This window comes from Pseudohalioglobus lutimaris (assembly GCF_002866825.1).
Taxonomy (GTDB): Bacteria; Pseudomonadota; Gammaproteobacteria; order Pseudomonadales; family Halieaceae; genus Halioglobus; species Halioglobus lutimaris.
In genome coordinates this window covers 115,343-230,685 of the sequence record NZ_PKUS01000005.1, presented here as the reverse complement: position 1 = coordinate 230,685, position 115,343 = coordinate 115,343, and the positions used below count along the sequence as shown (strand labels likewise).

The window sequence follows — 115,343 nt, the reverse complement described above, 5'->3', positions numbered from 1 at the left end:
TCTACCGGGATCATTGCCAACATGAGTGAAAGCATTAACCCCCGCGTCTCCCTGTTTGTCACCTGCCTCGCCGACCTGATGCGTCCTTCCGTCGCTTTCGCCAGCATCCGCCTGCTGGAGCAGGCCGGCTGTATTGTCGACGTACCCTTGCAGCAAACCTGCTGCGGGCAGCCGGGATACAACAGCGGCGAATATGAAGCGACCATCCCTATCGCCCGCCAGACTATCGAACTGTTTGAGCACGCTGAGTACGTGGTCGCCCCCTCCGGTTCCTGTGCGGGAATGATCTGCCATCATTACCCCAAACTGCTGGACGGTGAGTGGCGAGAACGAGCACTGGCCCTGGCAGAAAAAACCTTTGAACTGACCAGCTTTCTTGTCGACGTGGTAAAACTGGAATCAGCGCCGGCCGTATCCACAGACCTGCCGCCCATTACCTACCATGACAGTTGCGCAGGATTACGTGAAATGGGCGTTAAAGATCAGCCCCGGCAACTGCTGAAAACGCTGTGTGACGTGGAAATAAACGAAATGCAGCAATCCGATGTCTGCTGTGGATTCGGTGGCACTTTCTGCGCCAAGATGCCGGATATTTCAGAAAAAATGGTGGATGACAAACTACGCAATGCCGGCAACAGCGGCGCTACCCTGCTCACTGGCGGTGATCTGGGGTGCCTGCTGAATATCGCCGGACGCGCAAGACGGCAAGGTCTGGAGCTGGAGGTCCGTCACGTGGCTGAGATACTCAGCGGCGACCTCTACTCCCCCGCCATCGGCGAAGGAGACTAGCCCAATGGAACAGCACAGCCAGCACTTCAAGGAAAACGCCGCACGCGCCCTTGCCGACGCCAGTGCCGTTGCCCAGCGTGACATACTCGCCCTGTTTACACCGTTGATGCGCGAAGCCGCGGTGAGCGAATTCGGTGACTTTGCAGCCCTGCGCGATCACGTGAAGAAAATGCGGCAGCACACACTGGACAACCTGGATTACTACCTCGCGCGCTTCGAACTGGAGGCCACCAACAACGGTAACCGCATCCATTACGCGGAAACCGCAGAAGATATGAATTCCATTGTGCTGGACATATGCCAGCAACATGGCGCGCGGAAAGTCGCCAAGGGCAAGTCCATGGTAACCGAGGAAACCGGACTCAACGACTTCCTGCAGCGCGGTGGGATGGAGGTACTGGAGACGGACCTTGGAGAATATATTGTCCAGCAGGCCGGGGAGACTCCAAGCCACATCGTCGGCCCCGCACTGCATAAAACCCAGCAGCAGATCCGCGAACAGTTCCTGGAAAATCACGACCTGGGTGAACGCGACCTCGAGTCCATCGGTGATCTCGTTGGCGAGGCACGCACCGTACTGCGCGACCACTTCCTGGAAGCTGACGTCGGCATCATCGGCTCCAATGCGTTGATTGCCGAGAACGGCTATTCCATGCTGGTAACCAACGAGGGCAATGGCGACCTTTGCGCCAACCTGCCTAGTGTACTCATCATCTGTACGACGCTGGACCGGGTATTACCCAGAGCAGAGGACGCCACCGCGATACAGCGCCTTTTGGTACGCTCCGCAACCGGTCAGCCGCAAACCTGTTACACCAGTTTCTACTCTGGGCCCCGGCGTGCGCAGGATGCCGACGGCCCACTGGAGACTCACATTGTCCTGCTGGATGGCCAGCGCACCGATATTCTTGCCAGCGATTACAGTGAGATGCTGCGCTGCATACGCTGTGGCAGTTGCCTGAATCACTGCCCCATATTCGCCGCCACCGGTGGGCACAGTTACGGCTGGGTGTATCCCGGCCCTATGGGCTCTGTGCTGACACCGCTACTGACATCGCTGGAGGCCAGCGAAGCACTGCCCAACGCTTGTACCAGTTGCGGTCGGTGTGAGGAAGTATGCCCCAGCGCGATCCCACTACCGGACATGCTGCGCGACCTGCGCCACGAGCAGAGTGTACAGAAAATAACCCCCGCGAGCTGGCGCAACGGTCTGCGCCTGCATGCCTGGATCGCGACTCGCCCGCGCCTCTACCAGGCCCTTACCGGCATTGGCATATCGCTGATGCATCGCCTTGGTGGGAAGAAAGGTGGTTTCAGCAAGCTACCACTTGCCAGCGGCTGGACCAGCAAACGCGATTTTCCGGCCCCCCAGGGTGAGACGTTTATGCGTCAGTATCGGCGGAGGAGCCAGTCAAATGAACGATGACAGCCGCTCGAGAATCATGTCTAAAGTGCGCGGCAGCTGCGCCGGGAATGAGGCGGCAGTTATCGACCAGGCACGCGAAGCGCTGGGTTCAGCCCCCTCGGCAGCCTTGCCCCACACAGACACCTGCATTGCATTTATGACCAATGTGCTGCGCAACCAGGGTACGCTGGATGTCGCCCCGGACCGCAGTGCCGCCGTTAAAATGATTGCCCAGTACGTGTACCAGCACTACCGTAGCCACCGACTGGTTGCGGGCAATGATCCACGGCTGGCCGCCATGCCCTGGCGCGACGGCGGAGTCCTGCCCCGCTTTGGCGAGTTGGAAGCCGGCGAGCAGATCGCCCTGAGTTACGCCCAATGGGGAGTCGCTGAAACCGGGGCCACCGTTTTTCTCTCCGGCAAGCACAACCCCTCGCGCAACAACTTCCTGCCCGAGCATCATGTGGTGTTGGTAGATGCAGACAGCCTTCTACCGGATCTGGAAACGCTGTGGCAACGAGTGAACGCCTCCATGGCCCAGGGGGACAGGCCGCGCGGTATCAACTGTGTGGCCGGGCCTTCCAGCACCGGCGATATCGAAGGACAGATCGTCTATGGCGCCCATGGCCCCCGGGCCTGGCACGTGGTTCTGCTGGGCGAGGTCAGTGCAGAGCAGTCAGACACTGCTCGCGCCCTGCACGCCGGCGAATAAAACCCCGTCTACAGCGCTGGCTGAGGGCGGGATCTATTGACGGGTGTGGCCGCGCAGCTTCAGAGCGGCGTATAGGAGAATTTCTGTCCGCCCAGGGCCGCTTCGTACATCAGGCCGCCTTTGGCAATAGTGAATATCGCCATGCCCTTGCGATACCCGCCGTGCGCCGTGGCAGCATTATTCTGGCCACCGCTGATGCCGCTGGCCAGGCCACCTCCGGTATTGGCCTCAGCTGAGACGCCGGCAGTAATCGCGACGGCGGTCGCCTGTGCACTGAATTCAAAATTTCCGGAGGTGAATTCGCGAAAAGCGCGCTGGTCCTCAAAGAATATAACCTGGCTATACGCCTGGCCGCCCAGCTGAAAGCCCATGGTGATCTGGGTCATGGTTGCGTTACCCACGTGCTGGCCGGCAGCATAAACCTGGCCCTTGCCATGGGCACCGCCGATGCCTACCCCTCCCTTACCAATAGTCGGGAAAACTGCGTAGCCGTACGCCGAGTTGAAATACACCCCGCTCTCGCCGGCCTGTTTGAACGCATTGATGGCCTTGTCGTAGTTTTCCTGCGCCATGATGCCCGGTGCGGCCAGCGCAAAACAGACGGCCAGAAGACCCGCTTTGAGAATACTTCGCATGCTATTTCCTCGAATTGGAGTATGTCGGCCGGGAGCGGCCGCGTGACGCCATTGTCGACAGCCAGCCATCCCCGGTCAAGGACAGCCTGCCAGGGAGCTTAACCGGTATTGCGCATACCCGCGGCAATGCCCGCAATCGTCACCATGATTGCCCGCTCCAGGCGCTCATCTTCCTGTTCTCTGTTGCGCTGCAGTAACTCAGCCTGCAGGAAGTTCAGCGGATCGGTATAAATATTGCGCAAGCGAATGGTCTCGGCAGTCCACGGCTGGTCGGCGAGCAACTCGCGCTCTCCCTGAATAGCTAAAACGCACTCAATATCCTCGCTCAGCTGCGCGCGAAGCCCAGCACCGATTTCCTGCAGCGCTGGCGGCACGAGCACCTCATCGTAGTAGGCCGATAACCCCTTGTCTGCCTTCGCATAAACCATTTCCAGCATTGACAGGCGAGTCGAGAAAAAAGGCCACCCGGCCGCCATCTCCCGAAGCAGTTCGGCCTTGCCCGCTGCCACGGCATTGGACAGCGCTCGCCCGGCCCCCAACCATGCGGGAAGCATCAGCCGATTCTGCGACCAGGCAAATATCCAGGGAATAGCGCGCAGGCTCTCGATGCCGCCACCGCCTTTACGCCGGGCCGGACGCGAGCCCAGTGGCAGCTTGGCCAGCTCCTGTTCCGGCGTGGCATGGCGGAAATACGGTACGAACTCAGGTTCTTCACGCACCACCGCACGATAAGCTGCACAGGAGTCGTCGGAGAGTGTCTCCATTATTTCCCGCCAGTCCGCCCTGGGTGCCGGCGGGGTAAGCAGATTGGCGCGGCAAATCGCGACCGTGTACACCGCCAGTGTCTTCACCGCCAGTGACGTCCAACCGAGCTTGGTACGAATCATTTCGCCCTGCTCAGTCACCCGCAGACCGTTCTTGAGTGACCCGGGTGGCTGGGAAAGCAGGGCTTCACGCGCCGGCGCGCCACCGCGGCCGATAGTGCCGCCCCGACCGTGGAATAGCGTCAGCTCAACCGCGTGCTCGGCGCAGACCGCCAACAGCTCTTCCTGCGCCCGGTACTGGGCCCAGGAGGCGGCCAATACACCGGCGTCCTTGGCTGAATCGGAATAACCGATCATCACCATCATGCGTCCGCTAACCTGGCCGCGATACCATGCATCCTGCAGCAAGTCAGCGACGACGGCGCGAGCCCTGGACAGATCGTCCAGGGTCTCGAAAAGCGGCGCCACGGGAATTGCCTGGGTCACCCCGGACTCCTGCAATAACAGGTGCACCGCCAGAACATCCGAGGCCTGGCGAGCCATGGATATGACGTAAGCACCCAGGGCCCTGGACGGCTGCTCTGCAGCCACCGCGCAGGTATCAAGCACTTCCTGTACGTCTGCCGAGGGTTGCCAGTGCCGCGGGATCAGGGGTCGACGATTGCCCAGCTCGCGGAGCAGGAATGCGCGACGGGTATCTTCGTCCCAGTCAGCATAATCACCCAGGCCCAGGCTGCGGGTAATTTCAGATAAGGCCTCTGTGTGGCGAGCACTGTCCTGGCGAATATCGTGACGCACCAGGTAGACACCGAAGCAACGCACCCGGCGCAGCACATCCAGCAGTGTCCCGCGGGCAATTATTTCCATCCCACATTCCGTGAGCGAGTGGTAACAGGCCAGTAGCGGTTCCCAAAGCTGCGCTTCAGTGACGAGAATATCCGCCTCGACAGGCGTCTCACCGCGCAGCCGTATTTCGATATGCTCGCGGGTTCTGCGCAGCAGCTTGCGCAATTGCCTTAGAATAGCTCGATACGGTTCATGGGCATCACCCGCGAGCTCACGCAGCGAATCACTGCAGCGCGTCACCGACAATTCTTCCAGTAGTCGATTGACATCGCCGAGATAAAGGTCCGTCGCCTGCCAGCGAGAGAGCAACATGACCTCTCTGGTGACCGCTGCGGTTACGTTCGGGTTGCCGTCGCGGTCACCACCCATCCAGGAGACAAAACTGACCGGCGCCGCGTCCAGCGGCAACCGCTGGCCGCAGTGCTGCTCCAGGGCGTCATCCAGCCGGCGCATGAATTCCGGAACCGCCCGCCACAGCGACTCCTCGACCACGGCAAAGCCCCACTTCGCCTCATCTACCGGTGTGGGACGTTCCCGACGGAAGTCGTCTCCATGCCAGATCTGCGCCACCAACCCACGCAACCGGGCGCGCAACTGGCCTTCCTCTCGTTCGCTGAGGCCCCCGAGGTCCAACTGGCTGAGGCAGGCTCCAATTTCACTATGCTTATGAATCAGGGTGCGCCGGGTGATTTCAGTGGGGTGTGCGGTTAGCACCAGCTCGATTTTAAGTTCGGCTATAGCCGCGGCTACCGCTTCGGCGGTAATTCCCTGTTCACGCAATTCACGCATGCTGTTATTGAGATTTCGTGAAGCGGAGAGGACCGGGTCCATGCGACGCGAGACCAGGTGCTGTTGCTCCGCAATGTTCGCCAGGTTAAGGAACTGGGCGAAAGCCCGTGCCACCGGCACCAGCTGTTCGTTGTCCAGGTCACGGAGTTGTGCCAACAACTGCTGGCGATCCTTAGGGGAACCCTCACGGGCCCCCTTGGAAAGACCTCGAATCCGCTCAATCAGGGCAAGGAAGTCATCTCCTTCCGCTCCCGCGATAGTGTCGCCCAGTATCCGCCCCAGGTCACTGACGTTGCTGCGCAGACTGCTGTAATCCGACTCCGGGGCAGACTGACTCACCAGTTACTCACCTTTTTCAACAAATCAACCACGCGGCAGGAGTAACCCCACTCGTTATCGTACCAGTTGAGTACGCGTAAATAGCGATCGGCAGTCACGCCGGTAAATCCGGCGTCGTAAATCGATGAATGTGAATTGCCTATGATGTCAGAAGAGACTATCGGCGCATCGGTATATTGCAGAATGCCCCGCAGGCGATCCGAGTCCGCGGCCGCACGCACCACATTGTTCACGTCATCGACATTGACCGACTTGCCCAGCTTGACGAACAGGTCTACCACGGAGCCATCCGGCACCGGCACGCGCGCAGCGATGCCATGCAGCTTGCCCTGCAAGTCCGGAAGCACCTGGCCAACGGCTTTAGCGGCGCCGGTCGAGGTGGGGATAATATTCTCCGCGGCCGCCCGACTGCGGCGCCAGTCCGTATGAGGTACATCGGCGAGACGCTGGTCGTTGGTATAGGCGTGCACGGTATTGATAACACCCTCCTCTATCCCGAACTCGTCGTTGAGCACTCGCGCCATGGGCGCCAGACAGTTGGTGGTGCAACTGGCATTGGAGATGATGCGGTGCGATGCATTCAGCCCCTCATCGTTAACCCCCAGCACCACGGTGTAATCCACGGGGTCCTTGGCGGGCACCGTAAGCAGCACGCGGCTGGCCCCGGCCTGCAGGTGCTGCTCCAGTTGTTCGCGCTTGCGAAACACGCCGGTGGCTTCCACCACCACGTCCACGCCCAGTTCACGCCAGGGCAGGTCTGCGGGGTCGCGCACACTGATCAATTTCGCGCGACTCTTGTCAGTCACAAAATGATCATCTTCCAGTTTCAGGTTTTTCCCGAAAGGCCCCATAACCGTGTCGTAGCTGAGCAGATAGCGCAGCGCGTCATAGTCGAACAGGTCATTGATGGCGACAACGTCAACGCCCTCGACACCCTCAAGGATTCGGAACACTGAGCGCCCGATACGGCCAAAGCCATTGATACCCACTTTCATTACGCTGCCTCCTGTTGCTGATCCAGCTGTTTGTAGAGCCGCACCACATCAAGCAGGCGCGCCGCGTGGCCGAGATTCTCGTACCAGCTCAATGTCTTGATGGTATTGCCGCCTGCCTTGATCGTTCCCTTGGTATCGAACAACAATGAAAGCGGGTTACCAATAACGTCAGAAGATACGATTGGATCCTCTACAACGCCGATAATGCCCGGGTGACGCGCCGCAGCAGCGCGCATGGCCTCGTTCACCGCCTCCACTTCCACAGCGCTGTCCGCCATAACCAGATTCACGTCCAGCAAACAGCCCTCCTGCACCGGCACATTCAATGCCGAGGTCAATATCTTGCCATCGAAGTCCGGCAGTATCCGACCCAGCCACAGGCTTGCTTCGTGGTTGTTGGGAATAATGTTCTTGGCCGCTGACCGACTGCGACGAAAGTCTGAACCAGCATAATCCTGCAGCGCCTGATCCGAGGTAAATGCATGAATCGTGGTCATACTGCCGCACTCGATGGCGAACTCGGGCGCCAGGCTGTGTAATAGAAGCGCCAGCGCACTGGTGGTAGCAGAGCCCGCAGAGATCATGCGATCGTCGACGCTGGCGCTGGCCTCATTGATACCCGGGATAACGATACGGTCTATATGATCAGTTGGCAGCGTCCTCAGCAGGACACGGGGGGCTCCATTACCCAGATGACTCTCCATCGACTCACGGTCACGGTACTTGCCAGTGGAATCGATCACCGCATCCACGCCGAAGATGTCCCAGGGCATTTCTGCCGGACGGTCGATCTCCATCAGCCGGGCCCTGCAGCGCTCATTGACCAGGAAATTACCCTCCAGCCGATGGCGCTCTGGCTGCTCTACCTCGGAGTTAAGCAGGTATTGCAGTATCTCCGGCTTGCCGATGTCGGCAATCGCCACCACTTCGATGTCGTCGCTGTGCGACGCAAACTCAAATATCTGTCGACCGGTCTGGCCAAAACCCATAATACCCACTCGAACGGGCGCTTGTTGCGTCATCGTCACTCTCCTCTACTCGCTTAATTTTCTGCCATGGCCTCGCGAGCCAGTGCCTCGATTTCATTCCAGTTTGCATTGTCTACCAGATCACTGGATACCATCCATGACCCACCGCAACAAACTACGTTGGGTAGGGCAAGAAACGCACGAAAGTTGTCGCGATTCAGACCACCAGTCGGGCAAAACTGCATATCCGGGAACGGCCCGGCAAGCGCCTTCAGCATGGCCACACCACCGACAACGGTTGCTGGAAAGAGTTTGCAGACAGGCATTTGGTAGTCCCGGACTCGCATAACTTCAGAAGCAGAGGCAACGCCGGGGATGAACGTCAGGGGCGCATCGGATGCGGCGGCCAGCAGAGACTCCGTGCACCCGGGGCTGAGTGCCAGCGAGACGCCCAGATCCACCACCTGGGCGAGCTCCCGCTCATTAGTCACGGTACCAGCAGCAACTTGCATTTCGGGGACAGCTTCGCTCACAGCAGCGATGGCCGGTAAAGCAGCCGAGGTACGCAGGGTTATTTCGATGGCTCGCATTCCACCGGCCAGAAGCGCCCTGGCGAGACTAACAGTAGACTCCTCGTCCCGCGCCGTAACGACGGGCAGGACGCGATAAGGCGACAAATCAACTTCACTCATTGCTCATTCCATTCGTGTAATTTAATTACATTTAGACGATACTAGCTCCTTCCTTCCGCTCATGCAACAAGCCAGGAGAAAGTCTTCAACAGATTGGGCAATTTGCCATCATCAGCGGATTTCGCTATAAATAACCGGGTGTTTTTGATATTGCCTGAGATGCTGCGGTATCTGCCGCGGTCTTACAGCGGAGTATTTTTATTACATTTTTTTGATTGGGGAGACAAATATCTATCATGAGCCTGCTCACTGACCTGGCCGATCCGCGAAGCAAGCGCAGCAAGTCAGCGCTGAAAGTCGCCGCCTGTGTTGTCGCCGACCCCCACGCAGTGCTGTCTGCCACCACCGCGGCGCTCGCAGCCAAGGTCGGCGTCAGCGAACCCACCGTAAACCGCTTCTGCACGGGTCTGGGCTACAAGGGTTTCCCCGACTTCAAGCTGGCGCTTGCAGCAGAGTTGGCGCGCAAGCAACCTCTGCTGGCACAGAACATAGAAGCGAGCGACTCCCTGGGCCGGGCTGCGGCAAAAATCTTTGAGGGAACGCATGCCAGCCTGACCCAGACACAGGAGCGCCTGGACCTGGCGTCATTGCATGCCGCCGTTGACCTGCTGGCGGACGCTCGTTCCATTACCCTTTGCGGCCTGGGGGCCTCTGCCTCGGTGGCACTGGATGCCCAGCATAAGCTGCTGCGTTTCCCGGTGCCGGTCACCGCGTTGACGGACATTATCAACCAACGTGTCGCGGCAACCGGCCTGGGAGCCGGGGATTGCCTTGTGTGTATATCCTACACCGGCCGCACAACTGCAATGATCGAACTGGCGGAGCTGGGCGCGCGCGAGGGAGCGACAGTACTGGGCATTACCGCTCCAGAGTCGCCACTGGCGACTGCATGCCATCGGGTGTTGAGCGTCGAATGCGGCGAGAACACGGAGCTCTATACGCCCATGACTTCCCGAATTGCACAACTGGTGCTGATCGACATTCTGGCAACCGGCCTGGCCCTGGGTCAGGGTGAGGAATTCCTCGAACATTTGCAGCAGGTAAAGAAAAACCTGGCCGGTACACGTCAACTTTAAACAGGGTGAATGCGCGTCTGGCCACTGCGCCTGGCGCTGCCCCCAGCGCGCTGCCGAATCACTGCGGCGAACGGCTCCAGTCTCGCAAATTACGCTCATTGTTACCGCGAGTTTATTGACCGAACGCATGATCGCGCACGCAACGCACGCCTAAACTGGGAGCAGTTGAGCCCCAGTATGACGATGGCAATGGAGTCCGCATGACCGACCGATGGTATAAACTGTCACCTGAGCACGTTCTACAGCGTCTTCAATCCAGCGAGTCGGGCCTGGATGAAAGCACTGCAGCTGAGCGCCTGGCGCAGCATGGCCCCAACGAGATCGCCTTCCAGAAAACCCCGGCGTGGGTCCTTTTCCTGCGTCAGTTCAATGACCCCATGGTAATCATTCTGCTCGCCACCGCTCTGGTGACCGGCGTGCTTACGGCGCTGGGCAGCCATATGCTCCCGGATACCGTGGTGATCCTTTCCGTAGTACTGCTCAACGCTATTCTCGGATTTGTGCAGGAAGGCAAGGCAGAGGGCGCGCTCGACGCCCTGCGCAACATGATGGTCCAGGAGGCACTGGTAATCCGTTGCGGCGACCAGCGCCGCATCCCGGCACGGGAATTAGTGCCGGGGGACCTGGTTGTGCTGGAGGGCGGCGACAAGATTCCCGCAGACGTGCGCTTTATTGATGTGTCCAATATCCACGTGGACGAATCCTCGCTTACAGGCGAGTCAGTGCCCGTGGAAAAACTCACTGGTGAATTGCAGGGGGACGACCTCGTGCCCGGCGACCAGCTTAATGTCGGCTTTTCCGGCACCTACCTCACCCGGGGAACCGCGCGGGCAATGGTGGTGGAAACAGGGGCCAATACGGTGTTTGGCCGCATCGCCGATATGGTCAAGGCTGCCGATGTGCACAGCACGCCCCTGCAGCGCAAAATGAAAGAATTCGTGCGCACGCTGATCATCGCCATTCTCATTGTCGGTGCATTCAACTTTGGCTACGGTATCTACCTGGGCTACGCCATTTCCTATAGTTTCCTCGGTGCCGTGTCCCTGGTGGTAGCCGCGATCCCGGAAATGCTGCCGGCGCTGGTCACCTCCATCCTGGCCCTCTCGGGGATGGTAATGGCCGGCCGCAAGGCACTGATACGCAAACTGCCGGCGGCCGAGACACTAGGGGCCACCTCGGTAATCTGTTCTGACAAGACCGGTACGCTCACTGAGAACCGCATGACAGTCACCCGGGTCTATGCGGGCGGCGAAATACTCGCGGTAACCGGCACGGGCCTGGATATCGAGGGAGAATTCCGCCGCCGCAACCAGGCGATCAAGCCGGCCGAACATCCGGCACTGATGCGCCTACTGCGCTGTGGCTTCGACTGCAACAACGCACACCTCTCCGGCGAGGGCGGCACCGGGGACCCTACCGAACTGGCCCTGCGGATCTCCGGAGCGAAAGCGGAAATCGCCGCCGACTCGGTACAACGCCTGGTGGAATTACCCTTTGATTCAAGCGTCAAGTACATGGCCGTACTGGTTGAAGACCAGGGTCAACGCTGGATCCTCGTCAAGGGTGCTCCGGAAGTGATCGTCGACATGTGCAGCAACACGCTCAGCGAACAAGGTGAGTGCGGGACATTTGCAAGGGAGCAAGCGCTGGGTACAGCTAAATCCTTCGCCGTAGACGCGCTGCGCACGCTGGGCTTTGCCGAGAAGCAGGTCGCAGCGGATTATACTGAGTTGAGCCAGGACAGTCTGAGGGACATGTGCTTCGTGGGCTTGCAGGGCATGATCGATCCACCGAAACAATCCGCCATCGAAGCGGTGGAACAGTGCAAGCGAGCGGGAATACGTACGGTGATGATCACCGGCGACCACCCCGACACGGCCCAGGCCGTCGCCCGGCAGCTGGGAATCGCCGCGGAAAAGGTAATGACCGGTGCCGAACTCAATCACCTGCAAGAGACCCAGTTGCGCGATGCCACTGCCGAGGTGTCAGTGTTTGCCAGGGTGGCCCCGGAACACAAGAAAGCCATCGCCGAAGCACTGCAGGCACAGGGTCTTGTGGTGGCAATGACCGGTGACGGTGTCAACGATGCCCCGGCACTGAAGGCGGCGGACATCGGTATCGCCATGGGCATCAGCGGCACTGAGGTAGCCAAGGAATCCTCCGATATGGTGCTCGCTGATGACAATTTCGCCACCATTGTCGCCGCGGTGGAGGAAGGGCGCCACGCCTGGAACAATCTGCAGAAGGCGATTCTCTACACACTGCCAACAAACGCGGCCCAGGCGCTATTGATTATGGGGGCGATCATCATGGCCGCCTGGGTGCCCCTGTTCGGTGCACGCTTTGTCCTCGAACCCGTGCAGATCCTGTGGATCAACCTGCTGGACTCCGTTCTGCTGACCATGCCGTTAATGATGGAAGGCAAGGAAAAAGGCCTTCTCGACGCCCCTCCCCGACCGGCAGATGCGCACATCATTGACGCACTTTTCCTGCAACGGGTAGTTATCATGGGGTTCGCCATTGCCATACCGGGCTTTCTGATCTACTACCACTTCGGTAACGCCGCCGTGGTCGACGGACAGATTGTCGACGCGCTGCTGCTGACCCAGGCGCAGACCGCAGCTTTCTGGGCGATACTGCTGGCACATTTCGGCTATGTCATGTCAGCGCGGTCTATCCGCGCATCCGTGTTCACCTTTAACCCACTCTCCAATCACTGGCTGCTGGCGGGCATCGCCCTGAGCATTGCTATCAGATTCATCCCCACCTTGATCCCGGAGGCGGCTGCACTCTTTCGGACGGCCCCGTTCCCGCCCGAATGGTGGCCATTGATTTTGCTCTGTTTTCTACCCAGCTTTATCGCTATCGAAACCGACAAGCTGTTGCGCAGAGTATTCGCGTGAAAAAACCGTTTGCAGCACCGGTCTCTCTACCTGCTTTCAGTGCGCATGGGCTACACTGCACTAACGGATATTTTGTGGGCACCGCCGGCTCCGTAGGCTCCGCCGCCGTCCACGTGGCAACTGCGGGACTAATCGGCCGTGTCCCTGTCCACTACTGACAATAAAATCATGCCAGAGAGCTAACATGAGCAATACGTCCATCCCGCCACTAGACCTGATGTTCTTCCTCACTGAATCGGCACAGAGCCCCAAGCATGTGGGCGCGATACAGATCTTTGAGATGCCGAAGAATGCGCCGGCAAACTACCTGCAGGAACTTGTGGCCCGATTCAAGCAGGCACCCGTGGTCGCACCCTTCAGTTACACACCCTACTTTCCACGTCTTGGCATGCCGCAATGGAAGGAAAGCGAGGAGATCGACATAAATTATCATGTCCGTCACTCTGCCCTGCCCGGGCCCGGCACCGAAGACCAGCTGATGGAAGTCGTACAGCGCTTGCACAGCAGTCTGCTGGACCGCCGTCGCCCCTGCTGGATGTGCCAGATCATTGAAGGTCTTGAAGGCAACCGTTTCGCCATTTACTCGAAGATTCACCACGCCTATATCGATGGCATGTCTGGCGTGAAGCGCATGTACGGGTCATTATCGACCTCGCCCAAAGATGACACCGTGGTCACCACCTGGTCCTTTGACCCGAACGCCCGGAACAAGAAAAAGACGCAAGGCAGGCCCAGTAAGAGGACCAACCCGCTGATGCAGCAGGCCAGGGGCGTGATGGAGGCGTACCAGTTCATGACCAAGGTAGGCCTGCAGTGGATGAAACTGCGCGAGAGTGACGCGCAGATCCCCTTCTCAGCGCGGCGCACCCGAATGAACAAGCCCATTCAGTGGGATACGCGCTCCACGGCGATTTGCACGCTGCCGCTGGACCGCGTCAAAAAAATGGGCAAGACGCGGCAGTGCACCGTGAACGAGGTAGTGCTGGCGATTATTGGCGCGGCTCTGGACGAATATCTCAGCGCACACGGTGAGACACCCACTGCACCACTGGTCGCCCTGTGCCCCATGTCCATTCGCAGTAAATCGGACGACAGTGCCCGCACCCAGGTTTCTGCCGTACATGTACGGCTCGGTGACCCGGGGGTAAGCCCGGGACGGAGACTGGCACAGGTTGTCGAATCCTCCGCCGCCTCCAAGGCGGAAGTAGCGAGCTTGTCCGCGGAGGCGATGATGGACTACGGTGTAATGGTCTTCGCCCTGTATGAGCTGTTGGAGCGCAGCAAGCTGGATCAGATATTGGCGCCCTCGTACAACGTGCTGGTGTCCAATGTTCCCGGCCCCGGTGAAGAAGACCTTTATCTCTGTGGCTCGCGCATGGTCGCCAGCTATCCGATTTCAACGCTGTTGCCCGGTGTGAACCTGAACGTAACCCTGCTCTCACACGGTAACTCCCTTGACTTCGGCCTGCTCGCCGACCGTCACGCGCTACCGGATGTGCACCTGCTCTCGGAAGCCATCCTCCGGCACTTTGGGGAATTGGAGAAGGCACTGCTGGCGGCTCCATCCAGCAGGCGGCGTGCAGTCTCCCGCACCACGACCAGGCACAAGGCGAAACCAAAAGCAAAAGCAAAGGCTAAGGCCAAGACAAAGACAAGAGCAAAATCGAAGGCAAAGGCAACAGCCGCCGCCCCCGTGAATTAGCCTGCCCGGCCGTCCATGCTCAAGTACCTGCCCAACGCATTAACGACCCTGCGGCTGCTGCTGGCGCTGCCGCTTGGTTTGCTCATCCTGCGCCACCACTACGCCCTGGCGCTGTGGATCGGGCTGCTGGCAGGCATTACCGATGCCCTGGATGGATTTACCGCCAGACGACTGGGGTACTTCTCCCAGTTCGGCGCTGCACTCGACCCGGTGGCGGACAAGCTGCTCATCATGGTCACCTTCCTCTGCTTCGCCCAGATAGAACTGGTCCCCTGGTATGTGGCTACAATTGTCGTGGGTCGCGACCTGATAATCGTCAGCGGCGCACTCTGTTATCGAGTACTGGTAGGGCCTATTCATTTCGCTGCCACCGCGCTCAGTAAAATCAACATGCTGGTGCAAATCTGCTTCTGTGTGATGTTATTGGCAGCGCAATTGACTCCATTGATAGGGCCGCAGGTAATTCAGGGGGCAACGGTGCTCGTATTGATGATCGCTGTCGTCAGTGGCCTGGACTACGTGGTGACGTGGACGCGTAAGGCCCACCAGAACCAGGAACCGGGTAACTGATTAAATGACGGGCAGCGACCGCGAAATCCACATCCTCACCTACAATGTGCACAAGGGTTACTGCTCCGGCAATCGCCGTTTTATGCTTGAGTCCATGCGCGAACGCATCGCCGAGACAGGTGCGGATATCGTTTTCCTGCAGGAAATTCATGGCACCGCTATCAAGAGCAAGGCCAAGCGTCGTAAGTTCTCCTATCCGGACCAACCGCATTTTGAGTACCTGGCGGACCAGGCCTGGCCGCATTTCGCTTACGGTCGCAACGCAATCTATCGCAAGGGTGACCACGGCAATGCCATTCTCAGCATGCATCCGTTCGTAAGTTGGGAAAATATCGATGTCTCAATCTTCCCACGCTCCAGTCGCAGCATTCTCCACGGGGTGATCGAACTTCCTCACAAGGCCACGCGATTACACACACTCTGCGTGCACCTTGGTCTGCTGGAACAGGAACGCAAAGAGCAGCTACAAACCCTGACTGAGCGTATCGACCAGCATGTGCCGCGCGATGAACCGATGATTATTGCCGGTGACTTCAACGACTGGCGCAGCCGCGCGGAACATCACCTGCACGACGACCTTGGCCTGGAAGAACTGTTTGTTAACCTGCAGGGACGCCATGCCCGTACGTTTCCCGTGTGGGCGCCGTTTCTACCCGTTGATCGAGTATACTACCGTGGCCTGCAGCCGGAATCATGTAATCGCCTGGCGAGCGGACACTGGCGGGACCTGTCTGACCATGCCGCCCTCTTTGGAGTATTCAAGCTGGAATGACTATGAGCAAGCTCAAGGAAACCCTGTGCCAATTGCCGGCCATCACCTCTCTGGCCAGGGCCCTACGGCCGCGAGCCATGACCACCAGGGACTGCCTTGGAGGGCGTGTGGAAGCGCTTGCCAGGCGTTATCCGGAGCGCAGCGCTGTTATCTTTGAGGGCCGCGAACTGAGCTGGAGCGAACTCAATGCCGAGGCCAACCAGGTCGCCCATGGACTCAAACGACTGGGCCTGACGCGCGGTGATTGCGCCGCACTGATAATGGAAAATCGCGTCGAATTCCTGACTTCACTGATCGCAGTGAATAAGTTAGGCGGCATCGCCGCGTTGATCAACACCAACCTGACTGGCCGCGCGCTCACGCACTGTCTGCAAATTACCGACGCGCGCTGGTGCCTGTTTGGTGAAGAGCGACTGGAAGCGGTTGCTGAAATCAGCAACGAGACAGCTTTGCCTGACGTCATGGCCTGGCTCTATGTCCGTGACAGCGGTACGCAGCAATGCCCTGACTGGGCCACTGACCTGGGCGCCAGCGCCCACGAAGCCACCAGTAACCCACCGGAAACCGCAGAAAACACGATTGCGGAACACGCCCTGTATATCTTTACATCCGGCACCACGGGCCTGCCGAAAGCGGCGGTCATGAGCAATAAGCGCTTTATACTGAGTTCGCTGATGTCCTCACTGGGAGGCTTGCGCTGTGATGTTAACGACCGCATCTACCTCTGCCTCCCGCTCTACCACGGTACGGCCCTGTTCCTCGGCGCCGGTGCGGCCTTCAACACCGGAGCCAGTATTTTCCTGCGCCGCAAATTCTCTGCCAGCCAGTTCCTCGAGGAAGTGCGCGAACATGAGACCACCTGTTTTATTTATATCGGTGAAATCTGCCGCTACCTGCTGGCCACGCCGGAGCACCGCGACGATTACCAGAATCCACTCACCACGGTGATGGGCAACGGCTTACGCCCGGATATCTGGCATGCATTCAAGGAGCGCTTTGGCATTACCCGCGTCTCGGAATTCTATGGGTCCAGCGAGGGTAACGTGGGCTTTATCAACCTGCTGAACAAGGACTGCACCGTGGGCACAGGCAGCCTGCCCCACACCCTGGTGCAGTACGACATTGATGCAGATGAGGTTGTACGCGATGCCAGGGGCCGCTGTGTCAAAGCGGCGCCGGGACAAGCCGGACTGCTGCTGGGCAAGATCACTGCGGTTACCGCGTTTGAGGGCTATACCAATGCAGAGGCCACGGAAAAGAAAATTCTGCGCGACGTATACAAGCCAGGTGACGCCTGGTTCAACACCGGCGATCTGCTGAAGACGGTCGATGTGGGCTTCGCTTTCGGCCTGCCTCACTACCAGTTTGTTGACCGCATTGGCGATACCTTCCGCTGGAAGGGTGAAAACGTGTCCACCAATGAGGTGGGCGAGGTCATCAACGCCCACCCCCAGGTGCACTTCTGCAACGTTTACGGAGTGGAGATACCCGGCACCGACGGACGTGCGGGTATGGCGGCACTGTTGCTGACAGATGATGCCAGAGAACTGGATATTGCTGATTTCTCAGCACATATTTGCGCCCAGTTACCCACCTATGCGCGGCCACAGTTTCTGCGCATTCTGCCCGACATGGATACCACCGGCACCTTCAAAATGCTTAAGGGTGACTTGCGCAAGCAGGGGTTTGACCCGGCCGTCGTCAGCGACCCGCTACTGGTGATGAAACCGGGCAGCGATCACTACGAAGCGCTGACAGAAGACTTTGCTGCCGAAATCCTCGCCGGGCGCGGCGGCTACTGACACCGCCCGCACCGGCCTGCGTCGAACCTAGGAGGACGGTTTGCGCGCAGGGGAACCTGCTCGCGGCCTGCGCCGACGACGCGGTCGGTTGTGGCCGTCACTGCCCCGTCCGCGCGCGGTGTGCTTTCCGCCGCCGCGCCCCTTGCCGCCACCGGGCCGCCCTGCCTGTTTAGGTTTCCGCAGGGGCGCACTGGCGGGCACTTCGTGGTCGGGCTCAAAGCCGCTTATGTACTCACGCTTCAGGTGACGCTGTATCACCTGTTCTATGGCGTTGAGCTGCTTGATTTCATCGGCACTCACCAGAGAGTATGCGCGCCCGGAGGCACCCGCCCGGCCAGTGCGGCCAATACGATGCACGTAGTCTTCCGGTACATTGGGCAGGTCAAAGTTCACCACCTGCGGTAACTGGGCAATATCCAGGCCACGGGCCGCGATATCCGTCGCCACCAGAACCCGGACGCTACCGTTCTTGAAGCCCTCCAACGCGCGAGTACGTGCACTCTGGCTCTTGTTCCCATGAATCGCAGCCGCTTCCAGCCCGGCTTTTTCTAGTTGCTGCGCCAGGCGATTGGCGCCGTGCTTGGTGCGCGCGAAGACCAACACCTGGGTCCAGTTATTAACCTCCACCAGTTCCCGCAGCAAGGCACTCTTGCGCTTTTTGTCCACGGGATAGACCCATTGCTCCACGTTGTCTGCAGTCGCATTGGCCGCAGCCACCTCTACTTCCACCGGGTTGTGCAGCAACCGGGTGGTCAACTCGCGGATCTCCATGGCAAAAGTCGCCGAGAACAGCAGGTTCTGTCGCTCTGAGGGCAACAACTTGATGATGCGGCGGATATCGTGGATGAAACCCATGTCGAGCATGCGGTCGGCTTCATCCAGAACCAGGATTTCCAGGTCGTCGAAGTTGATCTCACCCTGCCCGTGGAGATCCAGCAACCGACCCGGTGTGGCGATGAGTATGTCGACCCCTCGACGCAAACGCTCAATTTGCGGATTAATCTTCACGCCACCAAATACCACGGCGGATTTCAGCGGTAGGTGTGCGCCATAAGTGCCCACACTTTCTGCGACCTGGGCGGCCAACTCTCGCGTGGGCGCCAGGATCAGCGCGCGCGTCCGGTGCGGTTTAAGCGGGCCACTATCCAGCAGGCGCTGCAAGATAGGCAGCGTGAAACCCGCGGTTTTACCCGTACCGGTTTGTGCGGCAGCCATGACGTCGCGACCAGAGAGCACAGCGGGAATGGCCTGTTCCTGCACCGGCGAGGGCTCGGTGTAGCCTTTCTCTTGCACCGCCAACAGCAGCGCAGGTGACAGGCCGAGTTGCTCGAATGTCATGGTGGGTCTCTCGCAATGGATGGCCTCCCATTCGGGCAGGCGCAGGGACAGAACAAAACCGCGCGCATATTACTGCATGGGACGCCGGATGGATATGCGAGCTCGCCGCAGTGCATCCAGTTCATGTTGCAACTGCACTGCGTCGTTACTGAAAATCCATTCCACGTCACGCGCAATCTCACGCAGCATGGCATTGCGCGAACGGGGAAAGCCAGTACCTATCCACTGCCCTGCGCGATGATGACGCCGCCTCATTCGCTCGTTAAGCAACAGGTAATGCCCGGCAAGTCCGGCGTATCCGCGCTGCAGACTGATCTCGCTCAGTACCGCAAAATTCATTTGCGCCACCGGTAAAAAGCAGTACGGCGGTAGAAAATCGACCACCGTAAACAGCGCCGGATCCAGGGCAAGCATGTGGAAATCTGCAGCCGGCTGCAGGTCGCCCAGAATGGTTTGCAGGGAGGCGCGCTGGTCCTGCAGATGTTGGGCACTGAAGACCTTTATCTCTAGCATCAGGTGCGCATCCCCCCCATAGCGCTGCACCACCTCCGCCAGGGATGGCACCTCGGGAACCCGCTCGCGCAGTTGGGAAAACGTCAGTTCGGCTACCTCCATGGGCAGCTCAAAAACACGCGCCAACGTGGCATCATGGCAAATCACCGGCACGTGATCTCGCGTCCAGCGAATATCACATTCCAGGCCGTACACACCTGCAGCCCTTGCTTTGTCAAAGGCTGACAGGGTATTTTCTTTAGTCTTGCGATTATCGTGTTCGCCGCGATGGGAGACAATTTTGCATTTACGCAGCGCGGCCTCGTCAGGAACAGCCCGCGGTACCAGGGCCATCACCTGGTCCACAGTATTCATGGCCAGATTCTGTAACGACTGTTTCAACAAACTCTGCCTCCACTGTGCGCTCAGATAACGCCCCGCTGCGCCCCGGCAAAGAACGCGAGACGGCTCCAAAGACGCCGCTGCGGGAAGTCATCGCCTGGGCGTTCTACGACTTCGCCAACTCAGGCTACACCACTGTCGTCCTCACCACCATCTACAGCGCCTATTTCGTCGGCGTAGTGGCTGCCGGGCTGGACGCCACGACGCCCGGTGCTGCCACACTGCTATGGACACTGGCGATCGCATTTTCCAACCTGGTAGTCCTGTGCAGCGGACCGGTCATCGGCGCGATCAGCGACTTTCGCGCCAGCAAGAAAACCTTTCTGCTGTTGACCTCTATTTTATGTGTCAGCGCCACGGCCATGCTGGCATGGACCGCGCCGGGGCAGGTCACCCTGGCCGTAATATTACTGGTTTTGTCCGCAATCGCTTTTTCCAGCGGCGAGAACCTGATCGCCGCATTTCTGCCGGAGATTGCCACTCGTGAAAATATGGGGCGCATCTCCGGTTACGGCTGGGGCCTGGGTTACTTCGGCGGATTGCTGACATTGGCATGCTGCCTCGCCTATATCCAGTTCAGTGAGGGTCGCGGGATGGGCGCGGAGCACTATGTGCCCGTCTGCCTGCTGATCACCGCACTCATTTTTGCGATTACCGCCACACCCACATTCGTCTGGTTGCGCGAGCGAGCGCAACCGCGTCCCCTTCCGAGCGGCAAGGGCTACGTGAAGGCGGGGCTGGGTCAGGTGTTAACAACTGTCAGGCATGCTGCACGCCTGCCAGACCTGTTTCGCTTTCTGCTGTGTATTGTGCTGTTTCAGGCAGGCGTCGCCACGGTGGTGGTACTGGCTGCGATCTACGCTCAGGAGGTGATGCAGTTTGACAGTCAGCAACTGATTGTACTGATCATGCTGGTCAACCTCACTGCTGCTGCAGGGGCATTTGTTTTCGGTTTCGCCCAGGATCGCTTCGGCTCAATACCCAGCCTGGCCGGAGCACTGATGGTGTGGATAGCCGCCATTGCCGTGGCGCTGCAAGCCACGACCAATACCGATGTATGGATAGCCGGCAACCTGATTGGACTGGCCATGGGCGCCACACAGGCCGGTGGCCGTGGGCTGGTGGGCCAACTCACCCCGGCGTCGCAAAACGGGGAAATTTTCGGCTTGTGGGGGTTGGCCAATCGAACCGCCGCGATTATCGGGCCGATCAGTTATGGCATTATCAATCGGCTGGCGGACGGTGACCATCAGCTGTCACTGATCTCCACCCTGGTCTTTTTCGTGCTGGGACTGGGTCTGCTGCTCACCATCGATGAGAAACGGGGCCACCAGGCTGCCCGGCAGGTCAGCTGAGCGAAGACTGCTGGCGGTAGACAAGAAACCACTGTACCAGGCCCCAGACCGAGAGCACTGCGTAGACGCAGATCAATGCTGCGTAGATATCCAGTGACCTGTCCATGTACAGCCAGATCGACGCCACATTAAGCACGATCCAGTAGACCCAGGTTTCCAGCACTTTCTTCACTTCCATGTAGGTTGCGGCGAAGCTGAAGGCCGTGGTGAAAGCGTCGATGTAAGGACGCTGTGCGTCGGTAAAAGTGCTAAAGAAGGTGGCCAGAGCCAGCGCACTCAACGAGGCAACAAGAATGATCGCCGCGTGAGCACTCAGCTGATAGCGGATAACCGGGTTGTTATGCATAGCGACCCGGCGGCTCCAGCGTATCCAGCCCCAGATACCCGCAGCAACGTAGAACGCGTAGAGAAAGGCCTCCGAATAGAGCTTGCCGTCGATAAACAGGTAAATGGACAACAGTGACCCGGCGATACCAAACGGCCAGGCGATAACCTGTTCACGGATCAGGAAAACGATGTAGGCAAGGCCCGCCAGGGTAGCCAGGATTTCCACCAGTGTATTAACTGCCATTACCGCTCCTGATTCGATTAAGCTTGCAGGTACCGCCCACAAGGTTCACTCATGATTGCTGCATTACACCACCAGCTTCTGGTCACCGACCTCCCCGCCCTGCCGCTCCATGGGTTGCCCGCGGCGCTGCGCAACTTCTGCCAGCGCCCAACGGCATACCGTGAAGACTTCCAGCAGTCACGCTTTGGCAAGGCCTTCGACGGCTACTCCTACCCGGGGCAGGAAGACAGCCTCAATCAGGGACCTGAGGATCAACTGCACTCCTTCGTACTCTCCGACTTTTCGCCTGCGCTGCACTATCCGCCTGAACTGCAGCCGTTCCTGCGCCAGCACTGGGCTGAACTTACCCGCGCCGCGCGCGTCATTGAGCAACGCATACTCACGGAACTGGGACTGGAAGATATTGCCCGCCAGCATGAGGAACGCTGCGGCCACATGCTTTCAGCCAATTACTATCCTCCACTGCCAGCCGGGGCAAACGCCATCGCCAACATTGCGCCGCAGAAAGCATCGGCGCTGCGGTTATCGCCTCACCCAGACGTCAGCCTGCTTACCGTATTGTTTGCCGGCATCGCAGAAGACTTCCAGTACCAGGACAGCCGCGGCCTTTGGCTGGATGCAGAGCCTGCAGACAAGGTCGTTGTCTTCGCCGGCGAGTTGTTACAGTGGCTCACTGACGGAGCGATTCCCGCGCTGAATCACCGCGTGAAGCGCGGTGAAAACCCGGGTGAACGCTTTTCATTCGCCCTATTTTCACTGCCCGCGCCGGGCGCCACTCTGGTCAGCAACGCAGGCCGGCACATCACTACCGAAGACTGGTACCGCCTGCACCTGAGCCAATGGGACAACTGAATCGGCTCAGAGCCACCAGGACAGGTCCAGCCCATAGGTACGCGGCGCGCCCAGCTGGTAATAGCTCTGGTTGCTGAAAGCACCCACCTCATCACGCGGGTCGGCCCCGAAGTAAAGGCCATGCGTCGCGTACTCCTCGTCGCCAAGGTTGCGTCCCCATAGGTTCACAGTAAGGTCACCATTGCTCCAGCTGAGACTGGCGTTCACCAGGTCGTAAGCCTCCAGTTTGCCGTCGTGATAGTAACCATAGAAACTGTCATCCCTGCCCTCAGCCTCTACCGTGGCAGAGAAACCGGAGGGCAAAAGCGCGCGCACACCCACATTGTACTGGTACTGCGGCGACTTGCTCTGTTCCCTGTCGCGCTTGCTGACGAAATCGCCCGCATCCAGGTCAAAGGTGCGGATGGTATCCACCTCAGTCTCCAGCCAACCCACGTTTGCAAAAATTTGCACGGCCTCGCCCAGGTCATACGTGGTCTCCAGCTCCAGCCCATAGGCGTCGGCGTCAGAGTTGCTGTCCAGGTAACCAATCCACAGCCCCGCGCCTTCATCCCACATCCAGTTTTCCAGCTGGGCACCGTCGCGTGTTGTGTAGAACAGCGACGCACGCAGCGCCAGCCGATTATCCAGTTGACGCGTCTTCAGGCCGAGCTCCCGACTGAACAGGGTTTCATCCTCGAAGCGCAGGTTGCCCCGCATAAAGCCCTGGAACGCGGGACTCATAAAGGCGTACTGTGAACTGGCGGCCACGTTGACGCCGCCCGGCTTGCTGGCAAGGGCGAGCGTGGCATAGGCGAATGTGTTGTCGCTGAGGCTGTACTGCAGGCTCAGTTCTCCGTTGTAGAGATTTTCGCCGTTATCCTCGGACACGCCGTTACTGTCACGATAGTCGTCCTCGAATCGCTCTACCCGCATACCCCCGGTAAAGCGCAAACTGTCGCTGATGCCGTATTCCAGTTCACCATAAAGCGCATAGCGTTCGGTCTCATAGCTGCTGGCGCTTGCATACAGTCCGTACCAGGCACTGGGATAGGCGTAGTCCAGGTCTTCGTCGTTGCGGTTGGCATAGAAGCCGAGCACATAGCGCAGGTCACCCGAGACCAGCGTTTCTGCTCCGCCCAGCAGTCGAATGTCGATGGTGTCCTGACGGCGGTCGCGATCGAATATTTCCTGGGCCGTATCGTAGCCAAAGGAACAGGTAAAACGCGCACACAGTTCAGGCGACACCCAATCGGCGTCGTAGCTGTAGTAAAGATCGGAGTCGAGGTGCGTCGCCACCACCTGCAAGGTATTGGCATTACCCAGCTGCCACATTCCCCTGACAGTGAATGCGAGGGTGTCCTGAGCATCATCCCCGGGCTGGTCCGACCAGCTGTAGCGGTCATTGTCCAGGGAATAGGCGTCGTAGCCATTGTCAGAATTGAAACTGAACAGCGCGAAATCGTAGCTGGCGTTGGCGCCTGGCTGCCAGGAAAGCCGGGCACGCCCTGTCACTTCATCGTAGCTGTTGGTGTCGTCACGCCCCAGGGCGCGATTCTGCATATACCCGTCCCCCTGGTTCTGCTGTAGCGAAATGCGGCCGTTTACCGTCTCACCCAGGGGGCCGCTGATGATCGCGCCGTAGTGATAACTGCCGTAGTTCCCTGCCCCGCCACTGAGCTGTGCCTCAAAGGTGTCGGTGGGAGCATTGCTATTGATCTTCACCATGCCGGCATGCGCACTGGCGCCATAGCGCGTGCCCTGGGGTCCCCGCAGCACTTCAACCTGGGACACATCGAACAGCATGCCGGCGTTGGCGGCGCTGCCCAGTTCAAGGTCATCGACAACCACGCCCACGGCGGGGTAGTACTTGGGCTCGGCGTATTGCTCCAGATCACCTACGCCGCGCATCTGGATAAAGCGACTGCGCGATGCGCCAGTTGACCAGCTCACATTCGGTGCCGCGCTGAGCACGTCCTCCAGATGCTGCGCTCCGCGCTCTTCGATCTGCAGCTCACCCAGCACGCTGACACTGGCGGCACTGCGCATCAGTTCAGTCTGGCGGAAATCGGCGGTTACAATAACCTCCTCCATTTCCTCCGCTGCCTGGACGGCACTCGCCCCAAGGGCCAGAGCGAACAAAGTCTTACCGGGAAAATTCATATAACGGTCTCCATCTTGCGAAAAGTAGAGACCCGGAAAGCGGTGGAGAGTTACAGGCCGTGGGCGAATGCCTGCGGCAGTTACCTATTCCTACGCCGGTGTTATCCGGATCAGGTTCAAAGGGTCTGCTGCAAGCAACATCTCAGGCATGTGGGCCACCCCTTAGGACGCGAGAGATTCTAGACCATTGGCAAGTGCCGGGCAACGCCTTAAATGGTGGGACTAATCGCCGCGACGATAGAGGCTGAGGACAAAGTCGGCCTGGACCTGCAGGCTTTCCAGCTCGAGCAGCCGGGCCTTGTTCTCACGCTGCCCACCGTAGGCATAGGGGGTCATGGCGACCAGGTCGTGCAACAGCGCCCCCTGCAGATTGAGCGCAAACTGCACCGGTCTGTGCGCAACGCTTTCAAAACCCGCCAGATCCACCTGTGCCCGATCGTGGCGCCGTGGCGCATCGTAGAGCAACTGTCGCAGCTCCCAGAGATGATCAGCACCGGGCATCACTTTCAGGTAGTACCCGCCCTGCTTGAGCAAGCGCAGCAATTCCGCGTCGCTGGCCGGGGCAAACACGCTGAATATCGCCTGCATACTCGCTTCGGGAAGCGGCAGGTCAAACGCGCTGGCCACAGCAAACTCGCCCTGTGGGCAGGCTTTGGCCGCAAGGCGCACTGCTGGTTTCGCAATGTCCACGCCGTACAGGCGGACCCGGGGTAAGGCCGTCGTCACACCGTGACTGTAATAGCCCTCGCCACAGCCGAGATCCAGTAGGCTGTCCCCCACACCGAGCACAGGTTGCAAGGTTGCGACCAATGCCTCTAATAGAGGCCGGTAAACGTCTGCGCCGTGAACCCTGCGTCGGGCGTCAATCATTTCGCGACTATCACCCGGCTCGCGGCTGTGCCTGCGATGGGTGGCTAGCAGATTGACGTAGCGTTCACGCGCATAATCGAAGGAGTGGCGGGCAGGACATTGCAGCGCCTTACCCTCCGGCCGCAGTGGCTCCCCGCAAAGGGGGCAGGTCCAAAGCGGACTCATGCGCGTGCCCGCAGCCGGGCAGCCTGTCGCCAACGAGCTGATTGCATCGTGTATGTCCCCCTGCGTTAATCGTCCAGTGCACCTAATCGAACCCGGGTGCGTTTTTCCCGCGCGCCGGACACGCTACACAGAAACGACATGGCGCACAATTGGGAACGGCCGTATTATTTTCCTCCGGACATGGACAGATGCCAAAACTACAAAAACTGGAAGGCCAACCATGAGTAGCATGCCCCAGGCGCGCATCCACGCGCCTGATCACATAGAGCTGGACCAGGTAGAAATGCCTGCCGTAGGCGCCGATGACGTGCTGGTGCAGGTCGCCCGTTGCGGCATCTGTGGTTCTGACCTCGCCTACGCCAGAATCGGTGGAATTCCCGGTGCTGCCAGCCCCTTCGCGCTGGGTCATGAATTTGCCGGCACCGTGGTCGAGACGGGCATCAACGTCAGCAACTACCAGGCAGGTGACCGCGTGGTGGTCAACCCCGACCGCGGTGACAACGCTATTGGCAGCGGCGGCGTACAGGGCGCGTTCGCCTCCCACATTGTGTATCGCGGCGCGACCACAGCTGCGCAAGGCCTGCTTAAATTGCCCGACGCACTGGACTTTGAAACCGGCGCCCTGATCGAACCGCTCGCGGTGGGTATGCATGCCGCTCGCCAGGGTCGTATCCGCCCCGGTGACAAGGTGGCCGTGCTGGGCGCAGGGCCGGTGGGACTTGCCTCGGCCATCGGTGCTCGCCACCTTGGCGCTGAGCAGGTAGTGTTGGTGGACCTTTCAGAACGCCGACTGCAGGTGGCACGGGAGCTCGGCTTCACCGCATTGCACGCTGGCCGGGATGGCCTGGCAGCACAACTGCGTGCGACGCACGATGTGATCACCAACAACCCCATGCTGGGCGAACAACCCGGTACAGATGTTTACATAGAGGCCACCGGCGTAGGCGCAGTGTTGCAGGACATCACCACCACAGCGCGCAAAGGCGCGCGTATTGTCGTTGTTGGAGTGCATTTTGCACCGGTTGAGTTCGATATGACCAACTTCCTGATCAGGGAATTACAGATCACCGCATCCATGGCCTATCCCGACGAATTTCCCGAGGTGATTGATATGCTGCTCTCCGGGACCATCGATGTCCGCCCCCTGATCAGCCACCGCTTTCCCCTGTCCCGTTTCAAGGAAGCCTTTGCCCAGGCACAGCAAGCCGACCAGGCAGTGAAAGTAATGGTGGACTGCCAGCACTGAACACTCATACCTCACGCCTTTTTCTGGCAACAGCGGAGACAACACCATGAGCACTGCAACAGCGACCTTCAATTTCACCGGTGCCCGGGTGCTGATTACCGGCGGCACCAGCGGTATCGGCCTGGCCACCGCCCGTGGTTTTGCCGACGCTGGCGCACACGTCACGATCACCGGGACCCGCGAGGGCGGGGATGCCTATGACGAGGACCTCGCCCGCTTCGAGTACCGGCAATTGCGGGTTACCGACAACGCGGAAATCAAGGCCGTAGCGGCAAGCCTCGACGGACTGGACGTACTCGTCAACAACGCCGGCAACGCTAAATTTGCAGGACCACAGGACTCCGTCGAGTCCGTGTTTGAGGAAATGGTGCGCGTGCACCTGCTCTCCGGCCACCACCTGTCTGAGGCCTGCCTGGAGATGCTCAGCGCCAGCACCCTGCCCGGCGGTGCCAGTGTAGTGGGCATCAGTTCCCTGACCTCGTTTATGGCCGCGCCCTGGGTTCCGGGCTACGGCGCCGGCAAGGCCGGCATGGTGCAACTGGCCAGGACCCAGGCAAAACTATGGGGACCGCTGGGTATTCGCAGTAACTGCGTGACCGCGGGCTACACAGATACTCGCCTCACAGCGCCGGTAAAGAACATGCAGGAAGCCTATGATGCCGTGGTGCGGCGCACAGCCCTGCAGCGCTGGGGCCAGCCCGGGGAAATAGCGGACGCTGTCATGTTCCTGTCGTCAGACCGCGCCTCGTTCATTGACGGTGAGACGCTGATCGTGGATGGCGGTTACCTGCATAGCGAATAATCAGGCTAACGTGCTCGAGGAATTATGGGTCTCATCAACTGCGAATTTTTCTGGGTGGACTCAACAGGCATTGGCCTGACGGGCGGCCGATGGACTGGGTGCTCCGGCCTGGGCCGGTAACCCGGTCGCCAGGGTGGGCGACCAGGAATGTAGTGATGCCCGCCATTGTAGCTGCCGTACCAACCCGTACTGTACTGGTCCACCAGGTTCTGCGGCGCCTCAGTGGGCTGGGGCTGCGAGCGTGCGGCCAGTTCGCGCATCTCCGCACGGTGCTTCTCACGGCTCTGGCGGTCCTCCACCATGCGATCGGTAGATTCGCGCATCGCTTCCAGGTTCTGCAGGTAGACCTCGGGGTCCTGCGCAGTGGGCACCTCCAGGGTCAACGCCTCTGCCGGCTGATCTCCTGCGGGCGGCGTGTCGGAAAAGCTCACTACTCCGTTTTCATCCACCGTGCGGTAAACCGTTTGTGTGTCGGCTGCCCACGCCTGTGAAGCCAGGCAAAGCAGCAGGAAAAAATAGACTCTAATAAAGCGGTGTAGCGGTTGCATGCTGCAAATTATAGACCATTAGACCGCACCGTAGTTGTCACCCGGCTGTCGTCTTGTCGCCACATTGACAGCCACCGCTTCGCAGCAGCGTATCTGCTATGCTCACCGCTGGCACTGTGAACCAGAAAGACGACATGGCGTTCAGCGGCATTGGCCTGCGTCTATTTCAGGAAATTGAAAAGATGAACGTGTACAGCAACAATACAGAGAGTCGGCAATCAGTGGTGGACACACTGAAGGCATTAGGCGCGAAAAACCTTAACAAGGGCACTTCCGGCAATGTGTCAGTGGCGACCGAGAACGGCATGCTCATAACCCCCACCGGGGTCGCAGCAGAGCTGCTGCAAGCAGAACACATTGTGCACATGGCACTGGACGGCGAGGTAGATCCGAATCAGCTAACGCCATCGAGTGAATGGAAAATGCACGCTGACGTGTATCGCCACAAGGCCGGCACCGCCGCCGTGGTGCACTGCCACTCACCCTTCGCCACTATTCTTGCCTGCGCCCGCAGGGCGATACCCGCGATGCACTACATGGTAGCGGCCGCTGGCAGCGATAGCATTCCGCTGGCAGACTACGCCACTTTCGGAAGCGATGAATTGTCTGCAACAGCCCTGCAGGCGCTGTCAGAGAGCATGGCCTGCCTGCTGGCCAATCATGGTCAGCTAGCCACCGGCAGAGACCTGGCAGCAGCGCTGAAGCTGGCGGAGTTGGTCGAGGAGCAGGCACACTGTTACTGGGGCACGCTGTCCATCGGTGGCCCGGTTCTTCTGGACACAGAACAGATGGACGCTGTGCAAGACGCCTTCACCCACTACGGTCAGCAAGCCACCCGCGGCGACCTTGCCGGCGGCAACAAATTCCAGGTTTAACTCGCCCCTTCACGGGGTGCTCACGGGAGATAAAGCCGAATGTTTCAACAATTAAAAGCCTGGTTACTGAGGCGCTACTACCGGATTATCAGCGCCCGCAGCTGGAGAGGCCACAGCAGTGACATTCACTGGGGCGGACTGTCCATACCCTCCCCCGCCGGCCCCATCCATGGCCGCCTGTATAACGCCGGCGGCGGCGCCGACAAGCCGTTGATCGTCTTCTTTCACGGTGGCGGCTGGGTGCTGGGGGGCCTGGAAACACATCACCCCTTCTGCCTTGAACTCAGCGATAAAACCAGCTGCACGGTAATTGCCGTGGATTACCGACTGGCACCGGAGCATGTCTTTCCCGCTGCAGCTGAGGACTGCCTGGCCGCCGTGAATTGGATAGCCGGACACCTCAACGACTTCGGCCCCTGCAATGGCAAACTTGTGATCGCTGGCGACAGCGCCGGCGGAAACCTGGCGGCCTCTGCCTGTCTCGCCCTGAACGAAACCGTGCGGGCGCAGGTGGCCGGGGCGCTGCTGATCTACCCCGCCGTCGACGACTATGCGGCAGAGCACGCTTCCTATACGGAGCACGCCAAGAGTCAGCCACTGACCGCTGACCTGATGCGCTGGTTCTGGGACACCTACCTGGGTCAGTTGGGAAAGCAGGCGGCCAGCTCACAAGGCGCCTTCCCTTTGCAGGCCGATAACATCGATCACCTGCCAGCCACGCTACTGGTTACTGCTGAGGCCGATCCGCTGCGCGACGAGGGCATCGCCTTTGCCGAAAAACTGCGCGCCGCTGGCGTGGCAGTGAATTACAGGCACTTCGAACAGGCAGCGCATGGCTTCGCCTCTTCCAGCGGCCCGAATGCAGACCACAAAGCCCTGATGAGCATGATAGCCGGCTGGATAGAGGCGGGCTTGATCGCAGGGAAAGACACCGAACGATAGCGAGAGGCGATGACAATAAAAGTGAACGGCATACCTGAGCCTGGCGTCACCTGCGCAACCTGTAGGGCCAGTTGTTGCCGACTGGAGGTATTGCTGATTACGGATACGGGTGTACCTGAAGAGTTCATCACCGTAGACAAATGGGGGGCAATGAGTATGTCCCGTTTAAGCGACGGGTGGTGTGCAGCGTTGGACCGAAGCACAATGCTGTGCACCATTTATGAACAACGCCCCTTGATTTGCCGCGAATTTGAAATGGGCGGCCTCGATTGCCTGGCCGAACAAGACCAGGACAGTCAGCACGGTGACGTTAGCTGAAACTGACACCCTTTCACCTGGCGATTCAAGGGTGAACCGGGAGAACAAGGTACAATGTTCTTCTCAGACCCCTCGGGCAATGCGCTTGAATTTAAAGCGCTCAGGGATAGTGGAACGGCGCTGTTCGCAACATAACGCGCCGCTGTAATCTCTAATTACACACCTATGGAGAGATAAAAACATGTCATCTGATCCTGTTGTTATTGCATCCTATGCACGCACGCCCATGGGCGGACTGCTAGGCTCACTGTCACCGGTGAGCGCCACCGCCCTCGGCAGTGTCGCGGTAAAAGCCGCTGTCGAGCGCGCGGGCGGCGGTGCAGAGAACATTGACCGCATCTACATGGGCTGTGTCCTCCCTGCGGGTCTGGGCCAGGCTCCCGCCAGGCAGGCGGCACTGGATGCAGGCCTGCCCCAGTCGGTGGAGGCCACCACGGTAAACAAGATGTGTGGCTCCGGCATGCAATCCGCAATCATGGCCTGCGAGGCCTTGTCCGCCGGGAGCGCTGACGTCATTGTTGCGGGAGGCATGGAGTCCATGAGCAATGCACCCTATCTGCTCGCCAGGCATCGACAGGGCGCCCGCGCGGGCCATGACCAGGTCATCGACTCAATGTTCCTTGACGGTCTTGAGGACGCTTACGAGTCAGGCACGCCCATGGGCGTATTCGCCGAGAACAACGCCCATAACTATGGCTTTACGCGCGAAGAGCAGGACGCCTACGCCATCGAGAGCCTGACCCGCGCCAACGCCGCCATCGCCGGCGGTGCCTTTCAGGAAGAGATTGCGCCGGTTAGCGTCACCACGCGTGGCGGCATGGAAGATATCAGCGTTGACGAGCAACCTGGGAAAGCTAAAGTAGACAGGATTCCCCATCTCAAACCCGCCTTTGTCGAGGGTGGCACCATCACCGCGGCCAACTCATCGTCCATTTCCGATGGCGCCGCTGCCCTGGTATTAACCCGGGCCAGCGTTGCCGAAAAGCTGGGGCTGTCGATTTGTGCAAAAGTGGTTGCGACCGGGAGCCACGCTCACGAACCCGGACTGTTTCCGACCGCTCCGGGTCCGGCGATGCGTAAGGCACTGTCTACCGCGGGCTGGGAAGTCGCCGATGTTGACCTGTTCGAGGTAAATGAGGCCTTTGCGGCAGTCGCCATGATCGCCATGCACGATCTCGCCATTCCCTATGACAAGATCAATGTGAACGGCGGTGCTTGCGCACTGGGTCACCCTATCGGCGCTTCCGGGGCGAGAATACTGGTGACTCTGCTCGCTGCGCTCAAACATCGCGGCCTGCGCCGCGGTGTGGCGGGAATCTGTATTGGCGGCGGCGAAGCCACCGCCATGGCCGTGGAACTCGCCTGATCAGGCGTTGACGTCTACCACCAGGCGCCCTTTAATCTTGCCGGCAAGCACATCAGCTGCCACATCCGGGGCCTGGGCCAGAGTGATGTCGGTGGCTACAGACTCGAGGGTTTGCGCCTTGAGGTCACGGGCCAGGCGCGCCCAGGCCCGCTCCCGGGGCGCCAGCGGTGCCATCACACTGTCGATGCCATAGAGGGTGACACCGCGCAGGATAAACGGAGCGACGCTGGTGGGGAAGTCCATGCTCTCGGCCAGGCCACAGGCCGCCAGCGCACCGCGATAACGCGTTTGCGCGCAGGCATTGGCCAGCGTATGGCCTCCCACCGCATCTACCACGCCGGCCCAACGTTCTCTCTGCATGGGTTTACCGGAGGCAGACAACGTCGCCCGGTCAATGATCTCGCTGGCACCCAATGCGTGCAGGTATTCTGTTTCAGCGACTTTGCCGGTAGACGCCACTACCTGGTAACCCGCCGCAGCCAGCAGTGCGATAGCAATGCTGCCGACGCCGCCGCTGGCGCCGGTCACCAGAATCTCGCCGTCCTCTGGTGACACCCCGTGATCCACCAGTGCGTTAACGCAAAGACCCGCTGTGTATCCCGCCGTACCAATGATCATGGCCTGGCGGCTGTCGAAGGCTTCGGGCAGAGGCACCAGCCAGTCGCCTTTGAGCCGGGCATACTGCGACAGACCACCCCAGTGCGCCTCGCCCACACCCCAGCCATTGAGAACGACCTTGTCCCCGGCCTGCCAACGTGAGTGCGAGCTCTCCTCTACCACACCGGCCAGGTCAATACCCGGCACCATGGGGAAACTGCGGACCACTGGCGCAGCACCGGTAATTGCCAAAGCGTCTTTGTAGTTGATAGTCGAGTAATCCACGCGCACCAGTACATCGCCCTCGGGGAGCGCCTGTTGCTCCTGCGAGCTGATTGCAACGCTCTGTTGTTCTTCCGATTTGTAGATGAGTAATGCATTGAACATAACGGGACCCGCCTTGAATTGTCGTCAGAATAATCGCCCGCTGCACGAGGACACTGCCAAAGAAGTCGGCCAATGCCCAGGCAACCATAGTAAGATGGAAGCATCGCATACTAATGGGAGCCATCGCAAAAATGTTGAAGGACATGCACATCGTTATTACCGGCGCTGCCGGCACCCTGGGCAAAGCCGCCGCGGAAAAAGCGCGTGAATATGGCGCGCGCGTAACTGGCCTGGATATTCAGGACCTGGACGCCCTGCCCCACACCGACAGCTACCAGCGTCTGGACCTGCTAGACCGTGACGCCACGCTGGCCTGCTTCCGGCAACTTGGCCACGTGGATGCGCTGTTAAATATCGCCGGCGGATTCGCCATGGGTGACGAGGCTGCCGACCCGGATTCGCAGCAATGGCAGCAGATGTTTCGCCTCAACGTGGAAACCATGCGCAATGCCACCATGGGTGCGGTACCGCTGATGCAGGCACAGGGGTCGGGGGCCATCGTGAATATCGGCGCGCTGGGCGCCCTCAGTGGCCAGGGTGGGATGAGCGCCTACTGCTGCGCCAAGGGCTCAGTGATGAAACTGACCGAGAGCCTCGCTGATGAACTGCGTACGCAGAACATCAACGTCAACGCGGTGCTGCCCAGTATCATAGACACACCACCCAACCGCGAAGGCATGCCCGATGCAGATTTCTCCAGTTGGGTATCGCCGCATGACCTGGCCGAGGTGATCTGTTTTCTGGCATCATCCGCCGCGCGGGCTGTGCATGGTGCACTGCTGCCGGTAAGGGGTTTGTCCTAGGCCCGGTGAAATGGCCAGCATCAGTGGTCAGGAATCTGGCCCTATGGAACTGGCAAAGGTGTAGGCACCCAGGCTCGCCGTCAACGCCGGCACGTCGTCGTTGTTCACGCGACACTTCGCTACTATACCCAGACGGGGATCCTGCTCAACGCAAAGCGTATCCAGTGCAATACCGGCTGCCTCAGCTTCTTCCCTCACCACCGACTCCACTTCGAGCAGGCTGAGCGCGGGTTTGAAGGTCTTTCCCACCGCGGTCTGCGGCAGCGAATCAATAAGGTAAATGCGGCGTGGAATGGCGGCACGCTCAGGGATATGCTGTGCGGCAAAGGCTTGCAATTCGCTCGCGGAAACACTGCCTGGCTGTTTCAGTTGCACATACGCCACCGGCACTTCACCTGCATGCGCATCGGGGCGGCCCACCGCGGCGCTCAGTGCCACGGCCGGATGCGCCGCCAGCGCTTCTTCAATCACTTTGGGGTCAATATTGTGACCGCCGCGAATAATCAGCTCTTTCTTGCGGCCGGTGAGCCAGAAGTAGCCGTCCGCGTCCCTGCGCCCCAGGTCACCTGTATTGAGCCAACTGCCCTGGCCGGGCACCGCAATCCATGCCGAGGCGTTATGTGCATCACTGAGATAGCCGGGAAAGACATTGGGCCCGCTTAGCGCCACGACGCCAGTCTCATCCACTTCAGCATCGCGAATGTAACGCCCGTCCTCGTCCAGCACCAGGGTGCGCATGCTCTCCCAGGGCAGGCGCAGGCCAATAGAGCCGCTACAGGACTTGCCGTGCGCCGGCGTGAGCGAGGCCACAGCAGTACACTCGGTGAGGCCATAGCCCTCCAACATACGCATCCCGGTCTTTTGCTCGAAGGTATTGAGTAGCTCCAGCGGCATCGGAGCGGCGCCGCAGACGGCATAGTCCAGGCAGGAAAGATCCAGACCCTCCATGGGCGCTTGCAACAGGCCGGCATAGACAGTGGGCACCCCGGAGAAGGAGGCGACCTGATGATGGGCCACCACCTCCCAGAATCGCTCTATCAGCCCTGGCGTCCGGTAGCCGGCCGGCGGACCCAACAGGCAATGCGCGCCGGCGGCAAACGCGGCAAGCCCGGTACCCAATTGCGCATTCACGTGAAACAGGGGCAGGCAGGTTAGCGAGGTTTTACCGGGCCGGAACAGTTCCGGCACCGCCGCCGCAAGCTGCACCACGTTGGCGGTTTCATTGCGATGGGTATGCATGGCAATCTTGGGAAGCCCGGTGGTGCCGCCCGTGCAGAAATAGGAGGCGATATCTCCAGATTCCGGGGCGGCAAACTCCAAAGCCTCGCCCGACGCCTTCGATAGCTCAACATGGAAGTCGTGCACTGGCACGCCAGCCAGGGTTTCGGGTAACTCCGCAGCACGGTCAGTGCTGCAGCTGCCGGCCGGGCTACCCGGGAAATGGCGCAACGCATTCACCGCAAGAATGCCCTGCAGATTCAAGCCGGCCGCTTGTGGGGAGCGCAGTGCGCTCTCCACGCGATCCCAGATCTCGCTGACCGGGTAAGGCCCCAGCGTGATCAGCCAGCGTGTGTCGGCCGCACGCAGTAACTCCCCCATCTGCTCTCCTTCAAGCAGGGTGTTTACTGCAAAGGCAATACCGGCGGTTTCGCCGCCCCACACAGCCAGGTGTGCTTCCGGCAGGTTGGGCAGCACGTAGGCCACCACATCTCCTTGCTGCACGCCGAGTCTGCGCAGCATGTTAGCTGTGCGGGTAATCTCCTCCAGCCACTCGCTGTAACGCCATGTGGCGGGCGTGGCAAAGTCCTCGCTTCTCAGGAAAAAAGAAAGCGCGACGGCACCAGGGTTGATTTCGGCACCGGCCCGGATCATGTCGTAGGTACAGGTCAGGCTGGAAAAAGGGTCCGGGTTGGCCTGTTCAATGGCAACGATGTCCTCAAGACTGCGGATCTTCATTAGCCCGATACCTCCGTTATTCCCTTTTCGCGTCAACTAGCCAGCTACTATCCTGGCGAAACGGTCATTGATGATCTTCTCGGCCTCTCCGACGATATTCCTGACCAGTTCCTCACAGGTCGGTATATCGTTTATCAGGCCTCCACACATACCCACGGTGACCATCCCCGCTTCGATATCGCCCGTGGACCAGGCTTTCTCCTGGTTAGCGCCGGAGACCAGGTGATGCACTTCACTGAACTCGCCGCCAGCGGCCTCGATTTCGGCGACCTTGTCAGCAATACCGTTGCGGTAGACACGCGCCGTGTTCTTGTAGGTGCGAAAAATCAGTCGAGTCTGGTTTTCGTCCATCTCCACAATTTTCTGCTTGATGCCCTCATGGATCGGGGCTTCCTGGGTCACCATGAAACGGCTGCCCATGTTAATACCCTCACAGCCCAGTGCCAGGGCGGCAACGAGGCCACGGCCGTCAGCAATACCACCCGAGGCCAGGACCGGAATCTTCAACGCCTGGGTCGCCGCGGGAAACAGCACCAGCCCGCCTACATCCTGTTCACCCGGGTGGCCGGCACATTCAAACCCGTCAATGCTGACAACATCCACGCCGATGCGCTCGGCTTTGAGTGCATGACGCACCGCCACGCATTTGTGAATGACCTTGATGCCATTGGCTTTGAAGCGCTCCATAAACGGCTCAGGGCTGCGACCCGCGGTCTCTACTATTTTCACACCGCTGTCGATAATTGCATCGACATAGTCATCGTAATTGACCGCAGTCGCCACCACACCCACGGTGAGGTTAACGGCGAACGGCTTGTCTGTGAGCGAGCGGCATTTTTCTATTTCAGCCGTGAGTCCCTCCGGGGTCGGTTGGGTGAGTGCTGTCATTACGCCCAGGGCGCCGGCGTTAGAGGCAGCGGCAGCCAGCCCAGCTGTGCCCACGCGCATCATACCGCCGCAAACAATGGGGGTTTCGATGCCAAGCAATTGGGTAAATCGGGTTTTCATTCTTATCTACTCCTCGGTCCTGCAATAAATAGCGACTGTGCGACATGGCCGCTGAGCCCAGCCAGTCGAGCGACACCGCGCGTATGCTTCCAGTGAAGCATGCGATACTACAAGCTGGACGCCCCCCAGGCCAGCCATCTATCGCAGGGTCGCCTGGTACCGCCAGCATGATAAAAAGGAGCTCAAACCGTGCACTTTATTTTCGAGATCAGGATGAAACCGGGGTTCCCGCCAGAGCGCTATGCAGAGGGCTGGATAGAAGCGAGTACCATTATCCAGCAGGCCCCTGGTGCCCAGGGTACTCGCCTGCATAGAAAGATCGGCGAGCCCGATGTGCTACTGGCCATCGCCACCTGGGAATCAAAGGCCCTGCGCGACGAGATGGAAGGCAAGCCCGACCCACGTGTCCAGGAGATTATCTCCCGACAGACGGAGCATGTTGAATTTCGGCTGATCGGAGAGTATGAGGCCCCGGAGTGGGAGGTCATCCCACCTGGAAACACCTGAGTTCGTGCGTACGCTGCGAGCTTCAGTGCTTACAGCTGGAACACCATACGCGGTTCACGATAGGGTGACGACGGTATAAGTGATCAGCCCAGGGCTCAGACGGCATGATGTACTATCCAGTGCTTCGCAAACACTTCACAGGACGGTATAGCATGGAATATTGGCTGGCATGGTTTCACGAAACCAACCGCGGCGCGGAGGTCAAAACCATCGCACGGGAGGCCGAGGCACTGGGCTACAGCGGTGTGGCGCTGTCCGACCATGTCGCCCTGCCCAGGGTACAGCAAAGCCGCCACCCCATGCTGGGCATTCCCTATGACCCGGCCATTCCCAATATCGAGCCGATGACCACCGCCGCCACCATGGCCGCGGTGACCGAGACACTGCATTTCATGACCTACGCATACGTGATGGGTATGCGCGACCCCTTCTCCGTGGCGAAGCAGACCGCAGCCCTGGCCGATCTCAGCGACAATCGTTTTGCTCTGGGCATAACGCCGGGCTGGAATACCGATGAAATCGCGCTTCTGGGCCACAACCCGGCTACCCGCGGCAAACGCTTCGTTGAGTCACTGGATGTGATGCAAGGCTTATGGAGACAGGACCTGTTCAGTTACGACGGACAGTGCTACCAGTTCCGGGACGTGGGCATAGCACCGCGCCCGTCGACGCCACCACCCATTTATATCGGCGGCAATTCTCCCCTGGCGATCAGGCGGGCGGCAAAACAGGCCGGCTGGATCGGCATGAATCATCCAATCGAAGAGCTCAAACCGCTACTCAACACATTGCACGAGCTGTCTGCCGGTGAGGCGAATGCGTATGTAATCGCCACAGAACCACTCAGCGACGACTACCTGAGCAGCCTTGCAGCGCTGGGTGTAAAAGGTGTTGTGCTTATGCCCTGGGCCGTCATGGAGCCGGCTTCTGAACCACTGGAGGAAAAAATACGGGCCATGACGGAACTTGCGCAGTACTGGCTGTAGTCCGGTTGCCGCGGAGGAACCCATGAGCACAAGATGCCGCAAAAGGCCTGGTAAGAACTCCTGCGTACTGGTGTTTCTGCTGCTTGCACCGCTGGCTGCTGCGCAGCCAGAAAACGCTGTGCGTCTTTCCACTGCGGCCATAAAACAGCGCTTTGCAGATGTGTGCGACAAGGCCGAGGTACAGGACGCCGCCGGCACTCGTGCCAGCAACGCCTGGTATGCCGACGGCAGCCTGGTTAACCGCTGGTCCAACGGCGAGAGATCGGGGACAGTCACCGGTCAATGGTACGCAGAAGATGGAATGCGATGCGTGGTCATACTCAGCGGGCTACCTGGTGCTGAAGGCAAGAAGCGTTGCGGTCCCGTTTATCGCGTCGGTGCAGACTACTTCTCGATCAACCCGGACGGCAGCGTACATGGCATCCATCGACTGACGCCAATGGACGAACAGGGCTCAAACTGCGCGGACTGAGTTACTCCAACAACACCTGCTGAAGCCGGACCCGCGTGGCCTCGTCTATACCCAGGCCGTCACGTATATAGCCATCCACGGACCCGTAACGTAACGCCATTTCTGTAAGCGCATCTTCCAGGCTGCTCGCGCTCACGCCGATCACCTGTGCCAGGACATCTGGATCAAGCCCGCCATTGGTGTTTGCCTGGATCCGGGCGACGCCCTCTTCAATACGCGCTGACAGGAAGTGATTGCTCAGCAAGAAGTCGTCCATCACGCTCTCGCGAGGAACACCCAGCGCAAGCAACACGATCGCCGCAGCAAAACCGGTACGGTCTTTACCCGCTGTGCAGTGGAACAGTTGCGGCAATGCACCGGGTTCGCCAAGACTGCGCAACCAGTTACCCCAGGCGGCGCGCAAGGCCGGGTCGGTCACGTAAGCACGTCGATCCAGTAACGCCAGCAATTCGTCATTGGTAATGTCCCCGGCATAGACTCTTCGCCCCAGCTCAGCCACATCCAGACCCGGATTGTTTACCGCTACGGTTCGGTAAACGATGGCAGGGTCTTGCTGGGGCAGTCTGTCCCGGGCTCCCTCTCTTTCCTGTACGCTGCGAAAGTCGGTGACCACAGACAGCTGTAATTCATGCAACACGCCCAGGTCCCTGGCATCCAGATTGGCTATGCTGTCTGAGCGGTACAGCATGCCCCACTTTACCGTACGACCTTCAGCGTTTGCATACCCTCCCAGATCCCGGGCATTGGCGGCATGGCGCAGTGGCAGCAGGCGTTGAACGGGCTGTCCCGAAGCCCCGGGCTCGCGAGCGATCTGGGATTGCCCACGGTCCGCACAGAATGCAGGTAGCGACGCCATCAGCAACGGGATAAGCATGCCACCAATAAAAGTGGCGCAGGTGTAGCGCCGTGAACTATCCATCTATCAAGCTCCTGAAAACGTGGCAGCAGTTTGCTGCTGCCCTCGCCAGGGTTGTTGGCCGCATGTGAACCTGTTCACCGCGCGCGGGCGACCAGACCAGCAACTCAGAACTGCCTGAAGCGACGCTGCACATGGCGCTGACGAATGGCCACCTGTTCGCGACGCTGTGCCTCACTGACCACCGGTGTCGCCGCCGGCAGGTGCTCACGAATCTCATCGAAACGCACCTTCTTCGCGCTTATGCTTGGCCACTGATCTTCTTCCGGTCGCTCGCTGTAGGCCCAGCGCGGCGTGAGGAACCCCTCGCGCTGACCACTGGTGTCCAGCCAATTGGGTACGCCGGGGTCGCGGTGCGCCACCACCAGTCGAATGACGCCGTCTGCATCCACCTGCGTCTGGCTGCCATTGAGGCTGCCCAGCCGATTTGCGTATTCCAGCGATTCGCCCCAGAGATTAGCCAACTGAAAACCAATGTAATGCGGTTGCTGCTTGATATGATTCTCTATAATCAGCGCTTCATCCGGTTCCAGCTCAAACACCCCACCGGCGTACAAGTTGGTGCTCATGCCGCCACCGGTGGCACCGGAGGCTGCGTTGATGTTGTTGAAGCCGTTGCGCTTGAACGCCATCCCCGGCAGCGTGCCGGGGCGTTCACCGTAGGTTCCCATGGGAATCGCCCAGAAAGCGTTCCAGAAGTGCATCTGGCCCCGCACAATGTCACCACACTCGCGCAGTTGCTGCGCAGCGCTGGCACCGTTGAAGGCCGGTGCAGGCAGCCCCTCCGCGCCCAGCGGGGTTATCTCCATGTGAATGGCTTCCTCGCATTCCCAGTCGCCGAAAAGCTGGCGGCCGCTGATGTAGCTGGCGTAGCGCTCAGGCGGCATATCCGGGTCCGTCGGATGCGGCCGGTTTACCACCTTCATGGTCGACATAAAATTGCCGGTATAGTCTGCGGGCTTTTCCGGCGCCAGCAAGATATCGAAGCTGCCGTCTGCGTTCACCTCGATACGCGAGCAATCCAGCATACTGGTCTGGGTTCTGGTGCCTGGTCGCAGCTCCTGCAGGTTTCCTGTATCACCGGAAAGTCCCCCGCTACTGACCTCAAAAATGAGGTAGTGTGGTGCCTTGCGCTCACCCGTCACCGCCGGTTCTCCGCGCCAGTGGCGGGAATCGCCAACCTCCCCGTGAATACGATAGGTGTTACGGCCGTCTATGTGGGCATAAAAATAAATGGCGTCGGCATTATCGATCGTGGCGCGCGTTATCGGACTCAAGGCGTTGCGGAACTGAGGTCGCTGGGGGTCGTCGTGAAACGCCCTTTCCACCGCACTGTGCACGAACCCCATCAGGTAGCGATAGCCCTCTGCCAGGTTACGGTCGCTGGCGGGCGGTGGCATCAACCCGGGGTCATCTATGGCATCACGCGCTTCCTGCAGGGTGTTGATCATCTCGTCCCAGGCCTGTCGCAAAGCCGCTTTCGCTGCGTTGGTGTTCTTGGTCATATCTGGTTTCTCAGTAATTTTGCATCGTGTTGGGTCAAGCCGTCGCATTCAGGTCTGCGGGCAGAAACGCGTCGCCCAGTTCACGCTGGCCGTCCAGGGATTTCACCTTCAGTCCAAGGCTGTGCAGCAACTGCCTGCTGTAGCAATTCTGGCCGACGAAAGGACGGTGGCACAGCGCCAGTGCGGCCTCCGCCATCATCTCCACCGGCTCGGCCATATCCGGGCTGCGCCTGGCAATATCACGCACGTACTCGGCCCCCGAGGTGAGCACAATGTTTTCCGGCGCCAGTGTATTGACATAAATACACTGGTCGGCGAGTTCGTGAGCGAGCCCGACGGAGTAGCGGTTCAGCGCGGCCTTGGTGGCACCGTATGCGGCAATAACATGTGCGGCCATGGCTGAGTCGCGATAGGGCACGACCGGTTGCTCGCAGGTGCGCGAACTGATGTTCAGTATCCAACCCACACCGCGTTCACGCATGCCGGGAATAGCCTGCTGCGCCAGTTCAATGGGTGCATTGACGTTGAGGTCGAACATGAAATTGCGCTGCGCCGTGGACAACTCGCTGGGCAGTCGCATTTTGGAAGCCGCCGCATTGTTAACCAGGATGTCAATCGGGCCGAAGGGCTGGCCGGCGCGACTGACGAGATCAGCGCGTGCGTTTGCGTCACTGAGGTCACAGGCTACAGCCGCGGCTTTGCCGCCTCCTGCCTTGATCGTTGCGACTGCGCTTTCCAGCGTACCCTGCAGATCACCATGAGCACCCATGCGTGAAGCACACAACACCACTGCTGCGCCTTCCGCAGCAAAGCGCTGTGCAATTGCGTAGCCAATACCGCGGCTGGCGCCTGTGACCAGCGCTACACGTCCTTTCAATACACTCATGCCTGCTCTCCTCTGGGCCAGTCATAGATTGCATAGAAATCGGCGAGCTCGGTCTCGATTCGCTGCCGCGACAGACCGTCACCGGCAAACTCTTCTATGCTGTACGCGAAAGGCGTCTTATGTCCGCGCTCCCTGCTTTCCTGTTCCTGCAGGTAGCGGTCGAACTCGGCCGTTACGGTCAAGCCCAGCGCTGCGTATATCGCCAGTACCGTATCACGCGGTTGGGTTGTCAGCTGACGGTAGTCGACAACGATCTGCGGTGTCTCCGGATGTCTGGCCAGCACCTTGCGCGGATCACGAAAGGTGTCGAAGGAGATCTGGATCAACTCGCGCATGGAGGCAGCGTAGTCGTCGTGCTTCCAGCCGCGACCACGCCAGCTGAACTGCATGAGTTTGAGCACACTGGGTATGCACTGGGCGGGGTCGCGCATCACCACGGCCACCCGCGCATCCGGAAACGTCTGGATCAAGGATTCCACCCAGCCGCTCATCATCGGGTTTTTGCTCAGGTGTGTGCCCTGTCCGCCATTGAGCAGCAGCTGACGCTTGACGCATTCTCGATAGTGACGCATCCAGCGCTGCCTGCGTTTTCGCGGCATACTGTCGAGGTGATAGAAATCCAGCTTATCAATCATCGGCACATCCAGTGCCCACATCTGGGTCACAAATGCCGCGCGCATCACGAACTGGTCTTCTTCCGAGGTCCACAGGCTCATATTGTGGATATGCCGGGACGAACCGAACATTTTTTCGTCCCACACTTCCAGCCGCTTTCTGATCGGCCCGCCAAGCCAGTGCTGATCGATCCAGCCCAGGGCACGGATGACTTTTTTCTGCAGCAGCGACGGGAAAAACGTTTCCCAGTACAGAAAATAACTGAACGTTTCACCGTCCGCCGCCATCAGTCGATGACAGAGGGTGGAGCCACTGCGCGCGTGGCCGACTATAAATACCGGCTTGATCACCTGCTGGCGCCACAGCCGTGGGAACAGCAGATAGTCCAGGAGGAAACAGACACTGTGAAACAACGTGGTTAGCGGTACCAGCAACAACAGCCGCAACAACATACGATTGCGTCCGCGCCAGCTCTTCAGCGACCAGACGTGCCTGAGTACGCGCAGATAATATTCGGTATCGAAGTACATTCAACTAGGTCTCTATCACGTTGGAACGGACCAACACACCGCCATCTACGACCAGGTCATGCCCGGTGATAAACGACGCCTGCTCGGAACACAGGTAAACCACCGCATCAGCGATCTCCTCTGGCTGTGCCAGGCGCCCCATGGCATGGGCGTTAAGCGTACGCTCACGCATCTCGGGCATCGATTCCAGGTAATAACGCATGCCGTCGGTTTCAATACCACCGGGGCACACCGTATTCACCCTGACCCCGCGGCGGGCATATTCCGCCGCAGCGGCCTTGGTCAACGTGATCACGCCCCCTTTGGCGGCGGCGTAGGCAGACTGAAAGACTTCACCGCGAATGCCAGAGACGGAGGCTATATTGACAATGGCACCCCCGCCCGATGCCTCTATCAAGGGAAGCTGGTACTTCATGCATAGCCAGACGCCCTTCAGGGTGACGCCCATGCAACGGTCCCACTCCTCCTCGCCAAGTTCCGTCAACGGCTTGTTGGGTGCCGCCTGGGCGGCATTGTTGGACACCAGGTGCAGGCCGCCATAAGCTTGCCTGCAGGTTTCCACAACGCGCTGTATATCATCCGCGTACGCCATATTGGCAACAACGGAGACAGCCTCCCCGCCTGCTTCCTCGATAAGCGCCTGCGTCTTCTGCGCGCCCGCTTCCCTGATATCCGCCACCACCACGCGCGCGCCGCCGCGGGCAAATGCCAGTGCCGTGGCGCGGCCGGTGCCGGCTCCGCCGCCCATTACCAGTGCTGTTTTATCCTTCATTTTTTTCGCTCCTGCCACGCGCCAGCACCGCCTCACGCCGCGTGCCTATCAACGCTGCCGAGGCCTGTTTTGCCGACTCAATGGCCTTGGCCTCTTCCCACGCCAGCGCCTCGTTCAGGGGCATGCTGTAACCCTGGTCAATAAGTGGTTTGTATTGTTTAAGAACGTGAGGCACGCAGGCGCACATGTTCTCGGCCATCTCTATCGCCCTGGGCAGCAATGCGTCTACCGCCAGCACATGATTGACCAGACCCCATGCATAAGCCTGCTGAGCAAATACTGGCGCACCGGTGAAACACATTTCCTTGGCACGGGACAAACCGATAAGGCGCGGCAGCTTCTGGCTTAGGCCCCATCCGGGCAACATGCCCACGCGGGCGTGGGTGTCGGCGAAGCGTGCGTCTTCGGAGGCGAGCAGAATGTCGCATGCAAGTGCCATCTCGAAGCCACCGGTAATGGCATGACCGTTAATGGCACCGATAATCGGCCCATCAAATCGCTCCATCGCCCGGGCAATAACGTTATCTGCTTCCTGGGAGGCATCCTGTTCGCTGCTGGAGGACAATTCCTTGAGGTCAAAGCCGGCACAAAAGGCACGGCCGTTGCCGGTGAGAATCACTACCCTGATCGCCTCGTCCGCTGTACAGGCGTCAAAAGCCGCTACAAAATCGGCGCGTAATTCGCGTGACAGCGCATTCATTTCATCGGGCCGGTTGAGCGTAACGATGGCGTAACCATCGCGTTTATCCAACAGGACTTTATCCATTTTGGTTCTCCAGAAAAGACGATACACCCAGCAGCTTGAGCTGTTTGGCAATCGCAGGGCCACGCAGCACATCATCTGCGCCCCAATCAGGTTGCGGCTGGTTATCGGCGAGCCAGGCAACAACCGCGGCAATCGCAGCGGGTGAGCAGGCCTGGAAACGCTTGAGCACGTCCTCGGTGATGCCGGCGGCTTTCATGACTTCGGTCAGCACCGTGCCCGGCTCGAGGTTGAAGCAGCGCAGACCACTGTCTGCATGTTCCACCCGCAGGGAACCTGCCATTCTCGCCAGCGCAGCCTTGGAGGCCGGATAGGCAAAACTCCAGCCACCGCGATTGGCTGGAGCCGGTGGGTTGTTAAAGGCAGTGTAGGACACCATGTTGATGATGGTGCCCTCTCCACGCTGCAGCATGCCGGGCAGCAGCGCCTTGACCAGCGCCAGTGGCGTGTAAAAATTACCCTGCATAATGGATTCGAGATGGGTGCGCTCCACACCCAGCACCGGGGCCAGGTTGCCATCACCCTGGTAGACGGCGTTGTTGAACAACAGGTCTATGCCGCCAAACTCATCCAGTGCCTGTTCAGCAGCAGTGACAATCGAACTTTCATCGAGGATATCGGCTTGCACGGATAAGACTCTACGCCCTTCCCTGCGAATGGCTTCGGCTGTAGCCGCAAGACTACCGGGCAGCGCAGACAGCTTACCTACGTGGTCGTGGGCCTCACCCTCGACGGCAGTCCGTGCGCTAATCACCACATCGTAGCCACTGCGCGCCAGCGCGACCGCAGACTCTGCACCAATTCCGCGGCTGGCACCGGTTACAAAAGCTGTCTTATGGGTCATCAAGCAGCCCTCTGTACGTCAGGCGCGGACAGGCGGGACAACAACCGCATTGCCTGTTCAAGCTCGTTCTCGTCCACCATGGCGGCATATTGCTCCCAGACGATTTCGGTAGAACGGGTTAACTCATCGATAAAAGCCTGCCCCTGCGGCGTGAATGCCACCAGCTTCGCGCGCGAGTCGCTGGGGTCAGCCGAGCGCGTCACCAGCCCCAATTCTTCCAGCTCATGAACCGTCTTCATCATCGATTGCGGGCGCACGCCTATTTTTTCTGCCAGATCAACGCTGCGGCAGGCACCGCTGCGCTCGAGGTGCATAAACACCTTGCGATGTCTCGAACGGATACCCCGCACACCGCGCTTGGCGAGATCCGCGTCCAGTCGGCGCTGAAAGTCCCGCAGCGCCATCATCAGGGTCTGGCCCAATTCGTGTTTTGGGAAACTACTCATTGCAAACACCAAACTATGTAAGCTAAACTTATCATCAGTTTAGCTGTCTATTTACCAGGGAGTCAAGTCATGTTCGAAGTGTTCGCCGCCACACCGGAAGATATGGGCCCGGGAGAAATCGGGGCGCACGCAGCACGTGCAGAGGCAATGGGCTTCGATGGTCTGCAGGTACCGGACGCAATCCACGACGGGCTGTTACTTGCTGCGCTGGCGCTGGACTCCACCAGCAAACTTCTGGTCGGAACGGGGGTACTGGTGGCTTTTCCGCGCAGCCCGATGACGGTGGCTATCGCCAGCTGGGATCTGCAACAAATGTCCGGGGGTCGCTTCGAACTGGGACTGGGCACGCAGATAAAGCAGAATATTGAACAGCGCTACAGTGCACGCTGGGAGAGACCTGTTGCACAGCTGCGCGAATACGTGCAGTCACTAAAGGCGATCTTTCAAAGCTTCCAGACCGGCGAAAAGCTATATTTTGAAGGCGAGCACTATCAGTTCACCCGTCTGCAACCCTTCTTCAATCCGGGACCGATTGAGCACCCTGACATCCCCATTCTGTGCGGTGCCGTCGGACCTGACATGACACGCATGGTGGGTCGGATTGCAGACGGCATGATCACCCACCCCACCAACACGCCGCCCGCGTATATCCGCGACGTGTGCCTGCCACGCCTGCAACAGGGTTTCGACAAGGCACAGCGCTCCGGGGAGGACTTTCGCCTGCTGCTGGGGCCGCTGACCGCAACCGGGGCGGACGAGGCAACTGTCGCCAAAGAATGGGAAAAGCAGCGCCAGCTGCTGGGCTTCCTGTACTCTACACCCGCCTACTGGCCCAGCCTGGAACTGTTCGGCTGGCAGGAAAAAGGCCAGCAGCTGCTCGACATGACGCGCAGCGGAGCCTGGGAGGAAATGCCAAAGATTGTCACCGATGAAATGCTGGAAAAATTTGTACCCAGGGGCACCTACGAGCATATCGCCAGCGTTTACAAAGAGCGCTTCGCCAGCCTTTCTCGACGCGTTACCTTTCCCATGCCGCAGGACCCGTCTCAGGATGCGGAGGCGGCACGGGCCATTGCGCAATTGAAAGCTGCTTGAGATCTACTTGCGGCGCAGGAACGGGGACAGGAACGGGGACAGGGACAGGGACAGGGACAGGGACACACTACATAAATCACGGCTGGCGTTATCGTTGGATACGCGTGTGCGCAGCGTAGGACGCAGCCGGTGTTGTCTCTACAGCCTGACCACGACCTTTCCTTCCACCTTACCGGCTGCGATAGTGGCTATCGCCGTGCGCGCATCGTCAAACTCGAACACCTGGCAATTGGCCACTTTGAGTTCACCGCGGCGCCAGTGGTGCAACAAGTCCTCATGCGCGACCATCACCTGTTCTGCGGAATAGCCAACCGGCATTGCGCCGACCAGGGAAATATTTTTCATCAGCGTTTCGGGCAGTGTTATCTGTGCCCACTCACCGCTGGCATAGCCAATCACGATGAACTTTCCCTCGAATGCAATGGCCTTGAACGCTGCGCGCCCGGCCTTACCGCCGACTGGGTCGAACACCATAGATACGCCTCTACCATCGGTAAGTTCCAGCGCGGTGGCGGTCACGTCCTGTCGCTTTCTATCAATAACTTCATCGGCGCCAATAGACCGGCAGAAAGCCACTTTTTCAGGACCGCCCGCAACGGCGATAACGCGGGCGCCCTTGGCCCTGGCCAGTTGCACAGCAGCGCAGCCGGAGCTGCCCGAAGCGCCCAGGACCAGCAACGTATCGTCTGCCGTTATCCGGGCGCGTCGCACCAGGGCGACCCAGGCGGTTTGATAGGGTATGAAGAATCCGGCTGCCTCAACCCCCGTCATTTCATCGGGAATAGGTAAAGCGCCCGAGACGTGCATCAGGCACTCATCCGCCAGGCCTCCGCGCTGCTCCCGAAACAAGGTGGGGCCCAGTACGCGCTTACCGAGCAGGGCGGCGTCCACTCCCTCCCCAAGCGCAATCACCTCACCCGCCGCCTCCTGTGAAGGCGTAAAAGGCAACGGCGGCGTCAGGGGATAATTATCGTGGCACATCAATACATCAGGCAGGCCCAAACCGGCCGCCTCTACCCTGACCTTGACCTGTCCGGGGCCCGGCATGAACTCGTCAGAGTCTTCTACCAGGCGCCAGACATCTTCAGGACTACCAAAAGCTTCAACCAACCATCTACGCATCTTTTCCCTCTCGCCGTAAGCGACTCTTCAATAGGACTCTTCTTCAGCTGCTCATTCAAACAGGCACACCACGCCTACTTCGGCGGTGCCGTGGCCTCCAACGCCAATTGACCAGGCCTCAAAGGCGCTGTTGTTTCAGTATCTCCTCCTCGACCAGGCCGAGACGGTCCTTGCCGAAAAACATTTCCTCACCGACAAAGAACGTGGGGATGCCAAATACGCCACGATCCGCCGCGGCCTGGGTATTGGCCTTCAATTTCTCCTTGATGGCATCCGTCTGGATAAGCGCCATAATGGCCGCCGCATCGATGCCCCCATCCTTCAGGGCTCCGGCCATCACTTCCGGGTCATCCATCTTCAGGCTTTGCTCCCACATGGCAGACAGCACGACGTCAGTATATTGTGTATCACAGCCCAACTCCTGTGCGGCCAGCAACCCGCGCATGATACTCACGGTGTTCACCGGGAAATGGGTATTGAACCTGAAGTCGTTGAGCTTGTGTTTCTCGACAAAACGTTTGCTTTCCAGCATTTCGTACTCCAGTTTTCCCTTGACCCCGCCAAACGCCAACATTGGTGGCTGGTTGCCGGTGATCTTGAAAATCCCCCCTAGCAGCACCGGGTGAATCACCATTTCAGCACCGGTGCGCTGTAGAATTTCCGGAAGCACCTTGTATGAGTAGTACGCATTCGGGCTACCGAAGTCGAAAATAAAATCCACCGTGACCATGTTTTTTCTCCGTGTATGTAAGCCAATTTAAAAAACTAGTGGTTCCACCAGGCGAGGTCGGAAAATGCCCGCAGATCCAGTTCGTGAGTCCAGGCGGAGCGATGTTGGTGCGCCACGTGAAAATAGGTTTCCGCCATCTGCTCCGGCAGCATCAGCCCGTCCTGCTCACCGCCGCGCTGCTTACGCAGGTCCTGGAACAGTTCAGGACCCAGCATTTTGCCCAGGGTATCCGGGGCGTCCACCATGCCATCGATCAGCACATGCACCACGTGAATGCCCTTGCGGGAAAACTGGGCATTCAGCGTCTGGCACAGCATACGTCGCCCGCCCATGGCAGCCGCATGGGAATGCTGTCCCGCATTACCGCGCACCGCCGCTGTGGCCGAGGTGACCAAAATCACTCCTTTACCCCGCTCTTCCATCTTCGGGCACACCGCTGAAGCCGTGCGAAATAACCCAAAAGTGGCGAGCTGCCAGCCCATTTCAAATGCTTTGTAGCTGGTATCCGCCAACGGTCGGTCGCCGATCTGCGCTCCAAGGTTGTAGATAACGACTTCTACAGGGCCGATCTCTTCTTCAACGGCGGCCACCCGCTCCTCAATGCTGCCCTGCTCAACCGCGTTGAGCAGGTAACCGGTAGCTGAACCGCCCGCAGCTTCGATCTCAGCTACCAGCTGCTGAAGACCCTCCTCATCACTGCGCCGGCATAGCACCGCATGATACCCACCTGCAGCAAATCGCTTACCCACATTACCGCCAATACCGGCACCGGCGCCAATAACCAAACAAACTGGTTTCATTGTGCATCCCTCCCCATTCGCGGGGCTTTGAATGTATGGTTGCATCATAAGACTTAAACCGCAGTACGATGCAAGCTCAAAGATCTAACCGGCGTTCAGGTGAATGAGATCAACGCTGGGACTCACAGGCCCCGCGGCCACATTTGACCCCAAACAAGGTGCTCTGGCGCCCCGAACGCGCACTACTGCAAAAAATAGAGATATACCGCTAAAGCATAGCGTGGCGATGCCGATATTTAGCATTAATACCAACCATCAGGGGGACACTGGCCTCATCCGGCCAGGCCACCATAGTGATACGTCTCAAAAATCTCGCGGGCCTTACTGTGCTGGCCGTCCTGCTACATCCCGGGATGGCGCTGGCGCTTGACGTTCACGGCAAGCGCGTTTCACTGAGCGCAGACTATCAGTTTCTCGAGGACCCCCAGGGTGAATTAACTCTGGACATGATTCTGGAGGAGCCTGAGCTATACCCGTTTATTGACGGCGCAGAGGAACACCCGGAGGGTGCTTTCGCACCCGTCTGGATACGACTACAGCTAAACCTCGATAGTGCCGCCCGCCAACAGTCGTACTACCTGTTTGCGCATGTAGAAAACCTGTTCGAAATCGCATTGTATCGGCCAGACGGATACGGGGGATATTTCGAAACAGTAACCGGGAACAACCACCCAGCCTATAGCCGCGAGGTGACAGCGCCCCGCTATGGATTCCTTATCGAACCCGGGGCAGAGGAAAATATTGTCCTCTATATGCGCGTAGTCAGCGGCCTTGGCATAAACGGGTTTCCATGGAGCCTTGTCGAGAAGAGCACCTACGAGACCAACGCCGATACCTACTACGGCTTCGACGTGGCATGCCTCGGTGCCGTGGCCGCGCTGCTCATTTTTAATGCCCTGATTGCCTTCAGTCTGCGAGCGCCCGAATATACCTTTTATTGTTTCTACCTGTTTAGCGTGATGATGGCTCTGCTTACCCTGGATGGGATTGCCTTCTACTATTTATGGCCTGAGTTGCCGGCGCTCAATACTCGAGCCCCACACACATTTAACCTGCTTTCCGCCAGCATGCGTTTGCTGACAATTATGTACTTCCTCAAGTCCGGCGGGTTTGCTCCGCGAATGCACCGCTGCGCCCTTGGCGTTCTCGCAATGCTCGGGATCACGTTGTTGCTTGTTCTGGTATTCGGGGTCAACAAACTGCCCCACTACATCGCAACCATCGCCTGGGCCATTGCAATCCTGTTTGGTTTTGCGATCTGCATTCAGGCCGTCAGACAGAAAGTTCCCATGGCGCTCTCCCTATTGATCACTCTGATAGTGCCCGGCGCTACAGCGGGTTTACAGGCGATCATCACGATCAACAACCCACACACCAGCGTTTTCATACTACAGCTGGCCAAAGTGGGCTTCGTTGTACATACGCTTTTATTCTCTTTGTGCCTGGCCACGCACATGCGCCTGGAGAACACCCTTAGAAACCGGGCGTTACACGACAGCCTGACGGGCCTGCCCGGTACATTACTTCTGCAGGAGCAGTTTGAACTGGCCGTCTCAATGGCACAGCGCCAAGGTACGCAGGTGGCTATCTGCTTTATTGACCTGGACGGCTTCAAGGCAGTAAATGACAGACTCGGCCATGCCGCGGGTGACCAGCTACTGGTTGAGGTGGCGGGCAGACTGCAGGCCGAGTTGACGAGAGTCGACACGGTTGCACGCATCGGGGGAGACGAATTCGTCGTCATGCTCTCCCAGGTCCGGGATAAGGGCGAGGTTCATCAGCTGGCCAGAACACTACTGCACAGCATCGCCAGGCCCTTCGATTTTGAGGGAAATGAAGTCAGGGTCAGCGGCAGCATCGGTGTCGCACTGCATCCCCTGGACGGCACAGACCTCGAAGGTCTGCTCAAAGTAGCTGATCAGGCCATGTACAGAGCCAAACGCGAAAGTAAAAACGCATACATCTTCACTGAATCGATGGACGCAGGAGAGGCGGCACCACTATGGCGTCTGGCAGTATGAACTGCGCCAGGAGAGGCGCGCTGCGCCTGCCACTTATCCTCGCCGCAACACTGGCGGGCCTGGTCTACTGTGGCTATGTGATGTCCATGGAGGTGACCGGTACGGAACACCCCCTGGCAAAAGAAGTGGAATATCTCACCGACCCATCCGGCCGGCTGACACTGCAGGAAATATTGGAGCGCCCTGCCCTGCACACATTCAAACCCGCCAAGGAAGCCGATAGGCTTACACCCTACAAGCCCATCTGGGTCAGGCTCGAGCTCAAGTTCGGCGCTGATAAACTGGAAAATCGCTATAACTTGCTCGCTCGCCAACAAAGCCTTTACGACATAAGAATTTACCGCGCCGATGCAAACGGCCGTTATCAGGAAACGGTAACCGGGGACAACCACCCTGCTGATACCAGGGAACTGGCACAGCGTCGCTACGGATTCCTGGTACAGCCCAGCGCTCAAACAGAAACCCTGTACCTGCGCTATATAGGCGGGCCCGGTGCTACCAGGTTCACCTGGGACCTGCTGGAAGAGGATACCGCGCAACAACAGATGCGTACCTCATACTTTTTGAACATCGCCTCCATATCTGCGCTGGCTGCACTGCTGATGTTCAACACCGGCCTCGCGCTTACTCTACGCAAGCCGGAGTACGGCTGGTATTGCGGCTATCACTTTTTTGTCATGCTGACACTACTGACGCTGGATGGCTTTGGTTTCCTGTATTTCTGGCCTAACACACCGGCGCTTAACGAGAGGGCCTTGCATGTATTCAACTTGCTAGCCAGCTCCATGCGAGTGATGGCCATCATGTACTTTCTGGGATCAGCGAAATTCGCACCGCGCATACATCGTCTCGGTCAGGGTATTATTGCCCTGATACTGCTAACCGCAGCATGGGTCGCGATTGCAGGCGTTTCAAATTTGCCACGCTTTGCAGCCCCACTGCCGTGGGCACTCAGTGTACTCTACGGACTCACTTTGTGCGCCTACGCCATCTATCAGCGTGTCAGCCTTGCCGCTTACCTGTTCCTCGTGCTCCTGGTACCCGGCCTGGCGAGCTTTGCCCAGGCGGTCATCATCGTCAGCAGCAATCACCCCGGTCCCTTCGAGTTACAGGTTGCCAAGGTGGGGTTCCTTATCCATACCCTGCTGTTTTCTCTCTGTCTGGCGGCGCGCCTCAAGCTACAGACCGAATCAAGGAAACAGGCCCTCTACGATAACCTCACCGGGCTTCCCGGTACCACTCTCTTGCAAAAACGCTTCGAACTGGGCACAGGCCTTTCCCAGCTCGAGGGCAAAGCACTGGCTGTGTTGTTTGTCGACCTTGACGGATTCAAGGCCGTGAATGATGAAATGGGACACGCCGCCGGGGACCAGCTTCTTAAGATCACCGGTGAGCGTATGCGCTCGACACTGCGTGAAACAGATACTGTCAGCAGAATCGGCGGCGACGAGTTTGCAATATTGCTACCAAATATCGAAGGACTGCAAGCTGCAGAACATGTGGCAACGAAACTATTGCACAGCGTGTCTGAAGCCTGCCAGCTTGCCGGTGGTAGTGCGCGGGTCAGTGCCAGTATCGGTATCGCGCTATATCCTTCACAGGGCGAACACCTGGAAACGCTCCTGAAAGCGGCGGACACTGCCATGTACCGCTCAAAGCGCGAGGGAAAAAACCGCTACTGCAGCTCTGCCCCTCGTCAATGCGATATGGACAAGCCCGGTTTGGCTGGCCGGTCGGCTGGTGACAATTACTTATCCAGGCACTTCGAAGCATCAACATGAGGCGTGCCGGGTTCATATTGACGTTGTTATACATTGATGGTGCTCTTAACGCTGGATCGTGAACCCGCCTGATCATGCACACATATCGGCACTTGTGGTCAGCTTGCGGGAAAGACCACCTGAAGCTTGGCGATCAGGTATCGTGCCACCCGTTCGTTTGACGCATAGAGCACACCCTGGTGATTCATAAAGGTTGAACCCTTGCGATTGAGCTCCAGCGGTTTGCCATGGATATTACTGGCCCAGCCCCCCGCCTCGTCGACGATGCAGGCTGTGGCAGCGAAATCCCAGATACTGCCGCCACCGTTTTCGGGTTTGGGCAATTTCAGGTAGCAGGCCGCAGGGTGCTCCAGAACCTGGCAGGCATTCTTCACGGCACCGCTGCCATAAACTAATTCAACGCCATCCAGCCCTGAATCCTGTGCACACGCATTCAAGATGTTGAGTGCGTCAGCATAATTTTCATGTGTCCTGAAGCTTGTGTCTGCATATACCATTAGCGCTGGGGATAATGATGTTGCCTGGTTAATCAGAGCCTGACCCCGGTAGGCGCCCTGCCCCTTGATGGCGTGCATAAGCGTAGCGTCCAGCGGATCGTAAACAACACCTATCAGGGGCTCGCCTGATTGGTCGACAAGCGCGATTGAGACCGCGTATCCCGGACGCCCCTCCACATAAGGCAGAGTGCCGTCCAACGGATCTACACACCAGTAATAAGACTCCAGCAGGCGGTCGGGAATGGTGCCGGATAGATCCTGTGACGACTCCTCTCCGACGAAAGCAATGCCCCACTGCTCAGATATTGCCTGCAGACACTCGCGTATGATGGCTTCACTGCGCACATCCACTTCGGTGACAATCCGGGAAGCCTCGCTGCTGCCAGCATTTTTAAAATGTCGCTGTAACGCTTTTCGATCCGTGCTTTGAACAAACCGACCCGCCTCAAGCGCAGCCTGCATGGCGGCGTCACACAACTGCTGCAAAGGCAGGGCAACCCGATTCATGATTGCAGTCGTTCGATAACCCTGCGGGTCAGCTGTTCACTGTAGCTGTTGATTTTCCAGTGGCCCGGGCTCCAGCCCTTGAGAAAGCGATGAAAGTCCGCCCACGCCACGTCAAAGAGTCCTCGCCACTCGCCTTCCAGTTCGCCTGTATCCACACCGGTGTGTTTATCCGCAACCTGCTGACCCAGCCTGGAAAAATAATAGTCCAGCAATGGCTTTTCCAAAGCCTCGCATTCGTCTTCACCTAAACAGCTGCCCACAAAATAGGCCACGTCTTTCATGCCACAGCCTTGCCCCACGTACTGAAAATCTACCGCTGCCACGCCGGGTTTGCGGGAATCGCTCGTGAAACAGAAATTGGCCAGCTTGGCGTCACCGTGTACCAGGGTTTGATAACGACACCGTCGCAACTGCTGGTCGATAAGCGATGCGGCCTCGCGCAGGTCGGCATCCTCAAGGGCAGCCAGTTCATCCGGCCGGGTATCGAGGTGCCAATAGCTGCCACACTCCCAAAGCCCGTCTGCCGGGCTATTGAGAAATGTTGCATGAAAACTCGCCAACCAATCCAGGCAGGCATGTATGTCCTCAATCGTCACGTTCTCTTTTCTGAGATCGAACCCGTCAGCATCCAGATCCGTCAGCACCAGCACCGTTTCATTCTCTGCAGCATTGACCGCCAGGCAGCCGGGTACCGGACAACCCGCGTCGCATTGATGAGCGTAGTCCTGGTACCAATGGGCCTCCACCTGGTATGAGCGTATCTTGCGATCGTGGGAGCGCCCCGTGTTCCAACCACGGGGATGGCTACCCGCATCCGGCAGCTTGATGTGCTTGAGTATCACCGAGGGATAGCTACTGCCCTCCAGTTCAAGGCGCACAATCTCACCGTAGCCGCTCCATAGCGATTGAATAACGGTGGCACTGCGAATCGCCCGTGCGCCCGTTGCCGAAAGTACTGTGTTAGCGATGGCCGTGTGCATAGCAACAATATAACGATGAACAGGCAGATGTTCAGCCAAATCTACTCAATTAGTGCCCGGTGGTCAGAAGTCGTCGCACCGTGGGCACATTACAGGCATAGAATCCTGGCGTTAGGTTGCCATTCCGGTGATTGCAGGAATACCATGTATCCATTAACTTCAATGTTGCGACTGTTTCGTTCAAGAAATTGCAGTAGCCTACTTTCGAAGCAGTGACAGAATGGGCATGAAAGTGTGGCTGCGTATGGTGCTGTAGCTGGCAACAGCCGGAGATTCCGGTCACAGGAAGCGCCAGAATCCAATTACATAGCAATAAACGTGTACGTTAATGCTTAAACGATCGATACAAGAATGGTTAGTGCTGGCAATCTGTGCTGTCTTTGTGGTGACCGTGGTTCCGGCCGCCATTTTCAGGATTGCCACCGCCGACTGGGTATTGGCCGTTATTGACGTAGTGTGGGCCGGGTCAATGGCTTTCCTTTTCGTCTACACCTTCCGCACCCGCAGGACGACGTTACCTGCCACGATGATGGCCTGGATATTCCTGGCGTTAACGCTGTCTGCCATACACTACACCGGCCTGCACCAGGTGAATTGGCTGTATCCCGTGATCCTGGCGATGTTTTTCTTGCTCGACGTCAAACAGGCACTGCTGCTCAGTGTTCTATCGGTCTGCTGGGTCATCGCACAGGCCTACAGTGAACAGCCACTGGAGGAAACCACAAACCTGGCCAAGTCACTGACAACGACCATCGTCCTGGCGAGCGCTTTTTCGCTGTTCTCCAGGATGGAGCAATCCCGTTTGCAACATCTGGCGGGCGTAGATGCACTGACGGGTGCCGGAAACCGCAGGGCGAAAATCGATAAACTTCAATCTCTGGTGTCGCTCTATTTCAGATGCCATGTGAACGCCTGTATCCTCAAAGTTGACATTGATCAGTTCTCGCAAGTGAATGATAAGCACGGGCGGGTGCTGGGCGATCAGGTCCTGTTTTCACTCGCTCAGATTATCCGCAACAATACACGCCCGACCGATACGCTTTACCGTAGTGGCGGCGCAGAGTTTTTTGTGGTGGCCGAAAACACTGCCCTGGGGGATGCAACATCGCTTGCAGTTAAACTCCGTGAAATCATCGGCTGCACCGTATTTCCCGGCGGAACACACCTGACGGTCTCAATCGGAGTGGCTAAACTGGCCAAGCTTGAAGGTAGCCAGGACTGGATCAATCGCGCAGAGAGAGCGTTGACAAAAGCTAAAGCAAAGGGTCGAAACCGGGTTGAAGTAGCAGCTGAACTGAACGACGACCAGGTGCAACCATCCTCCTGACCGCCGTCTATCAGGTTGGCGCAAGGCAATACATCTTCCGGCAACAGAGTCCCCCTGACTAAATGAAGAATTTCTCCCAATTTTCACTTTTGCTATTACTGTTATCGGTACCGCCAGCATTCGCGGCCGACGAAAACGATTCCGCCTGCGTCATACTGCTCCACGGCCTCTATCGATCCGGCTACTCCATGAAGGCTGTCGAATGGCACCTGGAAGAAGATTATCACGTGGTGAATATCAGCTACCCCTCACTCTTTTTTCCCATCGAAGAGCTGGCGGACACCGCGATTGAGGAAGGCCTGGCCGGGTGTCGTCTGGCCGACATTTCGCCCATCCATTTTGTGACGCATTCAATGGGCGGCATCCTGGTTCGCCAGTATCTGGCTCACCATGAAATACCGGAGCTGGGCCGGGTAGTGATGATGGGGCCGCCCAACCAGGGAAGTAAATTCGCAGCGAACCTTATCGACAACCCGATGCTGGATATCTTCCTGCCCGTTGCCGCGACACAACTCGCAGCCGGAGCGGAATCCCTGCCAGCGCTGCTGGGACCCGTTGCCTACCCGGTAGGGATTATTGCCGGCAGCAATAACAACCGCCCCTGGACCCCGAGCGGCCCCATTGGGCCCAGCGATGGAACTGTACTGGTGGAGGAAACGCGGGTTGCGGGTATGACTGACTTCATCACGGTGCCCGCCAGCCACAGCTTCCTGATGTGGCACGATTTCGTTCTGGAGCAGGTTTCCCACTTTCTGAACCACGGTAGTTTTCGCCACACCGGAGAAGAAGAGTGAGCGCACTGCAGGAATCTATTCACCTTGTCACGGTAAACGACCTACCCGTACAAGCGTTTCTCGATACTCATCGCCTGGTTCCAGCAGATTCAGCGGGATAACCTGGAAACACCCTTTCAAGTCCGCTGCACGCCCGTTGTGCTAAAGGCCAGGAATTACAAGCCTGCGCGCGGCATTTCCATGGGCGTGCCTGTCAGGCCGCCATTGACACCGTAGATTTCTCCGGTGACGTAGGCAGCTGCCGGAGAGGCAAGATAGAGCGCGCAAGCAGCAATGTCTTCCGGCTGGCCAAGGCGGTTAAGCGGTGTACGGGACACCATCACCCGCTCCAATTCGTCATTCATGACACCTGCCAGTGAGTCAGTGAGCGTCGAACCAACAGCAATAGCGTTAACCCGTACTTTGGGAGCGAAATCCTGAGCTAGATTGCGAGTCATAAATTCCATGGCCGCTTTTCCGACACCATAGCTAACAAATCCGGGCTGGGGAAAACGAGCAGCAACAGACGATATATTGACAATTGCGCCTTTACCGGTTGTTTCAACCATCCTGGGCGCACACAGACAAGACAAGGTAAATGCAGTGGTTGCGTTAAAGCGAATACTCGCCTCAAAATCCTCTTCGGTTGTCTCCAGCGCAGGCTTGGGCCCGGAGCCCCCGGCATTGTTTACCAGAATATCGAGGCGGCCAAACTCCGCCAGGGTCTGTTCTACCAGTGACTTACGTTGCTCTGCATCAAGCACGTCGCAGGACACCACCAGAGCCCGCCGCCCTCGTGCGCGCACTTGCTCGGCGGTTTTTTCCATCTGAGAAACCGTGCGTGCTGTGATAACGACATCGGCACCGGCATCTGCAAACGCAATCGCAATTGCTGCACCGATACCACGGCCTGAGCCGGTAACAATTGCTACCTGACCATCAAGTCGGAAGCGATCCAAAATATTTGACATGACCATTACTCCTGAAAGCTATAGGTGAAATCCGCATATTACCCTAGCCAGCGGTCTGACCACCGTCAATGACGAAGGCCGTCAGACCCACGCATTACCGGAGTTTTCAGACTGTTGGAAAGTATTTCCTTCCCCGGCATAGAAACCAGGAGAACCTACGGCTGATAGATAAGCGCCTCTATTTCTTCAATCAGGCCGTCGATTACTTTGAAACGTTCCGCGATCAGAACCGGCGCATCCAGGCTGCTCACGTGCAGGTCATAGAAGACCACCGCTTCGTTGCCATCGACCAGCCAGCGTTCGTTGCTAATTCCAGTAATGACCTGATATTCCTCGCCCAGTAAGCGCTGTTTGATTTCGGCCCCACTACTACCCGTATTTTCGCCCTGCTCCACGCGCCAGGCATTCCCCGCCAGCGGAACCAATTCAGGGCGGTGTTCAACCAGTCCGTGGATAAGATACTTTCGAGCCGCTTCGACAATGGCGGAGCGCTCGTGATCACCCGCCAGCGCGGATGATGCCCAGACGCTGGACGCAGTAAATGCCATCAATAGCAGTATTCTTTTGCAGATGACAGAAAAGGTGTTGTCGATCATTACTTCTCCTCGGTACCGTGTCGAATTTCGCTGATCCCGGTCTCTCGTTGACACTATTACACCCTCTATTGAGTCGGGTAAATACCGGATAGGAAACATTACTCCACTGCCCCCTCCCAGATACTCCCCCGAAGCTCAAACTCCACCGAGAGGCGTTGAGCGGTTCACGTGTAGCGATTGATAAGTAGATTCCTGCATAGACCAGCAGAAACGAGGCGCCGGGCACGATCACTGTTAATCCCAGGTAACAGTACTGGATAGGTACTGTGGTGACGCATCGGACTCCGGTGGCACGATGGACCCAGAACAGCCTCAGGGCGCGCCTGGCACGACTATCTGACGCCTGCGAATTCTGTTTTTGAGTTGAGCTGCAGCTGGAGTGCGGACTCCGGTGGCACGATGACTCAGAACACCCTGAGGGTTGTTCTGACCCCTGCGGGGCTTCGCCGCTAAGCGGCTCGGTTCAAATTGCTGTCGCAATTTGTCGAACGTGGGGGCACGTCTTTCGGCTAGACACACCCGACAAACAAAAAAGCCCACCAGGAGGTGGGCTTTTTTGTTTGTATGGCGCGCCTGGCACGATTCGAACGTGCGACCGCCTGGTTCGTAGCTCAACAAATGAAATTTAACGTATTGTTTTAAATAGCTTTTCTGGCGACGCCCGTTGCCGACCAAGCACGACAACGCACCACTGAGCACGCTGATGTCGGAAATTTGTCGGAATTGTAAACGTTGTCGATCGAGCTATTTTCGCAGGCTCAATGCACCGTAAAAATACTGACTTTACAAGGTCCATCCCCAGTATTAATATTTAATACATAGTTTTTCAGGTACGCGCACATGGCCAGAAACACCTCCGTCACCCTCGGTGATCATTTTGAAGCGTTCATCACCAGTAAGATAGAACAGGGTCGCTTTCAATCTGTCAGCGAAGCAGTCCGCGCCGGGCTGCGAAAGCTGGAGGAGGATGAAGCCAGGCTTGATATGTTGAGGACTCGACTAAGGGCGGGGGAGGACAGCCCCGTTGCTGAAAACTTTGATAGCCGGGAATTTCTGGAAAAACTCCATAAAAAGCCTCTTGGGTGAAGAAGCGCTATTTCATTCGCGAACTCGCTCTAAGAGATTTGGAGGAAATTTGGCTCTTTACCCTGTCGGGGTGGAGTCTAGAACAGGCTGATGCCTATACCAGTTCTATCCTTGCCCGCCTGAATTTGCTGGCCGACAACCCCAGCGTTGGCTACTATCCATTGAACAACTGGTTCGTAGCCACAATTGTGGCAATTTAGACCCTTGTAAATCGATCACCTGGATACGGCCCGCCCTCATTACACCCCGTATCGACCCGTGTTCTCTAGTAGATACCCTACGGTTAAGCTTGAGGCCCCTCCTTTCCTTGGCACTTCTTTCAAGCCATTGTCGGTGGCGAGCTCGCTTTGAATACAGATAGGGAATCCTGCTGAGCTGCCGATGAGAATGTCACATCAAGCCGCAACTACCCCCTACTCCCTCTTTGACTGCATCCTCCATAACAAATCTGCTCGTAAACTTTTTGGGAATTTCATAAAGACGCCGCTGTATCTTATGCGACGAGGCACAAGGCATACACGAAGTGCTGCAGAATAGCTGTCTGTGAGCAGGGTAGCTGAAGTATTACCCTGCCCATGGGAGGAGGTGGTATTACATTGAAACTTTGCAATATCCGTCATGACGCCACTTCAAGGGCCCCGACATCAACAGACATCGGTAGCTTTACCCAGCCGCTAAGTATCGGGACAGGAATTCGTTTACCATTCTCAAAATCCAGTTTCATATGAGGAAGTAGATCGATGAGCCATTCGAAAGCGACCTTCGCTTCAAGCCGTGCCAGCGCGGAGCCCATGCAAAAATGTATACCTTTCCCCAACGCTAGGTGATCTTTGTTGCGTCGATGCAGATCAAAAGTCTCTGGGGCTTCATAAGTATCAGCATCGAGATTCCCGGAGGAGAAAAGCAACCAAAGCGTATCACCCTTACTGATGTTTTTGCCTCTGAACTCAACATTTCTGGTTGCAATTCGAAAAAGGCCCATTACAGGGCCGTCATAACGCAACATTTCTTCAACGAAATCAGAAATCAATGTCCTATCATTTCGCAAGTCCGCCAGCACATCGGGATGATTCAATAAGAACACTACCCCGTTGCTGATCAAGTTGGTCGTTGTTTCATTCCCTGCAAGCCACAGCAGTTTGCTTAAACCTAGTATTTCTTCTGTACGTAGATTCTCACCTTCCTCGGAAGCATCAAGCATGGCGCTGATAAGGGTATTTGCCTGTGGATTATGACGCGCCGCAGAGATGATTTCGCTCAAGCCTTCCGTCATCTCTTTACGTGAGCCGAGCTGCTGCTGAATGGAATACCCTTCTCCAGCACCAATGGCCAGGGAATCAGACCACATGCGCAAGCGATGACGTTCCTCCAACGGAATCCCCATCATCTGAGCAATTACATACACCGGCAGCGGACTGGCAAAATCATCTACCAGATCCAGCGCTTCACCATTGCGAATTTTCTGGTGGAGTTCGTCCATTAGATTTGTGGCTATTTCCACCACCGCTGGTTCCATTTCGGCGATGCGTTTTGGCGTGAAAGCCTTTGCAAACAGCGAACGAATTCTGGTGTGTTCTGGCGGATCATGCTGAATCAAGGGTAGGAAACCCATGCCGCCATTGTCATCGCGCTGTTCGCCGTCTTCTCCTGCTACGAGGCCCCCACCGGGTCCGGCTGCGGACGAGTATGTGTATGGGTCCTTGAGCATCTCGAGGATATCCTCATGCTTTGAAATAACCCAAAACCCATACTCCTGCGCATAGTAAACTGGATCGGTCTCTCGAAGATTCTTCCAAAAGGGTTGTGGCCGCGCAGCGTATTCTGCAGAGAGAAATGGAAATTCATTAGACATGGTATATTTCTCCTATTCGGGACAACCACCCACCAAATCGGCTGGCATCTTGTCCAACTTCCAATACTCTCAGTTTTCCGACAGCAAATTCGCATGTACCAATTTGAGTAAACGGTAAAATTCCTTGGCCTCTTTAGCAGACATGCCGCGCGTTGCCGCTCTGCCAATATCGCCTACCAGATCTTCAAGCGACTTCAGCATGGGGTCGATTTTATCCGTAAGGCGAACCATCTTCGCACGGCGATCACTAGTATCCTGATGTCGCGCTATCCATCCCGCTGACTCTAGTCGGTCCACAACTTTGCCCAGTGGTGGTTTCGCCATCATCAGGGAATCGGCAATACTAGTTTGCGTCTGCTCGCCGTTCATGTAGAGCAGGTAGAGCACCTGCCATTGTGTGCGAGTTAACCCCAAGTCCTTTACCTGCCTGTTAAAGAGCCGGGCGACCATCAAACTAATTTCGTGAATTAGCGTACTAACAGGCTGGTCTTGCCGCCTTGATTGTTGGCTTGCTATATCTTGCGTTGACAATTTAGTTATCCTAGTTAATATAACTACAGTTAATATTTTAGTTGTAGGTATCGCGGTTTGTCAATTCATGATGCCTCTCGAACTAGTTGGTAGCGATAGTATGCGTTACATCATGCAGACCGTGGGACCCATTTTGGCCGCAGCGATACTCATGGGCTGCGATGGCGAACCCCAAAATGGCACAACCAGTACTGGGATTACTCCACAGCCCTCGTCACCCGTTGTAGTATCGATTACGAGTCCGGAAATAGCGGCATTATCTGAGCCTATTTTTGTTACCGGCACCATTCTCGCACGCCGCTCCACCAATATTTCGCCGATGGTTGGTGGCCTCATCGAAGAAATCTATGTCAACGTTGGAAGCCGTGTTGAAGAAGGGCAGCCCTTGCTGCGTATGCGCCAGAAAGATTTCGAGATTAATGTCCTGCGTCTTTCTGAGGCTAAGCGCCTGGCAGAGGCAGAGTACAAAGACTCGGTACGCGATCTTGAAAACGCCATCGCACTCAGAGAGAAGCAAGCATTCTCTGTCGAGCAACTCGATGACAGGCGCACACAAGTTGAGGTATCGGCTGCGAAGCTCGGTATTGCAAGCGCTAATCTTGCCGAGGCGCAGAAGGAACTGGACGACTCAATAACCCGAGCACCCTACCGTGGCGTTATCACCCAGAGACATGTGGATGAAGGCGCATACGTCCCATCAATCATGCGCTCTGAGCACCCAGTCCTCCAAATCCAGGAGATTGATGTCATGGTGGCACTGGTGTTCGTGCCCGAAGTTTATTTAACTTCCATTCAGTTGGGTACGCTCGGAAGGGTTCACATACCGAGTATGAATCAAACCTATGAGTCGGAAGTGGCGCTGATCAACGATCGAATAGACCACAAAACTCGCACTATCGATGTAAGACTGGGAATACCAAATGTGGATTATGCGATCAAACCTGGGCTTTTCATTGAAGTCGAGCTGATGCCCATTTCAAGACAGGGGCTAATGTTATCACCCAACGCTACTATGGGACTGGGAAGCAGCCGCTCTGTCCTGGTGGTTGAAGATGGCGTAGTTAGTCAACGCACAGTGCAAGTACGTGAGCTTAGTGATGGTCGGCTTGAGATACTCCAGGGCGTAAGCTCAAATGCGATCCTTGTTGTAGGCCCCAGTATGCACAAGGTTTCTGATGGTTCACGGGTCACTATTTCAGAACATCCCTATGTGGATAGCTGACCTCTGCATTCGCCGGCCAGTGCTGGCGATCATGATGACCGCTGCGCTCATGATGCTGGGCGTGGTCTCCATGGGTCGAATAAGCATCGATCTGTTCCCGAGCGTTGAAGTGCCCATTGTAACGGTTGAAACAATACTCGAAGGAGCCTCTCCCAGCACGGTAGAGACAGAAGTTACCGAGAGGCTTGAAGAAGAGCTAATCGCTATATCTGGCGTCGATACAATGCGCTCGATTAGCGGTGACGGTTTTTCACAGATAATCCTTGAATTCGATATGGAGGAAAATCCCAACCTGAAGGCCCAGGAGATACGGGACAAAATCAGTCAAACTCTGCCGCTTCTGCCTGACACAGTTAGTCAGCCTGTCGTCTCCATACTTGATCCGGATTCTGAACCCATTGTCTCGGTGATTGTATCCGGCCCCTGGCCAGTGGGTGAACTCACAGCCTTCGCCAAAGATGTCGTCAAAGAGCGTTTGCAGAGAGTACCTGGCGTTGGCAGCGTGATTCTTGTCGGGGGCCGCGAGCGGGAAGTACGCATCTGGTTGAAAGCCCCACAAATGCGGGGTTACGGCGTAATTGCGGCCGATGTAATCAGCGCTATCCAACGTGAGCATGCTGACATCCCTGGCGGCCGCCTGGATTACCACAGCGGGTCCACGGAACTGACCATCAAAACCATGGGCGAAGTAACCAGCTTAAAAGAGTTGGGTGAAATCATTATTTCTCGCGATGATAAGGCGATGGTGCGCTTGATAGATGTTGCCGAAGTTGAGGATGGTCTGGAGGATGAACGCAGCTACGCGGAGCTAGATGGTAGAACAGGAGTAAGCCTCGAAATTCGCAAACAATCTGGAACCAATACCACCAGTATTGCCAAAGCAGTTAAGGCAGCGCTGACCAAACTTCAGACAGAAACACCAGCTGAAATCAACATTGTCACGGTAAGGGACAGTTCGCGATTTATCGGGTCCGCAGTGCGAGACGTGTCAAACGATATTTTGCTAGGCATCCTCCTGGTTGTCATTGTCACACTTTGCTTTTTACTCAGCGTACGCGCCACGCTAATTGTTGCAACCGCTATTCCAACGGCAATCATCGCTACTTTTTTCGCTTTCTACCTACTCGATTTTTCTATCAATATGGTATCGCTGATTGCCATATCACTGTGTGTCGGCCTGCTCGTAGACGATGCCATAGTTGTGCTGGAATCTATACACCGCGAAGTTGAAGCTGGGCTCGACCTCAATGAAGCTGCTTCAACGGGCACGCGAAAAGTTGCCACTGCCGTCATCGCATCCACCCTTTGTGTGATGGCGGTGTTCTTGCCGATTTCCTTTACCACAGGTCTGGTTGGTGTGTTTTTCTATCAATACGGTGTCACCATTGCTGTGGCAGTAGCACTATCTCTGTTTGTTTCCGTTACCCTTACGCCTATGTTGAGCTCTCGTCTGCTCAAAAAAAGTTCCGGCCATAGAGGAATGTTTGCGCTACTGGATAAGGGCTATGTACTTCTGGAAACAACCTACGTTAAGGGCGTTCGCTTCGCACTTCGCGCTCGCTGGCTTGTTCTGCTGTTGGCCGCTGCCACTGTCGGTATGGGTGTTTATAATGCGGGTCAGGTTCCCCTCTCATTTACGTCCGCAACTGATAGAAGCGAGTTTCTCGCCAAAGTCGAGCTTCCTCTGGGAACCGGTCTTACCCAGGCCAAGCGTGTTGCCACTCAAGTGAGTAAAACTGTCAGTGACCTGGAACATATTGAATTGGTGTTCACTGTTATTGGCTCCGGCGCTCAGGCCAAGGCAAACGAACTATCATTCTATTTTGGTCTGTCGCCGAAACAACAAAGGAGCAGTCATCAGTATGAAGTGATGGATGACGTCCGCACAGCGCTCGCTTTGGCCATACCCGATGCCAAGCACATCTCTTTGACAGATGTGCCCTGGATATCCGGAGGAGGATTCTTTGGTGCCGACATGGAGATGGCTTTAAGCGGCGATGATTTAGAACAACTTCGAACATACGCGGATACTATCACGAGCCAGATGGAAGAATCTGGCCTCTTCAGGGATATCAAGTCCAGCTATGAGCCAGGCAAGCCTGAATTGCAGGTTACGATAAACCGGCGCAGGGCCGCTGATTTGGGCATTTCGGTTCGAGATATCGCCGCTACTGTTGGAGCCACGATGGGTGGTGTAGATGTTACAAGTTACGAAGAGTTCGGTAATCGCTATGACGTGCGCCTGAGATATGCAGAAACGTACCGCGACGAGATCGGAAAGTTTGACCTCATTCAATTACGCGCGGCAGACAACAGCTTAATAGATTTCCGTAACGTCGCAGAGGTAAGCGTAACCAGTGGCCCGGCACAAATCGATCACTACAATCGGGCTCGAAAGATCGGTATTTCTGCAAACGCTCCCGCTGGGATCGCGACAGGCGAGCTGATGAAAAAAATGGATGAGATTATTAGTGATCTCGATATGGCTACAGGATACGAGAGTTCATATCTAGGCACTTCAGAGCAAATCAATGATATTGTCGAGGCAATATTTTTTGCACTAACAATGTCGATGCTCAGTCTATACATGATTCTGGCTAGTCAATTCAACAGCTATACTCAACCAGTAGTGATCATGCTTACCGCTCCGCTGTCTTTTGTGGGCGCATTCAGCTTGCTCGCATGGACTAACTCCGAGCTTTCAGTCTTGACACAAATCGGTCTGGTCGCGCTGATGGGTCTGGTTATGAAAAACGGCATTCTTCTGGTGGACTATGCCAATCAGGCCATAGAGCAAGGCCACAGCGCAGCGGAAGCTATGATCGAAGCGGCTCATTTACGCTTACGCCCAGTACTGATGACTGCGTTCTCTACCATATTCGGTATGATCCCTATAGCGCTGGCCACGTCTGATGGCGCTGAGTTACGCACTTCAATGGGTATACTCGTAATAGGCGGACTAATTTCCTCAACCGTGCTTACCTTATTTGTTGTTCCAGTGGTTTACACATTACTCGCCGACGCCGAAAGTCAGCTTGCCCGTCTATTAAAATCGGAAATCTGAACAAGATGGATGCACTCCAACTGGAAAAAGTTTACGAGTTGTTCAGCGCCGGGATCGGTGCTCACAGTGATATGTCACTGAAATTTGTTTCTACCGAGGAAAACCGAGTCGTATTGGAAATGCCTTTCCAGGAAAAGCATGCAACAGCGCACGAAAATGGTTCGTTGCACCCTGGCGCTCTGGCAGCCGCACTGGACAGTGCCTGCGGTTTCGTAGTCCTCCAAAGCCTCGCGGTGCCACAGGCCATTGCGACCATCAACCTGCGAATCGACCACATACATTCCGCCCCCGTAGGCACTGATGTTCGAATCCAGGCGGAGTGCTACCAGCAGATTAACGGGTTTGCCTATGTCAGTGCATTCGCCAGCAGCCTGGACGGAAGAAAGATGTTGTGTAACGCGCAAGGTATTTTCAAAATTGGCAGCCCAGGTCCTGCCCTGGATCGAAGCTTGCTCTATCGACGAGGTGATTAATCAAGATGGACAAACATCTACTCCAGTTTCTCGACGAGACGCCCTATGCGAAAAATTACGGGACCGAGCTTGTCAGATGCGAACCAGATGTCGAATGCCTGACTCCTTGGGCAGAGCATTTTACTGGTAACCCATTGTTGCAAGCGTGGCACGGAGGAGTAGTTGTAGGCGTTCTCGAGCTTACCGGTGCGTTGCAAACTTTAAAGGTATCAGCCGACGAAGTGTGCCCACTCCTATCAGCCAACATCAATTTTCTACGTCCCACCAAGGGTGATCTAGCCGTGCATACACGCGCTTACCTTGTTCGAAGTGGGAGGCAGATTCTGAATATCGATGTCATCGCCTGGCAAATCTCGCTGCAAGAGCCCACTGCTGCGGCAACACTGACTTTTGCAAGACGTAGTTAGTCACCATCCTTCTGTTCGATTTAACGCTAAATTCACGAAAAACCACCCCGTACCGCCTGCGTTCCGGCGCGAGCTCATTAGCCGCTCGCCCGAGAGAATTCTCGGTAAGAGTCTGGAAGAACACTCTTCCCCCAAGGCAATGGTGGATTTTTGCGGGTACAAATGTGCAGTTTTCGTCCGGCGTTGATAGGCTTTTCACAGCGGAGCATATCGTTTTCCGCATCAAAACCCCACGTCACTAAGGCGCGAAGCGAGTAGTGACGTGGGCAGCGCGCACATTGCGGCAATCTTGGCAACACCGAGGCTTAACGTCTTTTCAGGGGTGGTTACAGTGGAACCACCCCCTCAAAGGTGGATTGGGTCGTGTAGGCACAGTCAAATATGGCCAAAATTGCATTGCAGAGAGCTTTCAGGGCGTTTGATGGCAGCAAGTTTTCAGCTGCCGGGCAGAAACCACTCCCGATTCAGGTGAAGTTCTCTGTGACACGCGTATTCTGTGTTCCTATAATCGGCCCCAACACTGAATTTTGTCGCTGCCACTGCGCTTAAAGTGGCAAGGAAGACCCCACCTTGCGAAAGCGAACGGGGTAGGTGGATTCAGGTAGTTTTGGAATCTGCTGAACGCGTCACTCAGGACCCTTCTTGACGCAACGGTCAGCGATGACCGGGTCCCTCTTCGAACTATCGCAGTGCCGCTTCGTCTGGGTACCGCACCTTCAAATCCCTCCCGCCTGGTACGGGGATCGGTTCCATAAGCGCTGTGGATGGCCGGGCATATATGCCGGCCTGAAAGACAGTTTCTTCAACCACGCAAACGCACTGGCGGTCAGTGCGCTCTGCTCAACTTAAAAAGGAGAAATCCACCACCAGCCTTTGGCTGGATGACCGTTGGTTTGCACGGGCCAGTTTTCTTGCGAAAACACACCGTGCTGTCTATGGCCAGACACATTCAGGTCAACCGGGATTGGTGTCCCGTGATCGTACCGCTCGTCGGACCTGCGCAGCATTGTTGCCAGGTGATCAGAAACACTCACCGATGGAAACAACACTATGCGAGACCTGAACTACCAACTGAAACTCTTGTGCAAACACAGCCATGAAGGCAGCTTCGAAACCCGCGTAGGCCGTGAGCGCCAGTTGAGCGCAATCGCCAACCAGTTGCACGAGCTGGGCTTCCGGCAATTGAAGGCCTCCTCCCTCAAACAAAAGCATGTCCAGGCCCTGGTGGACGAGTGGCTGAAACAGAACCTTTCACCCGGCACCATCAAGAACCGGATGAGCTGTTTACGCTGGTGGGCCGAGAAGGTTAACAAGCGGGCCGTGGTTGCCAGCTCCAACGACTTTTATGGCATACCGGACCGGCAGTTCGTATCCGGCACCAGCAAGGCCAAGGACCTGAAAAGGGACCAACTCGCCCTGGTGAAAGATGAATATGTGAGGATGAGCCTGCGCCTGCAACAGGCCTTCGGGCTTCGACGGGAGGAAGCCCTGAAGATCCAGCCCCGCTGGGCAGACCGGGGTGATCACCTGCACCTCAAGGCCAGTTGGACCAAGGGCGGACGGGAACGCACCGTCCCCATCCGCACCCTGGAACAACGCGCCCTGCTGGAACAGGCCAAGCGGCTGGCCGGTTTCGGCTCGCTGATCCCCCGGGGCCGGCAATACATCGAGCAGCTCAGGATCTACGAACGCCACACCGCCAACGCCGGCTTATCCAAAATGCACGGCCTGCGCCATGCCTATGCCCAGCAGCGGTACCGGGAACTCACAGGTTGGCCCTGCCCCCATGCGGGCGGGCCCGCCAAAGAGCAATTAACCGGGTCACAGCGTCAGGTCGACCAGCAGGCCCGCCTGACCATCAGTGCTGAAATAGGCCATGTCAGAGCCCAGATAACTGCTGTGTACATAGGCAGATAGGGCATGCAGATCCAACCCCGCCTGATCCGACTCCGCGATGCCCCGGCCTACCTCGGGATCAACAAGAATACTTTTAATCGCGTGGTGCGCCCTGCCCTGTCTGAGGTTTCCCTGGGACAACAAACCATTCTCTTCGACAGACTTGAAATCGACGCCTGGGCGGAGGACTATATCCAACGCAACGGGCGTCGTCCTTTAGGCTCAATTCTGGAGGACGATTTATGTCAAAGCGCAACAAAATGCCGGGGCTCCGCCTCAAAAACGGGATCTGGCATATCGAAAAACGCTCGCAGTACGCCCCCGGCGGCTGGCTCCGCGAAAGCACAGGAGTATCTGGCCGCACTGAGGCAGAGCAAAAACTGATCCGTCGACTGGCGGAGATTCAAGAGGAGGCAAAGCAACAAGCCGCAGCGGTTTATACCTTCGAGGCAGCGGCACTGCGATACCTCGAAGATATTGCACAGTCGTCATCGGCAGAAACGATAGCGATACATCTGGACCAGTTGTTCGTGTATATCGGCGCACTGCCCCTGGAGCAGGTCCACGACGGCACTTTAAAGCCATTCGTGGATGAGCGGCTCCGTCTGGGGAAGGCCCCGAAATCCATTAACAATGCGATTGGTACAGCCAGTGCAGTTCTCAATCGCGCGGCGCGGGTATGGCGAAATGAGCAAGGGCTGCCGTGGCTAAAACAGGCACCGCCCAAACTCAGTCGGCTATCGCTCAAGGGGTGCCAGAAAAGACCGTACCCCTTGTCGTGGGAAGAACAGGACAGGCTTTTTTCAAGGCTCCCCCGCCACCTGGCGGATGCCGCGATGTTTGCGGTCAATACGGGATGCCGGGAACAAGAGGTCTGCCAGCTGCGCTGGGCATGGGAGGTAAAACTGGATGATCTATCCACTTTCGCCTTTGTCCTGCCCGAGTCGATCACCAAGACCAGTACCGAGCGGGTGGTGGTGCTCAACACGGTCGCGAAGGCAGTAGTCGATTCACGGCGGGGGATCCACGAGGACTTCGTGTTTACCTATCGGGGCAACCCGGTCGGGAAGTTACGGACCAGCGCGTGGATCAGGGCCTGGACGAAGGCCGGGTTACCGACGGACAGCACCATACTCAAAGGCGTTCACAATTTGCGCCATACGTTCGGCCGAAGGCTGCGAGGCGCGGCGGTTCCACTGGAAACACGCAAGGCGCTGCTGGGGCATGCCAGTGGTGATATCACCACCCACTACTCGGCAGCCGAACTCGGCGAACTGCTGGATGCCGCGGAGAAGGTGACCGATCGTGGGCGCGCGCAATCGCCCACCCTGACAGTGATAAAGCGGCAGAAGGAGGAAAGTGTCGGAAAACTGCCGGAAATGCGCGGGAAGGTTAGTGGCTGCTAAGCTGCAGACCCTTACGGAATTGGCGCGCCTGGCACGATTCGAACGTGCGACCGCCTGGTTCGTAGCCACATTAGTGGAACTTTAAACCCTTAAATTTCAATTAGTTAGATACGGCCCGCCCTCAAAACACCCCGTATTTACCCGTATTTCACCGCATTAACTCTACGATCGGGAAAGACCCAAGCATTGATAGTGCTTAGTTCGAACCAGGGTTTTAATGTAATGAAGCTCCCCCTGCCGTGAGGACCGGCAGTAACTTGCCGGCTTCGAGTTTTCCCCGCGATGTCATATCTACTCCGAAAGTTGTTTCATTATGTTTTTTTAATGGTTCTGCAGTTCAAAAATCAGCGTCGCCAGCGGTGGCAGTGACACCTGCAAGCAGCAGGACTGTCCGTCGCAGGATTCAGCCAGCGCATGTCGACCACCAAAATTACCCACATTGCTTCCTCCGTAGCCCTCAGCGTCGGTATTCAGGCGCTCGGCCCAGTATCCAGGAACCGGCACACCGACCCGATAATCAAGGTGAACGGTGGGCGTGAGGTTACTCACCACGAGTGCAATCGAGGAACCATTCGCGCCCCGTCGCAACCACGCAAAGACCGAGGTCTGGCGGTTGTCTACCTGCACCCATTCGAAACCGGCACCATCACAATCCTGTTCATACAAGGCGGGCACCGAGATGTACATCTGGTTCAGGTCACGCACCAGCGACTGCATACCACGGTGTGGGCCGTACTCCAACAGATGCCATTCCAGTTCACCATCGTGATCCCACTCCGAACGCTGAGCAAATTCCCCTCCCATAAACAGCAGCTTTTTACCGGGATGCCCCCACATGAAGCCTAGATAAGCCCGCAGGTTGGCAAACTGTTGCCATTCATCTCCTGGCATTTTGTGCAACAAGGAGCGTTTTCCATGGACAACTTCGTCGTGGCTCAAGGGCAGCACGAAATTTTCGCTCCAGGCGTAGGCGATACCAAATGTCATTTCGTTGTGGTGGTACTGCCGGTGTATGGGATCCCGTTCCATGTAGCTCAGTGTGTCGTTCATCCACCCCATGTTCCACTTGTAACCAAAGCCTAGGCCGCCATTATCGACCGACTGTGAAACTCCCGGCCAGTCAGTGGACTCTTCCGCCGTCATCATGATCCCCGGGTGGTTGAAATAGAGCCTGCTGTTCACTGTGCGCAGAAGTTCTATGGCCTCCAGGTTCTCTCGCCCACCGTGCTCATTCGGCACCCACTGGCCTTCTTCCCGGCTGTAATCCAGGTAGAGCATGGAGGCCACTGCATCCACCCGCAGGCCATCCAGGTGGTACTCCTCGATCCAATACATGGCGTTACTCAACAGGTAGCTCACTACCTCACCGCGACCGTAGTTGTAAATCAGGGTATTCCAGTCAGGGTGAAAACCCTGGCGCTCATCCTCATGCTCATACAGGCAACTGCCGTCAAAGCGACCCAGGCCGTGCTCGTCGGTGGGAAAATGACCCGGCACCCAGTCCAACATAAGGCCAATGCCGGCCTGGTGACACTGATCGGCAAAGTACTTGAATTCCGCGGGCGTGCCAAAACGGATGCTGGGTGCATACATGCCGATCGGCTGGTAGCCCCAGGAGCCATCGAAAGGGTATTCACTGATAGGCATCAGTTGCAGGTGGGTAAATCCCATTTCCACGACATAGGGGATGAGTTCGTCCGCCAGTTCCCGGTAGCTCAGGTAGCGACCATCTTCCTCCCAGCGGCGCCGCCAGGAACCCAGATGCACCTCGTAAATACTCACCGGCTGCCGGTGGCTGTCCGCTTCACTACGGCGCGCCATCCATTCACCGTCACCCCATTGGTGACTATTATCCCGCTGTACCATGGACGCCGTTTGCGGCGGATGCTGCATGGATCGCGCGTAAGGATCTGATTTCAGCGCCAGAACCTCTCCCTGCACATTGATGATTTCGTATTTGTAGTTACTGCCTTGCGGGAGATCAGGTATAAACAACTCCCAGATACCCGAGGCCGGATGCGGCCGCATCACATGGCGGCGGCCATCCCAGTGATTGAAGTCACCGACCACCGCCACCCGCCGGGAAGATGGCGCCCAGACCACGAACAGCACACCATCCACGCCATCTATCTGACGAGGATGTGCACCCATCCACTGGAAGGAGCGCTCCTGAGTCCCTTCGCCGAACAGGTAGAGATCATCCTCACTGAGGCAGGAAGAAAACCGATAGACGTCTTCCATGTCTACCTGTTCGGAGTCATAGGCCACACGCAGGAAATAGTCGAATCGGTTCTTGCGATTGAGCAGCGTTTTTTCGAACAACCCATCTGGATGAATTTGGCGCAGGGTGGTTACTTTTTTGCCGTTCTGGCGAGAGATCACCTCTACCCCGCTGGCCCCCGGGAGGAAAGTGCGAATAACCAGACCCTTTCCCGAAGGATTAGTGTGCGCACCAAGTACAGAAAATAGATCCCCATGCGTTCCAGACACCACGCTCTGCATGCATCCGGAATCCAAAGTTTCCAATGGTCCTGCAGGTAGTTTTCTCAACTTCTCTCCTCACCTGTGTTATTTCACAAGCGGCAGTCTATTTTCAGGCACAAAAAAAAGCATGCCACGCTGCCGTGGCATGCCAAATAGCTGACCTCTCACCGCAAGAGGAGGCCAACCGCCACACGCTGGCAGACCAGGCGCGTATACCTCACTGATCCGGGTGTGAGCGGTCCGAAGCACCGACTCGAATCGATTCCCCCCCCACCACTTTCAGATTCTATTGCAATCGATTGCATTAAGTCAATAGATTCTGGTAAGCCACTGACATTTCGGTCTTGCCAGGGTATTCCCGGTGGAGAGTTTCCATTGTGGCCAACCTCCTCTACAATCGGTTGTAGTGCAGCGCGGCATCTATCCTCAACACACCGGAAAAAGAGCGACTTATGTCGGTAAAGAAATCTGAGCAACGAAAAATCGACATGCAGCAACTGGCCGACATAGCCGGAGTTTCCAGAGCCACTGTGTCACGGGCACTGAATGACAGCCCTCTTGTCAATGATCGTACAAAAGACAAGATCCGCAAGCTGGCTGAAAAGCACCAATTCGTGATGAACGAAACCGCACGCAATCTACGCCTGCAGCGCTCTAATATGATCTGCCTGGTATTGATGCACGATGTGGAATTGAGCCATCACTTGTCAGACCCATTCTTTCTGAGGATGGTCGGATCTGTGGTTGATCACCTGGCTGAATCGGGCCACGACCTTATGCTGTATCATAAACCCGTAGAAACAGCAGCCGAGTTTCTCACCACTAGGGTATATAGACAGTGTGACGGCGCAATCTTCATCGGTCAGGGGATGATCCACGATGAATTGAACAAACTGGCTGGCTACCAAAAACCAATAGTCGTCTGGGGGGCTGACCTGCCAGAACGAAATTACCGGATAGTGGGCACCGATAATGTCATGGGCGGGGAGCAGGCTACTCGTCACTTGCTGGATCAGGGTTGCAGGCGCATTGCCTTCTTCGGCGATGTAAGGAAACCAGAGCTGGCCCTGCGGCATGAAGGATATGCCAACGCGCTACGTCAGGCAGGGCTGGATGCAGACATTAATCTGGAACTGGATCCACCTATGGAGAGCGGCGCCGCAGAGGAGATTATCGACAACTTCATTCAAAACAATTCGGGCATAGATGGAATCGTCTGCTGCAGCGACATGCTCGCCGCCAGTGCTATCTCTTGTCTGCAAAGACACGGGATATCCGTGCCTTCAAAGGTAGCCGTTACCGGATACGACGACCTGGAAATTGCGACGCGCATCAACCCCACCCTGACTACCGTATCCCAGGATATTTCGGGCGGCGGTGAGCAGTTGGTTAAGAAAATGATGGGGCTGCTAACAGGCAAAAAGGTCCGTGACTCTATCCGCGATTCCTCACTGGTTATCCGGGAGTCAAGTTTGAGAAAAGCTTATTAGAGCACCCTCCTCCCTCGCAGCTTTGTTCCAGAAAGTACAGGTAGCTCAGAGGGACGCATTGAGTTTATTCATTAAGTTGCGTGTTGAACAATCCAACTCGGAATTGCCTTGCAGCAAATCATTGGCCAGCGCTTTTCCCAGCTCGACACCCCACTGGTCGAAGGAATTCACGTTCCACAAGCACCCCTGAACAAACACCTTGTGTTCGTATAGCGCAATGAGCGCTCCGAACGTTTCCGGTATGAGCTTTTCCATAAGCAGTACATTAGAGGGCTTGTTACCGAGGTAATTCCTGTAGACAGGAAGTGTCGAATCCTGTTTGCCGGACATCAGCGCTGCAGATTGCGCAAACATATTCACTGTCAGTACCCGGTGGTGCTCCGTCGTACTGAGATCGTCACTGAGCAGCCCGATGAAGTCTATGGGAATAAGGTGTGTACCCTGATGCAAAAGCTGGAAAAAGCTGTGCTGGCCGTTCGTCCCGGTCTGCCCCCAGATAATCGGCCCGGTCGAACAATTCACCAGGCTGCTATCCAGGGTCACGCTCTTGCCGTTACTCTCCATATCAAGCTGTTGCAAATATGCAGGAAGGTTCAGCATCCGCTCGCAATAAGGAATAACCGCATGGCTCTCAGCATGCAGGAAATTGCTGTACCAGACGCCCAATAAGGCCAGGATCACCGGCATGTTCTCGCGGGCGGTGGACTCCCGGAAGTGAACATCCATTTGCTGAGCACCCGCAAGAATACGCTCAAAATTATCGTATCCAATGCAGATGGCAATGGACAAACCGATGGTAGACCAGAGTGAATACCTGCCGCCGACCCAGTCCCAGAATTCAAGGATATTTTCATCCCTGATTCCCAGTTTTACCGCGTTTTCAGGCGAGGCGGTCACGCCAATAAAGTGGGGGGATGCGTACGCGCTTGCCAGACCGAGGCGCTGCTCGAACCAACCGGCCGCAGTCTGGGCGTTGAGCAGGGTCTCCTGGGTAGTAAAGGTTTTGCTGGAAAGAATAACCAGGGTCGTCTCCGGCTCCAGATTCTTCAGGGTGCTTCGAATCAATTCACCATCCACATTGGAGACGAAATGGCATTTGATTCGCTCGTGCGAAAATTCCTTCAGGGCTTCGCAAGCTAGTTTTGGCCCCAAGTCTGAGCCACCAATACCGAGATTGACGATATCTGTTACACGTTTGCCCGTCGATCCCAACCAGGCACCAGAACGAATCTGGTCGCTGACTGCCTTGATTCGGTGCTTTTGTCCGGCAATCTGTGCACTGGCCTCGGTGAGCCCGTCCTCCTGCAATTGTGTCGGACTCGCCCTCAGGGCCGTATGTAACACAGGGCGCTGCTCGGTCATATTGATCTCCTCCCCTGTGAAAAGTTTTTCACGCTGGGTCTCAAGCGGCGATTCCGCCACCAGTTCCAGCAGGAGTTGCATAATTTCATCGGTGACCAGATTCTTGCTGTAGTCGAGAGACAGCCCTGCAATTTCCAGACTGTATTTATCTACCCGATCCTGGTCCTGGTCGAGCAGATCGGAAACCCGGATGCCAGGGGCCACCTCTGCCAGCCGCTGCAGGGCATCCCATACACTAGACTTTGTTATATCGTAGTTTTGTGAAATCATCGTACTTCGTGCATGTCGTAAAATTTGCTCGATTGCAAGTGTTCCAAGGGGGCGTCGCCCTTACGGGCGTCGGCTCAACTCCTGTACCAGATATCATCCCGGTATTCGCGAATAGTTCGATCACTGGAGAACCGGCCACTGTATGCAGTGTTCAGAATCGCCATCTTCGACCAGCGCTGCCTGTCTGCGTAGCACTCGCTGACCCGTTGCTGGGCCTCTACATAACTGTGGAAGTCAGCGGCGGTCACCCAGGGGTCAGAGGGGCAACGAATCGCTGCTGTCACAGAATAGAACAGGCCTGCTTCATCTAGATCAAAGTGCCCCGAATCCAGCAGCCTCATTACCTGCGACAGATCAGGATCCGCATCGATGATTTCCTGGGGACGGTAATTGGTTCGGGTGGCCGCCACCTGCCCCGCTGTCATACCGAAAAGGAAGAAATTATCATCGCCAACGGCTTCCCGGATCTCAATATTCGCCCCATCCAATGTCCCTATGGTCACGGCGCCATTCATCATGAACTTCATATTGCCGGTCCCCGATGCCTCCTTCCCGGCAGTGGAGATCTGTTCTGAGAGATCGGTGCCAGAACAAATCACCTCCATCGCAGTGACGCGATAGTCGGGAAAAAATGCGATCCTGAGAAGATTTTGACAGCGCGGATCCGCGTTTATGACAGATGCAACATTGCTGATTAGCTTGATAATCGACTTGGCCATAACGTAACCTGGAGCGGCTTTCCCGCCGATCAGCAGGCACCTGGGATACATGCCAACGGTGTCACCGTCACAGATACGTCTATACAAGTGTATGGCATGGAGAATATTGAGCAATTGCCTTTTGTACTCGTGGATTCGCTTAACCTGAACATCAAACATCATGCCAGTGTCGAATTTCACCCCACAGTCCTGCTCTACTAGACTGGCGAGGGCCGCCTTGTTGCGCTGCTTGACCTCCATGAATTGCTCGGCAAAGTCGGAATCGCTCGCATAGGGAGCCAGCTTCTCCAACTCGTCCAGGTCTTGAACCCAGCCATCACCAATCCGCGAGCAAATAAGCGCTTTCAAACCTGGGTTGCTGTGCGCGAGCCAGCGCCTTGGGGTGACGCCGTTAGTCTTGTTATTGAATTTTTCCGGCCACAGCTCATTAAAATCCCGGAAAAGGCCCTGCTTCAAAAGATCGGTGTGCAGAGCAGCCACGCCATTGACGGAAGAACTTCCAACGATGCCGAGGTAGGCCATTCTCACGCACGGGTAGTCCCCTTCGGTCACAATGGACATATTGCGCAAGCGGTCCATGTCCCCGGGCCATTGGTCATTCACATGGGAAAGAAAACGTGCGTTGATCTCGTAAATAATCTCCAGCACCCGTGGCAGCAGTTGCTCAAACAAGCTTACAGACCAGGCCTCCAGTGCTTCCGGTAACAGTGTATGGTTGGTGTAAAACATTACGCTTGTTGTGATTTCCCAAGCCTCTTCCCACTCGAGCCTGTAATCATCGATGAGCAGGCGCATCAGTTCCGGTATCGCAACCGTAGGATGCGTGTCGTTCAACTGAAAGCCATTTTTGGCGGCAAATATGCTGAAATCTTTACCGTGATCCCTCACCCATCGATGGAGGACATCCTGCAGGCTTGCCGAGGCCAGAAAGTATTGCTGGCGAAGGCGCAGTTCCTTACCCTGTTCGCTTACATCGTTGGGGTACAGAACAAGCGTTATCTGCTCCGCACGATTCTTCTCGGCGACCGCATCGATATAGCTACCAGCGTTGAATTCATCCAGGTCAAACTCGTCGGTTGCCTCGGATTTCCAGAGGCGCAGGGTATTGACCGTATCATTCTTGTACCCGGGAATGGGCAGATCGTAGGGTACAGCAAGAACATCATGGGTGTGCTCCCAACTGGTCCGCATAACACCGTTTTCATCCTGATATTGCTCGGTTCGACCGCCGAATTTCACCCTACGGGTGTTTTCCGGGCTTTCAATTTCCCAGGGATTGCCGTCCCGCAACCAGGGGTCAGGCTGTTCCACCTGGTGTCCATTGTCTATTCTCTGGTGGAACATTCCGTACTGGTAGCGGAGGCCATAGCCCGTGACCGGTATTTCGAGACTCGCACAACTGTCGAGAAAGCAGGCAGCAAGTCGTCCCAGGCCGCCATTGCCCAGACCCGCGTCTGGCTCCTCGCTTTCCAGCTTCTCCATATCGCACGCCTGTTGGACAAGAGCAGCCTTAAGCTCCTCCTCAATATCCAGATTAAGTACCGCGTTACTCAGGGTTCGGCCCATCAGGAATTCCAGTGAAAGGTAGTTGATCCGCTTGGGCTGCTCAGTACGGTACCTGTCGCGGGTCTCTTGCCACCTTGCGACCAGGTGGTCTCGCACTGTCAAGGCCGTGGCACGGTACAGATAGTGGTGGGATTCGGCCGTTTCATCTTTGCCAAGGGTCAACTGGTAATGCCTCGAAAGGCTCTCAGCCAGCAGCTCTTGTGAAAATACAGGTTCGATTTTGTTCATAATGTCTCTCTGGAATTGATTGATTCAGCTAATTCAAGCCAATGGGGACCACCAGCCCGGGCAGTCGTCATAACGACGACAGAACGTGGGGCCAGGGTCAATTGTTTTGCTGCCATTCCTGTCCAATACAGGTCAGTACTCTCTTCTTTCGCGGTATCTATGATTACTTGCCATTCGGATGGAACTGTCTGCGGCAGGGAAAAGTGCTGGCTCTCATCTGCTGCGTTAAAGATCACCAGCAATTGACGAGAGTCATCCGTTTCATACTCGGATCTTTCGGACAGAAGGTATCCAAGCACGCGAGTGTCGCGTTCGTGCCAGTGCTCTTGGCGCATTGTTTTACCGTCGCTGTTAAGCCAATGGATGCTGTCGTCACGCGAATCATCCGACCGGTGCCGGTACACGGTGGCTAGAAAAACAGGGAAGGATCTGCGAATAGCGATAAGCTTCCTAACCAGTGCGATTAGGCTCTCCCCACCCTTGGTAACGTTCTCCCAATCGACCCAGTTAAGCGAATTGTCCTGGCAATAGGCGTTGTTGTTTCCCGACTGGGTACGTCCCAACTCATCGCCCGCCTGGAGCATGGGAACACCCTGGGACACCAGCAGAGTCGTTAAAATATTGCGTTGCTGCCGCCAGCGCAGCGCTTTTATTTTCGGGTGGTCAGTTTCACCCTCAAAACCGTGGTTGGAACTATAGTTTTCCCGGTGACCATCGTTATTGTCTTCAAGATTTCCATGGTTGTGACGTGAGCTATAACTCACCAGGTCCCGCAGGCTGAAGCCGTCGTGGCTGGTAACGAAGTTAATGCTGGCGGACGGCTTACGCCCGGCATGTTCAAACAGATCCCCGGAGCCGTGGAGTCGGCGGGCCAGTTCAGGCAGTAATCCCTCATCACCGCGCCAGAATCGGCGCACCGTATCCCTGTAGCGGTCATTCCACTCACTCCATCCCGCCGGAAAGTTTCCGAGCTGATAGCCACCGGGCCCTACGTCCCAGGGCTCGGCAATGAGTTTGACTCTAGAAAGCACCGGGTCCTGTGAGATCGCTTGGAAAAAGGCGCTACGGGTATTAAAGCCATGCTCCTCTCGCCCGAGCGCAACGGCCAGATCAAAGCGAAAGCCGTCTACACCCATGGCAGTAACCCAGTAGCGGAGGCTGTCCATCACCAGTTGCAACACCCGCGGATGGCGAATATTCAGCGTATTACCGCAGCCCGTGTCGTTGATGTAGTAATAGTTGTCGCCAGGGACCAGCTGGTAATAGGAATGGTTGTCGATACCTTTGAAGCTCAAGGTTGGCCCGAGGTGGTTTCCCTCACAGCTGTGATTGTAGACGACATCCAGAATCACCTCGAGGCCCGCGTCGTGAAAGCGATCCACCATGTTACGAAACAGTAGAGGATCGCTCCCCCCAAGGTAATCACTGTGTAGCGCAAAAAAACTCAGCGTATTGTAACCCCAGTAGTTCGTTAACCCTTTCAGGGACAGGTGATACTCGTCCGTAAAGGCATGAACAGGTAGTAGCTCAACACAGGTCACTCCAAGCGACTTTATATACTCGATGATTTTCGGGTGACTAAATCCTGCGAACGTTCCCCGCAACGCATCGGGTACGTCGGGGTGTAAGCGGGTGAACCCCTTCACATGGGCTTCGTATATCACGGTTTCATGCCACGGCACAGCCGGGTTGCAGCCGGTGGCCGCAGGGACGCTGTCCACTACAACGACGGCCTTGGGCATATAGGCCTGGTTATCAATTGCATTTGGCAGTGAGTCCCGCTGGACGGGCCCTTCCTGAACATCGTAATCCAGGTGTGAAGAGTGCCACTCGAAGCGCCCTTTCAATGCCCGGGCGTAGGGATCGAGCAATAGCTTATTCGCATTAAAACGGTGTCCCTCGTGGGGATCGTAGGCGCCGTGTATCCGATAACCGTAGCAAAGCCCGGGGGTAGCCCCCTCCACAAACCCGTGCCAGATATCATGAGTCTTTTCCGGCAACGTCAATCGCGCAATCTCCCTTACCCCCTCACTGTCGTACAGACAAAGCTCCACGCGCTCGGCGTGGGCGGAAAATATCGCAAAATTTGTCCCCCCTTCCTGACACGTGGCGCCGAGCGGGTAGGAGATACCAGAGCTAATAATCATCAGTTAGACTTGGAATTTCGTTCCAGCCAGGTGTCAACGACGGGGTTCGATTGAAGCATTCACGCACTCACTTCCAGCAAGACAGGATCTGCCATCAACCATTGAAACTGGAAAGGTTCCAGCTTCAGGGATTCGATTGAATGCAAGTCCAGATGCTCACCGGAAACCTGTTCTATTGCCCGATCTCCCAGGCCCATGGGCTGAAGAATACCCTTATCGAGCATCTGAGGGTGGTCGCTGAAATTACAGACAACAGCTAAATTTCCTGCCTCTGGATGAACGCGCTGATAGACGAACAAGTGGTCATTGCCCGTGGGAAGAATGCGAGTCTTGCCGCTACCGAAGACAACGTTTGCTTTTCGCAGGCTGATCATCTGGCGCAATGCCACGTTTATTCTGTTCTGGGGCGTGCCGGGCCTGGCGGCTTCTGCGAGTGCCTCTTCTGTTATACGCGGCCTGTTTACCCAGCGCGCATCGTGTTTTTTGGTCTCATCTTCCTGGAAGCTGTAGTCATTGAGCATTGCCAATTCATCGCCCGCATAGAGCAATGGAATACCACCAATACTAAGGATAATACTGTGAATCAGCAGTATCCTTGCCACAGACATATCCACAAGTGACTTATCGCCAGTACCAAGCGCCTCCTCCAGTCCGGCAAGCGAAGCGAGAGATCCACACACCCTGCGATCTCCGTTTTCAGGATTAAACTGAAAACCCAGGCCCACTGCAAAAGATCCTTCAAATCCGCCGGTATAATACCGATTCAGGAATAGCCTGTGGTCGTAACCATCAAGGCCAATCGCAGCGGCATCCCCATCGTCGAATGTCCAGCCGATATCATCATGGCAGCGGGCGTAGTTCACCCAGGAGCAGTCGGGATGAATTGCGAACCGGTGAGAAAGAGACTGGTTCAGCAATCGCGTTTTCCTGGTGGCCAAGCTGTTCCATATCAAGGCCATCAATAAAGGGTTATACGAGAGCTGGCATTCCTCTGGCTCGATGTACTTGACCACATCATCAGGGTGAACAATCGCTTCGGATTTAAAGACGACTGCGGGCGCAGCAATTTGCAGGCAGCAATTAAATGCCTGGATCAGCTTGTGTGCATTGGGTCTGTTTTCACAGGTAGTGCCCAGTTCCTTCCATATAAATGCCAAGGCGTCCAATCGCAATACCTCAGCACCGGCGTTCGCCAAATACAACATTTCACTGGCAATCGCGCAAAATACCGACGGGTTTGAATAGTTCAGATCCCATTGAAAGCTGTTAAATGTGGTCCAGACCCATTGATCCCTGTCTTCCAGGTAGGTAAAGCTTCCCCGGCGAACCTGCGGAAATATTTCCCGCAGCGTTCTTTCGTAGGCGTCAGGCATCGAACGATCATCAAACAGGTAGTAATATTTACTGAATTCCGGATCGCCCGCACGCGCCGCACGTGCCCACTCGTGCTCATCCGAGGTGTGGTTGAACACGAAGTCGAGTACGAGGCTGATTCCAGCCTCACTCAGGGCTTCGGAAAGCTCCCGTAAGTCGTCCATAGTGCCCAGCGATGGATTGACGGTTCGGTAATCTGACACCGCATAGCCGCCATCACTGTCGCCCTCTGGAGCTTTGTACAATGGCATCAGATGCAAGTACGAAATCCCCAGCTCTGAAAGGTAAGGAATTCTGGATTTCAGCGACTGGAGGTCATTCGCGATCAGGTCTACGTAACAAGCCATACCCACCAGATTCTCCGACTTGAACCACTGTGGATCGCCCAAGCGCTGTTCGTCCTTCTTCTTCAATCGGTCTGGACGCTCCTGATAGCAATCCAACAGAATTCTGACCAGGTTTTCCATTACCAGGTCGAAGTCATCCACATCCTGATAAACAGTGCTGAGCAAGTCGTAGAGGCGCGGAAAATGCTGGCCCAGGCGCAGCAGAAACGACGCGCTTCCAGCACCCAGCAACGTCTCAGTATCCAGCGTCTTTTCGATACGCTGCAAGCAGCGTTGACTCTCGGTCCTTGTATTCATTCACGTATTCTCAGTATGCCCTATTCGGGTTCAGCCGCGGCCATATACTCGCTGACTTCCTCATGTGTGGGAGGCGAACAACCAGCACGGGACACATTAATGGCGGCCGCAGCGCATGCGAATTTCAGTGCCGTTCCCAGCGATTTAACAGGAATTTCAGCGAGTTCATTCAACAGATCGCCGCTTCGGGACAGATACGCAAGAAATGCCGAGTGGAAGGTGTCACCCGCCCCAACCGTATCGACCACATTTGGCACCCGGTACGAGCCCTGTGCAACCCGGCCACTGTTGCTGTAGACAACCGCACCACCACCACCTTCTGTCAGCACCAGCACCCCGCCATTCATTTCTTCATAGACCAGTTCGGCACTGCGTCTCGTATCGCCACTCAAACCCAGCGCCATCAGGTCCTCGTCACTCGCTTTGATAATATCTGCAGATTTCAGCAGAGAGCGCACCCCATCCAGGTACCTCTGCCTATCAATGCTCGCGCGAATACGTATATTAATATCAATACTGATCAGGACTCCCCTCTCGCGCAAAAAATCAAACACGTTACGGATTTTAGGCAGCTGACTAGGTGTGATGGCCAATGAACCGGTATGGAAAACACGTAGACTCTCTGGAAGATTCGCTACAATTTCTTCATAGCTTGTGTCTTTATCAGCGATTCCCTCCCGGTACAGACGATAGGAGGGATGGCCCTCCCTGTTGAGTGTTACCAGGGCGAGAGAAGTAGGCCAAAGCGATCGCCGCTGCAATGGCAGATTGACACCTTCGCCCAACAGCGACTCACGTAACTGGTCGCCAAAGCGGTCATCTGACAATGAACAAAGGTAACTGACATCAATACCCTGCCTGGCGAGACCTATAGACACATTGTACGGCGACCCCCCAAGGTGGGGCCTGTACGCACCATCATCACCGGCTATAAAGTCGATCAATGCCTCACCCAGCACGGCGATTTTCATGGCAGCCACTCCTCTGATTCAGCGGGGATTCGAACGATTGTGTTGCTCTCGATATACTATTGCAATCGATTGCATCCAGTCAATCAACCCAACAAATATTTTCTATGTATCAGTATTTTTGGCTCTGGAGGGTATTCATACTCCTGAACGACGCTGGTGAAGGTCTCGCTCTACAATGGCAATAGCTGCCTTATCAATCCTGTAAAAGACCATAAGCAAGCCACCCGCCAGGAAAAAGACGGCTGGAAGCGCGTTGAACATCAGGCGAATACCACTCAAAGCCTGCTCACTCTGCGCTTCATTGGCGACGAAGCCATACCATGCCAGCATAAATCCGGGGAGCGCCCCTCCAACTGCCGAGCCAAACTTGAGGGAAAACATTGACGCTGACACGGTGAGGCCCGCAGTCTGCTTCCCCGTTTTCCACTCACCATACTCGGCGCAGTCTGTGTACATTGAAAAGAGCAATGTAATGATGACACCAAAAGTCATGACCCCGAAGCTGTGCACCACCGTAATCAACGCGAACTCCTCGCGCGGAATGACATAGCACACACCAAGTAGTACAGCGTGAAACAGATTCATTACTATCACCAGGTGATGCTTTTCAAAACGCCTGGCCAACATCGGAGTCATCAGTGCCCCGATCAACTGCCCTATCAGGCCACAGGAAGTCAGTATCGCCGTGGCATCAAATATAAGGAATGAACGGGACCCGTCCTCACCGAGGTAGTATTTCAGGTAGAAGACGATGGATGCAAATCGAGCGATCAATCCGATCACCACCAGGATACCGGTCATCACCAGAATGACCCATGAACGATTCTGTAGTAATGCAGAAAAGTCATCGCGAATACTCGAGTCGTGCTTTACGGGTGTAACCCGCTCGCGGGTCGTGGCAAAGGTAATCCAGAATACCAGCACCGAAAGCACCGCAAAGAGAATAATAGTTAGTCGAAAGCCTAACAATTCATCATCACCGCCCAACAAATGCACCAGGGGGGTAGCAAAAGCGCCAACACAGAGCGTGCCTAGTGAAGCAAAAACAAAGCGAAATTGTGTCGCTTTGGTCCGCTCTTCAGAAACAGGAGAAATAACAGCTAGCAGGGCCGAATAAGGGACATTTATTGCCGTATAGGCCAGCATAACTAATGTATAGGTCACGTAAGCATAGATAAGTTTTCCCGTTGCCGAAAAGTCAGGCCCAAGAAACAGCAGATAACCTAAAAGAGCATAGGGTATCGCAACCCATAGCAGGTAGGGCCGATACCGCCCCCAACGCGATGACGTACGGTCCGCGATCAAACCCATTGCCGGGTCGCTGATAGCATCCACAATCTTGGTTACCAGCAACATCGTAGCGGCAGCCGAGGGAGAAATACCGAACACATCGGTATAGTAGTACAGCAGGAACAAGCCAAAAAAACCCATATAGAAATTGGAGGCCATATCTCCAAGACCGTAACCTACCTTTTCACGAAATGACAAAGGCGCTGTATTGGACTTATTCTTCATGCGATAGCCTCGTTTTCTCTATTGACCTGGTTTGGCTCTGCAATAAGCAGCTCTCTACTAAACCCTGACGGGGAACTAACTGACGGTGAAAAAAAAGCCGGGCAAAAATGCCCGGCCAAACTCTTCACAGAACCTATCAGAAGTCGTACTTGAGTGTCAGTGAAGTGGTCCGTCCATTAATTGGGCGTATTCTCACGTAATCACCCGGTGCGGCAGAACCTTCCTCACCCTCGGTAAAACCCTCCTCGTCAAACAAGTTGTTGACGTTCAAAGCGAGACTGATGTTGTCATTAAACATATAGTTGAAAAACACGCTGGTGGTAATGTATCCGTCAAACTTGAGATCGTTGTTATCCTGAACATAGACCTCATCGGTGCCAAAGATGCTTACGCCTGCATCCCAGTTTTCCGCAATATAGTAAGGCGTGATATTGAAGAGGTAGTCCGCCTGGCGGCGGGGCTTATTGCCTTCGTTCACACCGTCACCGGTTTTCTTAATCTCGGAATCGGTAAACGTGGCATTAGCCCTGATGCCAAAACCGTTACCCATATCGTAGCTGCCCTCCACTTCAATACCGGACGCATCGTAGGTATTTTCTATGAAGTTCTGCGTGGTAACTTCAAATTCACGTGCTTCAGTGGTCTCAGCTGTAAAGTAGGTGACGTAAAACGACGCGTTATCACCCTCATACTTGAAACCGATCTCCGCTTGCTCAACTTCACTAAAGCCGGAGTCATTGAACATATCACCGTCTTCCTGAATGCTGCCGGTTACACGGTCAGGGGAAGACAGGCTGCCACCCTCGGAAATATTACCGAATACTGCCATATTCTCGCCGATGGCATAGTTTACGCCAACAGACCAGGCATCATAGTCAATATCGTAATCGGCGTTCCGGGAGTCACCAATGGTGGGAACCTCCTGCTCATTTTGACCAATCACACCATCACGATTCACATCCAAGGGCGTGACCACTGGACTCTCTGCAAAGGTGCCATCGACATCGTACCGGTTATCTCGATAACTCGCGTCCCAGCTGAGATTATTTCCGATCTGCCCAGTCACGGCGATATAAGGAGCAGTTCCATCGATCTCAAAATCGTACTCTCGGCTACAGCAGTTTCCAAACGCCGGGTTGCTATAGAGCACGCCATCAACTGAATCACCCTGGTCAAACGTGGTCAGGTTGCCATCGAGGCGACGATAGTACTGGTTGAAGTTCCAGGTAGTGGCGAGATTTTGTGATGCAAACGCCACACCGATCCTAGCCTGAATACTATCGAAATCAGCGGATAGGTTGATGTCGGAAAAATCGTTATCCTCGTCATTTGACTTGGTGTTGAAGTAGACGATTTCTACCGACGGTCCAGCTTCACCATCATCATAGACCGCGGCCGGAAAAGGGGAGGCAAAATTACCTTCAATAGCGGCAGTTCTATACTTGATGTTGGCGCTAAAAGTTTCGTTAAAGTCGAAGGTTCCATCAAATGCGATCGACGTCATCTCCGCCTGGAAACTGTCACCACCCACACAATCGATCTTGTTTCCTTGCCTGGGGGCACAGTCAACCGTATCCAGGAACAGGGTGCCGTCAGAAAAATCTACGCCCGCTTCACGAAAGCTGCCCGATCCCTTGGCAATTGCGGGGATAGGCAGATAAGTCGGCACCTCATCATCCAGGTGCTTGAAGTGTACTTTGACACTGCCTCGATCGAAGTCTCTGGCAACAGTCGCCTTGATCTGGTAGCCCTCTTCAATTCCTTCTTCACGTACACCCTCGCCATCGCGATAGAAACCGCCGACGTGGTAGGTCCAGTCTCCTGCGAGCGTACCACCGTAATTGGCATCCAGGCGCACACTGTCGTAGTCCAGGCCACTGGTTACACCTATAGAACCACCTTCTTGCTCACCGGTTTTGGATATAAAGTTGATTACACCGCCAGGCGCATTCCAGGCCGTTGTCGCCGCTGTACCACCACGAATGGACTGCACGCTGCCCACTGTAGTATCCATACGCAACCAGCTGTCAGCGGTAGCAAACGACGCATCACCAACCAGTAACATGGGAAAACCGTCTTCCTGAATAGACACATAGCGAGAACCGCCGGAACTGATCGGCATACCGCGTACCTTGATGTTGGCGTTCGCATCACCGGAAGAGGACTCCGCATGGATACCCGGCAGCGCACGGAAAACTTCAGCGGTTGAACGCGGGGCTGCCTCCAACACTTCTTCGGCCGTCAATGCCGTAACCGATGCAGTGGACTCAAGCTTTGATGTGGCCTTGAGAACACCAGTCACTATGACCTCCTCAAGCACGCCCTCTTGCGCAACTGCGCCACCAGCCAAAGAAAGGCTGTACAGGCTTATCATTGCGGGCAGAATTTTACGTTTAATCATTTCAGGGCCTCCATCAAGGCATAATTTATATTATTTGAATCAGGTTTCACCGCACATTATTTTTTTCTGTGTCATCACGCCCAGCGTTTTGGTCCTGCTTGCACGGCTCTAGCTATATTAATAGCGCAAAATGCAATCGGTTGCAAGAAATTATTGCAACCGAGTGCATTTTTATATTGCAATCGATTGCATCTCTCTTCAGACCTTCTTATACTCATCACATCGCAACAAAGGAACATGCCCTGGTACAAATATAGAGACACATTCGGCATCGAGCCTGTCCTTCAGGCTCGTTGTATACCAGAGATACCGGCAAGGGTAGGCCTATTTTACGGGTTTTAGATTTGGGAGTAATTTACATGCGTCAGTTGGTCGATCTGGTTATATTCGGAGGCACCGGGGATTTGTCCACCCGTAAGTTGCTCCCCTCCCTTTTCCAGTTACACCGCCACAACCTGGCTGATCGCTTGCGCCGGATTGTTGCCACTGGCCGTGTAGAGATGAAAACCTCGGTCTTTCGCGATGAGGTTCGGCAAAACCTGAAACAATTTCTCCCCGGTGGCAGTTGGGACGAGAGTGTTTGGGCAACATTTTGTGACAGACTGCACTACTGCAAGGTAGAGGCAGATGACCCTGACGATTACCGGGAACTTTCGCGTTTGCTCGGCGAGGGCGAGGCACCAGGACGGCTGTATTACCTGGCAACCCTACCGTCCCTCTATGGTGAGATCTGCCGGCAATTACAGGGGGCGGGCACTGTCAACGACGCCAGCCGGGTCGTCCTGGAAAAACCCCTGGGCCACGACCTCGAATCCTGTCGGGCAATCAACGAACAGGTGGGCCAGGTTTTTGAGGAAGAGGCCACCTTTCGCATCGACCACTATCTGGGCAAGGAAACAGTACAGAACCTGCTCGCGTTACGCTTTGGCAACCAACTATTCCACCCCATGTGGAACAACACCTTCATTGATAACGTACAAATAACTGTGGCAGAGGAAATCGGTGTGGCCGGTCGCGGCAGCTATTACGCCGACACCGGTGCACTGCGTGACATGGTACAGAACCACTTGTTGCAGGTACTATCGCTGGTTGCCATGGAACCCCCCGCCAGCCTGAAGGCAGCTGACATTCGCGATGAGAAAATGAAGGTGTTGCGCTGCCTGGAGCCCATCGCGCTGGACAACGTCAAGGAACGCACCGTACGCGGTCGCTATGCGGCGGGAGCAGTCAGTGGAAAAGCTGTAAGGGGCTTTCTCGACGAGGACGCCTTCCATGACGCCCAAGACACAGAGACCTATGTCGCACTCAAGGCCAGCATCCATAACTGGCGCTGGGCAGGCGTGCCATTTTACCTGCGAACCGGCAAACGCCTGAGCAGCCGGTATTCGGAAATTGTCATCGAGTACCGCCGGCAACCCTTCTCTTTGTTTGCCAACGACCCTCAAGAGCTCACCAATAAGTTGGTTATCCATCTGCAACCGGAGGAGAGTATCAGCCTTCACACGGTGAACAAGAAACCCGGGCTAGCCAGCAAACTCAAATTGAAGCCCGTGGAACTGCACCTGACCGACGACTCCCAGAATAAACAAGACAGTTATGACGCCTACGAGCGCCTGTTGCTGGACGCCATTCACGGGGACCAGACCCTGTTTATGCGTCGCGATGAAGTGGAAACCGCCTGGCACTGGGTAGATTCGATCATCAATGCCTGGCAGGAAAATGGCACGCCGATTAAATCCTACAACGCGGGCACCATGGGCCCCAATGCTGCCACGGCCCTCATAGCGGTGGATGGGCGTCACTGGCATGAGTAAGTTCCACCAATTTGATAGCCGGGAGGCCCTGGACCAGGCCCTGGCGAGCCATGTCGCGCTGCAGCTGCGTGCGGACCTCAATCGACGTGGCCTGGCCAGTCTGGCAGTCTCTGGTGGCAGTACGCCAAAGGGGATGTTCGCCTGTCTTGCGCAGGAGAAATTGGACTGGAACAAGGTATACATCACCCTCGTAGATGAACGCTGGGTGGAAACAGACAGCGACGATTCCAATGAACGCCTGGTGCGGGAAAACCTATTGCATGGCCCTGCGGGCAGCGCCCGGTTTGTCAGCATGAAAACTCAGCACGAGGACGCCAACGACGCCCTGGCGGAGCTTACCGCCAGGCTGGAAAGTATTCCCCTTCCTTTCTCCTGTGTGATATTGGGCATGGGTAGCGACGGTCATACTGCATCCTGGTTCCCCCAGGCAATCAATCTCGCAGAACTGCTGGACCCGACATCAGAAGAACGGCTGGGCACTTGCCAGCCGGTCACAGCACCGCATCAGCGCATCACCCTGACCCTCCCTGTGGTTTTGGCCGCCGGCGAGATCATCCTGCACGTTACGGGGCAGGAGAAACGCACTGTATTGGCGGACGCGACCAAAAAACACTACCCCATCTCCGCAATCACCGCACAGCACGACAATCCCGCAAGCCTCTGGTGGACCCCATGAAAACCGATCCCCGACTCACAGCAATTACCCAGCGCATCATTGATCGCAGCGCGGATACCCGCGCTGACTACCTCACCCGCATGGAGGCCCAGCGGGCCCGCGGACCATTGCGGGGCGGCCTTTCCTGCTCCAACCTGGCACACGGTTTTGCCGCCTGTAGCGCCGACGACAAGCAGGCACTGACATTACTCGAGGCCGCTAACATAGGCATCGTCAATGCCTATAACGATATGCTCTCCGCCCACCAGCCTCTGGAAAACTACCCCGCCCTGATTAAAGAGGCGGCACATTCCATGGGTTGCACCGCCCAGGTTGCCGGGGGCGTACCCGCGATGTGCGACGGCGTGACCCAGGGGACCCCTGGTATGGAACTGAGCCTGTTCAGCCGCGATATCATTGCCGGCGCCACCGCCATTGCCCTTTCCCACAATATGTTCGACGGTGTCCTCTGCCTGGGTGTTTGCGACAAAATTGTCCCCGGACTGCTGATCGGTGCCCTCTCCTTCGGCCACCTGCCGGTGATTTTTGCCCCGGCTGGCCCCATGAGTTCAGGTCTGTCCAACAAGGAAAAGGCCGCTGTGCGCCAGCAGTTCGCCGAGGGCAAGGTGGGTCGCGACAAGCTACTGGAAGCAGAATCCGCCGCCTACCACGGCGAAGGCACCTGCACCTTCTACGGTACCGCCAACAGTAACCAGATGCTGATGGAAGTGATGGGTATTCACATTCCCGGGGCTGCCTTCGAACCCCCGGGCACGGCACTGCGCGACGAACTGACCCGTGGCGCTGCCGAGCGACTCTGCAGAATCACAGCACTAGGCAGGGACTATACGCCCCTGGCCAGCATTGTAGATGAGAAATGCCTCGTCAACGCCATCGTCGCCCTGCTGGCCACCGGGGGGTCCACCAACCACAGCATCCACTGGATCGCCATCGCCCGCGCGGCGGGTGTAATCATCGACTGGCAGGACTTCAGTGATCTGTCCGCGATTACCCCCCTCGTGGCGCGGGTCTACCCCAACGGCAGTGCCGATGTGAACCACTTCCACGCAGCGGGCGGTAGCGCCTATGTCATTCGTACACTGCTGGATAACGGCCTGCTACACGAGGACGTGAACACCAACTGGGGCGAAGGGCTGCGCCACTACACTCGCGAGCCCAGACTGATAGATCAGGCACTCAAGCACGTGGACGGCGTTACTGTAAGTGGAGATCCAGAGGTGCTGCGACCCGCCGATACCCCCTTTGACGCCGAGGGTGGCCTGCGCCTGCTAACCGGCAACCTGGGACGCTGCGTGATAAAGACATCCGCGGTCGCAGCCGAACACCAGGTAGTGCAGGCCCCTGCCCGGGTGTTCGAAGATCAGCACCAACTGCAACAGGCCTTCGACAATGGCGAGCTCGAGCAGGATGTGATCGTAGTGGTACGCTTCCAGGGCCCCTCCGCGAACGGCATGCCGGAACTACACAAACTGACGCCCTATCTGGGCATTCTGCAAGACCGTGGACACAAGGTCGCACTGGTTACGGACGGGCGCATGTCCGGCGCCTCTGGCAAGGTGCCCGCAGCTATCCACCTCACACCGGAGGCACTGACCGACGGCCCAATTGGTAAAATTCAAGACGGCGACATGCTGCGCCTTGACGCAATTGCGGGGACCTTGAGTTGCCTGGTGCCACAGGAAGAGTGGGCGGAGAGAGGTCAGGCGAAACTTTCATCCAGGGAAGCCGATCACGGTACTGGGCGGGAACTATTTGGCCATATGCGCCTCGCTGTCAACGAGGCCGAGCTGGGTGCCACCGTCTTTAAAATATAGGTCCCTGATCGGTGCGGGTATTGCTATACCGGGCCGGGAGTTGCACCGGATAGGGTAGCTCGGCTTTACCCAGCCTTGTGCGATGATTCCAGAGATATTCATCAATAAAGTAAATTACCCGATATTCACTCTTTTCCCCGAGCCGATTGCAACGGGCTGTCACCGCCTCAGCATGTGATCGAATGCAGTTCCCTGGTGGCCACCCGGGGAATGTTGATGGAAAGTGACTGGGCCGCGTTACTGTCAGCCAGGCAGGTGGAGGTAGAAGTATGTTTCGGCCTGCTGGCAGTAAGCACCCAGCACTTGTAGGGCACCGGCACGACATCGGCAGCACGATACCCGAGGCAAAACCAGCCTTAGCAAGTACTTCATGGATCAGATAGCGATGAATGCGCCCATTGCCATCCATGAATGGGTGGATAAATACAAAGCCGAAGGCAATGATGGCCGCGTAGACCACAGGATCAAATAGGGGCTGACCTGTTTCATCCCAGCCCTGTACATTCCCCGAATCGATAACTTCACGGGCTTTAGTCGCCGTGTCGAGCAATCCCTGCAACAAAGTTGGCAGGTCTTCGGGACGAGCTGGCACAAAATCCACCTGTTGGCGCTCACCCAGGTCTTCTCCTATCCAGTTCTGCTGATGTCGCCAGCTAAACTCGTGGTCCCGCGCAAAGCTGGAGTTCTTAGCCGTAATTACTATGGCAAGGAGAACGACAATTCGATCACCATGACCCACAAAGGTGAGTCAAGCATGAGGAGTGTTTGGTTCATCAATCAGCGCAAAGTGTCTATGTATTCATGAAATAGCGGACAGCCAAAAGCCAACCCACTACGCCGTCAACTTAGTCAGAGAATTCAACTTTATTGACACGCTGTGTCTACCAATCGATTTAGTAGACGTCACCTGGCTGCACGCCCACACCAATGAGGCATCTTTTGGCATCGACTGTCTCACAGGGCATGCCCATATGAGACCGCCGAATTTTGCTTAACGAATGCCTTATTTAAACTAAATTTGGATATTTAGAACAGATTCTCACTGGGTTTAGATCCTGCCAGATCCCCAGACCATGGTCACCAGGTCGCCGTCGCTCACCGAAATCAAACCAAAAAGATATCATCTTATTCAAGAATCACCTTACCCGCCTGAGCCGAGGGAAATGACTGTCAATTAGATCCCGGGATCGCCATGAATGGACACTCACAGCCCACTATTTGATTTAGTCGACTGTCATTTTTTTAGATAGACTGGATTTAGAAGGTGCGATGCTCTCTTAACATCCCAAACTATATCAGTTCAGAAAACTCCCTCAGAAGATCTGCAGTAACCGGCAATCCCCGGGATGCGAGTGTTTCCAGATATTCCTTCTGACTCATCCTCGGGTTTTTCAATCGCGCTCTTATTCGTTTGACCGCAGTTATTACTACTCCCGGGCTGAGGCCATACTGATGCTCGATAAATTCATCGGGGTGCATCGCCTCAATGCCATAGGGATCCAAGGCATCGGCCGGAAAGTCCTTCAGGTTACTGGTGACAATAATCTGGGCATTGCACTTGATCGCGGCGGCAAGCACATGCCGATCATTGGCGTCTGGAAGTTTTAAGCCATCGATTAAGGGCTCGAAGTTTTTCACCAGCGAATCAGGCACGGCCTCATTCATAAGTCGCCGGGTGTTATGCAACCTTTCTTCTAATTCGGGGCGAGACCTCAGTAAACCCCGAATCCATTCATCGTGGATCGCTTCTGTCCACTTGGCAGCAAACAACTCCGAGATGGCCAGTTCCAACAGTAAATCACGCAGCGGCGCCGGGTACAGCACACAGGCATCATATATAACAATAAAACTCATCAGTAACCCAGGTTATCTTCCTGAGCCTGTCTGACCAACTCGTCCATTGCCCGGTCGCTCTGCTCCCTGCAGTTCTTCTTATAAGCCATCAGATCTTCAAACCGAATACGCCGATGGGTCCCGACCCTGGTGAAGCCTAACTCACCCCGCTCCAGCAGTTTCACCAGATAAGGTCGGGAAACATTGAGAATATCTGCAGCCTGCTGGGTCGTCATTTCGGCATGCATGGGCACAACGGTCACAGCATTCCCCTGGGCCATATCTGCCAGCAGATCCCTCAGCAAGATCAATGCCTGGCGGGGCAGGATGAGGTCATGCCCGTCCATCTTGATACTCGCACGATCAGATTCAGGCATTTCATTCAAAAGTTGGCTGAGTTCCGCCGCGCTAGCCCTGGCAAGTTGTGTCGCCTCACTATCTGGTAAACGTTCATATTCATTCGCTGTATTCATAACTAATCTACCCGTATTTCTATGCTGTCCGGGAGCAAAGGTACACTCCTCACGAGGTTTGCCCTATGGAATATATTCGAAATAAACGAAATAAGCAAATTAAACGAAATGACTCAATAGCCTGAATTGGTGTAGGAACCCACGTCACTACCACGCGAAGCAGGTAGTGACGTGGGTCGCGCGATATTTACCTACGGTGCTTGCGGGACTAGGGATTGGTCTCCGTATAAAGGACTGTTTCCACTGGAACCACTCCAAAAAGTGCCGAATTTGGTCCATTTGCAGGGCCGAATCCGGTCTTGGTGACGCAATGGCGCAATTCACAACGATCAGAAGACAAACAAAGCACCAAAAATCTGTTAAAAACCACCCCAGCTTGAGGTCGAATACCCTGTGACAGCCACATTACGTGTTCGTATAGTAGGTCGCTGCCACTGCGCTTAAAGTGGCAAGGAAGCCCCCACCTTGCGCAAGCAAACGGGGTAGGCAGAATCTGGATGTTTTAGAATCTGCCGAACGCGTCAGTCGGGCCATTTTGACGCAGCGGTCATTGATGATCGGGTCCATCTTCACACTATTGCAGTACCGCTTCGTCTGGGTACCGCGCCTTCAAATCTCTCCCACTTTTTAGTGGGATCTGTTCCATAACCGCTGTTGAAATCCGGTCATGTTTGACCGGGCTGTTTGACAGTCTCTTCAACCACGCAAACGCACTGGCGGTCATTGTGTTCTGCTTTTTTAAAACGGAGGTAATCCAACCCCAGCCTCAGGCTGGATAACCGTTGGTTTGCACGGGCCAGTTTTCTTGCGAAAACACACCGTGCTATCTATGGCCAGACACATTCAGGTCAATCGGGATTGGTGTCCCATGATCGTACCGCCTAGCGGACCTGCGCAGCATTGTTGCCAGGTGATCAGAAACACTCACCTACGGATGCAACACTATGCGAGACCTGAACTACCAACTGAAATTGTTATGCAAGCACAGCCACGAAGGCAGCTTCGAAACCCGAGTGGGCCGAGAGCGCCAGTTGAGCGCCATCGCCAATCAGTTACACGACCTGGGCTTCCGACAATTAAAGGCTACTTCCCTGAAGCAAAAACATGTGAAGGCCTTAGTGGAGCATTGGTTGGAACAGAAACTCTCCCCCGGCACCATCAAGAACCGCATGAGCTGTTTGCGCTGGTGGGCGGAGAAGGTGAACAAACGGGCTGTGGTAGCCGGCAGTAACGATTTCTATGGGGTACCCGACCGGCAGTTTGTGTCCGAGCAGAGCAAGGCGAAAGACCTGGCCGAGGGACAACTCGCCCAGGTCAGGGATGAACATGTAAGAATGAGCCTGCGCTTGCAACAGGCCTTTGGGCTCAGACGGGAAGAAGCCCTGAAGATTCAACCCCGCTGGGCGGATCGGGGCAAGTACCTGCATCTCAAGGCCAGCTGGACCAAGGGCGGGCGGGAACGCACCGTGCCTATTCGCAACACAGAGCAGCGAGCTTTACTGGAGCAGTCAAAACAATTGGCTGGCTTGGGTTCCCTGATCCCCGGTGGCCGACAATACATAGAGCAGCTCAGAATCTACGAGCGGCACACCGCCAATGCTGGCCTGTCAAAAATGCACGGCCTGCGCCATGCCTACGCCCAACAGCGGTACCAGGAACTCACCGGCTGGCCCTCGCCCCATACAGGCGGACCGACCAGAGAGCAAATGACCGAGGCGCAGCGGCAATCCGATCAGGAGGCGCGGCTGACTATCAGTGCAGAAATCGGACACCGGCGGGAGCAGATTACCGCAGTGTACCTGGGCCGGTAATTCCCTTAATGACCACGATAAATCGCCCCCCTACTCCCACGTTGCAGCCCCCTACCATTCGGGGTCTGAACGAAGCGCAGGCCGCCGCCTACGTGGGGCTGGGTGTCACACTGTTTCGAGCGGTGGGCCCAGCCCCCATCCGGGTACGCCACCGCAATATCTGGGACCGACTTGACCTGGACGCCTGGCTTGAAGAGTATAAGCAACGAGGGCGGGCCAAGGAGGTAAATCTATGGCCCGAGAAAGAGGACTCTATCAGCGTAAAGACTCACCCTACTGGTGGATCGACGTTGTCTTGCCAGACGGACGCCGACTATGCCAGAGCACTAGGCTTCGAGATCGAGACGCTGCCACCGAGTTCCTGATCCGCCTCAAAGCAGACGCATACAATGCCAAGCACAAACCACTACAGCCTGATCGTAGTTGGAAGGAGGCCGTGCTGCGCTATGTGGGTGAGTTGGATAATGACAACCGCCGCATCGCCACGCGCGACCATCTACGGCAACTGGACCCCTTTCTTGCAGAGTTCACACTCAACAAGATCAACATGGAGTCACTACGGCCGTTTATGCGCCACCGCAAGGAAGTGGACGGCGTGTCCAATGCCACGGTAAACCGGGCACTGGAAATTGTGCGACGCATTTTGCACCTGGCACGGGATGAGTGGGAATGGCTGGACAGCTTCCCCCGCATCCGGATGTTACGAGAACCGAAGTGCCGTGTGCGCTTTCTCTCTCGCCAGGAGGCGGATGCTCTGCTGGAGGCACTACCGGTGCATTTGCACCCTGTGGTGGCCTATGGGCTGGCCACTGGCTGCCGGATGGGCGAAATCCTTAACCTGGAATGGAACCGGGTGGATTTCGACCGTCGTGTGGCCTGGCTGGATCATGGCACCACCAAAAATGGCGACGGCCGTGGCATCCCTCTAAACAGCGATGCCATCCTCGCCCTCAGGGCGGTCAAAGGACATCACGACCGCTGGTGTTTTACGTATCGGGGTAAGCGCATGGATCGCGTGGGCTCTGGTTTTAAACGTGCACTCAAGCGTGTGGGCATCACGGACTTTCGGTTCCATGACCTGCGCCACACCTGGGCCAGTTGGCATGTGACCAACGGCACGTCGTTACAGGAGTTAATGGAACTGGGTGGCTGGAAGTCGTATGAGATGGTGTTGCGCTATGCGCATTTGGCACCGGATCATTTGAGCCATGCCGCAGCGAGAATCGAACGGGTGCTGGAGATCGTAGAGCCAAACTCTACGAAAACTCTACGTTTTTCTGGGGAGCAAACTCACGCGAATGCGTAAGTCCTTGAAAGATTTGGCGCGCCTGGCACGATTCGAACGTGCGACCGCCTGGTTCGTAGCCAGGTACTCTATCCAGCTGAGCTACAGGCGCGTTGAGGGGCGGTACTATAGGGAGTAAGGCCGCCCTAGTCAAGCCTGAAAAGGCTGCTTTCTCAGGCTCAAATAGCCAGCCCCAGGTCGTCCCTGGCCGCTCTGGACAGTATCTCCCGATAGTCCGGATGAGCAATGTTAATCAGGTCCCTGGCGCGCTCCGCGATGGACCGGCCGCGCAACTCGGCGATGCCATACTCGGTGACCACATAGTCGACCGCAGCGCGCGTGGTGACCACGCCAGCGCCACGCTCCAGCGCTGGCACCAGCCGACTCAAAGCACCGTGCTTCGCCGTGGAGGGAAGTGCGATAATTGATTTTCCATGATCGGAAAACGTGGCACCCAGCACAAAGTCCACCTGCCCACCTACCCCGGAATAGATCTTGTGCCCCATTGAGTCAGCGCAAACCTGACCGGTAAGGTCTATTTGAATCGCGCTGTTAATCGAGGTGACCTGGGGATTTTTAGCAATCACTACCGGATTGTTGACAAACTCAATGTCGAGAAAAGTCACCTCGGGGTTATCGTCGACGAAACGGTAAAGACGCTCGCTGCCCATAACGAAACCGGTCACGGTGCGCCCGCGCGCAATCTTCTTGTTGTCGTTGGTAATGACACCCGCTTCAATCAGGTCCAGAACGCCGTCTGAGAACATCTCCGTATGCACACCGAGGTCACGTCTGTCATGTAGAAAGGACAGGGCCGCGTCAGGGATGGCGCCTATGCCCATTTGCAGGCAGTCGCCGTCGCGTACACGACTGGAAACAATCTCACCAATGCGCTGTTCCACATCGCTGATCTCCCCATGTTCCAGTGTGATCAGCGGCGTTTCTTCCACGTAGGCGAAAGCGATATCGCGGAGATTGATAAAGCTGTCACCGTGGGTGCGCGGCATATTCGGGTTCATATGCGCGATGATTCGCCCGGCTACATCGCAGGCCGCGGCCGTGGCTTCCACCGATATGCCCAGCGAACAATTACCGTGCTGATCCGGCGTGGAAACCTGTACCAGGGCGGTATCCACCCGCTGGTGTCCCCGACGGAACTCCTTGGGAATCTCCGAGAGAAACATCGGCACATAATCCGCCCTGCCCTCGTTTATCAGCTGACGCGTCGTTTTACCGGCAAAAAAACAGCGGTTGCGCAGGCGCCCTTCCAGTTCCGGGTCGGCAATCGCTTCGGCGTGTTCAAGATGCAACTGCATCATGGTGACATTGCTGAGTGACCTGGCGTGAACCGCCAGGGCTTCCAGCAAGACGGTGGGCGTAGCGGCCATGGAATGGCACCACACGTTTTCCCCTGACTGAATCGCACTCACGGCTTCCAGCGCAGTATCGGTGAACTGTGGCACGGTTACTACCTCAAGGAATAAACGGCAATCTTATGTCGCCACTGTGGCAACGTAAATAAGGCAAGTGCCCCGTATAGCCAGGGCAGCGGTGAATACAAGGATCTATTCTTCGCGAACAAAGCCCGGGCTGGAGTTCAGGTACAGGCGAATAGGCCAGTCGCCCTTGCCAAGGTGAATAATCAGCCCGTAGTTGTCCTGGTCATAATCATCCAGCCACTGGTAGCGGATTTTCATCGGCTCCCCGGGCTCCGGTTTCTCCGGTGCGCGGGCAACCACAACCACTTCCTCGATGGTGTCCGGGTGGGATATGGATGTCTTGGGCACTGCCAGGGTCACTGTTCGCTCGCCTGCGGCGTCCTCTGGCTGGATATCCCTGAGTTGCACACCTATCGCCTGCCCCTTGTGGCCCCGCACCAGTTCTATCCAGTCCGACTGCAGCGACGTGCCTTCCTCTGCCACTACCGCCATGGATGCCAGGGCAAGCGCCCCCAGAAGGGTTGTGTGCTTTTTCATCAGTCTACCTAGTTTGCAGTTTAAAGAATCGCCGCGGTCAGCTCTCATGCTCGATAATAACCCCGGACCTGGGTTGTGCCAGTTCCTGACTCGCGTGCGAGGACAGCCAGAGTGCACGCAGCAAGTTAACGGCCGCCATGCTCAGGTGCTGTTCCGCGGCCTGCAGGGCGAGACCGGCCGCCTGCGCCTTCTGTTCACCACTGAGATGGCCGGCCTTCTGGTTCATCTCCGCGTCTACCCCGGCTATAACCGCCTGAAGTTCCCGGGCCGCCTCATCAGAAGCCTGGCGCAATTCGGCGGTGAAGCGCTGGAACTGCGCCGGTGACATGCTCACGGCCCTGGCGCTGCGCCAGGTCAGGCGCGCGGGCATGGTGGCGAGGTCGACAGCCATAGCAATCATTTTACCGATCATCACAAATCCCCATCTAGCCTGAAGTAAAGATTATAAGCGCAGCCGGGCCGGGTGCCCAGTACTGGCTGCATTCACTTGTTGGGGGGATCAAACGGCGGGCGGCCCTGTCGCTCGCGAAACCAGTTGAGTGCATGCATGACGCTCTCACGGGATACCAGCGCCCTCTCCAACCGGTATTTTCCGGGAAAGTTCATCAGTAAAAGCCCGGCCAGCAAGGTAAGCAGGCCCTGCCCCGGTGTGAACAGCATGAGCAATCCCAGCAGCACTAACAGCGCACCCATCAGGTTCTTGATGACGATAAACAACCATTGACTGGCGCCGCCCACTTGTTCACGCAAGGGGTGCCGTTTGGGTTCATTGAAATAATGGGACGGCAGGCGCGAGATCACAAATGGAACAATCACGATTACAGCAAGCAAGGTTCCCAGAGAGAGAGCCGTTCCCCAGATAAGCAGTTCAGGCAGTGCCTGCTCCAGCCAGGCTGGCAAGCTCATTCACCGAAGCGCTGTCTTGCCAGGGCAATCCGTGCGTGGTGTTCATCGGTCTGCTCTGCAATTTCAGCTGCAATCGCCAGGCGTTCTCGCAGTCCCGCCTGGTTGGCAACCTGGATAGCCAGCCCCGGTCGGGCATTGAGTTCCAGCAGCATGGGGCCGCGTACCTTGTCCAGCACCACATCAGCACCGATATATTGCAGGCCCGTCATCTCCACGCAACTGGCCGCCATATCCAGAACCCGCTCCCAGTGGGGAATCGCCAGTGTCTTGAAGCAGGCACCAGTATCGGGATGTGTCTCTACCAGTTGGCCGTGCTGAACCGCGCGCACCGCAGTCCCTGTCCCCACGTTCAGGCCAACTCCAACAGCACCCTGGTGCAGGTTGGCCTTGCCGTCTGAGTCATGGGTAGCGCAGCGCATCATTGCCATCACCGGCACGCCCCTGAACGCGATGACGCGGATGTCGGGCACACCCTCATAGCTGTACTGGGCAAGGCAGGGGTCGAAGTCGATCAAGGCTTCAATCATGGCAATGTCGTTACGCCCCCCCAGACTGTGCAGTCCGGCGAGAACGTTAGAGACATGCCGACGCACGTCCGACGCCGTAATCTCTTGCCCACTGGACTTGATATAGCGGTCACCATTGCGTCCTACCACCACCAGTATTCCCTTGCCACCGCTACCCTGGGCGGGTTTGATTACAAAACTGGCCAGCGACTCCAGCTTGGCAGCCACGTCACGGACCTCGTACTGGTACTCCACCACACCATAGAGCTCAGGTACAGGCAGCCCGCGCTCTTTTGCGGCACGCTTGGTCTCCAGCTTGTTATCGACCAGGGGGTAGAACCGGCGCGGGTTGAACTTGCCGATATAGCCGACATTGCGCTCATTCATTCCCATGATGCCCTGGCGCCTGAGCGCCGCAGGTGAGGCCAGCAACCTCACTGCGATCTTCCCAGGTTGCGAAATCGATACAGCTCGCTAAGCCTGTAGCCAGTGTACTTGCCCAACAGCAGAATCACGCCAAGCAGACTCAAGGTCAGCTCCGGGAAATTAAACGTGAGATGACCCACCAGCTTGCTGGACATGGCCGCATAGGCCAGCACTGCAACCAGAAGGCTGCCACCGCCCTGCACCAGCACTTCGTGGGGGCCCTCTTCTTCCCAGAGAATGGACATGCGCTCGATGGTCCAGGCCAGGATAATCGTCGGGAAATAGGTGACCGAGAGCACCTGGTCCAGGCCGAGGCGATAGCTGGCAATGGCCAGTGCCGCCATCAGGAAAATAACCACAATCACCACCGCTGATATTCGCGACACCAGCAACAGGTTCATATGGCTGAGCCACGAGCGAATCACCAGGCCGGCGCTGACCAGCCCCAGGAAAATCGCCAGGCCCAGCCACAGCGTGGTCTGCATGAACGCCAGGGCAATAAGGATGGGCATAAAGGTACCCGATGTACTGACGCCGACCAGCAGGCGCATGATCACCACTACCAGCGCTGCTACGGGTATCAACAGCAGGCCCTTGAACACGCCCTGTTGCTCTACTGGCAGGGAGTAAATCGAGAAGTCCAACAACGCGAACTGCTCTGCCTGCTCCTCCATTACCGCTACGGTGCGCGCCGGCAGGCTGTTGCTGACCAGGGCAAACTCCAGTCGGGAGTCGCGGGCACCCACAACACTGAGAACTTCCTGACCACGTCGCTGCCAGATAAAAAAGTCCGCAGGCAACCCGGATTGGGCAGTGACGGGATCGAACACCACCCATTCCTTACCGTTGTGGATCTCCACCAGAGCGGACAGCGTCTGTCGCCGGCGTCCATCCTCCAGCAGTATGCCGCGTATTTCATAGGCGGGAATGCCGGCACGCCCCAGCACCGCCAGGATTACCTTGTGCGGTTCCTCCTCCCAGGTGCTGAGCAGGAACTCGGCATCCGGGTCGGTGGACCCCGGCAATAAAGACTGGATCAAAAGTGCGGTAAAACGCTCGGGGCTGGAAGACTTGGCAGACAGCACTTCAATGAGGCGATCCACCGCGACGGCCTGATCTTTTTCCAGCATCGGTTCAACGGCAGGTCGCGCAGACTTGTCCTCCAGGGCCTGATTGCTGAGCCGATAGGCCTGCACCTTGTAGTACAGCGTGGTGGGCTGCTCCAGCGCACTGCGCGTCCACACTGCCCAGCGTTTGTCGCCATCCTCGCGAATACCGAAGCCAAAGCCCGATGACGCAAAATGTTCGTCCAGCACTTCCCACCCCGCCTGACCCTGGGGCAGCTTCAATTCGACCTCCACAGGCCCTTCTCCCGGGGTGAAGCTGACTTTGCCCTCTATCGTCCATACATCCCGGTATTCGCCAGGAATCAATGGGAAACCCAGCGCCAGTACTTTGTACAGCATCAGGCCAAGCCCGATCAGTACCAGGCATCCGGAGAGAATCTCAATGCGTGTTCGGGAAGAAATCATGTATATCCTATTGGCCCTGCGTATACCGACGGCTGACGTCAACAATTACAGTATCGACCAGGAAGTTGCGCCCAACCAGTAACGGGTATTCAAAATCTTCCCGGTCAGACAGGTTGACATCAATGCGCGAACGGGTCCCGGCCAGGGTAATCCACATGCGCACCACATAACGGCGCTCCGGATCTCCCTCCTTCTGTTTGATCAGCACCCGCCGACGCAGGCGCAGCTCCTGTTCGACCAGTTGCTCTGCATCATCCAACAGGGAGAAGCGGACATAGCGTTTGCCATCCTTTTCTACCAGCTGGATATTCTCTGCATGTATGGAAGTGGTTTCCGCGCCGGTGTCGATACGCGCATCCATCTCCATGCCGGCAGGCTCCACCAGAACCCTCTCCAGCGCACCCACAATAGGCAGGTGCATCTTGCCGGCGGTAGTTGCCATGGGCGGCAGCGGCGCCGGCACCTCAACAATTTTCTCTACCACTTCCGGATCGGGACACTGCAGGACCTCGCAGGGCGCACAGGGCTCGGGTTCAGGGCAACTGGCCCCGGAATCCACTGCTGGCGGCGCTACGGCCACCTCCGGCAGGGTTTCGGTGGTGGTACAACCGACAATAGTCAGGCAGAGCAAGAACAGGGCGACGTGGTGGTAACATTTCATAGGCTGGGGCTTGGGGTTCTTCCTTGGCATGTGCAGATAGCGTTACAAACAGCTGTTTTTGTTGGTTACAGGGCAGTTTCTGTTAAAAAGTCCGGTTTTCGGTAGACGTCCTCTCACAGCTACCCCTAGTGTAGACCATTCAGTGAAACATACGGACGTTTAAAATGCACAAGTGCGTCGCCGGGATGCTGTTTTCGGCCATCATTTTCCTGAGCGCGGCGCATGCCAGCGCAGGGGTTGTGATGTGCACAGACCCTGTTACCGGCAAGAAAACTTTCACCGACAAGGGTTGCCCGAAATCCGGCAGTGGCAAGACCGTAAAAATAGACCCCACCAACTTCGGTGACGGCACACTCAGGAGCCGGGAAGCAGGTGCCTGGAAGAGCGACCGGGACGACAGCATTTCCGGCCGTGACAATCTGCGCAGAGAACCGCGTCGCGCCAATACCCCCCACCCCAGCGGATACCTCCCCTCGGGCTCCTGACCTGCAGCTGTTTTTCGACCAATCCTCAACTCCCGGGGCATTTACGTCTAGAATGCAGGCACCGCATTGTGGAAAACGATCCAATGAAAGCACTTGTCAAAAAGAGCGCAGGCCAGGGAATCTGGCTTGAAGACGTTGCAGAGCCTGAACCGGGCATTAACGACGTACTTATCAAGGTAAAGCGTACCGCCATCTGCGGCACCGACATGCACATTTACAACTGGGATGCCTGGGCGCAAAAGACCATTCCCGTGCCCATGGTCGTGGGGCATGAATTCGTTGGCGAAGTGGTCGCTGTGGGCTCCAACGTCAACGACTTCCATGCCGGCCAGATCGTCTCCGGTGAAGGACACGTGGTCTGCGGTCGCTGTCGTAACTGCATGGCTGGCCGCCGCCATCTCTGCAGCCAGACATCCGGCATTGGAGTGGACCGCCCCGGCGCATTTGCACAGTACCTCACCCTGCCTATGTCCAATGTATGGGAGCATACACCGGGTATCGACCTGGACGTGGCCGCGCTGTTCGACCCCTTCGGCAACGCCGTGCACACGGCACTGCAGTTTGATCTGCTTGGCGAGGACGTACTGATTACTGGCGCAGGGCCGATTGGCGCCATGGCCGCCGCCGTATGCAGGCACGCCGGCGCCCGCCATGTGGTGATCACCGATGTGATTGATTCGCGACTGGAGCGTGCGCGGGCACTGGGTGCGACCCGCTCGGTGAACGTGAGTCGCGAACGTATCGCCGACGTACAACGGGAACTGGGGATGAGCGAGGGCTTTGACGTGGGCCTGGAAATGTCGGGCAACGCCCAGGCCTTTAACGAACTGATCGACAACATGTGCCACGGTGGCAAGGTGTCGATACTGGGCATTCCCGCTGAAAATACCGCTATTGACTGGAACAAGGTAATCTTCAATATGCTGACGCTGAAAGGTATATACGGCAGAGAGATGTATGAAACCTGGTACAAGATGTCGGTAATGATCGACTCCGGCCTGGACATCTCACCCGTTATCACCCATCGCCTGCCTTTCACTGAATTTCAGCAGGGCTTTGATGTGATGAACAGTGGCGAGGCGAGCAAGGTCATTCTGGACTGGGAGGCGTAAGCACGATATGTACGACAGATTCCGTGAACACCTGGCGACTGAGCTTGAGCAAATAGAGCAGGCGGGGCTGACCAAGCACGAGCGCCTGATTACCACGCCACAGGGCACCCATGTCGGCGTCAGCAGCGGCGAGGTGCTCAATCTGTGCGCCAACAACTACCTGGGGCTGGCGCAGCACCCGGAGGTTAATGCTGCGGCAGCCCGGGGGTTACAGGACTGGGGCTATGGAATGGCATCGGTGCGGTTCATCTGCGGCACCCAAACCCTGCACAAGCAACTGGAGCAAAAGCTGAGCGGGTTCCTGGGTACAGAGGACACCATACTTTACCCCTCGTGCTTTGATGCCAATGGCGGTCTGTTTGAAACCCTCCTGGGCGCTGAAGACGCGGTGATTTCCGACGAGTTGAATCACGCGTCCATCATCGACGGAGTACGCCTGAGCAAGGCCCAGCGCTACCGTTACCGCAACAATGACATGGCCGATCTGGAGTCGCAGCTGCAGGCTGCAGATTCCGCCGGTGCGCGTTTCAAGCTCATTACCACTGACGGCGTATTCTCCATGGACGGATATATCGCCCGCCTGGACGAAATCTGCGACCTCGCAGAAAAGTACCGTGCGCTGGTGCACTTCGACGACTGCCACGCCACCGGCTTCATTGGCGAAGGCGGACGCGGCACTCATGAACTGCTCGCTTGCATGGACCGGGTAGACATCATTACCGGCACACTTGGCAAAGCGCTGGGCGGTGCCTCGGGCGGCTACACTTCCGCGCCTGCAGCAGTTGTTGAACTGCTGCGCCAGCGGTCCAGGCCTTACCTGTTCTCCAATACTGTGGCGCCGCCGGTTGTTGCCGGGGCAATAAAAGCCATCGAGCTGGTGAGCGAATCGCCGGCCCTGCGCGAACGCCTGCGGCACAACACCGCGGTGTTTCGTGAGGGAATGGAAAAACTGGGTTTTGAACTGCTCCCGGGAGAACACCCCATCGTGCCGGTAATGCTGCATGACGCGGCAACTGCGGCCCGGTTTGCCGATGCCATGCTCGCCAGGGGCGTGTACGTCGTCGCCTTTTCTTTCCCCGTGGTACCCCGCGGCAAGGCCCGTATTCGCACCCAGATGTCTGCGGCTCTCAGTGACGATGACCTGGAGCGGGCACTGGAAGCATTTGCAGCGGTCAGGGCAGAGCTAGGCTGACGGAAACCGGTAGTGGACTCCACGTTCAATCCGCCTGCCTGGTTGCGGAACGCGCACGTACAAACGCTGATATCCAGCACACCGCTGCGCAGTTGGCCACTCTGGTGGCGCACACGCAGGCTGCAGGCGACAGCAGAGGACGTGGTCCTGCACTGCGGCGACGGCATTCGCCTGCACGGGCTGTATAACGCCAATCCCCTGCCCGTTCGCGGTCTGGCTATTCTACTGCACGGCTGGGAGGGCGACGCTGAATCGAGTTACCAGTTATCAACCGCCTACACGCTGCACAGCACCGGGTTCGATGTCTTTCGCCTGCATCTTCGCGACCACGGCCCCAGTCACCACCTCAACCCTGAGCTCTATAACTCCACGCGCCTGCAGGAAGTTATCGATGCTATAGCGGAAATACAAAAAATCTATCCGCATGAAAAATGCTTTCTTGCAGGCCATTCGCTGGGCGGCAACTTCGCACTGCGCGTCGCGGCGAAAGCGCCAGACCAGGGACTACAACTGGACGGGGTAGTCGCCGTCTGTCCAGTGCTCGATCCCTGGCGCACCATCAAGGCAATTGAGCAAGGCAGCCAGGTCTACCATCGCTACTTTGTGCATCGCTGGAAGCGCTCACTGCGCACCAAGCTCGGTCATTTCCCGGAACTGGGCTACGCTGACAGCCTGCTGGAGATGCAAACCCTGGGGGACATGAACGATTATTTCGTGCCCCACCACACGCAGTACGAGGATGCGCGCAGTTATTACGAGGCCTATGCGCTCACCGGCGATACGCTCGCGACCCTGCGCGTGCCCTCGCAGCTGATTCTGAGCAACGACGACCCGATGATCCCCAGCGACGACCTGCAGCGTATTGCCAGGCCGCCCGCCCTGACCATTGAAACCACCGACTATGGCGGGCACTGCGGATTCCTGATGAACTGGAAACTCGACGGCTGGATAGACCGGAGACTACTGCAGTTGTTTCGCTAGGGGTCAAGCAATGGCAGGGCTATCTTCGCCAATAGCTTCCCGAAACGTTCGCGCTCGACCACCGTCAAGGGTCTCAATAGTTTTTCCAGGCTGTTGCTTGCTGCGCCCTCAAGAAACGCTTGCTTGGCTCGCCCTTTGGAGGTGAGAAATACGCGGGTTGCGCGGCCGTCTTCTTTATCCGCCTCACGGCGAATGAAACCGTCTTCCTCCAGCCTGGCCAGGGCCCGGGTGACTGCCGCCTTGTCCAGTCCCAGCGCATCGGCCAGCTCTTGCTGTCGGCGCCCATCTTTGGCCTGCAGTGCATAGAGGTAGAGATAACGTCCGGGGCCCAGGTCTGCCGGCGCAAGTTCCTCGTCAAGGTGGCGCATCAGTTGCCGGTACACCAGCGCCAGGTAACGCGCCTCGCTGTGCGCAAAGTCACTCATTTTCCGCCTCCTGATTCGGCTTTTGATGGAAGAAACACGGTGAGTAGCACCAGCACCAGCATTGCACCGACATAAAGATAAAACACGTCGCCCATGGCCAGGGTCCGTGCCTGCTGGGTGACCGCCACATCAAGCGCAGCCAGCGCGGCCTGGGCAGAGGGTGTCGCCTGTTCCAACAACGCCATCGACTCACGGTAGGGTACTGCATCTGCGGAAAGCGACTCCGCCAGTCGACTGCGGTGATAAATCGTGCGTTGATCCCAAAGGGTAATGCCGATCGCCGTACCCGCACTGGACGCAATCATACGGGTAAAGTTAAACAGCCCGGAAGCCGAGGCGAGCTTTTCGGGGGGGATCCCAAGAAGCGCAATCGCCATCAGCGGCATCCACGCAAAAGGCATGGCGGCCCCCATTAACAGGCGGGTGGCGGCAATGTACTGTACCGTCGAGTCGGTGGTGGTTTGCGAATGCAGGTATAACGCGGCAGCTGCGATGCATAAGCCAAAGGACACGGTAAGGCGGGGGTCGGAATTCTGCACCCGCTTACCCAGAATGGGGAACAGGATGATAGGCAGGATGCCAGTGCCGGCCATCGCGATACCTGACCAGGTGGCCGTGTAGCCCAGGCTAGTCTGCATCCAGATCGGGTAGATCACCATACCCACAATGAACGCCATATAAAGCACGCTGACCAGTACCGACCCAACCACAAAATTGCGATAGCGAAACAGGCTGAAATCCACAACAGGGTGCGCCTCGCCTCGCTCCCAGACGATAAAAAGGACAAAACTCAGTACGGAGACAACCAGCATAATGCGTATCTGCATGGAAGCCAGCCAATCCAGCTCATGTCCCCTGTCCAACACCGTCTGGAAGCAGATCACCCCGGCAAACAACAGTATCAGCCCGACCACATCCACCGGATCCCTGAAGCGCTCGGTCTCCAGCGGGGGCAGATAACGCCAGCAAATCAAGGCCACAGAAATACCGATCGGCACGTTGATCAGGAATATCCAGGGCCAGCCGAAATTGTCCGTAAGATAGCCGCCAAGTATTGGCCCCACCACGGGCGCCACCACGCTGGTAATCGCCCAGATGGCCAGCGCCAGGCCCTGCTTCTCGGGCGGATAAAGGCGCAGTAGCATCGATTGTGAAAGCGGTATCAGCAAACCGCCGGATAGCCCCTGGAACGCACGGAAAACCAGCAGTTCATTGAAGCTGGTGGCGATGGCGCAGAGCCAGGAAGTGGTCGTGAACATGAGCACGGCGAAGGTAAAGGTGCGTACCTCGCCAAAGCGCCGGGTAATCCAACCGGAGAGAGGCAGGATTACGGCCACGCAAACACTGTAAAGCGTGATGATCCAGCTGCTCTGGGACGGCGTGGCGCTAAGGTCACCGCCAATGGTTGGCAATGCAACAATGGCGATCGTGGTGTCCAGTATGTTCATGAAGCTGGCGGCGGCCACGCCCAATGTGGCCAGGAACAGCGGCAACCCGTGCAACCGCTCCGGTGCGCTGCCAGCCTTCATCGTTACTCGCCGCCTTGTCGGCGAATTATATCGGCAATCACGTCCTCCACGCCCTCATCCTGGTAAGCGTAAATATTGGCGTCAACGATGGGTTCGCTATGCTTTCGCGCCACCAGTGCAGGGCCACTGCGATCCCGGGTGTTGACCCTGGCCTGCAGCGAGGCCCCAAAGGGCAGTGGATGTTCGCGATCAAAGCCGGCATCAAGTTCAATCCGCACCGGCACCCGTTGCACTATCTTGATCCAGTTTCCCGTGGCATTTTGCGGCGGCAGCAGGGAAAACACCGAGCCGGTACCCAGGCCAATACTGTGCACGGTCCCCGAAAAGACGACGTCGTTGCCATACAGGTCGCTGCGCAATGAAACTGGCTGTCCCGGGCGCAGGTAACGTAGTTGAGTCTCTTTGAAGTTTGCCTCCACCCACGCGCTCTGCCGCTGGACAATACTGAACAGCGGCGTACCCGGGGCGATACGTTGACCTGCCTGCACGCGCCGCCTGGCGATTTCACCTGCTACGGGCGAATACACTGCGGTTTTGCGCCAGTCCCGATAGGCACTGCGCAAGCCTGCTGCTGCGGCCATTACCCGGGGGTGCTGTGACAGTGTCTGCGCTCCGGCTTTGACCCGCGCTTTCTGCAGTGCCAGACGAGCAGCTTCCAGCGCGACCCCCGTTTCCTGGGCCCGAGTCTGCGCGGCGTCCAGTTCTTCCTCCGAGACCATGTTCTGCGGGAACAGGCGCTCACGCCGGTCCAGGTCTTCACGCGCGCGCTGATAGGTAATCCCTTTCAGTCGCTGCTCGGCTTCCAGTCTTTTGACTTCGGCACGTAGGGTCAGCACTTCCTGAGCGGCCAGCGCCAGCTCCTGCTTGCGTAGCTCCAGTGTCTGTAACTCATCCCCATCCGCCAGACGCAGCAACTCCTGGCCACGGTCAACGGCTTCATTGGTATCGATGTCAATGAACACCACCGTGCCACCAATCTGGGCGCTTACTTCCACCATATTGCCACTGAGATACGCATTCTCGGTAACCTCGTACCAGCGCGCCTGCCAGTAATACCGTGCAGCGTAAACAGCGCCGGCGATAATGGCCACCAGCAGTATCAGCGATATCAGCTTCTTGCGAGTAGATGCTGCAGTCTTTTCCGCCACATTCTCTTCCCTTTGGAAACGCAAAGAACAGAATACTGGCAATTAGTTGATGTATCAACCATCTGCGTGTACTACGGCGCCTTCAACAGGCCGGCGCAAGTACCGGCCAAAACGATTCAAGCGCTGAGTCCGGCCGGGCCCGGCAACGCGTCTTCATGCAGGTTGAACAGCTGCGTATTGCCTCCTTTGGCGACCAGGTTATCGGTGAACGTTCGCTCCACCATGAGCGGAATAAGCATGCACAACCAGTCTGCGGCCCTGGACAGTCCCTGTCCGCCCGGCACCTCCACAAGTGGCACCAGTGGCCCCTTGCGCGAGGCCAGCAGAACGCGAAGGCTACTGGACTCCGCAACCCGGCCATTGACTGTTGCCGCCACCACGGCCTTACTGGTAAGCACCTGCCTTGCATCACCGGGCGCCACGGAACAGACCAGGTTTTCGTCGACCGAGCACTCAGCCAGGCAGCGGCGCAGCGCCTGGATAATTGCATCATGAGCAGCACCATCCGCGAGTACTGCGGCACACCCCGCTGCCATCGCGAGCCCAACCTGTACGGCAATCGTATCGGCGCTGTCCGGCTCAGTAGCCAGGCAGGCTACAACACCCTTGCCGGTCAGCATCAATGTGTCTTCCTCACCCGTGGGGCCAGGCATTACCAGCGGCTCACTGATCGCGCCCTCCGCCAACTGTGCAAGTTGTTCAAACACTGCTGCTCCGCCGGTCGACAAAACGTGTACGCAATGTCTGAGGACGTCGGCGCGAACCTGCCCGGGGCGTGCCCGCCACGACAGATGTGCCCTGTGTGCTGCCTGAAGCTGGGCATCGACAGAATCAGAGTGATCACCCCCTGCGGCCAGCTGAACCGACACCGGGTCAGGCACCGGCCCGGCGGTGACTGCGGGACGAGTGAATCGATAGAGATAGTGTGGACCGCCCGCCTTCGGCCCGGTACCCGAAAGCCCGGTTCCGCCAAACGGGTTCACCCCCACCACCGCGCCAACCATATTGCGATTGACATAGGTATTTCCGGCTAATGTGTGGGCAAAAACATACCTCGCAAACGCCTCTATCCTGCTGTGAACACCAAGGGTCAGGCCGAAACCGGTTTGATTGATACTATCAATAACAGCATCAATCTCCTCCGCTTTATACCTGACCACATGCAACACAGGACCAAACACTTCCCCATCCAGTTGTTCGAGGCTGTCTATTTCAAAAATGTGCGGGGCGACGTAGGTGCCCTGCAAGTCCGGCGTATCGGCGTTCAGGTTACCCAGCAAATGTGCTTTCTGTTTCATCATCTCGATGTGTGCCAGCAGCATGCGCTGTGCGTCCTGGTCGATAACGGGTCCGAAATCGGTGGAGAGCAACCATGGTTCGCCAATGTGCCTGCATAGCAACGCGCCACGGAGCATTTCGATCACCTGGTCGGCTATGTCCGCCTGGATAAACAGTACACGCAACGCAGAACAGCGCTGCCCGGCACTGGAAAAAGCGGATTCGATCACATCATCAACCAGTTGCTCGGGCAACGCCGTTGAATCGGCGATCATGCAATTCTGCCCACCGGTCTCGGCGATAAGCGAGATACCCCGTCCGGGCCTCTGTGCAACCTGCCGGTTAATCAGGCTGGCAGTGGCAGTTGAGCCAGTGAAGGCGACACCGGTGACACGACTGTCATTTAACAGCACAGAGCCCAGACTGGCGCCATCGCCCGGCAACAGATGTAGCACCGCAGTGGGAACACCTGCCTGGTGAAAAAGCTGCACCGCCCTGAAGGCAATCAGCGGGGTCTGCTCGGCCGGTTTAGCCAACACGGCATTGCCAGTGACCAGCGCCGCCGCGACCTGTCCGGTAAAGATGGCCAGCGGAAAGTTCCACGGGCTGATGCACAAAAAGGTACCTCGGCCCTGCAGGCCAGAGCCCTCACCCATTGTTTGCATGGCCTGATTGGCGTAGTAGCGACAAAAATCAATGGCCTCGCGCACTTCCGCTACGCAGTCGTTCAATGTTCTGCCGGCCTCACGGCTGAGCAGGGAAACCAGTTCCAGGTAGTTATCTTCATAGCGCTGCGCAACGTCACCCAAAATCTCCGCACGCCTGGCGGCCCCCAGTGCGTTCCATGCGCCCTGTCCACCATCAGCCGACGCCAGCGCCCGTAGCGCTGTGTCCTGGCTGGCATCACTTACCCAGCCTACCGTGCAGCTGTGGTCGGCTGGACTGGCAACCCTGACTGGACTGGCTAGCGTCGTCTCACCATCGACTAGCGCACCCGCGTGGATGCACTCGGGGGCAGCAGTGTTTACCTGCGCCAGTAACGTGTCGGCATGTGTAGAGAGCTCCAGGTCGAAGCCGCGGGAATTACTGCGTTGGTCCGGCTGGCTACTGAACAGGTCAGGCGGACGCGGGATGCCGCTATGCCGGTATACCGGCACGGCCTGCACCTGCTCATAGACATCTTCAAGTAACTCGTCCACGGGCACATCGTCGTCGAGAAAGCGGTTTACAAACGAACTGTTGGCGCCGTTCTCCAGCAACCGGCGCACCAGGTAGGGAAGCAGGTCCTTGTGCGAACCCACGGGTGCGTAGACGCGCACTGCTACGTCTCGATGCGGACACAACTGTACCAGGTGCTTATAGAGTATGTGTCCCATCCCGTGCAATCGCTGGAACTCAAACTCCGCATCGCCAGCGAGTTCAAGCACCATGGCGGCAGTATAGGCATTGTGCGTGGCAAACTGCGGGAATATGCGCTGCGGTTCCTTGAGTACCTTCTCGGCGCAGTGCAGATAGCAGGCATCCGTGTTCGCCTTGCGGGTAAAGACCGGGTACTCGGGCATGCCCAACTCCTGGGCGCGCTTGATTTCCGCATCCCAGTATGCGCCCTTGACCAGACGCACAGGAATGCGGCGCCCGGTTTCCCTCGCCAGCTCAACCAACCAGTCAACAACGTAGGGCGCGCGCTTTTGATAGGTCTGCAGAACCAGGCCCAGGCCCTGCCATGCAGTCAGTTCCTCGTCTCTGGCCAGCGCCTCAAAAATGTCCAGCGACAGTTCCAGTCGCTCGCTCTCTTCCGCATCGATACTCAGCCCGATGTTGTACCGGGCGGCCAGAACGCAGAGCTCACGGATGCGTGGCAGCAAGCTCTGCAGCACCGCCTCTCTGTGTGAATAGTGATAGCGCGGGTGCAGCGCGGACAACTTGACTGATATCCCGTCGGCTGTAACCGGTTCGGCAAGCGTGTTACCTGAGCCTATCTCCCTGATTGCCGATGCATAGGACTCAAAATAACGCAGGGCGTCACTTTCGGTACGCGCGCCCTCTCCCAGCATGTCAAAGGAAAAACGCGTCGCCCTGGTATTTTGTTTCCTGCCCCGCTTGACCGCCTCACCGATTGATCTCCCCAGTACGTACTGGCCGCCCATAATGCGCATAGCCTGCAGCACTCCAGCGCGAACGATAGGTTCTCCCAGTCGGGAAATGAGATGTTTGACTGCGTTGCCCGGCCGCTCACGGTACTCTCTGGGTAACTCCACCACTGCCCCGGTAAGCATCAGACCCCAGGTCGAGGCGTTGACGAAAACCGAGTCTGACTTACCCTGGTGCTCGCTCCAGTTACCGGAGAGTATTTTTTCAGAGATCAGGCGATCGGCGGTTCTCGAGTCCGGCACGCGCAGCAGCGCTTCGGCCAGACACATCAGGGCCACCCCCTCCTTGTTGGAGAGACCGAATTCCTCCAGGAAGGAGTCAAGCGTGCCCTTGCCATGCTTGTCTTCCCGGCACAACTTGACCAGTTTCTTCGATTTTTCGAGAACATCTGCGCGCTGCTGGGGGTTCAGCGCCAATCCGGAAAGGAGCTTCGTCACGCTGCTGTGTTCGTCAGCGTAAGTTGCTTCTATTATGCGTTCTCTCAGCTGGACTAAAAGCATAGGCTGCAACCAATCACTTGTAAGGAGTTGTTCCTATTAAAAGCCGACCAATCCGGTTTTGGCTAATAGAAAATTAGCCAAATAAGAGCAAGCTGCTTTACTGCCTGACGACATAGCGACCAAGGCGGAAGCGAGACTGGCGGCGCAACCTGATCGGTTTGGCGCCAAAACGCCTGCAGGTCAGTTCGCTACGCCCCCGTTAAAGCGCCTTACCGTTCACCGTGCCCGACATCACAGCTGCCTCGTGCACAAAATCAGCGTCGCTTTCCAGCAGCAGCACCCCGTTGCCCTGACCTATCCAGTTGTACGACTCACTCACCTGCCCGTCTATATCATCAAAACGGCGAACTCGACACGCCTGAAAAGTACCGGCTGGTATATTGATAGTCTCCACGCCTTCGTAGATGAATTCTGTGCTTATTTTCTGGGTTATATCAGGCGAACTACCATCCGGAAACGTGAGCCGCAGGGTGTAGGTTGTCGTG

The 115,343-nt window shown here is 56.9% G+C and carries 98 protein-coding genes, 1 tRNA gene and 1 riboswitch (1 of these 100 cut by a window edge); of the genes, 44 read left to right on the top strand and 55 right to left on the bottom strand.

The features are described from left to right. Positions 1–21 precede the first annotated feature (21 nt). Genes C0039_RS06945 through C0039_RS06935 form a run of 3 tightly spaced genes read left to right on the top strand, consistent with a single transcriptional unit; the run spans position 22 to position 2,906 of the window. Positions 22–789, top strand: a complete 768-nt coding sequence (locus C0039_RS06945) for a (Fe-S)-binding protein (RefSeq protein WP_076001703.1) — start codon at positions 22–24, stop codon at positions 787–789. A 4-nt stretch (positions 790–793) separates the two neighbouring features. After that, on the top strand, positions 794–2,215 hold the full coding sequence (locus tag C0039_RS06940) for a lactate utilization protein B (protein ID WP_101517656.1): 1,422 nt from the start codon (positions 794–796) through the stop codon (positions 2,213–2,215). Then, positions 2,205–2,906, top strand: coding sequence for a LutC/YkgG family protein (locus C0039_RS06935; protein ID WP_101517655.1), 702 nt, complete (start codon positions 2,205–2,207; stop codon positions 2,904–2,906). Before C0039_RS06940 ends, C0039_RS06935 begins: the two co-directional genes overlap by 11 nt. 59 nt (positions 2,907–2,965) lie before the next feature. On the opposite strand, the gene C0039_RS06930 is transcribed toward C0039_RS06935, so the two are convergent. The 5 genes from C0039_RS06930 to eda all read right to left on the bottom strand — a co-directional run bounded on the left by C0039_RS06930 (position 2,966) and on the right by eda (position 8,934). Next, on the bottom strand, positions 2,966–3,541 hold the full coding sequence (locus C0039_RS06930; RefSeq protein ID WP_076001706.1) for a YSC84-related protein: 576 nt from the start codon (positions 3,539–3,541) through the stop codon (positions 2,966–2,968). 98 nt (positions 3,542–3,639) lie between these two features. Continuing rightward, positions 3,640–6,279, bottom strand: a complete 2,640-nt coding sequence (ppc, locus tag C0039_RS06925) for a phosphoenolpyruvate carboxylase (protein ID WP_101517654.1) — start codon at positions 6,277–6,279, stop codon at positions 3,640–3,642. After that, complete coding sequence (gene gap, locus C0039_RS06920) at positions 6,276–7,274, bottom strand: type I glyceraldehyde-3-phosphate dehydrogenase (RefSeq protein WP_076001708.1); 999 nt, start codon at positions 7,272–7,274, stop codon at positions 6,276–6,278. Before gap ends, ppc begins: the two co-directional genes overlap by 4 nt. Further along, entirely contained in the window at positions 7,274–8,296 is a 1,023-nt protein-coding gene (locus C0039_RS06915) for a type I glyceraldehyde-3-phosphate dehydrogenase (RefSeq protein ID WP_101517653.1), read from the bottom strand. Before C0039_RS06915 ends, gap begins: the two co-directional genes overlap by 1 nt. A gap of 20 nt (positions 8,297–8,316) precedes the next feature. Next, positions 8,317–8,934 (bottom strand): bifunctional 4-hydroxy-2-oxoglutarate aldolase/2-dehydro-3-deoxy-phosphogluconate aldolase, encoded by a 618-nt coding sequence (gene eda / locus C0039_RS06910; RefSeq protein WP_076001710.1) that lies wholly within the window; start codon positions 8,932–8,934, stop codon positions 8,317–8,319. Between the two features lie 236 nt (positions 8,935–9,170). Here eda and hexR point away from each other — a divergent pair, with 236 nt between their 5' ends. From hexR to C0039_RS06875, 6 genes are all read left to right on the top strand, one after another. Beyond that, positions 9,171–10,010: a transcriptional regulator HexR gene (gene hexR / locus C0039_RS06905; RefSeq protein WP_101517652.1), complete on the top strand. Its 840-nt coding sequence runs from the start codon at positions 9,171–9,173 to the stop codon at positions 10,008–10,010. A 200-nt stretch (positions 10,011–10,210) separates the two neighbouring features. Then, positions 10,211–12,913, top strand: coding sequence for a cation-translocating P-type ATPase (locus tag C0039_RS06895; RefSeq protein WP_076001713.1), 2,703 nt, complete (start codon positions 10,211–10,213; stop codon positions 12,911–12,913). Positions 12,914–13,097: 184 nt separating this feature from the next. Then, on the top strand, positions 13,098–14,615 hold the full coding sequence (locus C0039_RS06890; protein ID WP_101517650.1) for a wax ester/triacylglycerol synthase family O-acyltransferase: 1,518 nt from the start codon (positions 13,098–13,100) through the stop codon (positions 14,613–14,615). Positions 14,616–14,630: 15 nt separating this feature from the next. Further along, positions 14,631–15,185, top strand: coding sequence for a CDP-alcohol phosphatidyltransferase family protein (locus C0039_RS06885; RefSeq protein ID WP_101517649.1), 555 nt, complete (start codon positions 14,631–14,633; stop codon positions 15,183–15,185). A gap of 4 nt (positions 15,186–15,189) precedes the next feature. Then, positions 15,190–15,957 (top strand): endonuclease/exonuclease/phosphatase family protein, encoded by a 768-nt coding sequence (locus C0039_RS06880; protein WP_076001716.1) that lies wholly within the window; start codon positions 15,190–15,192, stop codon positions 15,955–15,957. A 2-nt stretch (positions 15,958–15,959) separates the two neighbouring features. Further along, entirely contained in the window at positions 15,960–17,759 is a 1,800-nt protein-coding gene (locus tag C0039_RS06875; RefSeq protein WP_165787055.1) for a long-chain-acyl-CoA synthetase, read from the top strand. 27 nt (positions 17,760–17,786) lie between these two features. Here C0039_RS06875 and C0039_RS06870 read toward each other — a convergent pair whose 3' ends face one another. Further along, entirely contained in the window at positions 17,787–19,097 is a 1,311-nt protein-coding gene (locus tag C0039_RS06870; RefSeq protein ID WP_101517647.1) for a DEAD/DEAH box helicase, read from the bottom strand. 69 nt (positions 19,098–19,166) lie between these two features. Further along, positions 19,167–19,991: a glycerophosphodiester phosphodiesterase gene (locus C0039_RS06865; protein WP_207796387.1), complete on the bottom strand. Its 825-nt coding sequence runs from the start codon at positions 19,989–19,991 to the stop codon at positions 19,167–19,169. A 17-nt stretch (positions 19,992–20,008) separates the two neighbouring features. Here C0039_RS06865 and C0039_RS06860 point away from each other — a divergent pair, with 17 nt between their 5' ends. After that, positions 20,009–21,346 (top strand): MFS transporter, encoded by a 1,338-nt coding sequence (locus C0039_RS06860; protein WP_243391570.1) that lies wholly within the window; start codon positions 20,009–20,011, stop codon positions 21,344–21,346. Here the strand turns inward: C0039_RS06860 and pnuC are convergent. Continuing rightward, positions 21,339–21,917, bottom strand: a complete 579-nt coding sequence (pnuC, locus tag C0039_RS06855) for a nicotinamide riboside transporter PnuC (RefSeq protein WP_076001720.1) — start codon at positions 21,915–21,917, stop codon at positions 21,339–21,341. The two genes, C0039_RS06860 and pnuC, sit on opposite strands and share 8 nt — an antisense overlap. Before the next feature lie 51 nt (positions 21,918–21,968). On the opposite strand from pnuC, the gene C0039_RS06850 reads away from it, so the two are divergent. Then, complete coding sequence (locus C0039_RS06850) at positions 21,969–22,769, top strand: 2OG-Fe(II) oxygenase family protein (RefSeq protein WP_101517645.1); 801 nt, start codon at positions 21,969–21,971, stop codon at positions 22,767–22,769. A 6-nt stretch (positions 22,770–22,775) separates the two neighbouring features. Here the strand turns inward: C0039_RS06850 and C0039_RS06845 are convergent, their stop codons facing one another. Next, entirely contained in the window at positions 22,776–24,911 is a 2,136-nt protein-coding gene (locus C0039_RS06845) for a TonB-dependent receptor (RefSeq protein ID WP_076001722.1), read from the bottom strand. Between the two features lie 70 nt (positions 24,912–24,981). Beyond that, positions 24,982–25,084, bottom strand: a riboswitch (TPP riboswitch). Between the two features lie 49 nt (positions 25,085–25,133). Next, positions 25,134–25,946 (bottom strand): putative RNA methyltransferase, encoded by an 813-nt coding sequence (locus tag C0039_RS06840; RefSeq protein ID WP_076001723.1) that lies wholly within the window; start codon positions 25,944–25,946, stop codon positions 25,134–25,136. A 220-nt stretch (positions 25,947–26,166) separates the two neighbouring features. Here C0039_RS06840 and C0039_RS06835 point away from each other — a divergent pair, with 220 nt between their 5' ends. After that, positions 26,167–27,192: a zinc-dependent alcohol dehydrogenase gene (locus C0039_RS06835; protein ID WP_165787054.1), complete on the top strand. Its 1,026-nt coding sequence runs from the start codon at positions 26,167–26,169 to the stop codon at positions 27,190–27,192. 46 nt (positions 27,193–27,238) lie between these two features. Then, entirely contained in the window at positions 27,239–27,994 is a 756-nt protein-coding gene (locus C0039_RS06830) for an SDR family NAD(P)-dependent oxidoreductase (RefSeq protein ID WP_076001724.1), read from the top strand. A gap of 5 nt (positions 27,995–27,999) precedes the next feature. Here C0039_RS06830 and C0039_RS06825 read toward each other — a convergent pair whose 3' ends face one another. After that, positions 28,000–28,542, bottom strand: coding sequence for a DUF4124 domain-containing protein (locus C0039_RS06825; protein WP_101517644.1), 543 nt, complete (start codon positions 28,540–28,542; stop codon positions 28,000–28,002). Between the two features lie 98 nt (positions 28,543–28,640). On the opposite strand from C0039_RS06825, the gene C0039_RS06820 reads away from it, so the two are divergent. The 4 genes from C0039_RS06820 to C0039_RS06800 all read left to right on the top strand — a co-directional run bounded on the left by C0039_RS06820 (position 28,641) and on the right by C0039_RS06800 (position 32,043). Then, positions 28,641–29,417 carry a class II aldolase/adducin family protein gene (locus C0039_RS06820; RefSeq protein WP_243391569.1) on the top strand — a complete coding sequence of 259 codons (777 nt, stop codon included), beginning with the start codon at positions 28,641–28,643 and terminating at the stop codon, positions 29,415–29,417. A gap of 39 nt (positions 29,418–29,456) precedes the next feature. Beyond that, on the top strand, positions 29,457–30,359 hold the full coding sequence (locus C0039_RS06815) for an alpha/beta hydrolase (RefSeq protein ID WP_101517643.1): 903 nt from the start codon (positions 29,457–29,459) through the stop codon (positions 30,357–30,359). Between the two features lie 9 nt (positions 30,360–30,368). Further along, positions 30,369–30,677, top strand: a complete 309-nt coding sequence (locus C0039_RS06810) for a YkgJ family cysteine cluster protein (protein ID WP_101517642.1) — start codon at positions 30,369–30,371, stop codon at positions 30,675–30,677. A 181-nt stretch (positions 30,678–30,858) separates the two neighbouring features. Next, a complete protein-coding gene (locus C0039_RS06800) occupies positions 30,859–32,043 on the top strand; it encodes an acetyl-CoA C-acyltransferase (RefSeq protein ID WP_101517641.1) in 1,185 nt (394 codons plus the stop codon). Here C0039_RS06800 and acuI read toward each other — a convergent pair whose 3' ends face one another. Further along, entirely contained in the window at positions 32,044–33,027 is a 984-nt protein-coding gene (acuI, locus tag C0039_RS06795) for an acrylyl-CoA reductase (NADPH) (RefSeq protein ID WP_101517640.1), read from the bottom strand. A gap of 131 nt (positions 33,028–33,158) precedes the next feature. On the opposite strand from acuI, the gene C0039_RS06790 reads away from it, so the two are divergent. Further along, positions 33,159–33,830: an SDR family NAD(P)-dependent oxidoreductase gene (locus C0039_RS06790; protein WP_207796386.1), complete on the top strand. Its 672-nt coding sequence runs from the start codon at positions 33,159–33,161 to the stop codon at positions 33,828–33,830. A gap of 27 nt (positions 33,831–33,857) precedes the next feature. On the opposite strand, the gene C0039_RS06785 is transcribed toward C0039_RS06790, so the two are convergent. Both C0039_RS06785 and C0039_RS06780 read right to left on the bottom strand, forming a co-directional pair. Then, positions 33,858–35,786: an acyl-CoA synthetase gene (locus C0039_RS06785; protein ID WP_101517639.1), complete on the bottom strand. Its 1,929-nt coding sequence runs from the start codon at positions 35,784–35,786 to the stop codon at positions 33,858–33,860. A 36-nt stretch (positions 35,787–35,822) separates the two neighbouring features. Then, positions 35,823–36,794 carry an NAD(P)H-dependent flavin oxidoreductase gene (locus C0039_RS06780; RefSeq protein ID WP_101517638.1) on the bottom strand — a complete coding sequence of 324 codons (972 nt, stop codon included), beginning with the start codon at positions 36,792–36,794 and terminating at the stop codon, positions 35,823–35,825. A gap of 189 nt (positions 36,795–36,983) precedes the next feature. On the opposite strand from C0039_RS06780, the gene C0039_RS06775 reads away from it, so the two are divergent. The 3 genes from C0039_RS06775 to C0039_RS06765 all read left to right on the top strand — a co-directional run bounded on the left by C0039_RS06775 (position 36,984) and on the right by C0039_RS06765 (position 38,759). Continuing rightward, positions 36,984–37,301 (top strand): antibiotic biosynthesis monooxygenase family protein, encoded by a 318-nt coding sequence (locus C0039_RS06775; RefSeq protein WP_101517637.1) that lies wholly within the window; start codon positions 36,984–36,986, stop codon positions 37,299–37,301. A 152-nt stretch (positions 37,302–37,453) separates the two neighbouring features. Further along, positions 37,454–38,287 (top strand): TIGR03619 family F420-dependent LLM class oxidoreductase, encoded by an 834-nt coding sequence (locus C0039_RS06770; protein ID WP_165787053.1) that lies wholly within the window; start codon positions 37,454–37,456, stop codon positions 38,285–38,287. Positions 38,288–38,309: 22 nt separating this feature from the next. Beyond that, on the top strand, positions 38,310–38,759 hold the full coding sequence (locus tag C0039_RS06765) for a hypothetical protein (protein WP_101517635.1): 450 nt from the start codon (positions 38,310–38,312) through the stop codon (positions 38,757–38,759). Position 38,760: 1 nt separating this feature from the next. On the opposite strand, the gene C0039_RS06760 is transcribed toward C0039_RS06765, so the two are convergent. The 8 genes from C0039_RS06760 to C0039_RS06725 all read right to left on the bottom strand — a co-directional run bounded on the left by C0039_RS06760 (position 38,761) and on the right by C0039_RS06725 (position 46,036). Continuing rightward, positions 38,761–39,678, bottom strand: coding sequence for a tyrosine-protein phosphatase (locus C0039_RS06760; RefSeq protein ID WP_076001734.1), 918 nt, complete (start codon positions 39,676–39,678; stop codon positions 38,761–38,763). 104 nt (positions 39,679–39,782) lie between these two features. Beyond that, complete coding sequence (locus tag C0039_RS06755) at positions 39,783–41,180, bottom strand: hypothetical protein (RefSeq protein WP_076001735.1); 1,398 nt, start codon at positions 41,178–41,180, stop codon at positions 39,783–39,785. 34 nt (positions 41,181–41,214) lie between these two features. Further along, entirely contained in the window at positions 41,215–42,066 is an 852-nt protein-coding gene (locus C0039_RS06750; RefSeq protein WP_076001736.1) for an SDR family NAD(P)-dependent oxidoreductase, read from the bottom strand. Then, positions 42,063–43,211: a sulfotransferase family protein gene (locus C0039_RS06745; RefSeq protein WP_076001737.1), complete on the bottom strand. Its 1,149-nt coding sequence runs from the start codon at positions 43,209–43,211 to the stop codon at positions 42,063–42,065. Before C0039_RS06745 ends, C0039_RS06750 begins: the two co-directional genes overlap by 4 nt. A gap of 4 nt (positions 43,212–43,215) precedes the next feature. Continuing rightward, the gene (locus C0039_RS06740) at positions 43,216–43,983 is read right to left on the bottom strand and encodes a glucose 1-dehydrogenase (protein WP_076001738.1); all 768 of its coding nucleotides are present in this window, start codon (positions 43,981–43,983) and stop codon (positions 43,216–43,218) included. After that, on the bottom strand, positions 43,973–44,749 hold the full coding sequence (locus C0039_RS06735; protein ID WP_076001739.1) for an enoyl-CoA hydratase: 777 nt from the start codon (positions 44,747–44,749) through the stop codon (positions 43,973–43,975). The genes C0039_RS06740 and C0039_RS06735 overlap by 11 nt, the downstream gene beginning before the upstream one ends. After that, entirely contained in the window at positions 44,742–45,590 is an 849-nt protein-coding gene (locus C0039_RS06730) for an SDR family NAD(P)-dependent oxidoreductase (protein WP_101517634.1), read from the bottom strand. Before C0039_RS06730 ends, C0039_RS06735 begins: the two co-directional genes overlap by 8 nt. Further along, positions 45,590–46,036, bottom strand: a complete 447-nt coding sequence (locus C0039_RS06725; protein ID WP_076001741.1) for a MarR family winged helix-turn-helix transcriptional regulator — start codon at positions 46,034–46,036, stop codon at positions 45,590–45,592. The genes C0039_RS06730 and C0039_RS06725 overlap by 1 nt, the downstream gene beginning before the upstream one ends. A gap of 69 nt (positions 46,037–46,105) precedes the next feature. Here C0039_RS06725 and C0039_RS06720 point away from each other — a divergent pair, with 69 nt between their 5' ends. Further along, positions 46,106–47,131: a TIGR03617 family F420-dependent LLM class oxidoreductase gene (locus C0039_RS06720; RefSeq protein ID WP_076001742.1), complete on the top strand. Its 1,026-nt coding sequence runs from the start codon at positions 46,106–46,108 to the stop codon at positions 47,129–47,131. 138 nt (positions 47,132–47,269) lie between these two features. On the opposite strand, the gene C0039_RS06715 is transcribed toward C0039_RS06720, so the two are convergent. The 3 genes from C0039_RS06715 to C0039_RS06705 form a co-directional block, all read right to left on the bottom strand. Then, the gene (locus tag C0039_RS06715; protein ID WP_076001743.1) at positions 47,270–48,253 is read right to left on the bottom strand and encodes an NADPH:quinone oxidoreductase family protein; all 984 of its coding nucleotides are present in this window, start codon (positions 48,251–48,253) and stop codon (positions 47,270–47,272) included. A 118-nt stretch (positions 48,254–48,371) separates the two neighbouring features. Then, on the bottom strand, positions 48,372–48,983 hold the full coding sequence (locus C0039_RS06710; RefSeq protein ID WP_076001744.1) for a 2-hydroxychromene-2-carboxylate isomerase: 612 nt from the start codon (positions 48,981–48,983) through the stop codon (positions 48,372–48,374). A gap of 35 nt (positions 48,984–49,018) precedes the next feature. After that, entirely contained in the window at positions 49,019–49,783 is a 765-nt protein-coding gene (locus tag C0039_RS06705; protein WP_084179918.1) for an SDR family NAD(P)-dependent oxidoreductase, read from the bottom strand. A 293-nt stretch (positions 49,784–50,076) separates the two neighbouring features. Here C0039_RS06705 and C0039_RS06700 point away from each other — a divergent pair, with 293 nt between their 5' ends. After that, positions 50,077–51,804, top strand: coding sequence for a diguanylate cyclase (locus tag C0039_RS06700; protein WP_076001745.1), 1,728 nt, complete (start codon positions 50,077–50,079; stop codon positions 51,802–51,804). Next, on the top strand, positions 51,786–53,585 hold the full coding sequence (locus tag C0039_RS06695; RefSeq protein ID WP_084179919.1) for a diguanylate cyclase: 1,800 nt from the start codon (positions 51,786–51,788) through the stop codon (positions 53,583–53,585). Before C0039_RS06700 ends, C0039_RS06695 begins: the two co-directional genes overlap by 19 nt. Positions 53,586–53,683: 98 nt before the next feature. Here C0039_RS06695 and C0039_RS06690 read toward each other — a convergent pair whose 3' ends face one another. Further along, the gene (locus C0039_RS06690; protein WP_076001747.1) at positions 53,684–54,589 is read right to left on the bottom strand and encodes a 3'(2'),5'-bisphosphate nucleotidase CysQ family protein; all 906 of its coding nucleotides are present in this window, start codon (positions 54,587–54,589) and stop codon (positions 53,684–53,686) included. Further along, positions 54,586–55,608: a phosphotransferase gene (locus C0039_RS06685; protein WP_243391568.1), complete on the bottom strand. Its 1,023-nt coding sequence runs from the start codon at positions 55,606–55,608 to the stop codon at positions 54,586–54,588. Before C0039_RS06685 ends, C0039_RS06690 begins: the two co-directional genes overlap by 4 nt. A 319-nt stretch (positions 55,609–55,927) precedes the next feature. Here C0039_RS06685 and C0039_RS06680 point away from each other — a divergent pair, with 319 nt between their 5' ends. Together C0039_RS06680 and C0039_RS06675 are read left to right on the top strand one after the other, a co-directional pair. Then, positions 55,928–56,896 carry a GGDEF domain-containing protein gene (locus tag C0039_RS06680; RefSeq protein WP_076001749.1) on the top strand — a complete coding sequence of 323 codons (969 nt, stop codon included), beginning with the start codon at positions 55,928–55,930 and terminating at the stop codon, positions 56,894–56,896. A 62-nt stretch (positions 56,897–56,958) separates the two neighbouring features. Continuing rightward, a complete protein-coding gene (locus tag C0039_RS06675; RefSeq protein WP_076001750.1) occupies positions 56,959–57,690 on the top strand; it encodes an alpha/beta fold hydrolase in 732 nt (243 codons plus the stop codon). Positions 57,691–57,845: 155 nt separating this feature from the next. Here C0039_RS06675 and C0039_RS06670 read toward each other — a convergent pair whose 3' ends face one another. Both C0039_RS06670 and C0039_RS06665 read right to left on the bottom strand, forming a co-directional pair. After that, on the bottom strand, positions 57,846–58,640 hold the full coding sequence (locus tag C0039_RS06670; protein WP_101517632.1) for an SDR family oxidoreductase: 795 nt from the start codon (positions 58,638–58,640) through the stop codon (positions 57,846–57,848). A gap of 155 nt (positions 58,641–58,795) precedes the next feature. After that, positions 58,796–59,236 (bottom strand): DUF8021 domain-containing protein, encoded by a 441-nt coding sequence (locus tag C0039_RS06665; RefSeq protein WP_076001752.1) that lies wholly within the window; start codon positions 59,234–59,236, stop codon positions 58,796–58,798. A gap of 840 nt (positions 59,237–60,076) precedes the next feature. Here C0039_RS06665 and C0039_RS06660 point away from each other — a divergent pair. Together C0039_RS06660 and C0039_RS06655 are read left to right on the top strand one after the other, a co-directional pair. Beyond that, positions 60,077–60,322 carry a type II toxin-antitoxin system ParD family antitoxin gene (locus C0039_RS06660; RefSeq protein WP_027949335.1) on the top strand — a complete coding sequence of 82 codons (246 nt, stop codon included), beginning with the start codon at positions 60,077–60,079 and terminating at the stop codon, positions 60,320–60,322. Continuing rightward, entirely contained in the window at positions 60,319–60,522 is a 204-nt protein-coding gene (locus C0039_RS06655) for a type II toxin-antitoxin system RelE/ParE family toxin (RefSeq protein WP_035526823.1), read from the top strand. The genes C0039_RS06660 and C0039_RS06655 overlap by 4 nt, the downstream gene beginning before the upstream one ends. Before the next feature lie 416 nt (positions 60,523–60,938). Here C0039_RS06655 and C0039_RS06650 read toward each other — a convergent pair whose 3' ends face one another. Together C0039_RS06650 and C0039_RS06645 are read right to left on the bottom strand one after the other, a co-directional pair. Further along, complete coding sequence (locus tag C0039_RS06650; RefSeq protein WP_076001762.1) at positions 60,939–62,174, bottom strand: cytochrome P450; 1,236 nt, start codon at positions 62,172–62,174, stop codon at positions 60,939–60,941. Positions 62,175–62,243: 69 nt separating this feature from the next. Next, positions 62,244–62,705 carry a MarR family winged helix-turn-helix transcriptional regulator gene (locus C0039_RS06645; protein WP_051230679.1) on the bottom strand — a complete coding sequence of 154 codons (462 nt, stop codon included), beginning with the start codon at positions 62,703–62,705 and terminating at the stop codon, positions 62,244–62,246. A 100-nt stretch (positions 62,706–62,805) separates the two neighbouring features. On the opposite strand from C0039_RS06645, the gene C0039_RS06640 reads away from it, so the two are divergent. The 6 genes from C0039_RS06640 (at position 62,806) to C0039_RS06615 (ending at position 71,173) form a co-directional block, all read left to right on the top strand. Then, positions 62,806–63,927 (top strand): efflux RND transporter periplasmic adaptor subunit, encoded by a 1,122-nt coding sequence (locus C0039_RS06640; protein WP_158413443.1) that lies wholly within the window; start codon positions 62,806–62,808, stop codon positions 63,925–63,927. Continuing rightward, positions 63,914–66,991 carry an efflux RND transporter permease subunit gene (locus C0039_RS06635; RefSeq protein WP_051230677.1) on the top strand — a complete coding sequence of 1,026 codons (3,078 nt, stop codon included), beginning with the start codon at positions 63,914–63,916 and terminating at the stop codon, positions 66,989–66,991. The genes C0039_RS06640 and C0039_RS06635 overlap by 14 nt, the downstream gene beginning before the upstream one ends. A 5-nt stretch (positions 66,992–66,996) precedes the next feature. Beyond that, positions 66,997–67,464, top strand: a complete 468-nt coding sequence (locus C0039_RS06630) for a PaaI family thioesterase (protein ID WP_027951252.1) — start codon at positions 66,997–66,999, stop codon at positions 67,462–67,464. 5 nt (positions 67,465–67,469) lie between these two features. After that, complete coding sequence (locus tag C0039_RS21495) at positions 67,470–67,871, top strand: PaaI family thioesterase (protein ID WP_076001765.1); 402 nt, start codon at positions 67,470–67,472, stop codon at positions 67,869–67,871. A 1,050-nt stretch (positions 67,872–68,921) separates the two neighbouring features. Next, positions 68,922–69,788: a phage integrase N-terminal domain-containing protein gene (locus tag C0039_RS06620; protein WP_027948882.1), complete on the top strand. Its 867-nt coding sequence runs from the start codon at positions 68,922–68,924 to the stop codon at positions 69,786–69,788. A gap of 221 nt (positions 69,789–70,009) precedes the next feature. Continuing rightward, on the top strand, positions 70,010–71,173 hold the full coding sequence (locus tag C0039_RS06615; protein WP_027948881.1) for a tyrosine-type recombinase/integrase: 1,164 nt from the start codon (positions 70,010–70,012) through the stop codon (positions 71,171–71,173). A 321-nt stretch (positions 71,174–71,494) separates the two neighbouring features. On the opposite strand, the gene glgB is transcribed toward C0039_RS06615, so the two are convergent. Then, positions 71,495–73,723: a 1,4-alpha-glucan branching protein GlgB gene (gene glgB / locus C0039_RS06610; RefSeq protein WP_423810680.1), complete on the bottom strand. Its 2,229-nt coding sequence runs from the start codon at positions 73,721–73,723 to the stop codon at positions 71,495–71,497. A gap of 386 nt (positions 73,724–74,109) precedes the next feature. On the opposite strand from glgB, the gene C0039_RS06605 reads away from it, so the two are divergent. After that, the gene (locus C0039_RS06605; RefSeq protein WP_101517630.1) at positions 74,110–75,147 is read left to right on the top strand and encodes a LacI family DNA-binding transcriptional regulator; all 1,038 of its coding nucleotides are present in this window, start codon (positions 74,110–74,112) and stop codon (positions 75,145–75,147) included. Between the two features lie 45 nt (positions 75,148–75,192). On the opposite strand, the gene pgi is transcribed toward C0039_RS06605, so the two are convergent. The 7 genes from pgi to C0039_RS06570 form a co-directional block, all read right to left on the bottom strand. After that, positions 75,193–76,779 carry a glucose-6-phosphate isomerase gene (pgi, locus tag C0039_RS06600; protein ID WP_101517629.1) on the bottom strand — a complete coding sequence of 529 codons (1,587 nt, stop codon included), beginning with the start codon at positions 76,777–76,779 and terminating at the stop codon, positions 75,193–75,195. A 74-nt stretch (positions 76,780–76,853) separates the two neighbouring features. Then, a complete protein-coding gene (locus tag C0039_RS06595) occupies positions 76,854–79,292 on the bottom strand; it encodes a glycogen/starch/alpha-glucan phosphorylase (protein WP_101517628.1) in 2,439 nt (812 codons plus the stop codon). Continuing rightward, positions 79,289–81,439, bottom strand: coding sequence for a glycogen debranching protein GlgX (gene glgX / locus C0039_RS06590; protein WP_101517627.1), 2,151 nt, complete (start codon positions 81,437–81,439; stop codon positions 79,289–79,291). Before glgX ends, C0039_RS06595 begins: the two co-directional genes overlap by 4 nt. A gap of 59 nt (positions 81,440–81,498) precedes the next feature. Beyond that, positions 81,499–83,457, bottom strand: coding sequence for an amylosucrase (locus C0039_RS06585; RefSeq protein ID WP_101517626.1), 1,959 nt, complete (start codon positions 83,455–83,457; stop codon positions 81,499–81,501). Positions 83,458–83,477: 20 nt separating this feature from the next. Next, complete coding sequence (locus tag C0039_RS06580; RefSeq protein ID WP_101517625.1) at positions 83,478–84,428, bottom strand: carbohydrate kinase family protein; 951 nt, start codon at positions 84,426–84,428, stop codon at positions 83,478–83,480. A 135-nt stretch (positions 84,429–84,563) separates the two neighbouring features. Beyond that, entirely contained in the window at positions 84,564–85,943 is a 1,380-nt protein-coding gene (locus C0039_RS06575; RefSeq protein ID WP_101517624.1) for an MFS transporter, read from the bottom strand. A gap of 136 nt (positions 85,944–86,079) precedes the next feature. Then, the gene (locus C0039_RS06570; RefSeq protein WP_101517623.1) at positions 86,080–88,344 is read right to left on the bottom strand and encodes a TonB-dependent receptor domain-containing protein; all 2,265 of its coding nucleotides are present in this window, start codon (positions 88,342–88,344) and stop codon (positions 86,080–86,082) included. A 359-nt stretch (positions 88,345–88,703) separates the two neighbouring features. Between C0039_RS06570 and zwf the strand changes: the two genes are divergently transcribed. Genes zwf through edd form a run of 3 tightly spaced genes read left to right on the top strand, consistent with a single transcriptional unit; the run spans position 88,704 to position 92,648 of the window. Further along, the gene (gene zwf / locus C0039_RS06565; RefSeq protein WP_101517622.1) at positions 88,704–90,158 is read left to right on the top strand and encodes a glucose-6-phosphate dehydrogenase; all 1,455 of its coding nucleotides are present in this window, start codon (positions 88,704–88,706) and stop codon (positions 90,156–90,158) included. Beyond that, positions 90,151–90,834, top strand: a complete 684-nt coding sequence (gene pgl, locus C0039_RS06560) for a 6-phosphogluconolactonase (RefSeq protein WP_165787052.1) — start codon at positions 90,151–90,153, stop codon at positions 90,832–90,834. The genes zwf and pgl overlap by 8 nt, the downstream gene beginning before the upstream one ends. Then, entirely contained in the window at positions 90,831–92,648 is a 1,818-nt protein-coding gene (edd, locus tag C0039_RS06555) for a phosphogluconate dehydratase (protein WP_101517620.1), read from the top strand. Before pgl ends, edd begins: the two co-directional genes overlap by 4 nt. Here edd and C0039_RS21330 read toward each other — a convergent pair. From C0039_RS21330 to C0039_RS06535, 3 genes are all read right to left on the bottom strand, one after another. After that, entirely contained in the window at positions 92,638–93,387 is a 750-nt protein-coding gene (locus C0039_RS21330) for a Fic family protein (protein WP_243391567.1), read from the bottom strand. The two genes, edd and C0039_RS21330, sit on opposite strands and share 11 nt — an antisense overlap. A 551-nt stretch (positions 93,388–93,938) precedes the next feature. Beyond that, complete coding sequence (locus tag C0039_RS06540) at positions 93,939–94,502, bottom strand: PIN domain-containing protein (protein WP_207796385.1); 564 nt, start codon at positions 94,500–94,502, stop codon at positions 93,939–93,941. Then, complete coding sequence (locus C0039_RS06535) at positions 94,502–94,954, bottom strand: helix-turn-helix domain-containing protein (RefSeq protein ID WP_101517618.1); 453 nt, start codon at positions 94,952–94,954, stop codon at positions 94,502–94,504. The genes C0039_RS06540 and C0039_RS06535 overlap by 1 nt, the downstream gene beginning before the upstream one ends. Before the next feature lie 944 nt (positions 94,955–95,898). Between C0039_RS06535 and C0039_RS06530 the strand changes: the two genes are divergently transcribed. Beyond that, positions 95,899–96,765: a phage integrase N-terminal domain-containing protein gene (locus C0039_RS06530; RefSeq protein WP_101517617.1), complete on the top strand. Its 867-nt coding sequence runs from the start codon at positions 95,899–95,901 to the stop codon at positions 96,763–96,765. A gap of 232 nt (positions 96,766–96,997) precedes the next feature. Continuing rightward, complete coding sequence (locus C0039_RS06525; protein ID WP_101517616.1) at positions 96,998–98,071, top strand: tyrosine-type recombinase/integrase; 1,074 nt, start codon at positions 96,998–97,000, stop codon at positions 98,069–98,071. A 14-nt stretch (positions 98,072–98,085) separates the two neighbouring features. Here C0039_RS06525 and C0039_RS06520 read toward each other — a convergent pair. The 8 genes from C0039_RS06520 to C0039_RS06485 all read right to left on the bottom strand — a co-directional run bounded on the left by C0039_RS06520 (position 98,086) and on the right by C0039_RS06485 (position 104,057). Further along, a tRNA-Arg gene (locus C0039_RS06520) sits at positions 98,086–98,162 on the bottom strand. Positions 98,163–98,229: 67 nt separating this feature from the next. Further along, complete coding sequence (locus tag C0039_RS06515; RefSeq protein ID WP_101517615.1) at positions 98,230–99,513, bottom strand: acetyl-CoA hydrolase/transferase family protein; 1,284 nt, start codon at positions 99,511–99,513, stop codon at positions 98,230–98,232. Between the two features lie 102 nt (positions 99,514–99,615). Beyond that, positions 99,616–100,026, bottom strand: coding sequence for a hypothetical protein (locus C0039_RS06510; RefSeq protein ID WP_101517614.1), 411 nt, complete (start codon positions 100,024–100,026; stop codon positions 99,616–99,618). Between the two features lie 37 nt (positions 100,027–100,063). Next, the gene (locus C0039_RS06505) at positions 100,064–100,438 is read right to left on the bottom strand and encodes a hypothetical protein (protein WP_076001768.1); all 375 of its coding nucleotides are present in this window, start codon (positions 100,436–100,438) and stop codon (positions 100,064–100,066) included. A gap of 71 nt (positions 100,439–100,509) precedes the next feature. After that, entirely contained in the window at positions 100,510–100,932 is a 423-nt protein-coding gene (locus C0039_RS06500; RefSeq protein WP_076001769.1) for a PGPGW domain-containing protein, read from the bottom strand. Further along, a complete protein-coding gene (locus tag C0039_RS06495) occupies positions 100,929–101,876 on the bottom strand; it encodes an alpha-L-glutamate ligase-like protein (protein WP_101517613.1) in 948 nt (315 codons plus the stop codon). The genes C0039_RS06500 and C0039_RS06495 overlap by 4 nt, the downstream gene beginning before the upstream one ends. Continuing rightward, a complete protein-coding gene (locus C0039_RS06490; RefSeq protein ID WP_198171683.1) occupies positions 101,873–103,396 on the bottom strand; it encodes an inactive transglutaminase family protein in 1,524 nt (507 codons plus the stop codon). The genes C0039_RS06495 and C0039_RS06490 overlap by 4 nt, the downstream gene beginning before the upstream one ends. A gap of 7 nt (positions 103,397–103,403) precedes the next feature. After that, on the bottom strand, positions 103,404–104,057 hold the full coding sequence (locus tag C0039_RS06485; protein ID WP_076001771.1) for an ATP-dependent zinc protease family protein: 654 nt from the start codon (positions 104,055–104,057) through the stop codon (positions 103,404–103,406). Between the two features lie 164 nt (positions 104,058–104,221). Between C0039_RS06485 and C0039_RS06480 the strand changes: the two genes are divergently transcribed. The 4 genes from C0039_RS06480 (at position 104,222) to C0039_RS06465 (ending at position 107,827) form a co-directional block, all read left to right on the top strand. Beyond that, entirely contained in the window at positions 104,222–104,542 is a 321-nt protein-coding gene (locus C0039_RS06480) for a DUF4124 domain-containing protein (RefSeq protein ID WP_076001772.1), read from the top strand. A gap of 83 nt (positions 104,543–104,625) precedes the next feature. Further along, complete coding sequence (gene tdh / locus C0039_RS06475) at positions 104,626–105,654, top strand: L-threonine 3-dehydrogenase (protein WP_076001773.1); 1,029 nt, start codon at positions 104,626–104,628, stop codon at positions 105,652–105,654. A 7-nt stretch (positions 105,655–105,661) separates the two neighbouring features. Beyond that, complete coding sequence (locus C0039_RS06470; protein ID WP_076001774.1) at positions 105,662–106,846, top strand: glycine C-acetyltransferase; 1,185 nt, start codon at positions 105,662–105,664, stop codon at positions 106,844–106,846. Positions 106,847–106,858: 12 nt separating this feature from the next. Continuing rightward, complete coding sequence (locus tag C0039_RS06465; RefSeq protein ID WP_076001775.1) at positions 106,859–107,827, top strand: YheT family hydrolase; 969 nt, start codon at positions 106,859–106,861, stop codon at positions 107,825–107,827. On the opposite strand, the gene C0039_RS06460 is transcribed toward C0039_RS06465, so the two are convergent. From C0039_RS06460 to C0039_RS06440, 5 genes are all read right to left on the bottom strand, one after another. Beyond that, a complete protein-coding gene (locus tag C0039_RS06460) occupies positions 107,824–108,252 on the bottom strand; it encodes a MarR family winged helix-turn-helix transcriptional regulator (protein WP_076001776.1) in 429 nt (142 codons plus the stop codon). The genes C0039_RS06465 and C0039_RS06460 overlap by 4 nt on opposite strands. Next, positions 108,249–109,781 (bottom strand): DHA2 family efflux MFS transporter permease subunit, encoded by a 1,533-nt coding sequence (locus C0039_RS06455; RefSeq protein WP_076001777.1) that lies wholly within the window; start codon positions 109,779–109,781, stop codon positions 108,249–108,251. Before C0039_RS06455 ends, C0039_RS06460 begins: the two co-directional genes overlap by 4 nt. Positions 109,782–109,783: 2 nt before the next feature. Beyond that, on the bottom strand, positions 109,784–110,929 hold the full coding sequence (locus tag C0039_RS06450; protein WP_076001778.1) for an HlyD/EmrA/EmrK family protein: 1,146 nt from the start codon (positions 110,927–110,929) through the stop codon (positions 109,784–109,786). Between the two features lie 116 nt (positions 110,930–111,045). Then, complete coding sequence (gene putA, locus C0039_RS06445) at positions 111,046–114,858, bottom strand: bifunctional proline dehydrogenase/L-glutamate gamma-semialdehyde dehydrogenase PutA (protein WP_101517612.1); 3,813 nt, start codon at positions 114,856–114,858, stop codon at positions 111,046–111,048. Positions 114,859–115,057: 199 nt separating this feature from the next. Next, positions 115,058–115,343 carry the end of a hypothetical protein gene (locus tag C0039_RS06440; RefSeq protein WP_076001780.1) on the bottom strand. 743 nt of this gene lie beyond the right edge of the window, so only the last 286 of its 1,029 coding nucleotides appear in the window; its start codon lies beyond the right edge, outside the window — the gene reads right to left on this strand; the stop codon is at positions 115,058–115,060.

Bases quoted from the DNA above. Each gene is read 5' to 3' on its own strand.
- C0039_RS06945 (WP_076001703.1), top strand. From the start codon at position 22: ATGAGTGAAAGCATTAACCCCCGCGTCTCCCTGTTTGTCACCTGCCTC.
- C0039_RS06940 (WP_101517656.1), top strand. From the start codon at position 794: ATGGAACAGCACAGCCAGCACTTCAAGGAAAACGCCGCACGCGCCCTT.
- C0039_RS06935 (WP_101517655.1), top strand. From the start codon at position 2,205: ATGAACGATGACAGCCGCTCGAGAATCATGTCTAAAGTGCGCGGCAGC.
- C0039_RS06930 (WP_076001706.1), bottom strand. From the start codon at position 3,541: ATGCGAAGTATTCTCAAAGCGGGTCTTCTGGCCGTCTGTTTTGCGCTG.
- gap (WP_076001708.1), bottom strand. From the start codon at position 7,274: ATGAAAGTGGGTATCAATGGCTTTGGCCGTATCGGGCGCTCAGTGTTC.
- C0039_RS06915 (WP_101517653.1), bottom strand. From the start codon at position 8,296: ATGACGCAACAAGCGCCCGTTCGAGTGGGTATTATGGGTTTTGGCCAG.
- eda (WP_076001710.1), bottom strand. From the start codon at position 8,934: ATGAGTGAAGTTGATTTGTCGCCTTATCGCGTCCTGCCCGTCGTTACG.
- hexR (WP_101517652.1), top strand. From the start codon at position 9,171: ATGAGCCTGCTCACTGACCTGGCCGATCCGCGAAGCAAGCGCAGCAAG.
- C0039_RS06895 (WP_076001713.1), top strand. From the start codon at position 10,211: ATGACCGACCGATGGTATAAACTGTCACCTGAGCACGTTCTACAGCGT.
- C0039_RS06890 (WP_101517650.1), top strand. From the start codon at position 13,098: ATGAGCAATACGTCCATCCCGCCACTAGACCTGATGTTCTTCCTCACT.
- C0039_RS06885 (WP_101517649.1), top strand. From the start codon at position 14,631: ATGCTCAAGTACCTGCCCAACGCATTAACGACCCTGCGGCTGCTGCTG.
- C0039_RS06880 (WP_076001716.1), top strand. From the start codon at position 15,190: ATGACGGGCAGCGACCGCGAAATCCACATCCTCACCTACAATGTGCAC.
- C0039_RS06875 (WP_165787055.1), top strand. From the start codon at position 15,960: ATGAGCAAGCTCAAGGAAACCCTGTGCCAATTGCCGGCCATCACCTCT.
- C0039_RS06870 (WP_101517647.1), bottom strand. From the start codon at position 19,097: ATGACATTCGAGCAACTCGGCCTGTCACCTGCGCTGCTGTTGGCGGTG.
- pnuC (WP_076001720.1), bottom strand. From the start codon at position 21,917: ATGGCAGTTAATACACTGGTGGAAATCCTGGCTACCCTGGCGGGCCTT.
- C0039_RS06850 (WP_101517645.1), top strand. From the start codon at position 21,969: ATGATTGCTGCATTACACCACCAGCTTCTGGTCACCGACCTCCCCGCC.
- C0039_RS06845 (WP_076001722.1), bottom strand. From the start codon at position 24,911: ATGAATTTTCCCGGTAAGACTTTGTTCGCTCTGGCCCTTGGGGCGAGT.
- C0039_RS06840 (WP_076001723.1), bottom strand. From the start codon at position 25,946: ATGAGTCCGCTTTGGACCTGCCCCCTTTGCGGGGAGCCACTGCGGCCG.
- C0039_RS06835 (WP_165787054.1), top strand. From the start codon at position 26,167: ATGAGTAGCATGCCCCAGGCGCGCATCCACGCGCCTGATCACATAGAG.
- C0039_RS06830 (WP_076001724.1), top strand. From the start codon at position 27,239: ATGAGCACTGCAACAGCGACCTTCAATTTCACCGGTGCCCGGGTGCTG.
- C0039_RS06825 (WP_101517644.1), bottom strand. From the start codon at position 28,542: ATGCAACCGCTACACCGCTTTATTAGAGTCTATTTTTTCCTGCTGCTT.
- C0039_RS06820 (WP_243391569.1), top strand. From the start codon at position 28,641: ATGCTCACCGCTGGCACTGTGAACCAGAAAGACGACATGGCGTTCAGC.
- C0039_RS06815 (WP_101517643.1), top strand. From the start codon at position 29,457: ATGTTTCAACAATTAAAAGCCTGGTTACTGAGGCGCTACTACCGGATT.
- C0039_RS06810 (WP_101517642.1), top strand. From the start codon at position 30,369: ATGACAATAAAAGTGAACGGCATACCTGAGCCTGGCGTCACCTGCGCA.
- C0039_RS06800 (WP_101517641.1), top strand. From the start codon at position 30,859: ATGTCATCTGATCCTGTTGTTATTGCATCCTATGCACGCACGCCCATG.
- acuI (WP_101517640.1), bottom strand. From the start codon at position 33,027: ATGTTCAATGCATTACTCATCTACAAATCGGAAGAACAACAGAGCGTT.
- C0039_RS06790 (WP_207796386.1), top strand. From the start codon at position 33,159: ATGTTGAAGGACATGCACATCGTTATTACCGGCGCTGCCGGCACCCTG.
- C0039_RS06785 (WP_101517639.1), bottom strand. From the start codon at position 35,786: ATGAAGATCCGCAGTCTTGAGGACATCGTTGCCATTGAACAGGCCAAC.
- C0039_RS06780 (WP_101517638.1), bottom strand. From the start codon at position 36,794: ATGAAAACCCGATTTACCCAATTGCTTGGCATCGAAACCCCCATTGTT.
- C0039_RS06770 (WP_165787053.1), top strand. From the start codon at position 37,454: ATGGAATATTGGCTGGCATGGTTTCACGAAACCAACCGCGGCGCGGAG.
- C0039_RS06765 (WP_101517635.1), top strand. From the start codon at position 38,310: ATGAGCACAAGATGCCGCAAAAGGCCTGGTAAGAACTCCTGCGTACTG.
- C0039_RS06760 (WP_076001734.1), bottom strand. From the start codon at position 39,678: ATGGATAGTTCACGGCGCTACACCTGCGCCACTTTTATTGGTGGCATG.
- C0039_RS06755 (WP_076001735.1), bottom strand. From the start codon at position 41,180: ATGACCAAGAACACCAACGCAGCGAAAGCGGCTTTGCGACAGGCCTGG.
- C0039_RS06750 (WP_076001736.1), bottom strand. From the start codon at position 42,066: ATGAGTGTATTGAAAGGACGTGTAGCGCTGGTCACAGGCGCCAGCCGC.
- C0039_RS06745 (WP_076001737.1), bottom strand. From the start codon at position 43,211: ATGTACTTCGATACCGAATATTATCTGCGCGTACTCAGGCACGTCTGG.
- C0039_RS06740 (WP_076001738.1), bottom strand. From the start codon at position 43,983: ATGAAGGATAAAACAGCACTGGTAATGGGCGGCGGAGCCGGCACCGGC.
- C0039_RS06735 (WP_076001739.1), bottom strand. From the start codon at position 44,749: ATGGATAAAGTCCTGTTGGATAAACGCGATGGTTACGCCATCGTTACG.
- C0039_RS06730 (WP_101517634.1), bottom strand. From the start codon at position 45,590: ATGACCCATAAGACAGCTTTTGTAACCGGTGCCAGCCGCGGAATTGGT.
- C0039_RS06725 (WP_076001741.1), bottom strand. From the start codon at position 46,036: ATGAGTAGTTTCCCAAAACACGAATTGGGCCAGACCCTGATGATGGCG.
- C0039_RS06720 (WP_076001742.1), top strand. From the start codon at position 46,106: ATGTTCGAAGTGTTCGCCGCCACACCGGAAGATATGGGCCCGGGAGAA.
- C0039_RS06715 (WP_076001743.1), bottom strand. From the start codon at position 48,253: ATGCGTAGATGGTTGGTTGAAGCTTTTGGTAGTCCTGAAGATGTCTGG.
- C0039_RS06710 (WP_076001744.1), bottom strand. From the start codon at position 48,983: ATGGTCACGGTGGATTTTATTTTCGACTTCGGTAGCCCGAATGCGTAC.
- C0039_RS06705 (WP_084179918.1), bottom strand. From the start codon at position 49,783: ATGAAACCAGTTTGTTTGGTTATTGGCGCCGGTGCCGGTATTGGCGGT.
- C0039_RS06695 (WP_084179919.1), top strand. From the start codon at position 51,786: ATGGCGTCTGGCAGTATGAACTGCGCCAGGAGAGGCGCGCTGCGCCTG.
- C0039_RS06690 (WP_076001747.1), bottom strand. From the start codon at position 54,589: ATGAATCGGGTTGCCCTGCCTTTGCAGCAGTTGTGTGACGCCGCCATG.
- C0039_RS06675 (WP_076001750.1), top strand. From the start codon at position 56,959: ATGAAGAATTTCTCCCAATTTTCACTTTTGCTATTACTGTTATCGGTA.
- C0039_RS06670 (WP_101517632.1), bottom strand. From the start codon at position 58,640: ATGTCAAATATTTTGGATCGCTTCCGACTTGATGGTCAGGTAGCAATT.
- C0039_RS06665 (WP_076001752.1), bottom strand. From the start codon at position 59,236: ATGATCGACAACACCTTTTCTGTCATCTGCAAAAGAATACTGCTATTG.
- C0039_RS06660 (WP_027949335.1), top strand. From the start codon at position 60,077: ATGGCCAGAAACACCTCCGTCACCCTCGGTGATCATTTTGAAGCGTTC.
- C0039_RS06650 (WP_076001762.1), bottom strand. From the start codon at position 62,174: ATGTCTAATGAATTTCCATTTCTCTCTGCAGAATACGCTGCGCGGCCA.
- C0039_RS06640 (WP_158413443.1), top strand. From the start codon at position 62,806: ATGCGTTACATCATGCAGACCGTGGGACCCATTTTGGCCGCAGCGATA.
- C0039_RS06635 (WP_051230677.1), top strand. From the start codon at position 63,914: ATGTGGATAGCTGACCTCTGCATTCGCCGGCCAGTGCTGGCGATCATG.
- C0039_RS06630 (WP_027951252.1), top strand. From the start codon at position 66,997: ATGGATGCACTCCAACTGGAAAAAGTTTACGAGTTGTTCAGCGCCGGG.
- C0039_RS21495 (WP_076001765.1), top strand. From the start codon at position 67,470: ATGGACAAACATCTACTCCAGTTTCTCGACGAGACGCCCTATGCGAAA.
- C0039_RS06620 (WP_027948882.1), top strand. From the start codon at position 68,922: ATGCGAGACCTGAACTACCAACTGAAACTCTTGTGCAAACACAGCCAT.
- C0039_RS06615 (WP_027948881.1), top strand. From the start codon at position 70,010: ATGTCAAAGCGCAACAAAATGCCGGGGCTCCGCCTCAAAAACGGGATC.
- C0039_RS06605 (WP_101517630.1), top strand. From the start codon at position 74,110: ATGTCGGTAAAGAAATCTGAGCAACGAAAAATCGACATGCAGCAACTG.
- pgi (WP_101517629.1), bottom strand. From the start codon at position 76,779: ATGATTTCACAAAACTACGATATAACAAAGTCTAGTGTATGGGATGCC.
- C0039_RS06595 (WP_101517628.1), bottom strand. From the start codon at position 79,292: ATGAACAAAATCGAACCTGTATTTTCACAAGAGCTGCTGGCTGAGAGC.
- glgX (WP_101517627.1), bottom strand. From the start codon at position 81,439: ATGATTATTAGCTCTGGTATCTCCTACCCGCTCGGCGCCACGTGTCAG.
- C0039_RS06585 (WP_101517626.1), bottom strand. From the start codon at position 83,457: ATGAATACAAGGACCGAGAGTCAACGCTGCTTGCAGCGTATCGAAAAG.
- C0039_RS06580 (WP_101517625.1), bottom strand. From the start codon at position 84,428: ATGAAAATCGCCGTGCTGGGTGAGGCATTGATCGACTTTATAGCCGGT.
- C0039_RS06575 (WP_101517624.1), bottom strand. From the start codon at position 85,943: ATGAAGAATAAGTCCAATACAGCGCCTTTGTCATTTCGTGAAAAGGTA.
- C0039_RS06570 (WP_101517623.1), bottom strand. From the start codon at position 88,344: ATGATTAAACGTAAAATTCTGCCCGCAATGATAAGCCTGTACAGCCTT.
- zwf (WP_101517622.1), top strand. From the start codon at position 88,704: ATGCGTCAGTTGGTCGATCTGGTTATATTCGGAGGCACCGGGGATTTG.
- pgl (WP_165787052.1), top strand. From the start codon at position 90,151: ATGAGTAAGTTCCACCAATTTGATAGCCGGGAGGCCCTGGACCAGGCC.
- edd (WP_101517620.1), top strand. From the start codon at position 90,831: ATGAAAACCGATCCCCGACTCACAGCAATTACCCAGCGCATCATTGAT.
- C0039_RS06540 (WP_207796385.1), bottom strand. From the start codon at position 94,502: ATGAGTTTTATTGTTATATATGATGCCTGTGTGCTGTACCCGGCGCCG.
- C0039_RS06535 (WP_101517618.1), bottom strand. From the start codon at position 94,954: ATGAATACAGCGAATGAATATGAACGTTTACCAGATAGTGAGGCGACA.
- C0039_RS06530 (WP_101517617.1), top strand. From the start codon at position 95,899: ATGCGAGACCTGAACTACCAACTGAAATTGTTATGCAAGCACAGCCAC.
- C0039_RS06525 (WP_101517616.1), top strand. From the start codon at position 96,998: ATGGCCCGAGAAAGAGGACTCTATCAGCGTAAAGACTCACCCTACTGG.
- C0039_RS06510 (WP_101517614.1), bottom strand. From the start codon at position 100,026: ATGAAAAAGCACACAACCCTTCTGGGGGCGCTTGCCCTGGCATCCATG.
- C0039_RS06505 (WP_076001768.1), bottom strand. From the start codon at position 100,438: ATGATCGGTAAAATGATTGCTATGGCTGTCGACCTCGCCACCATGCCC.
- C0039_RS06500 (WP_076001769.1), bottom strand. From the start codon at position 100,932: ATGAGCTTGCCAGCCTGGCTGGAGCAGGCACTGCCTGAACTGCTTATC.
- C0039_RS06490 (WP_198171683.1), bottom strand. From the start codon at position 103,396: ATGATTTCTTCCCGAACACGCATTGAGATTCTCTCCGGATGCCTGGTA.
- C0039_RS06485 (WP_076001771.1), bottom strand. From the start codon at position 104,057: ATGAAATGTTACCACCACGTCGCCCTGTTCTTGCTCTGCCTGACTATT.
- C0039_RS06480 (WP_076001772.1), top strand. From the start codon at position 104,222: ATGCACAAGTGCGTCGCCGGGATGCTGTTTTCGGCCATCATTTTCCTG.
- tdh (WP_076001773.1), top strand. From the start codon at position 104,626: ATGAAAGCACTTGTCAAAAAGAGCGCAGGCCAGGGAATCTGGCTTGAA.
- C0039_RS06470 (WP_076001774.1), top strand. From the start codon at position 105,662: ATGTACGACAGATTCCGTGAACACCTGGCGACTGAGCTTGAGCAAATA.
- C0039_RS06460 (WP_076001776.1), bottom strand. From the start codon at position 108,252: ATGAGTGACTTTGCGCACAGCGAGGCGCGTTACCTGGCGCTGGTGTAC.
- C0039_RS06455 (WP_076001777.1), bottom strand. From the start codon at position 109,781: ATGAAGGCTGGCAGCGCACCGGAGCGGTTGCACGGGTTGCCGCTGTTC.
- putA (WP_101517612.1), bottom strand. From the start codon at position 114,858: ATGCTTTTAGTCCAGCTGAGAGAACGCATAATAGAAGCAACTTACGCT.